This window comes from Enterobacter sp. V89_11, assembly GCF_029967775.1.
GTDB classification, from domain to species: Bacteria; Pseudomonadota; Gammaproteobacteria; order Enterobacterales; family Enterobacteriaceae; genus Enterobacter; species Enterobacter ludwigii.
Map to the genome: position 1 here is coordinate 1 of NZ_JASCAN010000010.1, position 112,890 is coordinate 112,890.

Consider the following 112,890-nt stretch of genomic DNA (forward strand, 5'->3'; position numbering starts at 1 on the left):
CCGTTGACGTTGGTGACGCTCACCTGCACGCTGGCATCGCCCTCTTTCAGACCGGCCAGGTCGGCAGACGGCACCGTCGCCGTCCATTTGCCGTCAGCATCCACCGACGCCGTATAGGTTTTACCGCCGAAGAGGATGCTGACGGTCTGATTCTCCTCCACGTTGGAGGTGGTGCCAGAGAGCACCAGGTCCGCGCCCTTCTCAGCCGCGTTAATCACATCATCCGTGGCAATGGCGTCAATCCCGATGGCGACCGCCGCAAGGTCCACCGTCACATTGTGGGTAATGGACACCGGCGTACCGGCGCTGTTCTGCCCCTCAACGGTGACCGCTACCGTGCCTGCCGCCAGCGCGCCAACATCGGCCGCCGGAATAGCCGCACTCCAGGTGCCGTCAGCCAGCACGGTGGCCGGATAGGTTTTATTATTTACCGTTACGGTCAGTGCGGTTCCTGTCGCCAGTCCTTCGCTGGTGCCGGTCACGATCAGGTTCTGACCATGCTCGATGCTGTTGATCACATCGTCACCCGCCACGGTATCCACACGCAGGCCCGGCAGGCTGGCGTCGATGGTGATATCGCGCTCGCCGGTGCCGCTGTTGCCCACGCCGTTAGTCACGCTGGCGGTGACGGTCAGTTCGCCGTTACCCAGTGCGGTTAACACGGACTGCGGGACGTTGACGGACCAGGTCAGGTCATCCTGCACCGTGGCGGTCAGGGTGTTACCGCCGAGGGTCACGGTGACGGTGTTGCCCGCTTCGGCATTCACCACGGTACCGCTGAGAGTCTGGCCGGTCGCCAGCTCCGCGGTATTGATAATATCGTCGCCAGCCACGGTGTTGATGGTGACACCCGGCAGGACAGACTCCACGTTCACGGTGTGAGTCACGCTGGTACCGTTGCCAACAGCATCGGTTGCAGACGCCGTGAGGGTGTAGATCGCTTCACCCAGTGCGCCGACCTGATCCGCCGGAACGGTAGCCGTCCACAGCCCGTTATCATCCACCGTTGCGCTGTAGGCTTTGCCGTTCAGCATCACGGTGACGATCGCGCCCGCCGCCAGACCTGACGCGGTGCCGGTGAGGGTGAGATCCTGCGTTTTCTCGGTGCTATTGATGACATCGTCGTCTGAAACGGTGTCAATGGTCAGCACCGGAGCGGTAAGGTTGACGGCCACGTCGTGAGTCGCACTGTTGCTGTTGCCCGCTTTATCGGTCAGGGTCGCGGTGATGGTGTGATCCCCGGCGGCCAGAGCAGTGACGTCGGCCGCAGGCACTCCCACGCTCCAGTTGCCCGCGGCATCCAGCGTGGCGGTGTAAGATTTATTATTGATGGTGACGGTGACCACATCACCCGCTGCCGCGCCGGTGACAGACCCGGTGACAATCAACGCCTGCGCGTGCTCAACGCTGTTGATGACGTCGTCATCCGAAACGGTGTGAATGGTCAACTGTGGCACCGTGGTATCCACCAGCACGTCACGATCCACCGAGGCCGGGTTACCCGCTTTGTCGGATACCGCCGCGGTGATGGTGTAGTTTCCGTCGATAATGCCGCTCAGGTCGGTTGACGGTACGCTCAGGCTCCAGCTGCCATCCGCCTGCACAGTGGTGGTGTAATCCTTGCCGTTCAGCGTAACGGTCACGGTCTGGCCCGCTTCCGCGTTTGTGATGCCGTTAACCACCAAATCCTGCTGCGCTTCAGACGCATTAATGATGTTGTTGTCGCTGACAATGTCGATAGAGACCGTCGGCGCGGTCGTATCCACGCTGTATTCACGGCCCGCTGACGCGCTGTTACCGTTCACGTTGGTAACGCTAACCTGCACGCTGGCATCGCCCTCCTTCAGGCTGCCTAAATCAGCAGAAGGCACGGTAGCGGTCCAGTTACCGCTGGCATCCACGGTCGCGGTGTAAGACTTGCCGCCGAAGGTGATATACACGGTCTGGTTGGCTTCGACGTGGGTGGTGGTACCCGACAGGACCAGGTCCGTGCCTTTTTCCGCCGCGTTGATCACGTCGTCGGTGGCAATCGCGTTGACGCTGATCGCCACCGCGGCCAGATCGACCGTGACGTCATGCGCGATCGTCACCGGGTTTCCTGCGGTGCTCTGACCCTCAACGGTTACCGTCACCTTGCCTGCGTTCAGCGCGCTGACGTCGGCGGCCGGGATCGCTGCCGTCCAGGTCCCGTCTGCCAGAACCGTCGCCGCATAGGTTTTACCATTGACGGTCACCGTCAACGCAGAGCCGGTTTTCAGCCCATCACTGGAGCCGCTAATAATCAGGTTTTGGCCATGCTCGATGCTGTTAATCACATCGTCGCCCGCCACGGTATCGACCCGCAGACCCGGCAGGTTGGCATCAATGGTGATGTCGCGGCTGCCGGAGCCGGTATTGCCGTGACCGTTAGTGACGCTTGCCGTCACGGTCAAATCGCCGTTGCCAATGGCCTTTAAGACTTCAGGCGGCACATTGACCGACCAGCTCAGATCATCCTCAACGGTGGCGGTCCAGGTGTTGCCCCCCATTGAAATCGTGACAGTGTCACCACTTGCGGCACCGCTGACTTTTCCGCTCAGGGTCTGTCCCGCAGTCACTTCCGCCACATTGATGACATCATCAATGGCGACAGCGTTAATGGTCACCACCGGTAGCGCACTGTCGACAAGTGCCTGATGGCTGGTGCTCGCGCTGTTGCCTGCGGTATCGGTCACGCTCGCGGTGACCGTGTAGTTCGCTTCGCCCAGCGTCGAGACGTTTGCTGCCGGTACCGTCACGCTCCAGTTGCCGCTGGCGTCAGTCGTGGCCGTGTAGTTAATGCCATTCAGGGTCACGACGATCGTGGTGCCGTCCGGCTGGTTGCTGGTGCCGGAGAGTTGCAGATCTTCGCCTTTCTCGATGGCATTGATCACATCATCGCCCGCAACGGTATTGATAGCGATAACCGGAGCGGTCAGGGAAACCGCAATCTCATGCGTCTGCGTGGTGCTGTTGCCCGCTTTGTCGGTGAGGGTCGCAGACATCGTATGGTCGCCATTGCCCAGCGCGCCCGCGTCAGCCGCCGGAATACCCATACTCCAGTTGCCGGACGCGTCCAGCATTGCGCTGTAATTTTTACCGTTCAGCGTCACGGTGATCACGTCGCCTGCCTGTGCCCCGGTGACTGTGCCAGAAACGATCAGCGCCTGACCGTGTTCAGCAATATTCAGAATGTCATCACCGGCAACGGTGTTGAAGGTGATCTGCGGCACGGTAGTGTCCACCAGCACAGACGCATCCGTGCTGGCCGGGTTACCGGCTTTATCCGACACGGTCGCCGTAACGACGGCAGTGCCGTCGGTGATACCGGCCAGATCGGCTGCCGGCACGTCAAGCGTCCAGCTGCCGTCAGCCTGTACCTGTGCGGTGTATTGATTGCCATTAAAGGTCATCGTGACCGTCTGCCCCGCTTCGGCAGTCGAGGTGCCGCTCAGGGTGAGATCCTGTGCCGCCTCTGCCGCATTGAGCATGTTGTCGTGACTGACCGTATCGATGGTGACCGTCGGCGCAGTGGTATCGACGCTGAATTCGTGTGACGAAGAGGCCGGGTTGCCATTCACGTTGCTCACGCTCACCTGAACGCGGGCATCGCCCTCTTTCAGGCCGCTTACATCCGTAGCCGGAACGGTGTAAGCCCAGTTGCCATTCGCATCCACGGTGGTGGTGTAGCTTTTGCCACCAAAGGTGACCGTCACCGTCTGACCGGCTTCGACCCCAGACGTGGTGCCGGAGAGCGCCAGATCGTGTCCCTTCTCCGCCGCATTCAGCACGTTATCAGGGGTCACGCTGTTAACGCTTATCGCGACCGGGGCGAGATCGACATCCACCACGGTCCCGATATTCACCGGGTTGGCGGAAGCATCCTGTGCGCGGGCTGTAATGTTGAGAGGACCGTCCGGCCACTGGCTGACATCTGCCGCAGGCACCGCCGCTTTCCAGGTTCCGTCGGCCAGGACCGTGGCGACGTACTCAATGTTGTTAATGGTCACGGTAACGGTGCTGCCCGCTGCAAGATCGGTGCTGGTACCGGAAACAATCAGATTCTGCCCGTGCTCGATGATATTGATAACATCGTCGCCCGCCACGGTATCAATACGCAGACCAGGCAACTGGGCGTCGATGGTGAAGTCCAGCGCGGCAGAACCGGTGTTTCCGTGCGCATTCGTCACGCTGGCCGTAACCGTCAGCTCACCGTTACCGAGCGCGGTTAACTGGCTCTGGGTTAACGGCAGGCTCCAGGTAAGATCGTCCTGCACCGCAACGGTATACGTCTGGCCGCCCAGGGTAAGGGTGACAATGTCGCCTGCCGCCGCGTTGGCGACTTTCCCCGTCAGGGTCTGGCCTGCCGCCAGTTCCGCCGCGTTGATGATGTTATCGCCCGCCAGCGTGTTGAGCGTGACCACCGGCAGCGAGCTGTCTACCAGCACATCGTGCGTGGCCGACGCGCTATTACCCACACTGTCCGTGACGCTCGCCGTCACCGTGTAGTGCGCCTCGCCCAGCGCGCTTACTGCGGAGGCCGGTACGGTAACACGCCAGTTACCGCTGGCATCCGTAATGGCGGTGTAGTGAATGCCATTCAGGGCCACGGTGATCGGGGTGCCTTCTGGCTGGTTGCTGGTCCCGGAGAGCAGCAGATTTTCGCCTTTTTCGGTGGCGTTAATCACGTCGTCCGCCGCCAGAGTGTGAATATCTATCTCCGGCGTCACGGTATTAACCACCACCTCCAGCGTGCTGCTGCCGGTGTTGCCAGATTGATCGGTCACAGAGACCGTAATCATCCAGGTTCCGTCCGCCAGGCCCTGTACCACAGACGCAGGCAGGCCGAGGCTCCAGTTGCCCGCCGCATCCACCACGGTGGTGTAATCCACGTTATTGATGGTCACCGTGACCCAATCACCCGCTGCCGCTCCGGTCACGGAGCCGCTGAGGACCTGCGCCTGGGTATGGGCAAGCTGGTTTATGGTATTGGTATCGGTGACAAAATCGTTAATGGTCACCTGCGGTACGGTGGCATCCACCAGCCCGACGCGATCCGTGCTGCTGCTGTTACCTGCCACATCGCTCACGGTTGCCGTTACCGTGACGGTGCCATCGGCCAGTGCGCCGACGTCCGCGGCAGGTACTGTCAGTTGCCAGCTACCGTCATGTTGAACGGTGGTCTGGTAGGTTTTACCGTTCAGCGCGACGGTAACCGTCTGGCCCGCTTCCGCCGTGCTGCTTCCGCTTAACACGATATCCTGCTGCGCTTCGGCGGCACTAATGATGTTGTCATCGGTCAGATTATTGATCGTGATGTCCGGAGGCAGCGTATCGACCGTCACCACGCGCGACGCATCGGCGCTGTTGCCGTTAACGTTCGTCACGCTGACGCTCACCTGCGCGCGGCCGTCAATCAACATTTCCATGGCGCTGGCCGGTACGGTCAGGCTCCAGGAGCCGTCCTGCTGCACCTGCGCGGTATAGGTCCGATCGGCGAATTTCACCACCACAGTCTGCCCGGCTTCCACGCCCTGCGTCTGGCCAGAGAGCGTGAGATCGCTGCCTTTTTCCGCCGCGTTCAGCCGGTCATCACCGGAGATGACATCAACAGTAACCGCCACGGCGTTCAGGTCGAGTTCGATCGGATGTTCAGCGGCAACGGCATTGCCCCACGCATCTTCTGCACTGACGTGCACCGCGATATGGCCCGGCGTCCAGGACTGGAGGTCGCTCGCCGGGACACCAATCTGCCAGCCACCGGTGGCGTTGACCACGGTGACATAGTCGACGTTATTGATGGTGACGGTGATCTGCGTGCCTGCGGCCAGATGGCTGCTGGAGCCGGTCACGGTAAGATCCTGATGCTGCTCAATGGCATTGATCACGTCATCACCGGAAAGGGTGTTAACGCGCAGACCCGGCAGCGCCGCGTTGATATTGATATCGCGCTCGCCGCTGCCCGTATTGCCGTGGCTGTTGGTGACTGACGCGGTAATGGTCAGGTCGCCGTCGCCGAATGCCTTGAGATCCGCAGACGGGATAGTGAGGTTCCAGGTCAGATCGCTACCCACGGTGGCGCTGTAATGCTTGCCGCCAACGGAAACAGACACCGTATCCCCTGCCGCTGCACCCGTGACACGACCGCTGATCGTTTGATCGGCGGCCACTTCGGCGTTATTCACCCGGTTGTCGCCGGCAAAGGTATTAATGACCACCTGTGGCAACACGGTATCAACCAGCAGTGTGGCCTCCGCTGAGCCGCTGTTGCCCACGCTGTCGGTACCGCTGACGCTGATGGTGTACAGCGTGTTCGCCAGTTGCAGGACGTCGGAAACCGGTACCTGAACTGACCAGCTCCCGTTCTCGACAACGGTTTGATAATTGACGTTGTTCAGCGTCACGGTGATGGCGCTGCCGTCTGGCAGCGTGCTGGTGCCGGTCAGGCTCAGCGGCTGCATAGCCTCCTGAGCATTGAGAACGTTATCCTGGCTGATGGCATGAACGGTAAATTCCGGTGGGTTACCGCTCAGCGTAATGCCGTGTGTGGCGCTGCCGGTATTGCCCGCGGCATCGGTAACGGAAACCGTAATGTTGTGGTTGCCTTCTCCCAGCAAGCCCAGCACGGACGCAGGCACACCCACGCTCCAGCTGCCGTCCGCCTGCACCACACCGGTGAAGGTCTGACCGCCAACGGTTACGCTCACGACATCCCCTGCTGCGGCGCCGCTCGCCGTACCGGAAATAATCTGCGCCTGGCCCTGCTCGCTGGTATTGAGGATATTGTCGTCAGCAACGGTGTTAATCGTCACGACCGGGGCGGCGGTATCCACGGTGAAATCGACGGTCGTGGAAGATCCGTTCCCCGCTTTATCGCTGACGTTCACCGTTAGCGTATGGTCGCCATTCGCCAGCGATTGCACCTCGCTGGCGGGAAGCGTAACGGACCACGTGCCGTTGCTCCCCACCGTGGCGGTATGATTTTTCCCGTTGAGCGTTACCGTCACAATCTGGCCGGCTTCCGCATCGGTTTTACCGGTGAGCGTCAGCGCCTGGTTGTGCTCAGCCGCGTTGATGATGTTGTCCTGCGCAATCGTATCAACAGAAAGCGCTGGCGCGTTGGTATCCACACCTATCGTCTGGCTGCCGCTCACGGTATTGCCCGCGGCGTCTTTACCGCTGACGTTCACCGTCCAGGTGCCGTCACCCAGCGCCTGTGCATCCGCGGCAGGCACGTTCACACTCCATGCGCCGCCGGCCCCCACTTCCGCCGTGTAGGTTTTGCCGTTCAGCGTGACGGTAAGCCCGGTTCCCTGCGCCAGATTTTTGCTGGTGCCGGACAGCGTAAAGCCAGCGGAGTGTTCGCTGGCATTGATCACGTTGTCACCGGCCGTTGTCCCCAGCGTGATGCTGGCGTCAGCGGTAGAAATTGTGACGGTAATGCTGCCCGCCTGCGTCGTTTTGCTCCCGTCGATTTGCACGACAGACCAGGTATGTTCGCCGTCAGCCTGAGTCGGGAGTTTTACGGTCCAGGTACCCTCTTTCCCGACCATGGTGCTGGCAATGGTGCTTCCGCTGCTGTCTTTAACCTGAATGGTCGCGCCCGGCTGCCCGGTACCGCTAAAGGTTGGGGTGTTGTCGTCCGTGATCTCTTTTCCACTCAGCACACCCTGCTTATCACCCGCGTTGTCCGTCAGCAAAAAGGTCGGCGTCGCGCTTTCAACATCTTTGGTGTTGTCGATGACTTTGGTTTTGGTTTCGCCGTCACCCCCGTGCGCCAGCAGTGCGCCAATGGCACCGCCGCCCAACGCAGCGCCTGCAATCCATCCCCATGGCGCGTCATTGAGAACGCTTCCCTGCTCGAGAAAAGGCTCAATGCTGGCAACCGGCGTAGCCTGCGCGGTTAACTCGGTAACAGCAACGCCAGACGCTTCCCCGGCATCGGCAAAAGAAATATGCGTCAGTTCCTGCTGATCGTTGAAGACCAGTTCTGATTGATTATGGGTCTGTGGATCTTCAACAAAATAGTTATTGCAGCGAATAACGCTGCCGTCTTTCATATAAATAAGCAGGTCTTTACCCTGGCGAACATAACGCACAACATCCTGAGCAGAACCCTGAATTTCAATCACACTCGGCGAAGAAATAGAAACCGACAAATTACCCTCACCGGTTAATTTCGTTTTCTCGGCCGTTTTGCGAATGATGACATCAACAATTTTTACGTTACTCATTTTCTCTCCTTGCAGGTGTCCGGATTCCTGTGGATATATCCACCAAATGGATGTAGCTATCCCTGGGAAAAAGCACCCATTATTTTCTTACTTATTTCGCACAAAAAGACGCGTGTTTTTTAACTCAAATCAGGTAATTTTGCGGCAGCGTTTTTCTCTATTCCGATCAGCGGCATCAAATTATCAACGGCAGATGCGTAATTAATCGCCGAACTCCAGCCATCATATTCAGCCATTATTTTGGCTGAGGTGGCTTGCCAGACATCCTGTTCAACGCTGAGCAAATCGTTAATGCTCCGCTTGCTCAGGGTATATTCATTTCTGTAAACATCCCGGGCGCGTAACGCGCTTTCCAGCTGCAGCTTCCCCGCCTGCATTCTCCCCTGCGCGCCGGTCCAGTCAGCCTGCGCGACAGAGGCTTTTTGCAGGACATCGAACCGCGCCTGGTCAACCTGAGACGATGCCATGGCCCTTGCCCCTTCGGCCTGGCGAACGCGGGCTGAAACGGCGCCCCCCTGGTATAGCGGTGCGTCAATATTGAGCTGAATCTGGTCATCCCAGTAAGAACGGTTGTCGGACTCGTAGCGGGTGCGGCCTCCTTTCAGGCTTAACGTCGGCCAGTGCTGAGACTTTGCCGTTGCCACGCCATACTGAGCTGAACGCTCCATATTCTGCGCGGCCATGACCGCGGGAATGGCCGAGTAATCAATGCGATTAAGCGAATCTTGCTCAACGGCAAGCTTCGCCGGTACAGGTGAATAGCGCTCGGCCTCCATGCCAGTCAACACCGCAAGCCGTGCGCGGGCGCTGTTTAACGCCGCGTTATACTGCTCGACCGTGGCCTGCATACCGGCAATGCGCGTGCGCGTCTGAAGCTCGTCAGAGGTTGAACTGACGCCTGCGTCGGCGCGGAGTTTGGCCAGTTGCTCAACGTTTTTGAGCGCCTGAACGTTCTCTTTGGCGGCCTGTAACAGGTCGGAATAGCGTTTGACTTCTACGTAGCTGAGCGCCGTTTTTTCCGCCACCGCAGACAAGGTGCTCATCAACTGGTAACGATAGCTATCGCGCTGCGCCGTGGACTGGTCGATGCTGTTGTTGGTCTTGCCAAAATCGTATACCAGCTGCGTCAGACTCAATCCCCAGGCCGCAGAATTGCGCAGCGAGCCGCTGGAATCGGTGGTCTGGCTATGGCCGGTGCTACCGTTTAACGATATTTGTGGCATCCAGCCGCTGCGTGCTTCATCTATTTGTGCCTGACCTATTCCCAGTTGCGCGGCCTGCTGGCTAATCGACGGATCGCGATCGATGGCAAAAAGAATACTCTCTTTTAATGTTGTCGCAGCAATCGGAGCAATCCCCACCTGGCGGCTATTCGCAGAGGCCGTATTAAAGGCTAGTGAAATTAATACCAGGGCGACTGGAAATCTCAGCAACATATTATTCCGCATGATAGTCATTTTTATCTCCCTGACTCTGAATGACGCTTAAATATTTACCCCTAAAGGGGTATAAATAATTCGACAAATATCTTACCTGGGTCCGAATAAATATTGGACAAACGCTCCCCAACCCCATTTCCATTGGAGATGAGAGCCGACCATATTCTTATGACAATAAGAATTTACTTATTTCTTTAACTGGTTTGCAGCATAACAAAATGCGCTATAGGCAACTACACCCACAATGTTAATGTGGTGTTACAGATAAGAAAAAAGATGGGGTTTCTGGACAAAACCTTAAAAAGGGGCTTTCAAATGAAACAAATAAAGTCTTTGTTATTTAAGTAAAATTTCAGAATCGCCGGATGCACATTTTTGCGTTAATTTCAGCATGCGTCAGACACAAAGATTTTCAAAGAAATGTCAGTTTAAGTAACCATAATGCCATATACAACATTAATATCTATTATTATAAATATACACAGAATTTATTGCTATTTATTAATTTCATTAAAGCATTAATGGTTGCATATTGGTATCACAATGGTTATATCCGCCAGTGTGTTTAATAAAACACAACAGTAACATTGCTGTTAACATTTGGAATGAATCACTCACACCGTATTAATAACATTTTAATAATAACCAATGTGAACAATACCGGACATTGATACTTACTGGCGATCAACACCCTTCCCTCTGCGATAAAATGCTGTAATATGCAACTTATTGCGACATTTTGCGGGATTTACCCATGCACAAAACGGCCAGACAAAAATATGTGCTTGATATCATTAGTGAGCACGGGCAGGCCAGCATTACGGAACTGGCGGACAAACTGCAGGTCTCAGCGGACACCATCCGCCGGGATCTGACCGATCTCGAGAAACAGGGGCTGGCGCAAAAAAACCACGGCGGGGCAATTGCCCTGAATCTGTCGGCCATGAATCGTCAGGGGCGCAATACCCTACTGCCCGAAACCAAACAACGTCTTGGTAAACAGGTGGCGCAGACTGTTCCGCCAGGTTCGACGCTGTTTCTGGATGCGGGGAGCACGGTAATGGCTGTCGCCTCGTTCCTGAAGGGACCGCTGACAATCATCACCACCTCGCTGGATATCGCGTGGCACTTCAGCGACCGTGACGATATCGAACTGATCCTGCTCGGCGGAAAATGGGATCACAAGCAGCGACTGTTTGCCGGCAGCGCCACCCTCTCCCTGCTGTCACGCTACCGCGCGGATATCGCCATTCTGGGGGCCTGTGCTATCCATGCTGAACTCGGTCTGAGCGCCGGAAAAGAGGCCGATGCCGAGGTCAAACGGGCGATGCTCGCGGCCAGCCATGAGCGCTGGATTGTCGCCGACCATCTGAAACTAAACCGCTGTGAACCGTATCTGGTCAGCGGATTATCCAACATCCAGCACCTCTTTTTAGATCGTCCCTGGCCTGAGCTTGGGGACCCTGGCGCAATGCACATTACGGTTTGCGCGAAATAACGTGGAGAAGGTCATGAGTAAAGAGAAGACAATCAACATTGCGCTGATCGGGTATGGATTTGTAGGCAAGACCTTCCATGCCCCGCTGATCCAGTCCGTGGACGGCCTTACGCTGGCGGTGGTTTCGTCTCGTGATGAAGAGAAGGTTAAACGCGATCTTCCTGATGTTCAGGTGGTGGCAACCCCGGAAGAGGCAATTCAGCATCCAGATGTCGATCTGGTGGTGATTGCCTCGCCTAACGCCACCCACGCGCCGCTGGCAACGCTTGCCCTGAATTCAGGCAAACATGTGGTCGTGGATAAACCGTTCACGCTCGACATGCAGGAAGCCCGCGACCTGATTGCCCTGGCGCAAGAGAAGCAACTGCTGCTCTCCGTCTTCCATAACCGCCGCTGGGACAGCGACTTCCTCGGCATTAAGCAGGTTATTGAGCAAGGAACCCTTGGCAAGGTCAAACACCTTGAGTCGCACATTGACCGTTTCCGCCCGGAAGTGCGCGTACGCTGGAGAGAGCAAAACGTGCCCGGTAGCGGTCTGTGGTTTGATCTGGGGCCGCACTTGATTGACCAGACGCTGCAGCTCTTTGGACTGCCACAGTCGGTACAGGGCAATATCGCCACGCTGCGTGACGGCGCGGAAATTAACGACTGGGCACACGTGGTCTTAGATTATCCGCAACATAAAGTGATTCTGCACTGCAGCATGCTGGTGGCTGGCGGAACGGCACGTTTTACCGTTCACGGCGATAAAGGCAGCGTGGTGAAAGCCCGAATCGACCAACAGGAAGCGCAACTGCTGGCGGGCGTGATCCCCGGCAGTGAGGCCTGGGGCGAGGACAGTGACAGCATGGTGTTCTTTGGTGCAAACGGTGAGCCGCAGACCGTTACCACGCCGAAAGGCGATCAGCGTCAGTACTACATCAACGTGCGTGATGCGCTACTCGGAAAAATCACCAATCCGGTTCATCCGGTCGAGGCGCTGGCGGTGATGGCGGTACTGGAAGCGGCCGTGAAATCCTCAGAGACGGGCACCACTCAGGCGCTGGAGTTAACCCCGGAAGAACGCGCTCAACTGCAATAAAACGCTAAAAAAAAGCCCTGCAGACTGCTGCAGGGCTCGCGGTTATGGGTTACTGGCGTTTTTTTGGCATCATGCGCAGGAGGGTGTTGTCTTTCCAGAAATAGTGATGCATCAGCGCCGCCATCGCGTGCAGACCAATCACAACGTACCCCACGTTGGCCAGCGTCTCGTGCCACTCTTTCAGAACGTCGACCAGATCAAAATTCGATTCTGCCGCGTGCGGCATCACCAGACCAAAGGCTAACCAGTCAGTACCGCGGTTATACATCATGACAATACCAATCAGCGGCAGCGCGATGAACAGCAGATACACCACCAGATGGCCAAGATGGGACAGTCCGGTCACCATCGGTTTTGGTTTCGGTTCAATCGGCGGTGCGCGGAATTTAAGGCGAACCACTAAACGCGTCACCATCAACACCAGCACAGAGATGCCGCACGAAACGTGGATCATGTTGATTACCGGCCGGGCGGTGCGTGGGAAGAAGCCTTTGAACTCCATCGCGCAGTAGGCGACGATGATTAACAAAAACACCAGCCAGTGGATAGCAATTTGCAGGCTTGTATATTTAGTACGCATGAGATTTCCTGATAAATAACCGATATCGCGCCAACATAATCCCCTTTCCTTAAAAATTCATTAATTTTTCTGTATGGTTTTTCAAATACTTCCCCTCGCATGAAGCTTCTTCAATTGCCGCCCTGTCCGTGATGGTCTAAGCCTGGATGAGTTCAAACTGTCGCAAAGACGCGTTCACAGGAGTACACCATGAGTAAAATTGGCATTAACGGATTTGGACGCATAGGACGCCTTGTCCTGCGTCGCCTTCTTGAAACCCAGGACAGCAACACCGTCGTCGCCATCAACGATCTCACCTCTCCCAAAGTGCTGGCCTACCTGCTCAGGCATGATTCCAACTACGGTGGCTTCCCGTGGAGCGTAGATTTCACCGAAGACGCCCTGATTGTTGACGGAAAAACTATCGCCGTATACGCCGAAAAAGAGGCAAAACATATCCCGTGGAAAGCCGCGGGCGTGGATATCGTTGTGGAATGCACCGGCTTCTACACGTCGGCAGAAAAATCACAGGCACACCTTGAGGCCGGAGCCAAAAAAGTGCTGATCTCTGCCCCTGCCGGTGAGATGAAAACCATCGTGTATAACGTGAATGACGATACCATTGACGCCAGTGATACGATTATCTCCGTTGCTTCCTGTACCACCAACTGCCTCGCCCCACTGGCAAAAGCCCTGCACGATGCGTTTGAAATAAAAGTGGGCACCATGACAACCATTCACGCCTATACCGGCACGCAGGCGCTGGTGGATGGCCCGCGCGGGAAAGATCTTCGCGCCTCACGCGCCGCGGCGGAGAATATTATTCCGCACACCACCGGGGCGGCCAAAGCCATCGGTCTGGTGATTCCGGCCCTCAGCGGCAAGCTGAAAGGCCATGCCCAGCGCGTACCGGTGAAAACCGGTTCAGTGACCGAGCTGGTCTCGATTCTGGGTAAAAAGGTCACCGTTGAGGAGATCAACGCCGCGCTGAAAAAAGCGACGCAGGGGAATAAATCTTTTGGTTATACCGATGAAGAGATTGTTTCGTCTGATGTGATTGGCTCTCACTTTGGTTCTGTCTTTGACGCCACACAGACCGAAGTTTCAGAGGCTGGCGATCTGCAACTGGTGAAAACCGTCGCCTGGTATGACAACGAATACGGTTTCGTCACCCAGCTGGTGCGCACGCTGGACAAATTCGCCTCGCTGTAATGCCGGTCCCCTCTCCGCGGAGAGGGGAATACCGCAAACGACCTCTGCTCAGAGAAGCGACCGGTGGTTCAGGGCATCTGTAAGCACAGGATCCTGCTTTAACCGTGCCCACGCTGCAGTCACCTCGTCGGGGAATTCAACGTGTGCAATAAAATCACGCCCGGCCGGGCCATAGCCGTTCATGTCATCACAGAGTCGCGGAAGCTCGCCTAAAATGAGCGAGAGATAACGCTCTACCGGCCAGAGGCCAGCGCTCTCCCCGCTGAACACCAGCCCGTTTTCGCCATTTTTCAGCACCGGTGTATAGCCCGGGTGGCTGACCCACTGAGGCGAAGCAGACTCGTCACGGCACACGCGGGCAAAGGTTGCCATCGTGCGGCGCTGCATGGTCGGATCCTGCACGACCAGCACGCGCCCGGACGTCTGTTGATGCTGTTTGAGCATGTTCCAGCTAAAACGCGCGTTTTCTCCGCAGTTGGTTGATTGATCGTCAACCCACACGTGCGCATCAGGGATTTGCCAGAACTGGCGGGCAATATCGGCCAGAATACGTGCTTCCGCTCGCCCCGTTACCGGGACAGTGTGATAACGCGAATGCTGAGCGATGGCCGCATACAAAAACGCGGTCGAATGGCCAATCCCTCCGCTAATCAGTAACGGAACGTCGTGTTCAGCGGCAAGACGGCAGGCAGCGTCGATGGTCGGCATCACCGCGTTTCCGGCCAGAATAACCCTGTCAACCGCCGCCACGTCGCGGGTATCGCCCAGATCATCCTGTGCCAGCCACTGGCCGACCGTGTTGATTGCCGCCAGGGTTGACTCCGGCAGAAGGGGAAAATGCGTCTGAACCATGGTGATGTCCTCAGTTGCTCTGGTTCAGATTAACGACTTCAGATCGACAAAACAACGGCCTTCCGGGCCGCTCTTTTTCCTTAACCTGTTCTTCAACATTTGATTAACCTGCGAAAATCATATTCACTTGAATTATCATTTGCGGCAAACGTAGAATCGTTAGCCCACTCATTATTCAATTTTTTCTAAGGTAAAAGACGTTATGCGCCTGCCCGAACGCGACCCTTATGCTCCTCGCGAGTGGCAGCCTCATGAGAAACCCGCCCTGTTGGGTTCGCCCTCCACGCCAGAACACAGCACGCCAAAACGGATTGCCTACGGGGTTGTCGGTCTGCTGGTGTGCCTGACGGGGGCGCTGGGTAATGCGGTGGTCACCGCCAATCTGCAAAATCTGCAGGGGACCTTCGGGGCCTGGTCGACAGAAATCGCCTGGCTCCCGGCGGTGTATGTGATGACCAACATCTCCATCAACCTGCTGCTGGTGAAATTCCGCCAGCAGTATGGTTTGCGCGCCTTCACGGAAGGTTTTCTGGTGCTGTATGTGCTGGTCACCTTTTTCCACCTGTTTGTAAACGATCTCAGCTCCGCGCTGATGGTGCGTGCCGCACACGGGATGGTGGCCGCCGCGCTCAGCTCCCTCGGTATTTACTACCAGATACAGGCCTGGCCCGCGAAACACCGTCTGAAGGCACTGACCATCGGGATTACCGGGTCATCGCTCGCCATCCCCCTCGCCCGCCTCTTTTCGACCGAGCTGCTGCAGCTTGACGAGTGGCGCGGGCTTTACTTCTTTGAGCTCGGGCTGGCGCTCATTTCACTGGCCTGCGTGATAGCGTTGAAATTGCCTCCTGGCGACCGGCGCAAGGTCTTCGAGAAAAAAGACTTCATCACCTTCTTTTTACTGGCCCCGGGGATGGCGTTGCTCTGCGCGGTACTCTCCTTAGGCCGTCTTTACTGGTGGTTTGAAGCGCCGTGGATCGGCTGGTCGCTGGCATTAGCGCTGGTATTAATCGTGTCTGCGATCGTGTTTGAACATAACCGTTCTAACCCGTTGCTGAATACCCGCTGGTTGTCGAGCGGCAGCATCGTGCGTCTCGGGCTCATTATGCTGCTGATCCGCATCGTGCTGGCGGAGCAAAACACCGGCGTTATCGGCTGGCTGCAGTATGTCGGCTTGCAGAATGAGCAGATGACCCACCTGGCGTGGTCTATTTTTGCCGGTATTGTCTGCGGGATTGTGACCAGCTGTTTGACCATCAAGCCCACAAAACTGGCGTGGCCGATCATTACCTCGCTGGCGCTTATGATTGTTGCCTCCCTGCTGGATAGCCAGTCGAACAACCTGACCCGCCCGGACCAGCTGATGCTCAGCCAGTTCCTGCTGGGCTTCGGCAGCGCCTTCTTCCTCGCGCCCGCCATGCTGGCCGCCATTGGCGGGGTAATCGCCGATCCACGTAACCTGGTGAGCTTCTCGGTGATGTTTGGCATGAGCCAGAACCTCGGCGGCCTGCTCGGCTCTGCCATCCTGGGGACCTTCCAGACCTGGCGCGAGAAATACCACTCCAGCATGCTGGCCGATCAGCTCACAACCCTGAACCCGCTGGTGAATGACCGTATTCAGGCTTACACCGGCCTGTACCAGAGCCTGATTGGCGACAGCTCGCTGCTGGGCACCCAGGCCATCACCCAGCTGCAAACGGTTTCATCGCTTGAGGCAAATATTCTGGCTTATAACGATACTTATTTACTGACGGCGAGCATTGCCGCCGCCACCCTGGTCTGGATTTTATGGCGCTTGCTGCGCCTGCGCCTGACTGCCCGTATGGCCCTGAAGAAGGCAACAGGCAACAAGTAATGAATATGAAGATGATTTCTCTGGAGATGTTATGAGTCAGCAGGATGCCGCTAAAGAGCAGGCCAACACCCGTAAAAATGTCCGTATCGTTTCGGTTTTCACCGCGGCGGCAATCGGTATTGTCGGCGTACTGGTGATCCTCTACGCCTGGCAGCTACCCCCGTTTACCCGCCACTCGCAGTTTACTGATAATGCCTACGTGCGCGGACAGACGACCTTTATCAGCCCGCAGGTTAACGGCTATATCACTGAGGTGAAGGTGCAGGATTTCGACCGGGTCAAAAAGGGCGAGCTGCTGCTGCAGATTGATGACCGTATCTACCGCCAGCGGGTGCATCAGGCTGAGGCACAGCTGGCGATGAAGATTGCCGCCCTGAACAACAATCTGCAACAGCGCAAAAGCGCCGAAGCGGTGATCGCCAAAAACGAAGCGGCTCTGAAAAATGCCCGCGCCCAGAGTCTGAAATCCCAGGCGGATTTGAAACGCGTAAAGGACCTGACGGCGGATGGTTCACTGTCTATCCGTGAGCGCGACGCCGCGCTGGCAAGCGCAGCCCAGGGCAGCGCCGACATTGATCAGGCGAAAGCCACGCTGGAAATGTCGCGCCAGGATCTGCAAACGGTGATCGTCAATCGCGGCGCGCTTGAGGCGGATGTGGAAAACGCCAAAGCGGCGCTGGAGCTGGCGCAAATTGACCTGCAAAACACGCGCATTGTGGCGCCTCGCGACGGCCAGCTTGGTCAGATCGCCGTTCGTCTGGGCGCTTACGTTACCGCCGGAACCCACCTCACCACCCTCGTGCCGCCTCAGCACTGGGTGATCGCCAATATTAAAGAGACGCAGCTGGCGGAGCTTCGGGTGGGTCAGCCGGTGAAATTCACCGTCGATGCATTAAATGATAAGGCCTATCAGGGCCGCGTGGAGAGCATCTCTCCGGCAACCGGCGTTGAGTTCAGCGCCATCACGCCGGATAACGCCACGGGTAACTTTGTCAAAATTGCCCAGCGTATTCCGGTGCGAATTGAAGTATTGGGTGACCAGGAAGCCTATCAGCTTCTGCGTCCGGGCATGTCGGTGCAGGTGACCATTGATACGCGGGAGGCGAAGCAATGACCCTTCGCCCGATAGCCGTTCTGATGATCATGACCGTGCTGGCCGGTTGCCAGTCGGTCGACGTGAAACCGGCGCAGCCGTCGCTGCACATCCCCACACAATGGCGAGCAACAGCAGGCCCGGCAAGCCCTGCAGAACAGCTCTGGTGGCGTAATTTCCACGACAATAATCTGAACCGCTATGTGGACCTGGCGCTTAAGAACAACAGCGACGTGCTGATTGCCCGCGAACGGATTAACGAGTATCAGGCGCGGGTCTACGCGGCCGACGGCAGCCTGTTTCCGTCGCTGGATGCTGGCGTCACGGGCACCCGCGCCCGGACACAATCTGCTGCCACCGGTCTGCCGATCTACAGCAGCCTGTATAAAGGCAGCCTCACCGCCAGCTATGATGTCGATATCTGGGGCGTAAACCGCAGCACCGCGAATGCGGCTGAAGCCTCGCTGGACGCGCAGAAAGCCGCGGCGGCGGCAGCAGATCTTACCGTGGCGTCCTCGGTCGCCTCCGGCTATATCACTCTGCTGTCCCTCGATGAACAGCTTCGCGTTACCCGCTCCACGCTGAAGTCCCGGGAAGAGGCATTCACTCTCGCTAAACGCCAGTTTGAAACGGGCTACAGTTCACGCCTGGAGCTGATGCAGTCCGACTCCGAACTGCGCTCCACGCGGGCGCAGGTTCCCCTGCTGCAGCATCAGATTGCACAGCAGGAGAACGCCCTGAGCCTGCTGCTGGGGAGCAACCCGGGCGAGGTCGCGCGCAGTGAAAGCTTTGCTGCCCTGACGCCCCTAACATTGCCCTCGCAACTGCCCTCCTCGCTGCTTAATCGCCGTCCGGATATTGTGCAGGCTGAAAAGCAACTGGTTGCGGCTGATGCCTCGCTGGCTGCCTCACGCGCCAGCCTGCTGCCGTCGATCAACCTGACCGCAACCGGATCGATACAGGATCGCACGCTTTCCGGCTTACTCGACAACCCGCTGCAGCTCTGGAGCGTCGGCGGCAGCATTCTTGCTCCGCTGCTCAACCGCCAGGCGCTGAACGCACAGGTGGATATTTCGCAGTCCCAGCGCAACCAGGCGCTTTACAGTTATGAAAAAACCGTCCGTAACGCCTTTGCCGAGGTCAATAACAGTCTTGATGCCATCACGCGCTATCAGGAACAACTGACGGAGCTGCTTGCCCAACAAGATGTGGCGCAAGAGACGCTGCGCATAGCGCAAAACCGCTATCGCAACGGCTATTCTTCGTACCTGGATGTGCTGGATGCCCAGCGCACGCTGTTCTCGGTACAAACCAGCGTCGTGCAGGTCAAAAATAACCTGCTGCTGGCGCAGGTTGATTTGTACAGAGCACTGGGCGGAGGCTGGAGCAACGCCTGACCTGATACCCCACAGGCCCTCTCCGGCATGGAGGGGGCGAAAACCGGATCGCAGCGCAACCCGGTGTTTGCCACTCAGGAGTCAATCTATGCAACAACAGTGGTCTGCAGTTGATAATTACATGATCTCTTCACTCATTCCCGAGGATGATATCCTCCAGCGGGTGCTGGAAAACAACCAGCGTGCCGGTTTACCCGAACACGATGTCGCGCCAAATCAAGGGCAGTTGCTGGCGCTTTTTGTCCGCATGACGCAGGCACGGCGGATCCTTGAAATCGGCACGCTGGGCGCCTACAGCACTATCTGGATGGCACGTGCGCTGCCACCTGACGGGAAGTTGATCACCCTCGAAGCGGACCCCATCCATGCCCGCGTTGCACGTCAGAATATCCAGCTGGCGGGGCTCAGCGATCGGATTGAGCTCATTGAAGGCCCTGCGCTGCACTCTCTTGAACACGTCGGTGATGTTCCACCGTTCGACCTGATCTTTATCGATGCCGATAAGCCAAACAATCCGGGGTATCTGGAGTGGGCACTGTACTACTCACGCCCGGGAACGCTGATCGTCGGGGATAATGTGGTTCGTGACGGCGAAGTGATTAACGCGCAAAGTGACGATGCCCGCGTACAGGGCGTCAGACGATTTATTGAGATGATCGGGGATAACCCGCGCCTGACGGCGACCGCGCTACAAACGGTGGGCAGTAAAGGATGGGATGGCTTTACCCTGGCCGTGGTGAATCGCTAAACGCAGATGCCCTCTCTCACAGAGAGAGGGCGAACACCCGACGTTACGCCGAAATCTGCTCCATTGCCTGCAAAATACGTTTATCCGAAATGGGATACGGCGTTCCGAGCTGCTGGGCAAAGAAGCTGACGCGCAGCTCTTCGATCATCCAGCGGATCGCCTGCACGTCTTCATCGTCACGGCGCGCCGGCGGCAATTTGTTGAGCCACTGCTGCCATGCCTTCTGCACGCTTTCCACTTTCAGCATCTGCGCGCGGTCACGATGCGGATCGATAGCCATTTTCTCCAGACGTTTTTCGATCGCCTGCAGATAACGCAACGTATCGCCAAGGCGTTTGAAGCCGTTGCCGGTAACGAATCCACGGTACACTAACCCGGCCATCTGCGCTTTCACGTCCGACAGCCCCAGCGCCATGGTCATATCCACGCGCCCTTTCAGGCGTTTGTTGATATTGAACACGGTGGTGAGGATCTGCTCGACCTGTTTCGCAATGTCGACCACGGTGTCGTTCAGTTCTGCCCTGACTTTCTCATGCAGTACCGCAAACTCCGCTTCTGACCAGACAGGACCGCCCGCCTCGTGGATAAGCTTGTCCACACCACAGGAGATGCAGTCGTCAATCAGATCCAGCACTTTACCGTACGGGTTAAAGTAGAGGCCAAGCTTGGCTTTGTTCGGTAACTTCTCGTGCAGATATTTAATCGGTGACGGAATATTAAGCAGCAGCAAACGACGCAGACCACGCCACATCATCTGCTGTTGTTCCTGTGGATTATCAAAGAGTTTGATGGCCACGCTGTCACGCTCATCCACCAGTGCAGGCCAGGCCTTCACCCTGTAGTTGCCGCGTTTTTGCTCATAGCTTTCCGGAAGCTCTCCAAAGCTCCAGATGTGCAATCCGCTCTGCTCGATACCATCATCAGCCACCGCAGAAAGCGTCTCCTGGACTTTACCTTTCAGCGCCTCTTTCAGTTCGGTCAGCGATCGGCCTTCCTGCAGCTTTTTGTTTTTGTCGTCCACCACGCGGAAGCTGATTTTCAGGTGATCGGGCACCTGGTCCCAGTGCCAGTCGTCGCGGTCGACGGTTACGCCCGTCATGCGCCTGAGCTCACGCTCCAGCGAATCCAGCAGCGGCAACTCCAGCGGCGTTACGCGGCCTAAAAACGCGTCGGCATAGTTTGGCGCAGGCACAAAGTTACGACGCACCGGTTTTGGCAGCGATTTGATCAGCGCAATCACCAGCTCGCGACGCAGCCCCGGAATTTGCCACTCGAATCCGCTCTCTTCGACCTGGTTTAACAACGGCAGCGGAATGTGTACGGTGACGCCATCCGCATCCGCGCCCGGCTCAAACTGATAGGTCAGACGCAGCTTGAGAGAGCCCTGATGCCAGAAGTTCGGGTAATCGAGTTTGCTGACCGACTCCGCCCCCTCTTTGATCAACATGCTCTTTTCAAAGTTGAGCAGGTCCGGGGTCTCTTTGCTGGCCTTCTTCCACCAGCTGTCGAAGTGGCGGGCAGAAATCACATCGTGGCTGATACGCTGGTCGTAAAACTCAAACAGCGCTTCGTCGTCGACCAGAATGTCGCGGCGACGGGATTTATGCTCAAGCTCTTCCACTTCGGCACGCAGTTTGAGGTTTTCACGGAAGAACGCATGACGCGTCTGCCAGTCGCCCTCCACCAGCGCGTGACGAATAAACAACTCGCGACACAACGCGGGGTCTATCTGGCTGTAGTTAACCTTGCGCGCGCCAACCACCGGCAGACCGTAAACGGTCACTTTTTCGGTCGCCATCACCGCGCCCTGCGCGCGCTCCCAGTGCGGTTCACTGTATGAGCGCTTCAGCAGGTGCTGGGCAACAGGTTCAACCCATTCGGGATCAATGCGCGCCGCAATGCGGCCCCACAGGCGGCTGGTTTCCACCAGTTCGGCCACCATGGTCCATTTAGGCGGTTTCTTGAATAAACCGGACCCCGGGAAGATGGAGAAACGGGCGTTACGCGCCCCGGTATACTCCTGCTTGTCGGTATCCTTCATCCCGATATGGGAGAGCAGACCGGTCAGCAACGCAATGTGAATTTCGCGGTACTCCGCCGGTTCACTGTTAACCGGAATGCCCAGCTCTTTCACCACCTGACGCAGCTGCGTGTAGATATCCTGCCACTCGCGCACGCGCAGATAATTGAGGAAATCGACGCGGCACTGGCGGCGGAACTGGTTCGACGACAGCGCTTTCTGCTGCTCGCCGAGGTAGTTCCACAGGTTCACAAAGGCGAGGAAGTCGGACTCTTTATCGTGGAACCGACGGTGTTTTTCATCAGACGCCTGCTGCTTGTCCATCGGACGCTCGCGCGGATCCTGAATCGAGAGCGCGGAGGTAATGATCATTGCTTCACGCACACAGCCGTGTTTCTGTGCTTCCAGCACCATGCGCGCCAGACGCGGGTCAACCGGCAACTGGCTGAGCTGACGACCCAGCGGCGTCAGTTTGTAGGCGCTAGCCTGCTCGTCGGTGGTGATGGCACCCAGCTCTTCCAGCAGGCGCACGCCATCCTGAATGTTGCGCTTGTCCGGCGCTTCGACAAACGGGAACGCGGCGATGTCGCCAAGCCCTAGCGCAGTCATCTGCAGGATGACCGACGCCAGGTTGGTGCGCAGAATTTCCGGGTCAGTAAACTCCGGTCGCGACAGGAAATCGTCCTCGGAATAGAGGCGAATACAGATCCCTTCCGACACACGGCCGCAGCGGCCTTTACGCTGATTAGCGGAAGCCTGAGAAACCGGCTCAATTGGCAGGCGCTGCACTTTGGTGCGGTAGCTGTAGCGGCTGATACGCGCCGTACCCGGGTCAATCACATATTTGATGCCCGGCACGGTAAGCGAGGTTTCCGCCACGTTGGTGGCCAGCACAATACGACGTCCGTTGTGCGGCTGGAACACGCGGTTTTGCTCGCTGTTTGACAGGCGCGCATACAGCGGCAGAATTTCGGTATGGCGAAGATCGCGCTTGCTGAGGGCGTCAGCGGTATCGCGAATTTCCCGTTCGCCGCTCAGGAAAATCAGAATGTCGCCCGCGCTTTCATTTCCCAGCTCGTCGACGGCATCAAAGATGGCCTGCAGCTGGTCGCGCTCGGTATCGTCCGCGTCTTCCACTATCGGGCGATAGCGCACCTCCACCGGATACGTTCGGCCAGAGACCTCGATAATCGGCGCATTGTTGAAATGCTTTGAGAAACGCTCCGGATCGATGGTGGCGGAGGTGATGATAATTTTCAGGTCCGGGCGACGCGGTAACAGTTCTTTCAGATACCCGAGCAGGAAGTCGATATTCAGGCTGCGTTCGTGCGCTTCATCGATAATGATCGTGTCGTACTGCATCAGCAGACGATCCTGCTGGATTTCCGCCAGCAGAATACCGTCAGTCATCAGCTTGACCATAGTGTTATCGCTAACGTGGTCGCTGAATCGCACCTTATACCCAATGCAGCCGCCGGGCTGCGTTTGCAGCTCTTCGGCAATACGGTTCGCCACGGTGCGCGCCGCCAGACGACGCGGCTGGGTGTGACCAATCAGCCCTTTCACCCCACGCCCCAGCTCCATACAAATTTTCGGCAGCTGAGTGGTTTTCCCTGAACCGGTTTCCCCTGCGACAATCACCACCTGGTGGTCGCGCACGGCGTCAAGAATGTCCTGTTTTTTCTGACTGACCGGCAGGTTTTCCGGGTAGGTAATCTCCGGACGTGCGGCTTCGCGCAGCACGACTTTCCCTGCCGCCTGTTCAATCTCTTTCGCCATCTCCTGATAAATGGCCTGTTGTGCATCAGGATTTTTAACCTTCTTCACCCCGTGCAGACGGCGGGCAAACCGCTGTTTATCACGCAGCATCAGTGAATCAAGCTGTTGCAGGAGCATCGGGAAGGTTAATTTTTGTTGTTCTGTCATAGCGTTAACGGGCAGTGCACTGCCGGGTAAAATCTCTTTTTAATGATTGCTATAGAGTATCACATTGGCGCTTTGAGTGCCTTATTCAAAAAATTCGAACATAGACTTCGATATATTGCGCTATCCCTGCGACAGGATTGTGAATAGAGTGTCAACAAGCAACGGGGCAACCCCCTTCAATCAAATGCAAAAACAGGAATCACCCATGAGCAAAGTATTAGTATTGAAATCCAGTATTCTGGCAGGGTACTCACAGTCTGGTCAGCTCTCTGACTACTTCGTTGAACAGTGGCGTGAACAGCATTCTGCTGATGAAATCACCGTGCGTGACCTGGCTGCAAACCCGATTCCTGTGCTGGATGGCGAACTGGTTGGCGCGCTGCGTCCAGGCGACGCTCCCCTGACGCCACGTCAGCAGGAAGCCCTGGCCCTCTCTGACGAGCTGATTGCTGAACTGCAGGCGCACGACGTTATCGTGATCAACGCGCCAATGTACAACTTCAACATCCCTACTCAGCTGAAGAACTACTTCGACCTGGTTGCCCGTGCCGGCGTAACCTTCCGTTACACTGAAAACGGTCCTGAAGGTCTGGTGAAAGGTAAGCGTGCGATTGTACTGACCAGCCGTGGTGGTATTCACAAAGACACCCCAACTGACCTGGTTGCACCGTACCTGACTCTGTTCCTGGGCTTCATCGGTATCACCGACGTGAATTTCGTGTTTGCTGAAGGTATTGCCTACGGCCCGGAAGTTACGACCAAAGCGCAGACCGACGCGAAAGCCGCTATCGACAGCCTCGTAGCCGCTTAATCATCCCCCTCTCACCGCCTGGTGGGAGGGTTTCTTTCTGTCCCCGCCGCTAAAAATTCGCTATCATCCGCACCCACTCTTCTGTCGGGCCGTCTGATGTCTGCGATTATAGATTCTTTTATTGCCCCACCGTGTCACGACGAGATCGAGATCCTCTGGCAGGACGAACATCTGGTCCTGATTAATAAGCCTTCCGGTCTGCTCAGCCTTTCAGGCAAAAATCCGCAAAACCGCGATTCAGTGCATTATCGACTGGTACAGACGTTTCCCGGCTGCACGCTGGTGCATCGTCTGGATTTCGGTACATCCGGGCTGATGGTCATTGCACGCAATAAAGCGATTAACGCCGCTCTCTGTCACCAGTTCAGCCAGCGCGCCGTGCGAAAGGTATACAGCGCCCTGCTTTGCGGGCATGTGGAAAACGACGAGGGCGTGATTGATGCCCCGATTGCTAAAGATCCGGCGCTGTTCCCGCTGATGTCGATTTGTGCGATTACCGGCAAGCCCGCACGCTCACGCTATCAGGTGATGGACCGGTTTTATGATGCGGCACTGCCGTTAACGCGGGTCAGACTGACCCCGGAGACCGGGCGAACCCACCAGCTGCGTATTCACTGCCAGCAGTTGGGCTACCCTATTTTAGGCTGCGATCTGTATGGTGGTCTTGCACTGCCGGGTACCGAACAGATACCACGGCTGATGCTGCACGCCAGCGAGCTGGATTTTGTGCATCCGGTGAGCGCAGAGGCAATTAACGCCCGTCACGCCGCACCGTTTTGAGCGCTGCTTACCACATCAAATCGTCAGGAATTTTGAAATCTGCGTACGGATCGTCTTCATCCTGCTCTTCCTGACTCAGGGCGCTGTTTAACACGATACTCTCGGCATCGCGCTGGGCGATTTTATCGGCCACCACTGCCGGGATAATCGCATAGTCGCAGTCGCCATTGGCATTAATCACCAGACGCGCAATCGCCAGGCGGCCATTGATCAGCTGGGCCTGCGTCTGCTTGTCGACCTCGATTTTTTTGATGAGATTGCCGTCGGTAAAGTTAAAGGCGATGGTGCCTCTGGTCACGGTGATGCGGTTCATTTCGATCAGCTGCTTGACCTGCGCTTTAAACTCTTTCGCCAGCGTCGCCTGCTTCTGCTGCTCGCTCAACTGCTTGTCACGCTCGAGCTGCGCTTTTTTATTCTCTTCTACTGCTTCCCTTGCTTCACGGGCCTGAACGCGCGATTTCTTGGCCGTGCGCTGAACTTTAGCCATCTTTTTACTGCTGACTAAGCCTGCTTTCAGCATCTGCTCTTGTAGGGTGAGTTTTGTCATGATCGTTTCTAAACCGTATTGAAATTTTGGGGATTATACCTGGAAAGGCGCTGTTCATGAAGATAGCTCATGTTGCAGTGAAATTAAGTCACTTCCCCTCCGTCACGGGCTCAGGCATAAATTATGCATTGGTAACTTCTTAGCAACAAGAACTTAGGATGTATAACGACGATGAGTAATGCTTTTACATTTAGCCTTAAGCGTAGTTGCTTTGATGAAAATTATAACCCTTCAGAAAATACGCGTACCACCACCAACTTCGCCAACCTGGCCCGTGGCGAAAAACGCCAGCAAAACCTGCGTAATACGCTGGTGATGATGAATAACCGTTTTAACGCGTTAGCGCGCTGGGATAACCCAAAAGCCGATCGCTATGCGCTCGAACTGGACATTATTTCTGTGGATTTACATATCGGCGCTGAGAAGCCCTTCCCGGCCATCGAAATATTGCAAACAACGATCGTTGATAAAAAGACCCATGAGCGCATCGACGGTATCGTTGGAAATAATTTCTCGTCCTATGTCCGCGATTATGATTTCAGCGTCTTGCTGCCGGAGCACAATAAAAATCAGTCCCGCTTCGCGATCCCGGATAATTTTGGTGAGCTGCACGGCACTATTTTCCGGCATTTCGTTAACTCACCTGAATACAAAGAGAACTTCAAAAAGGCACCGGTGATCTGCCTGAGCGTCTCCAGCAAAGACACCTACCGCCGCACGGGCAACCAGCACCCGGTGCTGGGCATCGAGTATCGTCCGGACGGTACATCCTTAACCGAGCAGTACTTCGGGAAAATGGGTCTGCAGGTTCGTTACTTTATGCCTGAGAATAGCGCAGCGCCGTTTGCGTTTTATTTCACCGGCGATTTATTACGGGATTACACCAACCTGGAGTTGATTAGCACCATCAGCACCATGGAGACTTTTCAGAAAATTTATCGCCCTGAAATTTACAATGCGAACTCGACCGCCGGAGAATGCTACCAGCCCGATCTGAATCATGAGGATCATTCATTAACAAAAATTGTTTATGACCGTGAAGAACGCAGCCGGCTGGCAATTGAACAGGGCAAATTTACGGAAGCGTATTTCATCAAGCCCTATAAACCTCTTCTTGAGCAGTGGTCAGGTCACAACACGCTTTAATTAATCGATAATAAAGGTCTTCTACTATGAAAACATTGCTCCCGACTTCAACGGCTGGCAGTTTGCCTAAGCCAACCTGGCTTGCGCAACCCGAAACGCTCTGGTCGCCATGGAAATTGCAGGATCAGGAATTACTTGCCGGTAAACAGGATGCGCTGCGTTTATCTCTGGATGAGCAGATCCGTGCGGGCATTGATATTGTCAGCGACGGGGAACAGACTCGTCAGCACTTCGTCACCACCTTTATTGAACACCTCAGCGGCGTTGATTTTGAGAACCGCCAGACCGTGCGAATTCGTAACCGCTATGACGCGAGCGTGCCGACCGTGGTGGATGCCGTCGCGCGTCAAAAACCGGTGTTCGTTGATGATGCAAAGTATTTACGCCAGCTCACGGATAAACCGATCAAGTGGGCTCTGCCCGGCCCGATGACCATGATCGACACCCTCTATGACGCTCACTATAAAAGCCGCGAAAAGCTGGCCTGGGAATTTGCCAAAATTCTCAATCAGGAAGCGAGAGAGTTAGAAGCGGCAGGCGTTGATATCATCCAGTTTGATGAACCGGCCTTTAACGTGTTTTTTGATGAGGTGAACGACTGGGGTATTGCCGCGCTGGAACGTGCCATCGAAGGTTTGCGCTGCCAGACCGCGGTCCATATCTGCTACGGGTATGGCATCAAAGCCAATACTGACTGGAAAAAAACGCTCGGTTCAGAATGGCGGCAGTATGAAGAAGCCTTCCCTAAACTGCAGACGTCCAATATCGACATCATCTCGCTGGAGTGCCACAACTCCCGCGTACCGATGGACCTGCTGGAACTGATCCGCGGCAAAAAGGTGATGGTGGGTGCCATTGACGTGGCGACCAATACCATTGAGACACCAGAGGAAGTGGCCGATACGCTGCGTAAAGCGCTGCAGTTTGTCGATGCCGACAAGCTGTGGCCATCAACAAACTGCGGGATGGCCCCGCTCTCACGTCAGGTAGCCAACGGAAAACTCAACGCCCTGAGCGCCGGCGCCGACATTATCCGTAAAGAGCTCGGCGCGTAATCGCTACGTCTGCCAGTAAGGCGGGGTGCCGAAAAGCGCCACGTAATGATCAATCACCGCCCTGACGTTCAGGGGCGGATGACGGGCGTGAGGATAAATCGCCGCAATGTTCAGCGGCTCGGTATTTATGGCGCACTCCCGTTCCGCGAGGAGTGCGACCAGTTCCCCCTTCTGCAGTCTGTCGCCAATCAGCCAGTCCGGAAACAGCACGATCCCCATCCCGCCCAGCGCGGCAATGAGCAGCGACTCCGCATTATTGGAGGTCATCAGCGGCACCACGGGGTAATGCACCCAGGCGTCCCCCTGACCTCGCACCAGCCAGCGATTGGGACCTGACGACCCGCGGTAGACCAGGCACCGGTGACGACTGAGGTCATCCGGCCCGTCTGGCACACCGTGTTTTCGCAAATAGTCTGGCGACGCGGCCAGATGGTAACGCTGCTGGCCAAAAACCCGCGCGTGAAAGGTTGAATCCGTCAGCATGCCGATGCGAAAGATAACGTCGGCGGCATCTTTGTGCGGGTCGATAAAGTCATCGGTCAGCGTCAGCTCTATATTCAGCCGGGGATACCGCGCCGCCAGTGCAGGCAGGCCAGGGGCAACGTGCCGCTGCCCAAAGTACACCGGGCCATTAATGCGCAGCGTGCCGGAAGGCTCCGTCGAACGCTCATCCAGCTCCCGACGCGCCTCCTCCAGGCTTTCCACCATCGCTCTGGCGTAGCGGATAAAAAGGTGGCCGCTTTCCGTTGGGATCACCGCCCGGGTATTACGATAGAAAAGTTGCTGGCCGAGCGCGTCCTCAAGCTGATGGATAACGCGTGAAACCTGCGAGGCAGACATCCCCTCCCGCCGGGCGACCACAGAAAAGTTTTGCGCTTCGTAAACCGCAATAAAAACCCGCAGCGAGCGGATGTTCATATTTCCGGCATCAACCATTAGTGCATTTCCTGCAAAGGTGTTTCCTGCATTATGGCATTTTTCTCATCGATGTTCAGGGCTAGTCTGTTTCGCCTTCAGAACGTAGAGATAATGAATATGCAATGGATGTTAATTTTACTGGTTATTCTCGGCGGCATGGGCCTCTCCGTAGAGGCTGGCTTACTGGGGCCACTGGGTGGGGAAGTCGGCGATTTATGGGCCACGTTCAGTATTTTCGGTACAGGTGCCGCGCTGACGTTTCTGCTGATGCTGTTTTTCAGCCCGCGTAACAGCCCGTCGTTTTTCGCACAGCCCGCATGGCAACTGCTCGGCGGCGTACTCGGGCCCGTTTACGTCGTCATTTTGACCCTCGCCACGCCGGCCATCGGCATTGCCCTGACGATGATTGGCATTCTGGCAGGTCAGGTCTTTAAGAGTCTTATCATTGACCACTATGGGTTGCTGGGCACCACGCCCAGAAAGATTAACGGTAAACGCATCATCGCGCTGCTTTTCATCATTGCCGCGCTGGTTCTGGTTGCACAGGGGTAACAAAATGACACTGATTATGATTATGTTGGCAGTGTGTGGCGGCGCGACGCTGAGCATCCAGGCCGCCATCAACGGACAGCTGGGAAGCAGCGTGGGCGTCTTTAAAAGCGCGTTTCTGACGTTTTCCGTTGGTGCGCTGGTCACCGCCCTGCTGATCTTCTTCTTTGAACCCAAACAGGCCGTTACCCTGATGGACGTGCCCAAATGGCAGCTGCTCGGTGCCCTGTTCGGCGTGCCCTACATTGTGATAATGGTACTGGCGGTACAACGTATCGGTACCGCCGTCGCCACGGTCGCGGTGATCTTCGGCCAGCTCACCATGAGTATGTTGATTGACAGCTTTGGCTGGCTGGGTAACGCCGTCATTCCGTTTTCGCTGAGCCGTCTCGGGGCCATCGTCTGCCTGGCCATTGCGCTGATCTTCATCTACCTCAGCAGCAAAACCCCCACCGAACCGGTGCCCGGGAGCGAGTAACGTCACGCCTTGCGGGTAAAGAACAGCGTCACCGTGGCGACGGTGACGCCCAGTTTCTTCAGCTCTGTTTTATTGAACAGATGGGTTTCATCCTGCAGGTACATCCAGTCGTCAAAGTGCAGCAGCCAGGTGCTGCCATTGGCTTTCACCTGCATGCTGTAATGCCAGTTGAAGGCGTTTCCCGCCGCCTGCCCGGTCGCCACCCCTTCGATATCCCCTGCCGTGCCTTCGTAGCGATCGCCCCCCATCCGTCGGATATGCCATACCCGCTGCTGCTTTTCGCCGTCGTCATAGACGAAATGTTCATTGAGCGTCAGCGTATCGCCGATAACGTCCCCGGCAATCTCAACGTGAAACCGGCGCAACTGTTTACCGCTGCGATCCTGCACCATGCCCCACGCTTCGGTTTTCCCCTGAAAATAGCGGAAGATATCCAGCTTCGGCTGCTGCTGACGGTATTCCGTCACCTCTGTACTGCAGCCGGCCAGCAGCATCGTTACCGCCAGCGCGATGACCAGAATACGTTTCATTATTGCCCTCCTGTCAGCTGCTGACGCAGCGCGGGATATTGCGTGCGGGGACTGAGCCAGATTGCCAGAAAGCGCGTGCTGAACGCGGCGGACTGACGTGGTCCCAGTGGAATAAAGTCTTTCTGCGCCGCCGAAGCGCGGTACCAGAACTGCCCCTGCCTGTCGGTGACCACAAACGCCAGCTGGCTGCCCGGCCCAACATCGGGCCAGAGCGACTGGAGCATACGCAGCCAGGCTTCGCTTTGGGGCTCCTGCTCGAGGATCCCCTGCGCCTGCCACTGATCGCGCGTTGCCTCAACCAGGTCGTCACGGTCGATTTCACGCGCGTAAGTGATGATCAGCGCCCGATCCCCGTTCTCCCCGCTGTAACGCCCCTCCGGCGTGCGAAGCTGTGAGGTATAGACGGTGAACGGCCCCCAGGTCAGCGTGGCGTCACCGACCTTGCGCCAGATCAGCCAGTCGGCAGCCTGAGCCACGGGGGACAGGATTATCAAGCAGAGAAGCAGTGCCGCAGCTCTCATTTTTGTCTCCCCACCAGCAGATGGAAAAACAGCATCAATACCAGCCAGCCCGGTGCCATCCAGCTGATGACAATAAAGGTTGGCTCCAGAAAAGTAATGGCGCCAAGCCGTTCGCCAATCAGATAGGCGACAGGCCCGCCCACGGTTGCCAGCAGGGTCAGCAGCCAGCCGGGTAATGTTGTTGTGCGCGTCAGCTGAGTCCAGACGGTGGCGAACATCAGCCACAGTGCCACCATCCACAGCGGCATCAGTGACTCACCCGTAAACGCAAGCAGGCCCGTCAACGCCCAGAGCGCATCCAGCAGGCTCCCTGCCGCGGCCAGCGCAATGGCGTAAAGTCGGTACGCGGACGGCAACAGCAGGCAGGCCACAACCGCCAGCACGATCCAGATAATCAGGCCCTGCTCGCGAAAGAGCACCACCAGCGCCCAATAAAAATCGAACGCGATAGCCAGCAGAAAGACCTGCAAATAATGTTTCATACGCGCTCGGCGGTCAGTTGCACCACGCTGATGGTGCGGGCGTTAAACCCGGCTTCGCAGTAGCCGAGGTAGTACAGCCACATCCGACGAAACCGCTCATCGAACCCGAGCTTTTCAATCTCCTGCCATGCATGCACGAAGCGCTGGCGCCAGAGAGCCAGCGTGCGGGCATAGTCGGGCCCCATATCAAAGAGATTGCGCATCACGAAATCGGTGTGGCGCGTCATAAGCTCATTCATGGCGGTGATGCTTGGTAAAAAACCGCCGGGAAAAATGTAGCGCTGGATAAAATCGACGCTTTTGCTGTAGTCGCGATAGCGCTGGTCCTGAATGGTGATGGCCTGTATTGCCATACGACCTCCCGGTCGCAGCCTGGCCTGACAGGTGCGGAAGAAGGTTGGCAGATAGCGCTGCCCCACGGCCTCAATCATCTCTATCGAGACCAGCTTGTCGTACTCTCCGGTGAGGTCGCGGTAATCGCACAGCAGTACCTCAACGCGATCCTGCAACCCGGCGCGGACAATCCGTTCTTTCGCCCAGAGATACTGCTCCTGCGACAGCGTCGTGGTGGTCACCCGACAGCCATAATGACGGGCGGCATATTCCGCCATCGCTCCCCAGCCGGTGCCAATTTCCAGCAGGTGATCATTGGCGTTCAGCGCCAGTTGATCGCACAGGCGAGCCATTTTGGCCTGTTGAGCCGCCGTGAGATCCTGCTCATCTGCGGTGAACAGCGCACTGGAGTAAAGCAACTCGTTGTCCAGAAAATGGGCATAGAAGGTGTTACCCAGATCGTAATGCGCGGCAATATTTTCGCGGGCCTGGGCGCGTGAGTTTCGCCGCGTCCAGTGACGAAGCCGTTCAAGTGGCCTGCTGAAAAGACGAAATCCCTTTTCCAGCCGGCCAAGCACCTGCCCGTTAAGCGCCAGGATCTCAAGCAATGGTGTGAGCTGTGTGGTTTCCCATTCGCCATCCATCCAGGCCTCAGCGGCGGCGAGGCTGCCCCCCGTTAAGACACGCCAGTACACGCCCGGGCTCAGGATCTGAACGTCCGCATGCAGCGCAGCGGATGTCTCGCCGAAATGGAACGTCTGCGCACCCTCACGCAGGGTCAGCGAGCCGCCGCGGATACCGCTTAACAGACGAAACAGCAGCCAGCGCGCGATGCGGACGTTGCGCGGGATATCGGGTTCAAGCGCAAAGACGGGATCGGTCATGAGCGTTCACTCCTGCTGACGGGATGGTTATACAGCGGCACGCGCTTGAGCCACAGCCGCAGCGCCTGCCAGTAAATAGCGAAAACGGTTTTGAGGGTCATCAGTGGAATGCGCAGCAGCAGCGACCGCAGTGCCGCCCGGGTAAGCGGCTCCCGGCGTAGCGCCAGCGTGGCGTCAAACACCTTCTCTTCCTGATGGTTTTCAATGTGCATATGCAACGAGTCGTCAGGCGGGTTAAAGCGCCAGTGGTAAACCATGTCCATCGGGTTAAAAGGGGAAACATGAAACGCTTTTTCTGTGGGACGCGCATCCTGCCCATTCACCGCGTAGTAATGACGCTCATTCCACGGGGTATTGCGAACTTCCGCCAGCACCCAGCGCAGCGTCTCCGCCCGGTCATAGCAGTAGTAAAAGTTGACCGGATTAAAATGGAATCCGAAGTAGCGCAGCTGCGTCAGGAGCATAACCCGCCCCTGCGGCCGTTCTCCGGTCAGGCTTTCAAGCCTGGTGAGGACGTTCTCTTTAAGCGGCGTGCCCAGCGGATAATCCGCATCATGGAACGAGGCGGCGGCAACGCGATTGCGCCGGACCCCGACCGAGGGCAACGCCTCCAGCTCATCGAGATCGAGCCAGGCCATAAAGACGCTGTAGCGGAACTGGTGCGCTTTCGGCCGGAAGCGACGATGGCGTAAGACACCGTGATAGAGGCAGCTGTTCATTTCAGTTCCCCTCCCCGGCGGCTATCGCATTCACCACGTCCAGCGCACTGCGCACGCCATCTTCATGAAAGCCGTTGTACCAGTAAGCACCGCAGAACCAGCTACGCTGGTGGCCGTTAATCTCACCGCGACGCGCCTGTGCACGCCAGCTTTTGGGGTTAAACAGCGGGTGTTCATAGACAAAGCGTTTCAGAACGAAGCGTTCATCCACGGGGATGTCCGGATTAAGGGTGACGCAGAACAGCGGGCTACCCGCAGGCAACCCCTGCAAAATATTCATGTTGTAGGTGACGCAGGCGCTGGCCTGATCCTGCTGGCTCAGACGGTAGTTCCAGCTCGCCCAGGCACGCTGACGTACCGGTAGCCAGCGCGGATCGCTGTGAAGCACCACCTCATTACGCTGCCAGCCGATATCGCCCAGCACGTCCTGCTCAGCCGCGCTCGGCGCGTCAAGCATCGCCAGCGCCTGCCCTGAGTGACAGGCAAAAATCACCTGATCAACGCTGTGGCTCGCGTTGTCGAGCTGGATCGTTACCCCATTCTGCTGACGAATCACCCGCTGCACCGGGGCGTTGAGGTGCAGCGTCAGGCGGTCACCGAGTTTATCCAGCATGGCGCGGATGTATTCCCGCGAACCTCCGGGCACGACGTACCACTGCGGACGATGCGTCACATCCAGCAGGCCGTGATTGTCAAAGAAACGCAAAAAGAGCGGCAACGGAAAACGTTTCATCTCCTGCAACGACGATGACCAGATGGCCGCCCCCATCGGCAGAATGTAGTGACGTGCGAAAAACGGCGTAAAGCGGTGCCTGTCCAGAAACGTCTGCAGCGTCGCGTGCGGATCTGGCTCGCTCTCCAGCGCCTGTTTCGCCAGGCGATTAAAGCGGACAATCTCCCCGAGCAGCCGCCAGAACGATGGGTTCACCAGGTTTCGTCGCTGGGCAAATAACGAGGTCAGGGTGTGTCCGTTGTATTCCAGCCCGGTTTGCGGGTTATGCACCGAAAAGCTCATCTGCGTCTTTTGCCCACTGATACCCAGCTCGCTCAGCAGGCCCATAAATCGCGGGTAGGTACGGTCGTTGTAGACGATAAAACCGGTATCGATGGCGAAAGTACCCTGTGGCGTCGGCACGTCAACCGTCGCGGTATGCCCGCCGGGAGTGGCCCCCGCTTCGAACAGCGTCACCTCATGATGACCGGCAAGACGCCAGGCACAGGTCAACCCGGCGATGCCGCTGCCGATAATGGCAATCTTCATGAACGCACCATCCTGCGCAGCAGTGTGCGCTGAAGAAATGCGGGAAGCCCTGAGAGCAACCGCAAGATAAGGCCAAACCCCACCGGAAACGCAATATGCATTTTCCCTTTCGCCAGCCCGGCCCGAATGGCCTGCACGGCCTCCTCAACGCTCACCCTGCCCGGCATGGCAAAGTCATTTTTTCGCGTCAGCGGCGTATCAACGAAGCCCGGGAATACCACCGTCACGGCGACCCCTTTCGGCTCCCAGTCGAGCCGCAGACTGTCGGCAAACCAGCTCAGCGCCGCTTTGGACGCGCCGTAAGCCTCTGCGCGCGGGAACGTCAGCCAGTGCGCCATGGAGCTGACCAGCACCACGCGGTTGCCTGAAACCAGCTGCGGCTGTAACGCGGCCAGACAGTTCACTGGCCCGAGGAAATTGGTTGTCATCACCCGCTCTACCAGCGCTGCATCCACCACGCCCTGCTCAAGGTATTCGCAGGTACCGGCGCAGAGAATAACCAGGTCGGCATAGCAGCCCGTCAGCGCCTGGCGACAGGCGTCCCTGTCTGTCATATCGAACAGGCGAACCGTGATAGTGGGGCTGTGCTGATGCAGGGCGTCCAGACGCGCCGGATCGCGCCCGCAGGCGATAACCGTGTGGCCGTCAGCAGCGAAGGATTTCGCCAGCCCGGCGCCGATGCCCGAACTTGCTCCGGTAATCAGAACAGTGCTCATGCGTTCACCCTCCGCTTCACGCCGCGCACTGCCCAACCGAGCAGCGGAAGGTGTTCGTAGATCATCTCTCCGGCGTCGTAATAGTCACGCTGGCGAGTAATCAACCCATGTTCGGTCTCCACCACCGAACATCCCGGCAGGTCGAGCGGCTCGCCTCCGGCAATGCGCGGATGCGACCAGTGCATAATCCACGTGACAACGAAACGGCGGTCACCGAACAGCGGAGGATCAATGGTAAAACGGCAATTTTCTACATTGGCCAGCAAATGGGTGAAATAGCGCTGGAGCGCGAAAATCCCGTCATGCTCGCCGAACGGATCGATAAGCGTGGCATCCGAATGATAAAGCCCAACCAGCGCTGAGGGCGGCTGGCTATCCAGTGCGGTGTAGTACTCAACAAACCGACTCACGACAGAGGGCAAAGTGCTCATGGGTCACATCCTGGCGGTAAACAACGTGGCGTAATCGCATAATTAAAACTTACACAATTAACGTTATTTGTCCAAGTTTGTGTAAAACTATTTTTTATTTATATTATTTTTCAAAAAGTTACACCTGTGTTGCCGATGCTTTTTTCAGAGCATTTTCTGACGCACCTGTTTCCCGTTTTGCTTTTCAGTTTTACCTTAAGGCGAATTTCCCCTTCTTCTTCCAGACTTATCCTTTTTAATCATAAGGATGAGGAAACCCCGCGATGAAACGTTTCTTTCTGTCACTTTTCTCCAGTCCGGAATCATTGCTCCAGGTGATGAGCCAGCAGGAAATTATCGAAGCCGTGGAGGATGGCGATCGCATCATCATCGACCAGGACGGAAACGCCTCGGTGAACTACAAGAGCAACGAGGTACGACAGGATTTCCTGCGTCATGTTAACGCGCTGAAGAGGGCCTGATATGGGAACGGCTATCTTTATGGTGCTGATGGTCTGTGGGTACTGGTACACCAGCCGTGACCTGTCGACCCGTTTTAAAATCAAGCGATCTTTCGGCTGGGATGTCTATTTTCTCGTTGCCCTGTATGGCTGTATCTTCGTCCTGCAAGGGGTGATCGCCACGGGGCTGCTCTGGCTGTTGCTCTATGCACTTTCTGCCGCCGACAACACCTTCCACTTCACGGCGCAGACCTATGCCGACTGGCAAATAGATTTTATGAACTGGAGCTTTTTAGGTATTCAGGCACCGGTCGTCGTCATGCTGGCCTTCGCCATCCTGTTTTGTCTTTATCGTTCTAACTGGGCAGGCAGCGCCAGGCTGGACGGTGTAGGCAGGAAGAAGCTCTACAAACGTCTCGCGCAGTCGAGCGGTATCGAACAACTGCTGTATCAGTGTATGGAGCAAGGGGAGCTGGCGCAGGTGACGCTGCGCTCGAGACGGATTTATGTCGGCATGATCCACACCGCAACGCTCGAGTATGAAAAAACCGCCAATATCGTGCTGATCCCCATGCTAAGCGGCTATCGCGATGAAAAGACAATGCGGATTTGCATCGAAAATAATTACAGCAAATGGTATGCCCGCCACGACATTACTCTGGATTCAGAACCCGGAAGCGCAATGGACTTCAGAAAGGTGATCATGCTGAATCAGATTGAGAGTATTTCCCTGTTTGATCCGGCCAGTGCCAGCTCGCTGGCGCTGGCGGAACGGGCAGAAGATGATGACTAAAGGCAGGAGCCTGGCATTCACTGCCAGGCTCAGCGCCAGCCCTTCCATGCTAAGCGTATTTCGTCGACGGCCGATCGTGCCCCGGGTCAGGCGGCGTGTTCTGTCAGCCGTTCTACTCCCTTTTTCAATGAGCTTATGACCTCATCCGCTGCGATCCCCATTTGCGCATGAATAATCGCGCCGTCGATCAGCATCATGATTTCATTAACGGTTTTCTCATCGGTTATGCCGGTCAGGGACGCTATTTTTGCCTTTGTTTCGGTTTTATGATTGCGGCAAATATCTTTTATTTCGCCTTCATTTTCTTCAGATTTTGCTTCTGCGCTGGCATTAATAAAGGCGCACCCATGGAATAACGGCGAAATAAACCATTCATACAGCGTGTCAGATAATGCACTGGCCGGGGTTTTGCCCGCAGCAAGATGTCGAAGCAGCGTGCTTTCAAACCAGTCAATCCATATTTCGTGTCGATAGTGGAGATAGGCAACAATCAGTAAACTTTTCCCAGGAAAATGGCGATAAAACGTCACTTTAGTGACTTTAGCCTGCTTGATAATGGTATCCACGCCCGTTGCTTTAAATCCGCTGGAATAAAACAGATCGTGCGCGGTAAGCAAGATTTTTTCCCTCACACTGATTGTTTTATCGTTATTCAAGTTGACTGTATTCACAGATCGACGGCCTCAATTGACAGGTTGACAGCGTTATTTTTCAGGCCTAGATTAACACCAGTAGACAGACCTGTCTACCTAATACCAACCAGAGGTAGCCGAAATGAACACACGCCCCCCTTTACCGCCTTTTACGCGTGAAAGTGCCATCGAAAAAGTCAGACTGGCAGAAGATGGCTGGAACAGTCGCGACCCGGCCAAAATCGCACTTGCCTATTCGCTGGATACCCAGTGGCGAAACCGCGCGGAGTATGCCACTAACCGTCAGGAAGCACAGGCATTCCTGGAGCGCAAATGGAAAAAAGAGCTGGATTATCGTCTGATCAAAGAGCTGTGGGCATTTACGGAAAACCGTATCGCCGTGCGCTATGCCTATGAATGGCATGATGATTCTGGCAACTGGTATCGCTCTTACGGTAATGAAAACTGGGAATTCGAGCCGGATGGTCTGATGAAGCGCCGCTTCGCCTGCATCAACGATATGCCGATAAAAGCGTCTGAGCGCCTGTTTCACTGGCCGCTGGGCAGACGTCCTGATGACCACCCTTCACTGAGCGACCTGGGGCTGTAGGTTTCATCAGGATCATGCTTCGCCATTACGGGGGGTTATACGCTCCGGGTAACCTTTCGGTTACCCGGGCGGGCTTATCTTTTACACCACGAAAAAGAGGCAGACTATTATTTAAATCACACCCAACTGTTTCATCAGCGTCAGGTTATCTTCAATATGCCAGTTGGACACTATTTTACCGTTGCCGATCTCATAGATATCCGTCGCGATAAAATCCACGTTCTGACCCTGCCCTTTTATTTTGCCAAATGTCCCGCTGAAATGACCGTGGAAATGCAAATGGGACACGACACGATTCCCCGTAACGATCATTTGTTCCACCTCGCAGCGTAAATCCGGCACCGCGGTGCGAAATGCCCTCGAGGCCATAATGGCGCCCTCTGGCCCCTGTTTACGGCCTTCCGGTGGGGTTTTATCCACAAAATTAACCGCCAGCGCTTCCCGCGCCAGAGACTCTTTGCCGGTATCCCAGAACGTGGCATACGTAACGGCCGCATGTTCGCTCGCCGTTAATTGCGTTTGCGACAGCGTGTTATCCACGATAAGAAGATTCGGTTTCACCCGGTCGCTCTGGGCCGAATAAGCCACGCCGGATACGCCAGCCAGAATTAACGCCAGCACAGCTGGACGTGCATATGTTGAATATTGCATAAACGCTTACAACCTGTGATTACGTTTTCCGCCAGCATGTTCACTGCCGGAATCAATTCGGATCAACACGGGGTCAGTTAATTAATGCCCCGCCCTCAATATCAATCACCGAGCCCGTAACAAAGGCATTATCGATGGCAAAGAGATAGCCCTGAGCAACGTCTTCCGCTCGTCCCCACGCTTTAGCGGGCAACGTCTGTGCTGCAACAGTCAGCATTTTTTCCCGCGCAGCCGCATCCATCCCGGCGTGGGCTTCGGTATCGGTCAGACCCGGGCTGATGACGTTTACGCGACGCGGTGAAAGTTCTTTTGCCAGCACTTTTGTTGCCGCCTCGATGGCGGCGTTCATGGTGGTTTTGACTATGGCACCGACTACCACGCGGCGTGCAACAAATCCGCTGGTCAGCGTCAGCGTACCGCGGGGCGAAATATTCCCGCTCAGATACCTGGCGACATGCATGCTGCCCCAAAATTTGGTATCAAAAGCCAGTTTCGCCGCGCCAGGGTCGAGGCTGGAAAGCGCCCCTCCCGGTGCCTGAGAGCCGGCCGTGACAATAATATTGTCGACCTGACCCAGCGTTTCGCTTAACGCGATCACCTCTGCTTCATTGCTAATATCGAGGACGAGGGTCTCAACAGAGGCGGGAGATGAACTGAGCCGCGCGCGGGCAGCGCTCAGTTTCTCTTTATTGCGTCCCGCGAGAATAATGTCGTCGCCGCGTGCTGCCAGGGCACGGGCTACAGCAAAACCAATACCGGACGCGCCGCCAATAATTAACGTTTTACGGGTCATCATTTTTCCTCACACAGGTTGTAAGTGGGGTAATCGGTATACCCCACCGCTGTACCACCAAAGAGCGTGGCGGGATCGCTGACGTCATTCAGCGGCCAGTGATGCGCCAGCCGCTGTGGTAAATCGGGGTTGGCAATAAACGGGCGTCCAAACGCAATCAAATCGGCATACCCTGCTGCGAGGATTTTTTCCGCCTTTTCGGGGGTATAATTTCCTGCCACGATCAGGGTGCCACGGAATGTTTCGCGCAGTTTTTTGCGGAAACTTTCCGGAACCTGTGGCGCATCATCCCAGTCGGCTTCCGCCAGGTGAATAAACGCAATGCCTCGTTGCTGGCACCAGGCCGCGAGGGCGAGAATGGCTTCGATGACCTGCGGATCGTTCATTCCCCGCTGTGTAATAAACGGCGAAAGCCGGATACCGGTGCGCTCAGCGCCAATGGCCTGCGCAATGGCATCGAGCACCTCCTGCGCGAAGCGGATCCGGTTCACGAGACTGCCGCCATACTCATCCGTGCGGATGTTTGACGTGGATCTCAGGAACTGATCAATCAGATAGCCGTTTCCGCCGTGCACCTCCACGCCATCAAACCCGGCCTGAACGGCATTGAGCGCCGCCTGTCGGTACTGTTCGACCACGCGCGCGATCTCTTTTCGCGACAGCACGCGTGGCGTCGGGCAGTCAACCATTTGACCTTCGCCATGTTCATTCACCACCCATACTTTCGCATCGGGTGCCAGCGCGGAGGGCGCGACGGGCAGTCCGTCTTCGTGAAAACGGGCATGAGACATCCGCCCCACGTGCCAGAGTTGGGAAAAAATCACCCCTCCCGCCTGATGGACCGCGCCGGTAGTGAGTTGCCACCCCGCAACCTGCTCTGGCGTATGGATCCCCGGAGTCCATGAATAGCCCTGGCCCTGAGGCGAGATCTGCGTGGCTTCGGTGATGATTAAGCCCGCGCTGGCCCGCTGTCGGTAATATTCAGCCATCAGCGTCGAGGGAATATTTCCCGGCTGAAGAGCGCGGGCACGGGTCATGGGTGCCATGACGATGCGATTTTTCAGGTTGAGATCCCCTAACCTGTAGCGTTCAAAAAGTGAGGTCTGGTTCATCTGGACGTCCCTTGTGGTTACGATGAAATCACTTTACAGGCGGCATCTGATTTTGATAATTACACTAAAATCAGATGCACTTTTCGGAAAATATGAATAATGGGTAAACTCGAAGATATGGCGCTGCTGGTTGAAGTGGCCGAGGCTGGCGGGCTTTCCGCCGCTGGCCGCCGCCTGTCACTTTCCCCGGCCACCATGACCGCCCGCCTCAAGGCGATTGAAGAACGCTACCAGACGCGCCTGTTTCACCGTTCCACGCGGGCTATCTCCCTCACCCGGGCGGGCGAAGAGTTTTATCATGCAGCACGGCGCGTGCTGGAAGAGATGCATCATGCCGAGTCGTTACTGGCACAAAAAGAGGGCGTGCTCAGCGGCAACATTCGTCTTTCCGCCCCCTCTGACTTTGGCAGGCAGTATCTCAGCCCCGCCGTCATGGCATTTTCCCGCCTGCATCCGGAAATCAAATTTTTCATTTACTTAAGAGAACACGTAGAGGATCTGGTCGCTAACCGGCTGGATATGAGCATTCGCTTCGGCAACCTGCCGGACAGCAGCCTGGTGGTCAGAAATATCCGTCCCAATCACCGGGTGCTGGTCGCGTCAGCAGCGTATCTTAACGACCAGGGTATCCCTGCCTCCTGTGACGCGCTGACGGACCACCGCTGTCTGGCGCTGGAGTCGCAAGGGGTGGTGATGAATGAATGGCGGTTTGAGGTTGAGGGGAAAGCGCGCGTCGTTCGCGTAGAGCCTGCCATGGTCTGTGATGACGGGGCGCTGCTTCGTCAGTGGGCCCTCGACGGGGCTGGCATTGCGGGCAAATCGTGGTGGGACGTGAAGGACGATGTCGAGAAAGGTAGGCTGAAAGTGTTACTTGCCGGGAGCTTCACCGGCTTTAGCCGGTTTGATCGCAAAGATGTCGGGCTACAGTTTGTCTACCCGCAACGGAAACTCCAGCCGCTTCAGGTCACCGCATTTAGCCAGTTTTTTATCGACTGGCTTAAAAAGACTGAACGCGGTGAGCTGATGACGTCGTGAAGCCGCCTGTTGCGTTAAACGGCCCGCGTCAGCCGTTTAAAATACATCAACACACGGCTGACCGACTTTATGAAGGGCATCGGTCAAGCGGGTCCGAAGTTCATTCAGCGCCACTTCTTTCTCCGCCAGTTGCGCCAGTTTGCGCCGCAAAGCGGCCTTTTTTTCCTCCGCGGTAAAGCGGTCATCAACCCAGACCGCCAGAACATCGGCGATTTCAGCCAGGGTAAACCCCAGCATTTTTGCATGCCCGATCAGCTTCAGCCGTTGTAAATCCACAGCCGAGTAGACTTTGTAGTTATTACTGCCGTTTGGCTGCGGAATTTTTTCCAGCAAGCCCGCCCTTTCATAATAACGCACCGTCTCTTTCGATAACCCCGTTCTGGCACACAGCTCGCCGATCCTCATCGCGTCGTTCTCACCTTGTAAAAATCACGCTTGACCGTGTACCTGAGTACACGGTTTATCCTGTGCCGCACAGACAGGGAAAACGGGATTTATGTTATGAATTCTTTTGATTATACAGGAAAAACAGCACTGGTTACCGGTGCATCCTCGGGCATCGGACGGGAGTTCGCCCGCCAGCTCGCGGCCCGTGGCGTGGGGTTGATCCTGGTTGCCCGCTCCGAGGCAACGCTGCAGGCGCTTGCGGCTGAGCTACACAAAACGCACGGCGTATCACTCACCGTTATCGTGCAGGACTTAACGCTGCCTGAGGCCATTACCCACATTGTGGAACGGCTGGAAGCGTTACGGCTTTATCCCGATATTTTGATTAATAGCGCGGGGTTTGCCACCTACGGGCGATTTGAAAAACTATCTCTGGCGCGCCAGCGTGAAGAGATCAACGTCAACTGCGTCGCCCCCGTGGCACTCGCGCACGCCCTGCTGCCCGCGATGCTGCGTAAAGGTTCAGGCGTGATGATTAACGTGGCCTCGACCGCTGCCATGCAACCGGATCCGTATATGGCAATTTATGGGGCAACAAAGGCATTTTTACTCTCCTTTTCGAACGCGCTGTGGGGAGAATACCGCGCTCACGGCATCCGCGTGCTGGCGCTTTGCCCCGGCGCAACGGATACCGCCTTTTTTGAGGTGGTGAACGCCGAGGAAGCGTCAGTGGGCAAAAGAATGCCAGCGCAGAACGTGGTCGCGCTGGCGTTACGGGCCGTGGATACGCAACGCAACACGCTGATCCCCGGCTGCGGTAACTGGCTGCTGGGCCAGTTACACCGGTTTGTCACCCGCCGACGTCTGGCGATCATTGCTGAAAAAGTATTACGACCTAAGCCCGCCGGTCAGGGTGCGCGTTCAGACGCATAATCCCGTTCAGGTCAAAGCGTGACGTTTCAGTGCCGCGCAATTGCACTGAAACGCGCGCAACCTCTCGCAAAGACTGACAATATCCCGCGAAAAACAGTGATACACTTAGCCGACCTGGTTGATGATGCAGTCTTAACGGCTCAGGGCTAACGAGTATTATCCCTCGGGTTCCACAGACGACTGTGCATGTGCCATCTGCCCACTCAACCATGTGACCTAATTACCAAATGGTCACACGTTGTCAATCGGAGCCTGTCACGCTAAGCTGAAATAATGACTAAAGACATGAACACCCCATCCACACGTGGTCCACTCGATCACACGGTCCGAGAGCAAATCGTCGAAGCTGCGTATGAGCACTTCGGCCATTACGGCTATGAAAAAACCACCGTCGCTGAACTTGCCAAAGCCATCGGTTTTTCAAAAGCCTATATCTATAAGTTTTTTGATTCCAAGCAGGCAATCGGCGAGGTCATCTGCGCGAACCGTCTTGATATGATCATGGCGGCGGTCAATGCAGCCATCGCTGATGCGCCATCCGCAAGCGAAAAGCTGCGTCGTCTGTTCAGGGCGCTCACCGAGGCGGGAAGTGAACTGTTTTTCCATGAGCGTAAACTTTACGACATCGCCGCCGTTGCCGCGCGGGACAAGTGGCCTTCAACCGAAAGGTATTCCGAACGTCTGCTGAAACTGATTGAGAGCATTGTTGTCGAGGGCAGAAAAGCCGGTGAGTTCGAGAGAAAAACCCCTCTGGACGAAGCTACACTGGCGATCTATATGGTGATGTGCCCTTTCATTAACCCTGTTCAGCTGCAGTACAACCTCGAAGCCGCCCCGACCGCGGCGGTTGTCCTCTCCTCTCTGATTTTGCGAAGCCTGGCCCCCTGATTAGTGACCATTGACTTTATTGGTCACCAGAATGAGAATGCGGATACCGTCCTGTTAATGTAATAAGGGTTCCCATGCTCAGGCTTCATTCAGCCCGCCTTGCCGTATGCCTCCTGCCGTTTGCCCTGGTGGCATGCGGCGATAACCACGCCAGTGACGATCCGCGCACGCAGCCACCGCTTGTCAGGTCTGCGTCCGTGATCCCTGCGAACAAGACGTCACGCGCCTTTACCGGCGTGGTGGTGGCAAGAACGCAAAGTGATTTAGGCTTCAGGGTGCAGGGCAAAATTCTCGAACGTCTTGTCGATACGGGTCAGACCGTTAAGCAGGGCCAGCCTTTAATGCGTCTGGATCCTGTTGATCTGAAATTACAGGCGCAGGCCCAGCAGCGAGCGGTGGATGCTGCCCAGGCGCGCGCGCGTAAAGCGTCCAGCGATGAGGCGCGTTATCGCGGCCTTGTGGCATCCGGTGCAGTGTCGGCGTCGGAATACGACCAGATTAAAGCCGCAGCCGACAGCGCCAGAGCGGAGCTCAGCGCTGCCCGGGCACAGGCAGGCGTGGCGCAAAACGCCACCGGTTATGCCGTGCTACTTGCCGATTCAGACGGCGTGGTGATGGAGACGCTTGCCGAGCCTGGACAGGTGGTCAGCGCCGGGCAGGCGGTGGTCCGTCTGGCCCGCGCGGGGCAGCGCGAGGCGCTGGTCCAGTTGCCGGAAACCCTGCGCCCTGCCGTAGGAAGTACAGCCCTGGCAACGCTCTACGGTAACGAAAAACAGCCCGTTAGCGCGAAGCTGCGCCTGCTGTCTGATTCAGCCGATGCGACCACCCGTACCTTTGAGGCCCGATACGTGCTGGATGGCGCGCTGGCGAACGCGCCGCTGGGGGCAACCGTGACGCTGAGCATCGAACACGGCAAAGGCGACAGCCGGGTGATGCAGGTTCCTCTGGCGTCTCTCTACGATGCGGGGAAAGGGCCTGGCGTCTGGCGTATTTCCGCTCAGCCGACAAAAGTCGTCTGGCAGCCTGTCAGGGTGCTTAGCGTAGGGGATGATATCGCCAGAGTGACCGGCGGCGTACAGCCCGGAGAGAAGATTGTTGCGTTAGGTGTCCATCTTCTGCACGAAGGCGAAGCGGTCCGACTGGCGGAACAGCGCGATGCCACTCAGGCGGGGATGACACCATGAGTGGAGGTCGTTTCAACCTGTCAGCGCTTGCGGTACGCGAGCGCTCGGTCACGCTGTTCTTGATTATTCTGGTTACCCTTGCCGGTATTTTCTCGTTTTTTGGCCTTGGCCGCGCGGAAGATCCGCCCTTCACGGTTAAGCAAATGACGGTTATCACCGTCTGGCCCGGGGCAACCGCACAGGAAATTCAGGATCAGGTCGCCGAGCCGCTGGAAAAACGTCTGCAGGAGCTCAAATGGTATGACCGTACGGAAACGTATACCCGCCCCGGTATGGCGTTTATCACGTTGTCATTGCAGGACAAAACCCCGCCTTCTCAGGTTCAGGAAGAGTTTTACCAGGCGCGAAAGAAACTGGGGGATGAAGCCAAAAACCTTCCGGCGGGCGTCATGGGGCCGATGATCAATGACGAGTTTTCCGATGTCACCTTTGCCCTTTTTGCACTGAAAGCGAAAGGCGAACCACAGCGTCTGTTAGTGCGTGACGCCGAAGCCCTGCGCCAGCAGCTTTTGCACGTTCCGGGCGTAAAGAAAGTGAACATCATCGGGGAACAGGCCGAGCGGATTTACATCTCCTTCTCGCATGACCGTCTGGCGACACTGGGACTCTCGCCGCAGGATATTTTCACCACGCTCAACAGCCAGAACGCATTAACCGCGGCGGGCTCGATTGAAACGCGCGGGGCGCAAATCTTTATCCGCCTCGACGGCGCTTTCGATAAATTGCAGAAGATCCGCGATACGCCCCTGATCGCACAGGGCAAAACGCTCCGGCTGTCCGACGTGGCAACGGTTGAACGGGGGTATGAAGATCCACCGACCCTGCAGATCCGTAACCAGCAAGAACCCACCCTGCTGCTCGGTATTGTGATGCGTGAAGGCTGGAACGGCCTGGCGCTGGGTAAAGCGCTGGATGCTGAAACGGCAAACATCAATGCCAATATGCCTCTGGGGATGACCCTGACGAAAGTCACCGATCAGTCGGTGAATATCCGCTCGTCGGTCGATGAGTTTATGATCAAGTTCTTCGTCGCCCTGCTGGTGGTGATGGTGGTGTGTTTTGTCAGTATGGGGTGGCGCGTGGGCATCGTTGTCGCGGCGGCAGTGCCGCTGACGCTGGCGGTCGTTTTTGTCGTGATGGAAGCCTCCGGTATAAACTTCGACCGCGTTACCCTGGGCTCCCTTATTCTTGCCCTCGGCTTACTGGTTGATGATGCCATTATCGCCATCGAAATGATGGTGGTAAAAATGGAGGAAGGCTACGACAGAATTAAAGCCTCCGCCTACGCCTGGAGCCATACCGCCGCGCCAATGCTGGCCGGAACCCTGGTGACAGCCATCGGGTTTATGCCGAATGGTTTTGCGCAGTCAACCGCCGGGGAGTACACCAGTAATATGTTCTGGGTAGTCGGCCTCGCCCTGATAGCTTCGTGGTTTGTGGCGGTGGTGTTCACCCCTTATCTGGGCGTCAAAATCCTGCCGGACATCGCAAAAGTCGAAGGCGGTCATGCCGCCATCTATGACACCCCGCGCTATAACCGTTTTCGTCATACCCTGAGCCGCGTGATCGCCCGAAAATGGATCGTCGCCGCGTCCGTCGTGGCCATCTTCACCCTCGCAGTACTGGGGATGGGGCTGGTTAAGAAACAGTTTTTCCCGACGTCCGACCGCCCCGAGGTGCTGGTGGAAGTGCAGATGCCGTATGGCACATCGATTGAGCAAACCAGCGCCGCCACCGCGAAAATCGAAGCGTGGCTGCGCAAACAGCCTGAAGCCAGCATCGTCACCGCCTACATTGGCCAGGGTTCGCCGCGTTTTTATCTGGCGATGGCCCCTGAGTTGCCCGATCCCTCTTTCGCGAAGGTTGTCGTCATGACGGACAGCGAGAAGTCACGCGAAGCGCTTAAGTTCCGCCTTCGCGAAGCGGTCGCCCGCGGGCTGGCTCCGGAGGCTCGCGTGCGGGTCACGCAGCTGGTGTTCGGGCCTTATTCTCCCTTCCCGGTCGCCTGGCGTGTAATGGGTCCGGATGTCGATAAACTGCGTGACATTGCAGAGAACGTTAAAGGTGTGCTGCAGGCCAGTCCGATGATGAGAACCGTCAATACCGACTGGGGTTCACGCGTACCGACCCTGCATTTCACCCTCGATCAGAACCGCCTGCAGGCTACCGGCTTAACGTCGAACGCCGTTGCCCAGCAGCTTCAGTTCCTGCTGTCGGGCGTTCCCATCACCTCCGTGCGGGAAGATATTCGCTCGGTACAGGTTACAGGCCGCGCCGCGGGTGATATCCGTCTTGATCCGGCGAAGATAGAGGGCTTTACCCTGGTGGGTAACGCCGGACAACGCGTTCCGCTGTCACAAATCGGGGAGATTGAGATCCGAATGGAAGATCCGCTGTTGCGCCGCCGCGATCGTACGCCCACGATTACCGTGCGGGGAGACATTGCCGAAAACCTTCAGCCCCCGGATGTGTCAACCGCCATCATGAAACAGCTGCAACCCATTGTTGATTCGCTTCCACCTGGCTATCGCATCGAAATGGCGGGATCGATTGAGGAATCCGGCAAAGCCACCCAGGCCATGGCCCCGCTGTTCCCCATCATGATTGCCCTGACGCTGCTGATAATCATTCTGCAGGTGCGTTCACTCTCGGCCATGGTCATGGTATTCCTGACCGCACCGCTGGGGCTTATTGGTGTGGTTCCTACGCTGCTGCTTTTCAATCAGCCGTTTGGCATCAATGCCCTCGTCGGCCTGATCGCGCTTTCGGGGATCCTGATGCGAAACACGCTGATTCTCATTGGTCAAATCGATCACAACCAGAAGGACGGTCTCGATCCGTTCCACGCCGTGGTTGAGGCGACCGTACAGCGCGCGAGGCCGGTCTTACTGACGGCCATGGCCGCCGTGCTGGCGTTCATTCCCCTGACGCACTCCGTGTTCTGGGGAACGCTGGCCTACACGCTGATTGGCGGAACGCTAGGGGGAACCATTATTACCCTCGTCTTCCTGCCAGCGATGTATGCGATCTGGTTTCGGATCAAGCCCGCCGCCTGACGGTGCCGGGCTGGCGTCCGGGATAAGCCCGGCAATCCAGTCTGCAAAGGCACGCACTGCGGGAGAGAGAAAACGCTGATGGGGATAAAGCAACGTGACGGGCACCGAAGGCGGTTGCCAGTCAGCCAGAACCTCAACCAGCCTTCCCTCCCGCAGATGCGCTGAGACAATGCTCTCAGCCAGCTGCGCCAGCCCGAAACCTTCAAGGCACATGTTGATATAAAGCCCGGTGGCATTTACGGCCGCTTCGCCGCGGACAGGGATGGAGACGGTCTCAGTCCCGCGGACAAAGCGTAACGCATCCGCCCGTCGGGTCTGATCGGAAAAATAGTGTATCGCCCGATGCTGTGATAAGTCGTCTGGCGAGCGGGGAGTACCGAACTTCCTGAGATAGTCCGGTGAGGCACAGGTCACCCAGCGAAACCGGCCCAGAGGACGGGCAACAAGAGTCGAGCTATTCAGATCACCCGTTCGGATCACACAGTCCACCCCCTCCTGCACCAGATCAACCTGCCGATCGTTGACGCCCAACATCAGGTAGATATCCGGATAAAGCCGGTAAAAATCTTTCAGGTGAGGCATCACGATGAAATCCGCGATCCCGCCCGGCATATCCACCCGCAAGCGTCCCTGCGGGCGCCGGACTGACGCCGTCAGGCTCGTTTCGGCATGATCGATTAGCGCCAGTATTTCCTGGCATTGCGCCAGATACTGCACACCTTCAGCGGTGAGGCTCACCCGCCTTGTCGTTCTGTTAAGCAGGCGCACCTGGAGGTAATTCTCCAGATTTTTTATGCTGCTGGTGACCGTTGACGAAGGCAGAGAAAGCGTTTCGGCTGCGCGGACAAAGCTTCCGGCCTGCGCTACCCGCATGAAGATCTGCATTGCCTGAATACGATCCATCTTTTCTCCCCCGACCGTCGCTCACATTATTCTTCGTAGATTATGAATAATGAAAACACGTTAAGCATCTTTTTCGCCGTAATCGGGTGGCGTAATTTCTCACCCATGAAGAGACAAAGGACAAGAAGATGAGCGATTACCTGAGAAATATGATTAACAATCAGAGCATAACCCCACCCGCCACGTTGATTAAGGGCGCAACCCTGCTCAGCATGGATGACAGGGTGGGTAATTTTGAGCGCGGCGATATCCTTATCGAAGGCGCAAAGATCGTCGCCATTGGTGAAAATCTGGCAGCAGAAGGCGCCCGCATAATAGATGCCACACATATGATTGCCATGCCGGGCCTGGTGGATACCCATCGCCATGCCTGGGAGGGACAACTGCGCCGCATTAACCCCGACGCCAAAACGCTTGAAGATTACTGCAACGCCACGCACTTCTCGTTCGCCAGGTATTATCGCCCTGCCGATATTTATATCGGCAACCTGCTCACTGCCCTGGGGTGTATTGATGCCGGTATCACTACGGTGATTGATAATTCCCATAACAGCCGCACCGCTGCGCATTCGGACGCGGCCGTTGAGGCCCTGCTGGATGCGGGGATCCGCGCCGTACACGCTTCCGGTGTACCGGTGTCCGGAGAATGGGACCGCACGCACTGGCGCGGTAACTGGCAGCGCCTGCAAGAAAAGTATTTCCAGAATAACCCTGAAAGTCTTGTTTCGCTGGCGGTCATGGCCCAGCTGGAACCGGAGAGATGGCTGGAGGCCCGCAGGCTGGGGTTGCCAATCGTGACCGAATTCTTTGGGGGTGAAATGGCGTCGCAGCTTGAGGCGCTGCATCAGCAGGGGCTTCTGGGACCGGACAATATTTTTAATCACTGCACCGCACTGCCGGACGACGGATGGAAAATCCTGCGGGATGCGGGCGTACGCGTGAACGTCTGCCCCCGTTCCGATGCGCACTATGGGATTGAAGACGGCATGTTTGCCCTTCAGTCCGCGCTGCGCCACGGCATCAGCCCCGGCCTCAGCGTTGACAATGAAACGTCGTACAGCGGCGACATGTTTATGGAAATGCGCGTGGCTTTTTACCTCCAGCGCGTCATGGGCATGCATCAGCAGCGCTGCTGTGGTTCAGCGCACACCGTAAATACGCTTCATACCCAACAGCTCCTGAAAGCAGCCACCGTCGATGGTGCGGCCTGTGCAGGGTTACAGGAGAGCATCGGCAGCCTGACGCCGGGTAAACAGGCCGACCTGGTTCTGATTAACGCCGGCGATCTCAACCTCTATCCGTCCGGCAATGCATTTGGCACGGTGGTCCATGCGGCAGAGCGCAGCAACATCCATACCGTCATGATTGCCGGACGAATCGTGAAGCAAGACGGCAACGTGCTGGGGGTAGACATCACCCGCCTTCGCGAGGCCATTGATGAATCACGTCATCATCTCTTTACCTCAGCCGGGTATGAGCCGGACATATTTGCTGACGCCTTCCTGCCGCTGGCGCAGGATTAAGCCCCTTCAACCACTACAAATGTCCCGGTTGCCGCCCCCGCGCGCAACTTTCTGGCGGCCACGTACCCGGGACTGTTATAAAAACGTTTGGCCTCAGCATACGAATCAAACTCTAAAACGACATGGCGTTCATGCGCTTCCCCTTCCAGGTTTTCATATTCCCCGGACCAGACGATGACCCGGGGGTTGAACCCCTGCAGCGCTTCCCCAGCAGCGTTCGCATATTCTGCATAGGCAGCAGGATCTGTGACGGTCACGTGGGCGATTAAATAACCTTTATTCATCTTCTTTATCCTTCCTGAGGACTGTTGCCGGTGGTGTAAAACGCATCAACCTATTTGACAGCGTTACGCGGTATGAAGACACTCTATTAGTCATCAATAAGGGAATAAATCACCCAAAAAATAACGCACTGTTACCCGGAAGGTGAACAATGAAAAACCTGCATGCACTGACTATTTTTGCGCGTGTCGCAGAAATGCAGAGCTTTACTCAGGCGGCAGAGAGCCTGGGCATTAAGAAAGGCCGCGTTTCAACGGTCGTACGTGAGCTTGAGCATGACCTCGGGACGACGCTGTTGCACCGGACTACCCGTGCGGTACAGCTGACCGAAGACGGTCGGGCTTTTTATTCCCGCGCCCGGGATTTGTTGTCAGATGCTGAAGATCTACAGTCCATGTTCGCGCCTGGCGGCATGTCACTGCGGGGACGTTTACGCGTCGATATGCCAGCAGTGTTGGCCCAAAGCGTAGTGATTCCCGCCCTGCCACAACTGCTGGACGCGCATCCTGAACTTGAAATAGAACTTTCAAGCACAGACCGGCGAGTCGATCTGGTTCAGGAAGGCTTTGACTGCGTAATTCGTTTTGGGCCCATTGTTGATGAGACCCTCATTGCCCGACCGCTGGGTCAGTTACGGATGATTAACGCCGCCAGCCCACGCTATCTGGAGCGCGTCGGGGTGCCCGAGACGATTGACGACCTGCTTCGTCAGGGACACCGAATGGTGCATTACATGCGAAATTTTGGTGCCCGGCCTGATGGCTGGCAATACCCGGACGGTGATGGCTACCGGTCCGTCATGTTACCCGGCGCCGCGCGGGTCAACAGCGTACCGGCCTATCATGAAGCCGGGCTGGCGGGTCTGGGCTTAATTCAGGGCGGGTATTCCGCGCTGGCGCCCCATATCCAGCGCGGCGCGCTGGTTGAAGTGCTTCCCCATTTGCCTCCTGAACCGCTTAATGCCGCTTTTGTGGTCGCCCATCGGCGCAATTTATCGCAGCGTGTCAGAGCTTTTATGCACTGGACGGAAGTCATTTTAAAACCGTACTTTGATTAATATCCTGCTAAAGATATTCACGCTAATTGTCGGAGGCCGGACGGCAATATTATCTCGTTCAGGGACGTTTCTTGTGAAAGGAATATACAGCGCAAATGCGAATAATGACTAAAACTGGCAGTTGATTGTTATTTGCGTGGCTTTTAAAATTTAATTGCAAGGTATTTATTAAATTTTAATTAGGGACATAAAAATGACAAGAAATACGCTTTTACTGACAATGATGGCCGCCTTTTCAGGCGCAGTATACGCAGGGGAAACGCAATTTACGCCGAATTTCTCACCTGACAGCGTCACCGTTTCAGCCTCGGGCGGAATGCTCAGCGGGAAATCCCATGAAATGGTGTATGACGACGTCACAGGCAGAAAAATCAGCCAGCTGGACTGGAAAATTAAAAACGTCGCCATCCTGAAAGGCGATATTTCCTGGGATGCGTACCCTTTCCTGACCCTGAACGCACGCGGCTGGACCTCGCTGGCATCCGGGTCGGGTCATATGGATGACTATGACTGGATGAACGAAAGACAATCCAGCTGGACAGATCATTCGACGCATCCGGCAACTAACGTCAATTATGCCAATGAATACGATCTCAATGTAAAAGGCTGGATATTGCAGGGCGAAAGTTATAAAGCGGGCGTGACTGCCGGTTATCAGGAAACCCGTTTTAGCTGGACGGCCACCGGTGGCTCTTATAATTATGATAACGGTACCAACACGGGGAATTTCCCGGCGGGCGAACGCGGTATTGGTTATAGCCAGCGCTTCTCAATGCCTTATATTGGGCTTGTGGGGCAGTATCGTATTAATAATTTCGAATTTAATGGCCTGTTTAAATTCAGTGACTGGGTGCGCGCTCATGATAACGACGAGCACTATATGCGCGACCTGACCTTTCGCGAGAAAACCTCAGACTCTCGCTATTATGGTGCGTCAGTGGATGCAGGATATTACGTCACGCCACACGCCAAAGTCTTTGCCGAGTTCGCGTATAGCCGTTACAAAGAGGGCAAAGGCGGCACGCAGATTATTGATACTAACACGGGCGAATCCGGGTCAATTGGCGGTGATGCGGCGGGCATTTCCAACAAAAACTATACCGTTACCGCCGGTCTGCAATACCGGTTCTGATTTCGCGCAACGCATCAGGCCAGCGTAAACATTCACAGGCCCCTGACGGGGCCTTTTTCGATGCGCTGCTTTACTTCCGCAGGTGCGCGCCCCTTCATGACGCCGATTTTGGTCGCAGATCCTCGTCAAACTCCAGACGTTTTCGACCGGGCTCCACTTCGCGCAGGGGTTCGACCTGATGCAGGGTCAGCTTGCAGCGATCCACCAGCACCTGATACTCACGCGTGCCCTGCTTCTTCCAGGCAATTTCCTGCTCGCTCAGCACACGTATCGCTTTTGCCGGACTGCCAATGATCAAATGGTTGGCGGGCATCTCCGCTTTCGCTTTCACAAAGGCCGCCGCGCCGACAATGCTGTTTTCGCCAATCACCGCGCCGTCCATGACCACTGCGTTCATCCCTACCAGGGCGTTACGGCGGATAATACAGCCGTGCAGAATCGCGCTGTGGCCGATATGGCCATCCTCTTCCACCACCGTGTCCTGCTCCGGGAAACCGTGCATGACGCAGTTATCCTGAATGTTCGCGCCGTCTTTCACCACAATCCGGCCAAAATCGCCGCGCAGGCTGGCATTCGGGCCAACATACACGCCTTTGCCCAGGATCACGTCGCCGATGAGCACCGCCGTCGGGTGAACGTAGCTCTCATCAGGCACCACCGGCGTCAGACCGTCAATTTGATAAACGGGCATCTCCACTCCTTATACGATAGTAAGACCACCAAAGCGTTGATAGTAGAGCGTGCCGGGCACAGGCAGTTCGCCGACGGAGGTTTCACCTTTCTCGCTGACAAACGCCAGCGCCCCCGGTGCCACACGCTGATAAATATTAATGCACAGCTGTCGCGCACTTTGTCCGGCCCAGTGTGCAGGCAATAACTCTTCCGGCAACAGCGGGTCTTTCAGCACCACGCGACGGTAAAAATGGATCAGCAACAGCTGGATCTGGAAGCAGCGTTCCGGCGTTAATTCGTCCGGCGCGGCCTCTTTCAGCAGCGGCAGAAGAGGACGGAACGAGTGGATAAACGTCTCGTACATCGCGTTCTGTTCGGTCAACTGCCAGCACTCCTCCACCCGGGCACGCAGCGCCGCGCGGGACAGCGCCAGCGGCGAATGGGCCTCGAAGAAGATGACGTTTTCCGCCACGCCTGCGTCGTGTAAAAGCGACTGCACATCCGCCAGATGCTGCGACGGGGAGGCCATCAGGCTGGGAGCCAGGGTGCCAAAACCCTGCCAGATCAGCTGCTTTTTGACGTCAGCAAGGGTGGTTTTGTCCAGACCTTCCGAAAGCAGCAACAGCCACTTGCCGTCCCATGCGGGGAGTTCAGACCGGTAGATTTTACTCTCCGCGCGGCGGGTCAAACGCAGCCCTTTGTCGCTCAGCCGGTAAAAGCTGCGTCGTCCGATGCGCGACACATCCAGCCAGCCCTCTTTGTTAAGACGAAACAGCGCAGTGCGCACAAAACGCTCGCCAAACCCCATGCCTTCCAGTAAGGCGGCGAGGCTACCAAGCCAAATCTCGCCGCCGCGATGTGAAAGCGCGTCACCGTATAATGAGGAGATAAGCGACGTTCCGCTAACGGGAACCGAGCTAACCGCGTGCTGGATAAAGGCATCGAGTTTATTCATGTGATTCATTCTGTTGTTATTTTTGGTCTGGATGAATCATAGCATATTCCCCTCACCCCGGCCCTTTCCCAAAGGGAGAGGGAGACAACGTCCCTTCCCCCCTCTGGGGAGAAGGTTAGGATGAGGGAAGCTCAACCGTTAGCCGCAACTTTACGCAAATCAAACACCCGACAGGCTTTGCCCTCTGAGCGCGGGATACTGCCGCAGTTGACAATCATCACGTCGGTGGAGATCCCGACCATCGATTTAATCCGATGGCGCAGCTGATGGCACACCTGGCAGCGCTGCTCGTGGGTCAGGGTCAGACTGCTCTCTTTGAGCTCCACCTTCACGGAAAGTGAATCAAGATGACCGCGGCGATTGACCTCCAGCTGGTAGTGCGGGGAGAGGTGTTCGAACTTCACGATCTCCTCTTCCAGCTGGGACGGGAAGACGTTGACGCCGCGGATGATGAGCATATCGTCACTGCGACCGCTGATCCTGTCCATACGACGCATGGTGCGGGCGGTCCCAGGAAGCAGGCGCGTCAGGTCGCGGGTGCGATAACGAATAACCGGCAGCGCCTCCTTGGTCAGCGTGGTGAATAGCAGTTCGCCCTGCTCGCCATCATTAAGCGGCGTACCGTCGTTCGGGTTGACGATCTCCGGATAGAAATGGTCTTCCCAGATGGTCGGACCGTCGGCGGTTTCGATACACTCCATCGCCACGCCTGGCCCCATGACCTCGGAAAGCCCATAGATATCCAGCGCGGTGATCCCCAGACGTTTCTCGATTTCGCGGCGCATGGCCTGCGTCCACGGCTCTGCGCCAAATACCCCCACACGCAGGGAGCAGGCGCTGGCATCGCCTCCCATCTGGCGCTCCAGCTCTTCGATAAGATTGAGGCAGTAGGATGGCGTCACCATGATCATGTCCGGCTGGAAATCGCGGATCAGCTGCGCCTGTTTCTCCGTCTGGCCGCCGGACATCGGGATAACAGTCGCCCCTAAACGCTCTGCGCCATAGTGCGCGCCCAGTCCTCCGGTAAACAGGCCATATCCATAGGCCACATGAATTTTGTCTTTCGCACTGCCGCCCGCGGCGCGCAGAGAACGGGCCACCAGGTTGGCCCAGTTGTCGATGTCATGCTGGGTATAACCGACGACGGTTGGCTTTCCGGTGGTGCCGGAAGAGGCGTGAATACGCACCACCTGCTCCATCGGTACGGCAAAGGTATCGAACGGATAGTTATCACGCAGGTCCTGCTTGGTGGTGCACGGGAACTTACGGATATCTTCCAGCGTTTTAAAATCGTCAGGGTGAACGCCCGCGGCGTCAAACTTGCGTTTGTACATCGGAACGTTGTTATAGGCGTGATGCAGCGTCCATTTCAGACGCTCGGTTTGCAGCGCCTGTAATTCGTCAATGGAGGCCGTTTCGATCGGATCAAGCTTTGTTGTATTTGTCATTGTAGGGTACTCACACTGTTATTCGCTCAAACACGCTCAAGGATCATGGCAATGCCCTGACCCACACCGATGCACATCGTACACAGCGCATAGCGCCCGTTGCGTCGATGCAATTCATTGCTCGCGGCCAGCGCCAGTCTGGCACCGCTCATGCCCAGCGGGTGGCCCAACGCAATGGCCCCTCCGTTCGGGTTGACGTGTTCAGCGTCATCCGGCAATCCCAACTGACGTAACACGCCCAGCGCCTGAGAAGCGAAAGCTTCGTTAAGCTCAATCACGTCCATATCGTTGATGCTGAGCCCGGCACGTTCCAGCACTTTGCGGGTGGCTGGCACCGGTCCTAAGCCCATCAGACGTGGCTCCACGCCAGCGGTAGCCATCGCCACGATCCGCGTGCGCGGGACAAGCCCTTGCGCGTGCGCCATCGACTCGCTGGCGATAATCAACGCCGCAGCGCCATCGTTTACACCGGAGGCGTTACCCGCCGTCACGACACCGTTCTTGCGAAACGGTGTTTTCAGCGCGGCAAGTTGTTCAAGCGTGGTATCAGCACGGGGATGCTCATCTACCGAAACTTCCGTAATCGTTCCTTTTTTGCCGGGCACCTGCACCGGCACAATCTCCTGCGCCAGAATGCCGTTCTGCTGCGCCTGAGCAGTACGCTGCTGGCTGCGCAGCGCGAAAGCATCCTGATCGGCCCGGCTGATATTTAACAATTCAGCTACATTCTCTGCCGTTTCCGGCATGCTGTCAGTTCCGAATTGCTGATGCATGAGCGGATTCACAAATCGCCAGCCGAGTGTGGTGTCGAAAATCTCCGCCTGACGCTGGAACGCCGCCGTGGCTTTACCCATTACAAACGGCGCCCGGGACATTGACTCGACGCCGCCTGCAAGCAGCATGTCGCCATCGCCCGCCCTGATTGCCCGCGCGGCAAAGCCAATCGCGTCAAGACCCGAACCGCACAGGCGGTTCAGCGTGGTGCCGGAGACCGTCTGAGGCAGTCCGGCCAGCAGCAGCGACATACGCGCCACGTTGCGGTTATCTTCCCCCGCCTGGTTGGCGCAGCCGAAGATCACATCATCAATCCGCTCGAGGTCGAGCTGCGGATAACGGGCCAGCAGCGCACGCAGCGGCACCGCGCCGAGATCGTCGGCGCGAACGCTGGCCAGCGCCCCGCCATAGCGCCCCACCGGGGTTCGAACGCCATCACAAATAAAAGCGTCACGCATCAGGCTTCTCCTGTCACACTGCCGCCGATGCGGTGAGATTTTCCGCGAAACAGGGCAACGGTTTTCTGTTGTTGGTTCTGAATTTCAATGTCATACACGCCGGTCAGTTTGCCCTGATGCTTAACCCGCGCGGTGGCGGTCAGCGTGTCGCCGGCAAACCCCGGGCGCAGAAAATCGATTGAACAGCCTGACGCCACTGCCGCCAGCCCCTGGCTGTTGCAGGCGTAGGCAAAAGCGGTATCGGCCAGTGAAAACAGCTGTCCTCCGTGGCAGGTTTTGTGGCCGTTGAGCATCTGCGGGGTGATGGTCATCGTCACTACCGCGTAGCCATCGTCCATGTCGATGATGTCGATCCCCAGCGCCTGGGCGCAGGCGTCCTGTTCATACATAGTGCGGGCGTTATGCCAGGCGTTATGACTCATAGCTACTCTCCAGAAGCGCACGCTGGCGCAGCAGTGAACAAGGGCGATAGCGTTCTTCGCCGTAATGGCGTTGCAAATTCTCCAGCAGCGTTAACAGCCGTTGCCAGCCCAGACGCTCACCCCAGGCAATGGGCCCGTTCGGGTAATTCACGCCGAGGCGCATGGCGGTGTCGATATCCTTCTCGCTGGCCACCCCTTTTTGCAGCGCATCCAGCGCTTCGTTGGCGATCATCGCCACCGTCCGCCAGACCAGCAGACCGGGGTAATCGGCAATGCGCAGTACCCGGTGTCCCTGCTGTTGCAGGTACCAGACGGCTTTTTGCGTGGCGGTATGCGGGTTATCCGATGCGGCTGCGATCACCGCCACGTCGCGTTCAATGCGGTCAATCACCACGACCGGACAGTGAAAACGCCGGGCCAGCGCCTGAGCGGTCTCCCCCTGGGTTTCAATCAACAGGAGCTCATCTATTTCCGTGACACCGTCACCTCTTCGCTGCACACGCATGGGGGTAAAGCTGTCGTTTACTGCATCAAGCCACGGCACAGCCGGTATCTCACCGTGCCAGTCGTAAACGCCCTTCCCGCTTTTTTTGCCCAGCCGCCCCGCCAGCACCAGTTCCTGCTGCACCAGCGACGGCAGGAAACGACGTTCCTGCCAGAAGGCATTGAACACGGAACAGGTCACCGCAAAGTTGACGTCCTGACCAATCATGTCGGTCAACTCCAGCGGTCCCATCGGGAAACCGCCGCCGTCGCGCAGCGCGGCATCAATCACTTCTGGCGCGGCGACCTGCTCTTCCAGGGCGCGCCAGGCTTCAGAATAGAACGGACGCGCAACGCGGTTGACGATGAACCCTGGCGTTGACTGACAGCGAACGGGCTGTTTCCCCCAGTTCAGCGCCAGCTCGCACAGCGCATCGGCCACTTCGGGCGATGTCGCCAGCCCGCTCACCACCTCGACCAGCTTCATTACCGGTGCAGGATTAAAGAAATGCAGCCCCGCGACGCGTTCCGGATGGTGAACATCCGCCGCAATCGCCGTAACAGAAATGGAGGAGGTATTGCTGGTCAGCAAGGTCTGCGGTGGGCAAATCTGAGCCAGTTGCGCAAATAGCGCTTTTTTGACGTCGATACGCTCAGACGCGGCTTCAATCACCAGATCTGCCGCGGCGAGCGCTTCGATATCCGTTACCGGCAGCAGCCTGGCAAGTATCTGGCTGCCAGCATCGGCGGAAAGTTTTCCGCGAGTCACCCGGGAGGCGAGACGCTGGCGGATCCCGTCAATCGCGCGTGAAATCGCGTCTGAAGCAATGTCATACATCAGAACCTGATGCCCATGACTCGCCGCGACTTCCGCAATTCCCGCGCCCATCGTGCCGCTTCCAATGACGGCGACAGTACGAACCGTGATCGCCATCTTATTTCCCCGTGAATGTCGGTGCGCGTTTGGCAAGGAAGGCGCTGACCCCTTCCCGGTAGTCGTCGCTGCGACCGGCCAGACGTTGATAATCCCGCTCCAGGTCAAGCTGGGCGTCGAGGGTGTTGGTCTCTGCCGCGTTAATCGCCTGCTTAATCAGCCCCAGACCAAAGGTGGGCTGAGAAGCAAAGTGCAGCGCCATCTGCTGGGCCGTGGCGGAGAGGTGTTCGTCATCCACCACCTGCCAGATCATCCCCCAGGCGTGTGCCTGTTCGGCGCTGAGTTTGTCTCCGAGCAACGCCAGTCCCATTGCGCGGGCGCGCCCGGCGACGCGCGGCAGGAACCATGTTCCCCCGCAGTCCGGCACTAATCCGAGCTTGCTGAAGGCCATCACAAAGGTGGCAGAACGGGCGGCAATGACCATGTCACACCCCAGTGCCAGCGTGGCCCCGGCCCCGGCGGCCACGCCGTTGACCGCGCAAATCACCGGTTTCGGCAACGTCGCAAGACGGCGAACCAGCGGGTTGTAGAACGTCTCCACGGACATTCCCAAATCCGGCGCCGGACCGTTAGGGTCGACGTTGCGGTCATTAAGATCCTGACCCGCGCAGAAGCCGCGCCCCGCCCCGGTAATAAGCAGACAGCGGATGGTGTCATCGCGCTCGGCCTGCTTCAGGCACTCAGCGAGTTGCTGATGCATCACGTCGTTAAAGCTGTTCAGACGCTCCGGACGGTTCAGTGTCAGGGTCATCACGCCTTGTTCTACATGACTGAGAATAAATTCCACGATTAGCGTCCTTTAAAGTCGGGGGTACGTTTCTGTAAGAATGCGTCGATGCCTTCTCGCCGGTCTTCAGTCGCTGAAAGCAGCGTAAACAGCTGTCGCTCCTGGACCAGTCCGGCCTGCAGGGAAACCTCCTGAGACTGGCGCAGCGCCTGCTTCGCCGCCTGGAGCGCCAGCGGTGAGTGTCGAGCCATCAGCGCCGCCTGTTTCAGGGCATATTCCAGCGTCAATGAAGCCGGGAACACATCGCTGACCAGCCCGGCGCGCTGCGCCTGCTGCGCGGTAATGCTCTCCCCGGTCAGCACCATTTTGCTGGCCAGCGATTTGCCCACGCTACGAATCAGGCGCTGCGTACCGCCCGCCCCGGGCATGATCCCGAGCGTAATTTCCGGCAGACCAAAACGGGCGTTATCCCCGGCAATCACCACGTCGCACAGCAGCGCAAGCTCGCAGCCCGCGCCCAGCGCGAAACCGTTGACGGCGGCAATCAGGGGTTTATTGAAGGCGTTGATCCGGGCCCACAGCTGGGGACGGATATCGTTCAGGGTGGCAGGCAGGTCTTTCTCCGCCATTTCGTTGAGATCTGCGCCGGCAGCAAAGCAGCGTGCGTTGCCGTAAATCACGCAAACGGAGAGATCGCGATCGGCCGCAGCGGCGTCGAGCGCGTCAGCAATCTGCTCTAACAGGGCGTTATTCAGCGCGTTGCGTGCCGCCGGACGGTTGAGCGTCAGCTGCAGGACACGACCATGACGGGTGACCATCAGTTCGCTCATGCCATCCCCCTGGAGTCGAAATCGACGATCACGTCAGCGGTTAACGGCAGCGACTGACAGCTCAGCACATACCCGGCTGCCAGTTCGTCTGGCTCAAGGCTGTAGTTCGTCGCCATATCAACTTTGCCACGCAGCACTTTGCATTTGCAGGTCGCGCATACGCCGCCCTTGCAGGCATACGGCAGGTCGGCGCCCTGACGCAGGGCGGCATCAAGAATGCTTTCATCGTTTGCCGTGAGGGTAATTTCCCGGTCGCGACCGTCCTGACGCACGGTGACTTTCTGCCCTTCAGCCTGCACGCTGACCGTGCGTTTGCCGGTCGAGCCTGGCGTATTAAAACGCTCAAGGTGAATCGATTTCTCTGGCATCCCCATCGCTTTCAGCGCCGCTTCCACATCGTCCATCATGGCCGACGGGCCACAAATAAAGGCTTCGTCGTACTGGCGGAAGTTGATCAGGGTTTTTGCCAGCGCCTGCAGCTTCTCACCGTCGATACGTCCATGCAGCAGATCGCTGTCGAGCACCTCCTGGCTGAAGATGGCGACCAGCTGCAGACGCTGCGGGTATTTGTCTTTCAGATCGGCAAGCGCCTCGCGAAACATCATGCTCTGGCTGCTGCGGTTGCCGTAGATCAGGGTGAAATGACTGTTCGGCTCGGTGGCGAGCGTGGCGGATAAGATGGCCAGCATTGGGGTAATGCCTGAACCCGCGGCAATGGCCAGATAGTGCCCTTCCCGGTCGGCGCGCGGCTGGTAACCAAACTGGCCCTGCGGCACCATGACCTCCAGCACCATGCCCTGTTTGATCTCATCCCGGGCATAGCGGGAAAAACGTCCGCCCTCGATGGCTTTCACCGCTACGCTGATCTCACCCGGCGCGGTACTGCGGCAGATAGAGTAGCAGCGACGCAGCTCATCCTCACCCAGCTTCGCTTTCAGGGTCAGGTGTTGTCCGGGACGAAAGCGATAGGCGTCCTGCAACGCCTGCGGTACCGCGAAAGTGATGGTCACCGCGTCGCGGGTTTCGGGTTCCACTTTTGCCACTGTTAATGAATGAAACGTTGTCATGGCAACCTCAAATACATTTGAAATAGTCGAAAGGCTCACGGCAGTCGTTGCAGCGATAAAGCGCTTTGCAGGCCGTCGAACCAAATTCACTGATAAGCGAGGTATGTGTGCTGGCACAGCGTGGGCAACTCACCTCGGCCGGGGCATGCGCGTGGCAGCTGTGGCCCACCGGTGGGCTGATGCCATATGCGCGCAGGCGTTCACGCGCATCCGCCGCCATCCAGTCGGTGGTCCAGGCCGGTTCGAGCTGAAGCACAATATGCACTGGCGTAAAGCCGTGTGCGGTCATCGCCTCGCGAATCGCGCCAAGCAAATGTTCCGTCGCCGGGCAGCCTGAATAGGTTGGCGTAAAGCCAATAACCCAGCCTTCGCCCTGCGCCGATACGCTACGCACCATGCCTAAATCGGTGATGGTTAACACCGGCACTTCCGGGTCCGGGATCTGGCTTAACAACGACCAGATTTGAGGGATCTCCGCGGGTGCAATCCCGGCAAAACGCTGCATCTTAACCTCCGTACTTACCACTGCTGACCCGGATGGGCGCGCTGGAGATACTGCATTTCTGCCAGCATTGGGCCGAGATGTTCGGTATGCAGCCCGCGCTTGCCCCCCGTGCGATACGCCACTTCCGACGGCACGCTCAGGGTGGCCTCCTGCAAACCGGAAAACACTTCCTGCTCCCACGGCTGACGAAGCTCGCGCGGATCAACCGCGACGCCGGAGGCAATCAACGCCAGCTCGACGTCATCGGCTTCAAACAGCTCGGCCGTAAACCGCCACAGGGTGTCGACCGCCTGCTGCATACGCTGTGAAGATGTTTCCGTTCCGTCACCCAGACGCACCAGCCAGCCACGACTGAAGCGCAGGTGGTAGCGCGCCTCTTTAATGGCTTTCGCGGCGATGGCGGCAAGCTGGCTGTCGCTGCTGTGGGTCAGGCGTTCATACAGCGCTACGTTCCAGGCATCCATAAAGTACTGGCGCGCGAGCGTGTCGGCGAAACTGCCGTTAGGCTGTTCCACCAGCAACACGTTGTGAAACTGGCGTTCATCACGCCCAAACGCCAGGGTGTCTTCATCGCCCTGACCTTCCAGCTCTGCGGCATAGGTCAGGAAATTGCGCGCCTGCCCCAGCAAGTCGAGACCGATGTTGGCGAGCGCGAGATCGATTTCCAGCTCCGGCGCGTGACCACACCAGGCGCCCAGACGCTGGGAGAGCACCAGACCGTTGTCGCCCAGACGCAGGGCATATGCGGATAATGTTTTCATCCCTGACCTCACATGTGCTCGATGCCATCAGGGATGGTGTAAAACGTAGGATGGCGGTAAACCTTACTTTCCGCCGGGTCGAAGAACTCGCCGCTCTCTTCCGGCTGAGAGGCGACAATCTCGCTCGCCTTCACCACCCAGATAGAGCAGCCTTCACTGCGACGGGTATAGGCATCACGCGCATTTTCCAGCGCCATGCGATCGTCGGCGGCATGCAGACTTCCCACATGACGGTGGGACAACCCTTGTTTGCTGCGTACGAACACTTCGTACAGCGGCCAGTAGACATTGCTCATCGTGTTTCCTCTTAAGCCACTTTGCGGGCGTGTTGTTTTTCCGCGTGCGCCAGTGCGGCTTCACGCACCCACGCCCCGTCTTCCCAGGCTTTACGTTTGGCAGCCAGACGTTCGTGGTTACAGATACCGCGCCCGTTAATGACCTCATCAAACTCGTGCCAGTCGATCTCGCCAAAGCGGTAGTGACCGCTCTCTTCGTCAAAACGCAGGTCAGGATCCGGAACCGTCATACCCAGCATTTCTACCTGCGGAACCGTGTTGTCGACAAAGCGCTGGCGAAGTTCGTCATTGCCGAAGCGTTTGATTTTCCAGGCGAGGCTGCGAGCGCTGTTCGGCGAGTTGTCATCGTTTGGGCCGAACATCATCAGAGCGGGCCACCAGAAGCGGTTAATGGCGTCCTGCAGCATCTGGCGTTGGGCGTCACTCCCCTGCGCAAGCGCCATACAGGCTTCAAAGCCCTGACGCTGGTGGAAACTCTCTTCTTTACAGATTTTCACCATCGCGCGGGCATAGGGGCCATATGAGGTACGGCAGAGCGCCACCTGGTTGACGATCGCCGCACCGTCCACCAGCCAGCCGATCACCCCGATATCCGCCCAGCTCAGGGTCGGGTAGTTGAAGATGGAGGAGTATTTCATCTTGCCGTCGAGCATCTTCTGGTAGATGTCTTCCCGCGCGCAGCCCAGCGTCTCGGCCGCGCTGTAGAGGTACAAACCGTGCCCGGCTTCGTCCTGCACTTTCGCCAGCAGGATCGCTTTGCGGCGCAGCGTCGGCGCGCGGGTGATCCAGTTTCCTTCCGGCAGCATGCCGACAATTTCGGAGTGCGCGTGCTGACCAATCTGGCGGATCAACGTCTTACGATAGGCATCAGGCATCCAGTCCTGAGGCTCAATCGCCGTCTCCTGCGCTATGCGCTGCTCAAAGCGTTGTTCTTGCGTCACGTCATCACCTTTATGATTCGATTATTTGCCACCTAAAGTGAAATACTGAATCACTTCATTTTTTAAAAGTTACACAAAGGTTAAATATAACCCCAAGAAATGTTTCCCTATTTTGTGATGGTGCTCGCAAGGCTTTTTGCACAAGGCCTGCACAACGGGGCTTCCGGCCTTCCACTTCATTACGCTGGATCACAATGTTAACAATTCATTAAAACTCAGCTTGCTTTTTATGATTCATGATTAAACTATTGATAGTGAAATTACGTAACACTTGGAGATAAGCGATGCAGCAGTTAGCCAGCTTCTTGTCCGGCACCTGGCAGTCTGGCCGGGGCCGCGAACGTACTATCCATCACGCCATCAGTGGCGAAGCGCTGTGGTCCGTGACCAGCGAAGGGCTGGACATGGCGGATGCACGTCGCTATGCGATCGCGCGTGGCGGCGAAGCCCTGCGCGCCATGACCTTTATCGACCGGGCCGCCATGCTGAAGGCGGTGGCGAAACATCTGCTTAGTGAGAAAGAGACGTTCTATGCCCTGTCTGCCCAGACCGGGGCGACCCGAGCGGATAGCTGGGTGGATATTGAGGGTGGGATCGGGACGCTGTTCACCTATGCCAGCCTGGGGAGTCGCGAGCTGCCTGATGACACACTCTGGCCGGAAGATGAGCTGATCCCGTTGTCGAAGGAAGGCGGCTTTGCTGCGCGTCACGTACTGACGTCAAAATCGGGCGTGGCGGTCCATATCAACGCCTTTAATTTCCCGTGCTGGGGAATGCTGGAAAAACTGGCGCCCACCTGGCTTGCGGGGATGCCTGCCATTATCAAACCCGCCACCGCCACCGCGCAGGTCGCGCAGGCGATGGTGAAAGCGATTGTGGAGAGCGGTCTGGTGCCGGACGGTGCTATCAGCCTTGTCTGCGGCGGCGCGGGCGATCTGCTGAATCATCTCGACAGCCAGGATGTGGTGACCTTTACCGGCTCCGCCAGCACCGGCCAGAGCCTGCGCATTCACCCGAATATCGTGGCGAACTCCATTCCCTTTACCATGGAAGCCGACTCCCTCAACTGCTGCGTTCTGGGTGAGGATGTGACGCCGGAACAGCCAGAATTCGCGCTGTTTATTCGCGAAGTGGTACGCGAAATGACCGCCAAGGCAGGGCAAAAATGTACCGCCATCCGCCGCATAATTGTGCCTCAGGATCAGATGGATGCCGTCAGCCAGGCGCTGATCGCGCGGCTGCAAAACGTGGTCGTCGGCGACCCGGCAGAGGACGGGGTGAAGATGGGCGCGCTGGTGAACGGCGAGCAACGCGCGGACGTGCAGGAGAAAGTCGATCTGTTGATTGCGGCGGGTTGCCAGGTCAGACTCGGCGGAAAAGCCGATCTGCAGGCTGCGGGGGCATTCTTCCCGCCGACGCTGCTTTTCTGCCCACAGCCAGATGAAACCCCCGCCGTGCATTGCACCGAAGCCTTCGGGCCGGTCGCCACGCTGATGCCCTCCCGCAATTCAGACCACGCGATGCAGCTGGCACGGGCGGGTGGCGGGAGTCTGGCCGGTACGCTGGTCACCGCCGACCCGGCTATCGCCCGCCAGTTTATTGCCGGCGCGGCGCGGGCGCACGGACGAATTCAGATCCTTAACGCCGAATCCGCCAGGGAGTCCACCGGACACGGCTCTCCGCTGCCGCAGCTGGTGCACGGCGGTCCTGGCCGCGCCGGTGGCGGTGAAGAGCTGGGAGGACTGCGTGCGGTGAAGCACTATCTGCAGCGCACCGCCATTCAGGGCAGCCCGACCATGCTTGCCGCCATCGGCAAACAGTGGGTACGGGGTGCTGCGGTTCAGGAAGATCGCGTTCATCCGTTCCGGAAATACTTTGAAGAACTGCAGCCGGGCGACAGCCTGCTGACCCCGCGCCGCACCCTGACGGAAGCCGATATCGTTAACTTTGCCTGCCTGAGCGGCGATCACTTCTACGCCCATATGGACAAAATCGGCGCGGCAGAATCCATCTTTGGCGAACGGGTGGTACACGGTTACTTCCTGATCTCTGCCGCGGCGGGTCTGTTTGTTGATGCCGGCGTTGGGCCGGTGATTGCCAACTACGGCATGGAAAACCTGCGCTTTATCGAACCGGTTAAGCCGGGCGATACCATTCAGGTGCGCCTCACCTGTAAACGTAAAACGCTCAAGAAACAACGGACCGCCGATGAGAAGCCGACCGGCGTGGTCGAATGGGCCGTTGAGATCTTTAACCAGCACCAGCAGGCGGTCGCGCTCTACTCCATCCTGACGCTGGTGGCTCGCCAGCACGGCGACTTCTGACACGTTCCTCTCTCGCACGTTGACCGGGGTGTGATATTGCCCCGGTCTTTTTTTAACCTGGCAAGACCAACAAATAACCTGGCAGATGCAGGCAAACGCTTTTCTCGGGCGCCTGTCAGGATAAGGCTGTCACAACACAATAAACACAACAAGATGAGGTCTACGATGGGAAGCAATTCTTCTTTTTCTGCCCGTAGAACGGCACTGGCTATGGCCGTTGCGCTGTGTTGCGCCTGGCAATCACCTGTTTTCGCACACGGCAGTGAGGCGCATATGGTCCCGATGGACAAAACGCTGCAGGCGTTTGGCGCCGATGTGCAGTGGGATGATTACGCACAGATGTCCACCATTGCAAAGGACGGGGCATATGTGAAGGTCAAGCCCGGCGCGAAAACCGCTATTGTGAACGGCAAAACCCTCACGCTGCAGGTGCCGGTGGTCATGAAAGGCAAAAAAGCGTTCATCTCCGAGACCTTCATCAACGACGTTTTCCAGTCGGGTCTCGACCAGACCTTCCAGGTTGAAAAACGCCCTCACCCGTTAAACGCGCTAACGGCTGACGAAATTAAGCAAGCCGTGGAGATTGTGAAAGGCTCTGCGGATTTTAAACCGAACACCCGCTTTACCCAGATAGCCCTGGCCGAACCCGAGAAAGCCAAAGTGTGGGACTTTGTGCTCAACGGCACGGCGGTCGACTCTCCCCGCCAGGCGAACATCACCATGCTGGAAGGGAAACACGTTATTGAAAGTCTGGTGGACCTGAAGGATAAAAAGATCCTGCGCTGGGACGCCGTTAAAGATGCCCACGGCATGGTGCTGCTGGATGATTTTGCGACCGTTCAGCAGATCATCAACGAGAGTGCAGAGTTTGCCGAGGTTCTGAAAAAGCGCGGCATTACCGATACGAAGAAAGTGATCACCACGCCACTGACCGTCGGCTATTTTGACGGCAAAGATGGCCTGAAACAGGAAGACCGGTTGCTGAAAGTGGTGAGCTATCTGGACGTGGGCGACGGCAACTACTGGGCGCACCCGATTGAGAACCTGGTGGCAGTGGTCGACCTTGAGCAGAAGAAGATTCAGAAGATTGAAGAAGGTGCCGTTGTGCCGGTGCCGATGACGCCGCGTCCGTATGATGGACGTGACCGCATCAACACGCCGAAAAAGCCGCTCGACATCATTGAGCCGGAAGGCAAAAACTACACCATCACCGGCGATATGATTCACTGGCAGAACTGGGATTTCCATCTGAGTCTGGATTCCCGCGTGGGCCCAATGATTTCGACCGTCACCTACAATGATAACGGCAAAAAACGCCAGATTATGTATCAGGGCTCCCTGGGCGGGATGATCGTCCCTTACGGTGACCCTGACGTGGGCTGGTACTTTAAAGCCTATCTGGATTCCGGCGACTATGGTATGGGCACCCTGACCTCTCCGCTGGTGCGCGGCAAAGACGTGCCGTCCAACGCCGTGATGCTCAATGAAACCATTGCCGATTACACCGGTGCGCCGATGGAGATCCCCCGCGCCATCGCCATTTTTGAACGCTACGCAGGACCGGAATATAAACACCAGGAGATGGGTCAGCCTAACGTCAGTACCGAGCGGCGCGAGCTGGTGGTTCGCTGGGTGAGCACCGTTGGCAACTACGACTACATTTTCGACTGGGTATTCCACGAAAATGGCACCATCGGGATTGATGCCGGTGCAACGGGGATTGAGGCGGTGAAAGGCGTACAGGCGAAAACGATGCATGACCCTACTGCCAAAGACGATACCCGATACGGCACATTAATTGATCACAACATCGTCGGGACCACCCACCAGCACATCTATAACTTCCGTCTCGATATGGATGTGGATGGCATCAACAACACGCTGGTGGCAATGGATCCACAGGTGAAACCGAACACCGCCGGCGGCCCGCGAACCAGCACCATGCAGATCAATCAGTACGCTATTGATACCGAGCAGCAGGCGGCGCAGAAATTTGACCCGGGCACCATTCGTCTGCTGAGCAACACCAGCAAAGAGAACCGCATGGGGAACCCAATTTCGTATCAGATAATCCCTTACGCCGGGGGGACGCACCCGGTGGCGACCGGCGCGAAGTTCGCCCCGGACGAGTGGATCTATCACCGCCTGAGCTTTATGGATAAACAGCTGTGGGTCACGCGTTACCATCCGGATGAGATGTACCCGGAGGGCAAATTCCCAAACCGCTCAACCCACGATACGGGGCTTGGCAAATACAGCAAAGATAACGAGTCGCTAAACGATCAGGATGACGTCGTCTGGATGACCACCGGCACAACCCACGTCGCGCGCGCCGAAGAGTGGCCAATCATGCCTACGGAATGGGTGCATACCCTGCTCAAACCGTGGAACTTCTTCGACGAAACGCCGACACTCGGCAGGAAAAAAGACGCGCAGAAATAAAAACAGACCGGGCGTAATGCCCGGTTTTTTATTCGTTTATTTGCTGAATATCTCATCCTGATTATAGTTATTTTACTCCACTCATTCCGATTGCATCTTTTGAAACATTTTCAGCCAGGACGCGAAGTTTTCACAAACGACGTAGTACTTTCTCTGAGAGGTTTTAAATGAAATTGAATCTGATTGTCAGAAGTTTCGTGCTGGCTGGAATGATCATGTCCAACAGTCCCTCTTATGCGGCGGAAGCACCAAAGGACGCGTCTGCCGCAACACAACAAGCCAACAATGCCCTTTTTAACCAGCTTCCTTTCTCCGATAACACTGATTTTACCAATGCCCATAAAGGATTTATCGCTCCACTTCCTCAGGACGTTATCAAAGGCGAACAAGGCAATGTCATCTGGGATCCCCAACAGTATTCATTTATTAAAGAAGGTGATAAATCGCCGGATTCGGTAAACCCCAGTTTATGGCGTCAATCCCAGCTGATTAATATCAGCGGTCTGTTTGAAGTTACCGAAGGGGTATATCAGATCCGCAATCTCGATCTGTCAAATATGACCATCATCGAAGGCAAAGAAGGGATTACCGTCGTCGATCCGCTGGTCTCAGCAGAAACCGCCAAAGTCGGCATGGATCTTTATTACAAAAATCGCGGCCAAAAACCGGTCGTGGCGGTGATTTATACCCACAGTCATGTTGACCACTATGGCGGTGTGCGGGGTGTGGTTGATGAAGCAGACGTGAAGGCTGGCAAGGTAAAAGTTTATGCCCCTTCCGGATTTATGGAGGCGGCGGTTGCGGAAAATATCATGGCGGGCAACGTTATGAGTCGTCGCGCCAGTTATATGTATGGCAACCTGCTGAAGCCTGATGCAAAAGGACAAGTGGGTGCGGGTCTGGGGACGACCACGTCCGCCGGTACCGTCACCCTTATCGCGCCGACTAACATCATTGAAAAAGACGGACAAAAAGAGGTCATTGACGGGCTGACCTACGATTTTATGCTGGCCCCCGGCTCTGAAGCGCCTTCAGAGATGCTCTGGTTTATCGAAGAGAAAAAAATCATTGAATCCGCAGAGGATGTGACCCATACGCTGCATAACACCTACTCGCTGCGCGGCGCAAAAATTCGTGAACCGCTGCCCTGGTCAAAATATATTAACCAGGCGATTGTGCGCTGGGGCGATAAAGCCGACATCATCATGGCACAGCATCACTGGCCAACCTGGGGCAATGATAATGTCGTCGCACTGCTGAAGAGCCAGCGCGACCTCTACCGTTACATCAACGACCAGACGTTACGCATGGCGAATGAAGGCCTGACGCGTGATGAAATCGCCGCTAATTTCAAACTCCCGGATTCCCTCGCCCATACCTGGGCTAACCGCGGTTACTACGGTTCTGTCAGCCATGACGTTAAAGCCACCTATGTACTCTATCTGGGCTGGTTCGACGGTAATCCCGCCACGCTGGATGAACTGCCTCCTGAAGAGGCTGCGAAGAAATTCGTTGAGTATATGGGCGGCGCGGAGGCCATTCTGAACAAAGCGAAAACTGACTTTGATCAGGGCAACTATCGCTGGGTGGCGCAGGTCGTGAGTAAAGTGGTGTTTGCCGACCCGAACAATCAGGCCGCGCGTAATCTGGAAGCAGATGCGCTGGAACAGCTGGGTTATCAGGCGGAATCCGGCCCGTGGCGCAACTTCTACCTGACCGGCGCGCAAGAGCTGCGTAACGGCGTGGTGAAAGGCCCGACACCGAACACCGCCAGCCCGGATACCGTTCGAGCGATGACGCCAGAGATGTTCTTCGACTACCTTGCCGTTCATATCAATGGCCAAAAAGCCGGCGATGCCAAATCGGTGTTTAACATCGATCTGGGCAGCGATGGCGGCAAATACAAACTTGAACTGGAAAACGGCGTGCTGAACCACACGCCAAATGCCGAAGCGAAAGACGCTGACGCTACGCTTACCCTGAACCGTGATACCCTGAATAAAATTATCCTGAAAGAAGTCACGCTGAAACAGGCGCAGGACAGTGGCGATATCAAGATCAGCGGTGACAGTGCCAAACTGGACGCCATGCTTGGCTATATGGATAAGTTCGATTTCTGGTTTAATATTGTGACACCGTAACGGTGCAAAACAGACGGGCGGTCCTTCCGCCCGTTCCTGCTTCACTTGCTCCCAGGAAAGGGTAAAGAGCATTTATGGAAAAAAGAAAAAAAACGACGCCAGAGCGGGCTGCCTGGCCGACGCGTCAGGCGATGGTCATGCACGGGCTGGCGATGAACCTGCCGTGGCTGGCATTCGTCAACATCAGCTTCGCCGTGATGATCCTGCTGCGCCACGTCTCGCTTAAGCCCGACGACCCCCTCTACCTCCGGTCGCTGCCTCTGCTGAAGTTTATCGATGCCTCGATGTTCGGCATTATTATTCTGTCAGCCGCGTTAATCATCATGGCCTGGCGACGTATTGCCGGCATCAGCGTGGTGCTCTTTTTCTGTAGCGTCATCTGGTCGATATCCTGTTTCTGGTTTATCACCGATCTGTTGCTGCCTCACGTCTGGCCCCTGTGCGCGATTCTGTTACTCGCCGGGTTGACGGCGCTCTACTTTTACCCCCGTGGGTTACTCTCCTTCGTGATCCCGCTCTGGGTCACGCTACCGGTCGCAAGCTGGGTACTCAATGATGGTGTCAACCTTCACTTTGCCGCCGTCTGGACCGTCTTTACGCTGATTTTGCTCTGCGGGCGTTTCATCCTGATAAGCTGGTTTGATGAAGCCTGGCGACGTAACCAGCAAAACCAGCTGTTGATTTCGCGGCTGGAAGCGCTGGCGCATCAGGATCCGTTAACCCAGACCGCCAACCGTCGCAAGATGGAAGTGGTGCTGGAGAATGCCGTTGAGCAGAAAAAAGCCTTCTCGCTGATTATGCTGGATATAGATTATTTCAAACTTTACAACGACACCTATGGTCACCAGGCCGGTGACGAATGCTTGACCCGCGTGGCGCAGGTGCTCCGGCAGTCGGTGCGAACACCTGACGATGTCGTGTCTCGCTACGGCGGTGAAGAGTTTGTGGTGATCCTCTTTGATTGCCCGGAAAACACAGCCGAAAAAGTTGCCATGCGTATTCAGGACGGCCTGCGCGCGGAGGCAATTGCGCACGATGCCTCAAAAGTCAGCGATCGCGTCACCGTAAGCATGGGCATTGCAGGAATGGCAGAGGGTCTGGCGGGGACGGAGATTATCGCCCGCGCCGATGAGGCGCTGTACCGGGCGAAAGCGGCCGGACGGGACCGCTGGTCACGATAGCCGTGTCGGGTGGACGTTGCGCCAGCCCGACACGCTTTGTTTTAATACCGTACACACACCGATTTGGTTTCACACCAGCCATCCAGCCAGTCCGGGCCGAAATCGCGCCCGGTGCCGGACTGCTTCATGCCGCCAAACGGCAGGTTGGCGTCGATCAGCGTATGGCTGTTCACCCAGACGGTTCCCGCCTGCAGCCGGTCGGTGTATTCCAGCGCCTTGCTGATATTTTGCGTCCAGACGCTGGCCGTCAGCCCATATTCGGTGTCGTTGGCCAGCGCCAGCGCTTCTTCGCCATCCGCGACGCGCACCAGGTTGACCACCGGGCCGAACACTTCTTCGCGGGTGAGTCGCAGCGCGGCATCCGGGTTCACCACCAGCGTCGGCGACACGTAATAACCTTTGCCATCCGGCCCCCGGTTACCGGTGATCAACTCCGCATTGCGCGATTTTGCCTCGTCGAGGAAGGTCTGCACTTTATCGCAGTGCGCGCGCGAGACCAGCGGGTTGATGAACGCCTCCGGCGACATGCCCGGCCCGACGCTCAGGGATTTCACCGCCTGTTCAAACCCGCTGACCAGCGTGTCAAACAGCGGCGCTTCAATATAGATACGGGAGCTCGCCGCACAAACCTGCCCCTGGTTCAGGAAGCTGCCGGTCATCAGGCCTTCAATTACCCAGGCCGGGTCAGCATCTTTCAGCACGATAGCCGGGTTTTTACCCCCCAGCTCCAGCGTCACCCCCGTGAGCGTATCCGCCGCCGCGCGGGCAATTTGCTTGCCTGTCGCCGTTGAGCCAGTAAAGCTCACTTTGGCAATATGCGGATGTGAGGTCAGCGCGGCACCGCACACCGCACCGCTTCCCGTGACCACATTAAACACCCCGTCGGGGATGCCCGCTTCACTTGCCAGTTCCGCCACGCGCAGCATCGTGAGCGGCGTGGTTTCTGAAGGCTTAATGACAATGGAACACCCCGCCGCCAGCGCAGGCATGACTTTCCACATCCCGATCATCAGCGGGAAGTTCCACGGCACAATCCCGGCCACCACGCCAACCGGCTCTTTGCGCGTCCACGCCTGATAGCGGGCCCCCTGCGGTAAGGGGATGGAGAGGTCGAGGGTTTTACCGGCAATTTTCGTGGTAAGCCCTGCAGTATAGCGCATCCAGTTCAGGGTACAGCCCACTTCAAAGGCGCGGGAGATATGAATGGATTTCCCCTGCTCCAGCGTCTCAAGCTGGGCCAGCTCTTCGCTGTGCTGCTCAACCAGATCGGCGAAATGCAGCAGGATACGCTCACGCTCTGCCGGTAATTTTCCGGCCCAGCTACGGGCAACAAACGCACGCCAGCCGGACATCACGGCGCGGTCGACATCATCAACGCTGGCATCGGCGGTGGAGGCGATGACGTCGCCCGTTGCCGGGTTATAGACATTGAGCCGCTTTTCACTGTCCGACGCGGCCTGACGCCCTTCAATCCACAGGCCATGATGTCGGTCTAAAAACTGCTGTACGGCAGGCTGAACGGCTACCTGAGATTCAGACATAGGGTACTCCTTCGTTTTTATTCGCAGGGTGTTAATGCAGTCTAAGAGGGGTTTTGGATTCTCGCTTTTGTCTCTGTGACATTCGCTTTGCCACCTGTGACAGGCTCCGCAAATCGTGATAATTCCGTCTTATAACGCTGTTACCGGTGAGTGTTCTTTCCTATAGTCAGCCTCATAGCTCTGACAAAATGCAACACAAATGCAACAATGCAAAAACATTGACGGTGCAGCGAGATAAGCGATGGCGTGTGCAAGCGAAGAGGAACAGTATCAACAGTGGCTGGCACAAATTAACCAGGTCTGCGGGCGTTTTAATGCGCGTCCGCTGGAGGGGGAATTCGTCGGCGAGCTGGAAACCAGCTATGCCCGTAGCCTGAAGTTAAGCACCGTAACCGCAGGTGGCGTTAACCTGTTCCGCTCCCGCCATGAGATTAACGACAGTAACGATGCCTGGTTCTACACCGTATTTCAGCTGGAGGGCAGCGCGGAGATTGAACAGGACGACCGCCGCGCGGTGCTGAAGACCGGCGATATCACGCTGCTTGATGCTTCCCGCCCGTGCTCCATTGCCTGGCATGAAAAATCCCGCCAGATTTCGCTGCTGGTTCCGCGCCAGATTATTGAGCAACAGTGTCGTTTTCAGGAGGTAAGCTGCGCGCTCCCCCTTTCGCGCACGCTGCCCACCGTTCAGTTAAGCCACCACCTGCTGATGGAAAGTATGGGGAATGCCGATCTGAGTGACCGGGAGAGTGAAGCGGCGCTGGAAGCGATGATCTGTCTGCTTCGCCCCGCGTTCCAGCAGCGCGACGTGGCTCAGCCACGTAAAGAACGCCTGTTCCGCAATGTGCTGTCATTGATTGACGATCATATTCAGTCTGAATCACTGCGACCAGAATGGATTGCCGCACAGAGCGGGATGTCGGTGCGAAGCCTCTACCGCATGTTTGCTGATAAGGGGCTGGTGGTCGCCCAGTACATTAAAAACCGCCGTCTCGACCTGTGCGCACAAGTGTTGCGCTCCGCCAGCGATGATGAAAAGCTGGCGGGCATTGGCTACAGCTGGGGCTTTTCCGACCATAGCCATTTTTCAACCGCCTTTAAGCAGCGTTTTGGCGTCTCGCCTGGCGAATATCGTAAGCGCTTTCGCTAACTACTTCTTCAGCCATTTCCCGTTGATGCCTTTCACGTACTCGCCCGGCTGGGCGCGGGCAACCAGCTTTTGCCCTGCCATTTTCGCCACTTCGTCCACCGGCAGATTGTTGCTGTCAGCCAGCTTCTGATAGCTTTCCGTGCGCGCGGCGTTAATGCGATTGACCAGCGCCAGGGTTTCCGCATCCTGTTTGATTGGCGCAAGATAACCGCTCAGGGTTTCCCCCACGCGCCCCTGCGTCCGGGCGTCATTTAAGGTCAGCGTTGCCGCCTGCACGTTCATGCCGAGCGCCAGTAACATCAGAGCTAATCGTTTCATGGCATCCTCAGAACAGATCGCTGCGTGATTTCAGCAGGGTTTCAACGTCTTTATCGACCTTGATGTGGATCTCATGTTCGATTTTGACATTCATATTGATGGTAATCGGCTCCTTCGGCGCGGCGACTTCAATGCGCGGCGTACAGCCGGTCAGTAGCGCGGCAACGGCAACGGTGAGCACACCAGCCATCTTTTTCATTGTTGTTCCTCACTTTCCTTGCCAGTCGAACTGCGGATACCAGGTATTGCCGCGTGTTGCTCAAACCAGGTTTGCAGGTTGTCTCCAAAACGCAGGCTGCGCCAGAGGGTAAAGACATTCTCTTCATGGGTATAGTTCAGATTAACGTAGCTGCTTTTACCCTCTACCCGGCTGGTTCCCTTAAGGGTCGCCTGCATGGTTAATTCACCCAGATTATCTAAATTGATTCTTGTCCACGAGCGAGAAATTTCCATATAGCGCAGCCAGTTAATTGCGGCTCCCGCCACCATATTATCTTTTACGATGGCGTCCGCCGTGTCTTTATCGATACGCAGCGTCATCGGGCCGGGGTTGGTCAGCCAGCCATCTTTGATGATCCATTTTTCATTGTCCAGCCAGAACGGCAGCGCCCCGCTCACCGGGCCAGACATCGCAAACTGCTTAGGATTAACGGCACTGATCAGCTCGCTGGAGGAGATATTGTCTACCCGCAGCAGCGCCGGATCGTGTTGCGGCATCCTCAACTGCTGCATGGTGATTTTTCCGCCGAGGGTTTCCACCTTCACATTGGTGAGCAGAAGCGGGTTCGCCTCACTCCAGGGGTAGTCACCCTGCAGGTCCGCCGTGATATTCCGCGCGGTCACCAGGTTTACCACCTCGCCAATCCGTAAGGTTACCGGGCCGCGCGTTCCCAGCGACCAGGTGCCCTCACTAAACCGGAACGGCAGGACAAAGTCGACGCCGTTGATCTGGTTGTCTGGCATCCAGGCGCTACCGGCTTTCAGTACGCCGTGACCGCCCGCCTCAAAGCCCTGACCCGCGGCGGCCGAGAAGGCCACCTGCGCATACAGTTCGCCGTCACGCAGCGTCATTTTCCAGTCTGGCGGGATCAACGGCTGGAACACGGTGAGCGATTGTTTCGGCCACCAGGCCTGCCCGCGAAGGCGTTCCCCGTCCCAGCGTCCGTTCACCTGTACCGGTCCGATAGCATCGGCATGCAGATCGCCCTTGAACTGGAACAGTGTCGGGTCTGTTCCGTCTACGCTGAAGGTCAGCACCGACGGCGGCAATACGCTGCCGCCGCTGAAACGGGTTTGCCCGGCATTCAGCGACAGCGCTCCGCTGAACGTCGGCTTGTCAGGATCGCGATACCAGCGCACCGGGTTATCCAGCACCAGACGGGGTTTACTGACCTCCATGGCACCGTACTTGAGCTGGTCGAAACCGGTTGAAAGCGCGGTCAGCTCAATAAGTTTGTCGCGCCATTCGCCTTTTCCGGCAACATCCCAGCGCGCATTCATTGGGGTGAAGCCCCCTTTGCCCCAGTAGCGCCACTGCCACAGGCCGTTGTCGGGTAAAAAGTCACTGGCCTGGCCATCCAGATGCAGTTCAAAATCACCCATCTCGTTCTCGTGCGCCCGCAAAATGGCCTGCAGGCGTCCATCGACACCCTTTTGGGTCAGCCTGACGCCCGCCAGCGGCCAGCGAATTTCATCAATATCCAGTGAATCGATAATGCGACCACGTGAGCGCAGCAGCGCGCCCGGCTCAAAGGAGAGCTGCGGTTCATACAGGCTTCCGGTCAGTTTTGCCGGCAGTCTGGCATAGAGCACCAGGTCGTTATGTTTCGCCTCGCCGCTCAGATGAAGCGGCATGTCGCTTTGTTCCATACTGAGCCTGCCCGGTCCGATATTCAGTACCGCGTTGCCCTTCCCCGCATCCCCTTGAGTGAGCACATTCAGACGCCCGGTCAGGGTCGCTTTCTCAAGCCCCGCCTGCCAGTTATCGACACGAAGGCCAACGCGCCCGCTCAGCGGCATGCCGGAAAGGTTCCAGTTCCAGCGTCCGTCACTGATATTCAGCTGTTCCGCGGTTATTTGCCAAGGCAGATCGAGCAGCGGATCGGGGTTATCCCGCGCCATGACCACCAGTTGCCCCTGATTGGCTTCCCAGTCGAGATCGGCATCGACCAGCGAGGTTAACTGTGGCACGTTAAAGGTCGCAACCGCATGGCCTTTAACCGGCACGCCGTCCGGCACCAGCGGCAGGGTGAATTGTCCCACCAGTTTTATCGGCTGTGGCTGGTCGGGAAGTTGTACATCGAACTGGGTGACAGAGAGGGTCTGACCGCGGAGCATCCCTTTAATACTGACCTGCTCACCTTTGTAGGCAATCTCCTGACGCGCGGGCGTCAGCGACGCCTGAAGTTCTCCCTGCCACTGCTGCCAGGGCGAGAGCGTCAGACGATGGACAGTAAGCCAGGTATTCGGTAACACCGCCTGCCACTGCACCAGCGTTTTGGGCGCGACCGTGGACGGTGCGGACTGGGGAATTTTATTGAGGCAAACGGAGTTCAGTTCGAGCGCGCCGATATCCAGTTTCCAGCGGCTGGGGTGCGACAGGGTCGCGTTATCGACTCGGGCAATTTCGCAGTCATCCACAAGATAGCTAAGATCGGGGATGATCAGGGCATGACGCGTGAGTCTGGGACTTTGTTCAAAGGCGATGCGTGTCCCGACAGGAAGCCAGATCCCGGCAAGGGTTGGTACCCATTGGGCAAGGGTCATCAGCAGCGTCAGCGGCACCAGAATGAACAGCAGTAAGAGCGCAATTGCGGCTTTGTATGTACCCCTCATGGGCAGTTAATATCCTGATTTAGCGAAAGAATTAAGCCGACAGTGCCGATCATTGTCGCATGTTTAGCCAGTCAGTTGAAGAGAATGCCAAATTTAAGGATAGATGCTCTGACCGTATGCGCTAAAAATTTTATTATACTTAACGTCAATAAGTCATCTTAAATTCAATGGGTTAGGCTATATTTCAAGACGACCTTCAGCGTTGTAGCGTCAAAAGTTAGAATTTGTTGCGCGGCATTGCCAGCAGGTAAACCATCGCAAAAACCAGGGAACCCCAGTACACCGAGTCATATAGAAAAGGATCAAAATCTATGTGCAAAAATCCATTCACAAACTCATGCCCATTCGCAAAAATGTTTATCTGTACGGCAGCGACTGCAATCACGAGCAATGTATAAGCAATGAAGAGAGGGTATTTGCGGAGTCGATTGATTTTTATCTTCCCCAGATACAGGAGGACAAAAATTGCAATAGATACAATAAAATAGCAAAAAGCGGGCCACATAGGTGGGTTTAGGGATAACTCAAGTTGTGGTGACATAATCAATTCTCTTTAGCAATCTGGTACATCTGCCATCCTGTAACGCTTCCACTTCGCCCACCTTCTGACACCTCCGCCCCAGGGTGCATCAAATCTATACTTAAGCAGGGTTGTAGATTGAATATCATAGAGTTAACGGGTAAAGATGCTCTAAAATAATTGATAGAACTAATTGAATTCAATAATATTTCAGAAATTGTAAGATAATTTTAATCATGCTAACGTGAATGCAAAATCACTGGAGAAAGTCTTATGAAACTCGCGGTATATAGCACAAAGCAGTACGACAAAAAGTATCTGCAACATGTTAACGAGGCTTACGGGTTTGAGCTTGAATTTTTCGACTTTCTGCTGTCCGAAAAAACCGCCAAAACGGCGCACGGCTGTGAAGGCGTTTGCATTTTTGTGAATGATGATGGCAGCCGTCCGGTGCTGGAAGAGTTGAAAAAACAGGGCGTGAAATATATCGCCCTGCGCTGCGCTGGTTTCAACAACGTAGATCTTGATGCCGCAAAAGAGCTGGGGCTGAAGGTGGTCCGCGTCCCGGCATATTCTCCGGAAGCGGTCGCGGAACATGCCATCGGTATGATGATGTCACTGAACCGTCGTATTCACCGTGCTTATCAACGTACCCGTGACGCCAACTTCTCTCTGGAAGGGCTGACCGGCTTTACCATGTACGGTAAAACCGCGGGCGTTATCGGTACCGGTAAGATTGGCGTCGCCGCCCTGCGCATTCTGAAAGGGTTTGGTATGCGTCTGCTGGCGTTTGATCCTTACCCAAGCGCTGCCGCGCTGGATCTGGGCGTGGAATATGTCGACCTGCCGACGCTGTTTTCACAGTCTGACGTTATCTCCCTGCACTGTCCGCTGACGCCGGAAAACTACCACCTGCTCAACCAGGCGGCGTTTGACCAGATGAAAGATGGCGTGATGATCATCAACACCAGCCGCGGCGGGTTGATTGATTCCCAGGCCGCTATTGAAGCGCTGAAGACCCAGAAGATTGGCGCGCTGGGGATGGACGTGTATGAGAATGAGCGCGATCTGTTCTTTGAAGACAAATCTAATGACGTGATCCAGGACGACGTATTCCGCCGTCTGTCTGCCTGCCATAACGTCCTGTTCACCGGACACCAGGCGTTTCTGACTGCCGAAGCGCTGATCAGCATTTCAGAAACCACGCTGGGGAACTTGCAGCAGCTGGAAAAGGGTGAAGAGTGCCCTAACGCTATCGTGTAAATCTATATGCCGGGTGCGGCTCTGCCCTGCCCGGCCAGCTACGCCCGGTCTGGTTTCCAGCACCGGTGAGCAAAGCGCCACCAGAGCAGGACAGCCAGCAGCGCAATGGCGCTGAGCACGCTAAAGGCCGTCGCAAAAGAGTAATGACCGGCAATCGTGCCGGTTAACGCCGGGCTCATTGCTGCCCCGACACCCTGCATCAGCATGACCACGCTCTGCCCGGCATTCACGTGCCCACTCCCGCGCAACAGCACCACGATAAACGACGGCACGACAACGCCCAGGATCCCCGCGGCCAGACCATCAAGAATTTGTACCGGGATCATCATCAACGGGGCGTCTGTGGAGGCTGCCAGTGCCGCCCGAACGGGCATAATAAGCAGGGCCAGCATGATGAAACGCCAGTAACCGTAGCGCTCAATTCGACCTGCCACCCCCATGGCGACGGGGATCATCACCGCCTGAGAAATGATGACGGTGGCCGCCGCAAATAATCCGGGATTGATGGTTGCCGGTGCCGCAGCAACCCTCATGCTCAGCATCGGCAGCAGTGCGGCATTGGCCAGATGGAACAGCAGCAGCGTCAGCCCGGTTATCAACAGCGCCCGGTTTTTAATCAGCACCGCGACGCCGGGGACCGGTTGACGGTCTGAAGAGGTCAGCCCCCGCGCCGCATCGTTGTCGATATCTGTATGACGAATGGCAAGCAGCGCGCACAACGTCAGAAGCGTCGTACAGGTCATCAGCAGGAAAATGCCCCCGACGCCCCAGAACCAGGCAATGCCGCCTGCAATCACCGCCGTCAGGAAATTGCCGGCGTGGTTGAACGCCTCGTTCTTCCCCATCTGCGCGCTAAACCCGCTCGGGCCCGTCAGACCCAGCGTAATACCCGCAATCAGTGGCCCCACAAACGCCGCGCAGATACCGGTGATAATTTGCGAGACGGCGACGACGCCGCTCTGCTGACTAAACCAGAGCAGCAGCGTACTCAGCGTAATGGCGATACAAAGCAGTGCCAGAACCGAACGCTTATTGCGGGAGGTATCCGTAATAAATCCCGCCGGCAGCGTTGCCAGTAATCCCGCCAGCCCCCCGGCGGTCATCAGGATGCCGATATCATCCGGGGTCCAGTGACGTTCCGTCAGGAAGATGCCGAGAAAGGGCCCGAGGCCATCGCGAACATCAGCAATGAAAAAACTTGTCAGGCACAACGCCCGCAGTGAACGAAGAGACATACTTCCTGCCTTTTGCATATTGGCTGGCTCTGTTAGCGACGGCCTGTACGTTCGACGCCCTGTTAAAATCACGATGCAGTATACCGGAGCGTGTTGAAGCTAAAATGACCTCTCCACTCTTCTGCCGCGGCAAACTCTTTTTATAGAACTTCACGCTTTCCAGATACGCCCATTTATGGGAGTATTTAGGAATCGATTGTTTCCTAAATGATGAACACAATGTCTGAGAAGCTACAGAACGCACGCGAGCGCGGACGTCCGCGGCAGTTTGATCTCGATGCGGCCCTGGATCTGGCGATGCCGGTATTCAGAGAAAAGGGTTACCACAGCGCGTCGATAAGTGACCTGAGCGACGCGATGCAGCTCACTGCGGGCAGTATTTATAAAGCCTTTCACGATAAACGTGGCCTGTTCCTGCAGGTATTCGCGCGTTATACCTCCCTGCGCAATCAATCGTTGCGCGAGCGTCTGGCGCGACAACCTGATGGCCGGGCCAAAATAGCCGAGCTGCTGAACTTTTATCTTGAATCGGCCAGCGCTGTCGAAGGACGCCGCGGCTGCCTGGTGGTCGGCAGCACCCTTGAACTCAGCCAGTTTGACGGCGAAATTGCCGGGCTGGTGCAGAGCGCGCTTGCGCGAAATCAGCACGCGATCCTCCAGCTGATCGAACAGGGTATGCATGACGGTTCAGTTAATTCGCGACACGACGCGCAGGCGTTGAGCGGCGTTTTGCTGTGCCTGGTCCTGGGCATGCGTGTGGCGGGCAAAGCCGGAGAATTACCGGCACGCGAACGGCTGGTAGAGACGGTGATGGCGCTACTCGCCTAAAAAATTTATCCATAAAGGAAATGATCATTTCCTAAATAGCTGGAGGTAGTCATGTCTGAGAATTCAATCCCCCTTCCGTGGTCGCAGCCTGTCGCGGGCTTGCCCGATTTTGCGCACTATTACTCAACGGTTGATGGGGTTCGTCTGCACTATGTCAGAGGCGGACAGACGCAAGGTGAAACAATCGTGCTGCTTGCAGGCTTCCCGCAAAGCGGGTTTGCCTGGCATAAGGTGATGGCTCTTTTAGCCGATCGTTACGATATCATTGCACTCGACCTCCCGGGCCAGGGCGACTCCGATAAGCCACAGTCTGGCTACGATACCCTTACGCTTGCCAGTTCGGTTTTTGGGCTGGTGCAGACACTCGGGATCACAAGACATTACCTGGCCGCCCACGATGTAGGTGCATGGGTTGCCTGGCCGTATGCCCTGCGTTATGAACAGCAGGTAATCAAGCTGGCTCTGCTTGATGCCGGTATCCCGGGTATTACTTTGCCGGACGCCCTGCCCGCGACGCCAGAAAAAGCCTGGAAAACCTGGCACTTCGCGTTTCATCTTCTCCCCGACCTGCCGGAAGCCTTAATTAGCGGGCGTGAAGAGATTTACCTCGAATGGTTCCTGCGGCGAAAAACCGCCAGTCCGATGGCCTTTAGCGATGCGGATATCGCCCGGTATGTCCGCCTGATGCAGCAAAACGGCGCGCTGCGTGCCGGGCTGGCCCCTTACAGAGAAGCGGCGGTCTCCGCTGTTCAGAACCGGACGCTGGCTGAAACGCAAAAACTTCGGGTGCCGCTGCTGGCCGTCAGTGCCGATCAGGGTTCGATTGCCGATATGGCTGCCCCGCTTCGCCAGTTTGCAGAGACGGTGAGTGGCATTACGCTTGCTCATTGCGGTCATTTCATTCCGGATGAACAACCTCAGGCCCTGAGTGAGGCCCTGGCAGACTTCTTCCGTTAACAGGAAGCGCACGGTGTTGATCACTGCTGGCACCGTGCCCTGCTTCATCAACAAAGACAATTGCTGTCGCCATAAAATAAACCTCGCTCAAAATTTATTAAGGAGTTAATCTCGCAAAGAAAATAAGGGGGCATTATGAAAAACTTGATACTCAGTGTTATCGCAAAAATTTCCAAAATGGACGCTGAAGCTAAAGAGCTGGCGGCCAAAGTAGAAGCACAGTCTTTGTTGATAGGCGCGTTGTTACTGACCATTGGTAAAAATGGCGGTATGAACGAAATGCTCGAGAATGTCAGAAAAGCGATCAACGCGGCGCTTGAAGCAGCAGATACGCCGCTCAAATCCGACGCTGAAATGTTACTGAACGAATTCAATAACCTGATTTTATTAACCCAGCTACTCGAAACTAATGACTCAGAGATAAGTATCGAGTCGTTAAAGGAAGCCCCAGGCGAAACGGCCTCAGATTGAAACCCATTCCTAGAGGCTGGAGTTAAGTCTCCAGCTTCTCGTTAAACCCACGCCTTACGCGCAGCGCGCCATGACCGTGTGAGCGTGATTAGACTTTGCCAGACAGAATATTCAACATCCGTCGCAAGGGTTCCGCAGCGCCCCACAACAGCTGATCGCCGACCGTCAAAACCGAGTATATAGGGTCATTGTTAAGCGACATTTTCTTGTAACGGCCAATACCCACCTGCAGCGAACCGCTAATGTTAGAGGGAGTCAATTTACTGACACTGTCATCCTTATTATTGGGCACATAGTTAACCCATGGATGGGAATGCGTCACAAGCTCTGCAAATTCTTCTTCGCTGACTTCACGCTTGAGCTTCAGGGTTATTGCAGCACTATGGCAACGGATCACACCGACCCGAATACACAAGCCATTTACCGCAATTGTACCCGGAGAAAGACCAAGAATTTTGTTCGTTTCTGCCTCACCCTTCCATTCTTCTCTGCTATTACCATCCCCTAAATCGCTGTCAATCCATGGAATAATACTGCCCATTAAAGGCGCGCCGAAATTCTGGATGGGCATGTTAGCACTGTTAATTAATTCACTCACTTTATTGACTAAAGGAAGCACTGAACCTGAGGATTCCAGCTCATCAGAAGATAAATGTTTACTGATATAAGCGCTTTGAGCAATTAATTCCCGGACATATTTAGCACCCGCTCCGGATGCAGACTGATAGGTCATCACACTCATCCATTCTATCAGGTCAGCTTTAATTAACCCTGACAGTCCCATAAGACTCAGCGTAATGGAACAATTGCCCCCAACAAAAAGTTTAATTCCCTCTTTGATGGCACGATCGATATTTGTGCGGTTGACCGGGTCGAGAATAATGCAGGCTTTTTCATCCATCCGGAGCGCTGAGGCCGCATCAATCCAGTAGCCTTGCCAGCCATGGCTAATCAACTTAGGATAAATTGCTTTGGTATAATCCCCGCCCTGACAGGTTATGATGATATCCATTTCGGCCAGAGCGCTAATAGAATTAGCATCTTTGAGTGTGTGGTTGACGCCACCAATGACGGGACCAGCAGCCCCTGCACTGGAAGTACTGTAAAAATGCGCGGAAATATTGTCGAAGTCGTTCTCTTCGACCATTCTTTGTAACAAAACAGAGCCCACCATTCCTCGCCAACCAACAATACCAACCTGCTTCATTTGCTTAACCTTAATGACGTTATGAGAATGTTAATTTTTCAAAACATGTTATATCTCATCCCACATTAATGGTCATTACGAATTGCATCACATTTGGCCATTATTAAAATGTTTCATACGGCATCAGCAATATTTATACCTTTTACACGGCATAAATAATTAAAGTTGTGGGTAAGACATAATCAAACAAAAACCGGGCCTCACGCCCGGTTTTGTGGCTGATCTGAATCAGCGCTACGCACTCAACCCGCGATTCTCCAGCATCGGTTCAATCCTCGGATCGTGGCCGCGCCAGTTCCGGTAAAGTTCAGCTCAATCACTACTGCTCCCGCGCGACAGAATCACCTCGCGGAATGTCTGTCCGTTTTCGCGGGTCAAACCACCCTGCTCGACAAGCCACTGATAGCCATCGTCTGCCAGCATTTGCGTCTATAGGTAATCCAGATTCAGTGTTTGATAATACAGATCAACCTTTTTTATCTGTTGTAAACCTTGCTATTACTTCTTTTTCATCTGCAATTTTACCAAGATTTTCTGGCGCTATTATTCTGCCAACGGGTGTGTATCCGTAGTTTGTCTGAAAGGTCTCATAAAAAAGTACCAGGGTACGATGGCCGTATAACATGAGATCGCCCTGATTAATGGTTCCAGGTTTGACCTGGTGGGTCGGTAAGGGACGGGGCAGATCAGCAAATTTCTCGTTCCCGTTAAGTTCCTCCATCGTTAGAGTCAGGGGAAGCTGTTCAATAAATGCCTTTGCGGCTGGATTATTCTTAAGTTCAACGTAAAAAGTTTGCTGATTGATAGTCATTTTAATGGTCACGGCTTTTTCCTTGTCTGGTTGCAAAGAATTACTGGCACGAACCGGGAATAAAAAGCTCGTGATGATAACAAATAACAGGAATAATATTTTTTTCATCCAGATTCTCTCCCGCAAATGTGCTGCACCTTTCAGGTGCAGCATCAATGATTATTTTAGATAAACTTTTAAAAAGAAGTCAATTTATCAAATGGGTTCAGATACGTATGCTTATCTCCGGACTCCTCTCTTACTGGAAATTCTACACGATAGATGTATGTTGACTAGCTAATGATTGCTTAATGGGCTTATAAGCTATAGTTATGTTTTGTGAGTATCTCACCGATGAAACGTAATCTGAATGAACTCCTTTATTTCATTACCGTCACCCGCGAAGGGAGTTTAACCCGTGCGGAGGCTCAACCAGGGGGGACGCAACCGGCTCTCAGCTAGGCAATATCGACGCGGGAATAACGGCTGCAGATCCTACTGCTCACACGAACTACCCGTAACGTATCTCCAATTAATGAGCTGTACTCATAATCAATATAAATTTATACGCATTATCGAATTAATGCTCTGCTGCTAAGATTATCCCTGTTCAGGAATGTGTCACTGAAGTCTGAAGAGATTGAACCTGATCTCAGTCTGATAGTGGTGACAACAGCCCATCACCTATTCAGGAATAGTAAAAATGACAGATAACATCATAGGCAAAGTAATTGTAATCACGGGTGCATCAAGCGGTATGGGTGAAGCGGCTGCACGTTATCTTGCTGAAAAAGGAGCAAAGGTTGTGATGGCAGCGCGGAGAATAGACCGCATAGAGGCCATTGCGAGTGAGCTCCAAAAGCAGAATAAAGAAGCCATCGCCGTCGCAACCGATGTGACGAAACTTGATGACGTAAACAACCTCATTGAGACTGCGGTCAACAAATTCGGTCGTGTAGATGTTCTTATCAATAATGCCGGCCTGATGCCACTTTCCCGCCTTGAACAGGGAAATGTCGATGAATGGAATCAGATGATTGATGTCAATCTGCGCGGGGTTCTACACGGGATTGCTGCGGTGTTGCCTTATATGAAATCACAAAAAACAGGTCATATCATTAACACCGCATCTGTTGCTGCACACCTTGTCTTCCAGAGTTCTGCTGTCTATTCGGCGACAAAATTTGCTGTTCGAGCATTAACCGACGGTTTGCGCCAGGAAATGGCGGCACATAACATTCGCGTCACGTTAGTCTCCCCCGGTGCTGTTAAAACAGAACTACTGGAGCATATAACGGATAAAGATGTTAAGGCTGCAAACCAGGATTACGTTGAAAATGTTGGCGTACCAGCAGAAACCTTTGCACGCATGGTAGCCTTCGCAATTAATGAACCAGAAGATGTTGGTGTAAGTGAAATTATTTTCAGACCAACGGCTCAGGAATTGTAATTAGTTTAGTGGCGGCAACTGGAGAAAAACTATCAGGATTTAGGCTTTCAGAAAAGGCATACCCCTATGCCTTTTCCTAAGCCTAAAAAAACGATTTTTCCTGCACCTAACAGCGAGAAATGTCCGCTTCTGGCACAGGCCTGCTGTTGCAGCCCTGACAACCTTAGACTTCAATCGATTCAGAGATCTCTAACGCATCATCTACTTCAATGCCCAGATAGCGGACTGTGCTTTCCAGTTTCTTATGGCCCAACAGAAGTTGGATCACCCGAAGATTCTTGGTTTTCTTGTAGATCAGGTAAGGTTTTGTTCTTCTCATGGAATGTGTGCTGTAAAGCGAATCTTCGAGACCACGCTTTTCTACCCCCCCATGAAAGATTCGGTTGTATTGTCGGGTTGATATGTGCTGATTAGTTCCGACCCGAGACCGGAACAAGAAGTCTTTACTGTGCAAATTGCCAATTTTTATCAATGCAGCAACAGCTTCTCTTGTTCCTTTGGTTATCTCAAATTGCACAGGACTACCGGTTTTCTGTTGCAACACCGTTGCTCTGCTTGAAAACAAGCTACCATATGCCACATCAGATACTTTGAGTTTAACCAGATCACAGCCTCGAAGCTTACTGTCCAGGGCCATATTGAACAGAGCTAAATCGCGCGTTTTACCTTCCAGTTCAAGCCGGTTTAGGATCCCCCAGATATGAGATATTTGAAGTGGTCTTTTTTGGCCGATGATACGGTCTTTGTTCCACGGTGACGTGTTCATACTCAAATCTCCTGCAATGTGGGAGATTTGAGTATGGTTGTCCCTTATCAGCGAGGAGCGGACCTTAGTGCTGTCCGCCGATTGGTCATGTTTCGGCGAGCCGAGTGGTAATTCAGCTGGCTGCATAGTCATGCATCCGGATAAATTTTACCGGGCGTGTTTCCAGTCGTTTTCCGGGTCAATACATAGCAGTTTTATCTTTTCTCATCGTAAGCGTCGCCAGTAACTCAAAGGCGCTACCGGTAACGACGTTAGGGTAAATCTCCTGCTTTTAACAAGCCGATTGCATGGTCAAGTTGCTTATAGAGTTTGTGTCTCAAATCATCTAACTCGTCATTTTCTCGAATTAGAGGTATTCCATTTTTATGGAGAACAATATCGTTAAATGACCCCATCCCGCCGTAGAGTTTTTTCAATGAGTAAATGGATGACTCACAATCAACATCGAGTTCGATGGCCAGTTTTTCAAATGTTTTTGCCCATGAACCCTCCTCATTTGAGGATAGTATTTTAATGATGTCAGTTACTGTTTTCTTTATTTCATTTTTCATTTCAAACCACCACTTCCAAGTATCTTAACGCCAGGTATTTTCCACGGTGCAGGTACTACAACTTGCTCAGAGCCACCGGAAAAAAGGTCTGTTTGATAGCCTACTTCTCCAACATATACTTTCGTTCCCGCGGGTATTTGGATCTCGTGATAGCTATCAAGAGGAGATTCACTTCCATTAGGCCATTTGGGTAGCAGTGCCTTATCTATCCTGGTTTGGAGCACTCCTTGAGGTCGTTCATACCCGAAAAACTGACCTAATGGTCGCCCCTCAACCCCCCCTCTATAGAAACTCGTATCTGTTGATAGAGTGATCTCTTTGTATGTACCACTGGAAAAAGTTTCTGCTAGCTCTTTAGGTAATGGTCCGGGCTTTATCATCGAGTATTCCCCCTCGATTTTTCCCAGAACATGAAGATTGTTAAGCTCACTCGCCGCCCCTATTCTGCCGAGCCCAAGACCCGCAGCAACAGAAGCACCAGCAATGATCAGCCCTTTATTGTCCATAACTTGCTTGTAACCCTCTGGCGCATCGCCACCGAGTTGCTGCGCGGTCTGATGGAATCCATCAATATTGCCATTATAGATCCCACCTGCGGCCAACAACCGGCCTGCTGCTTTGCTATTGATGGTTTTTGCAGCCTGAGCATGTTGCGCAGGTGCCGCCGGGCGGACGTGATATCCCGGGCGTTTCAGCTGCCGGGACAGGAGGAAGCTGAGCCGGGTATAAAGGAACAGAGGCAGATCATTGCGAAGGTCACCGGATGTCGTCAGCACACCCGAAATAGTATGCCCGGTTATGTCTTTTCTCAGCAGAATGAGCTTCCCGGATTTGATGTCGGCAAGCGTGTCACGGTATGCCATCCACGGTTGCTGCCAGTGAAACGGTTGATAGCGGCTGACAAACCGGGTGTAGCCCTGCGGTAAATTCCACTCCTGGATGATGCGATTGGGCAATGCAGTTTCTGCAAGATCTCCTGCCGCAGTGTCCGGGTGGATAATGTGAGGGATGTCCTCAAGGTAGATGTCGTCCAGTGACATTGCCTGGCTGTGATGAAGCATGGTGCCCCTTTTTCGCTGCTGTTATGCGCCCCATTATTGCGTATTACAGACAACAGGCAAAGCCCCCCTAATGCCCCTGTGGCCAGATGCTGACTCCGCCAGCATCTGGGTTCTATCTGACCGGGGACTGACCAGAAAAGGTCCGCTACGAGCGAGGAGCGGAAGTTCAAGTTGTTCTGCAACTGACGAAGGCTTAAATCAACGGATAGATGGTAATAGTTAATATGTCATTGTCTCTAAGTTAAAAGAATCTGTGTGCTCCTGGCTTGGGTAGTCTCAATGAAGATAATATTGTCAAGGTGCAGTGATTGTTTTAAATACATCGGAAAAATAAGATGGAAAGCCTTGCAGTATTATTTCGAATCTCTCTGGATTTTCTCGAATCATGTTTCTGGAGTCAAAACTGGCTTGAATAGCATCTTGAGTCATTCCCTCTGCAAGACACTGGGCAATCACGCGTTCAGCAAATCCCGCTTCAAAAAAGGCAATGCAACTCTGATTCGGAAGTCCATATTTCAATCGTTTCTGAAGAAGATCAGCGTATCCTCTAAATACATCACCAGCCTGTTCTGAAGAGGATGCGATAAATGATTCCTTTACCGCTGCGAGCAAGAGTGCAAACTCAAAGCCAAATGTTTGTTCACACAGGTCTACAACCATATCAAGATCAAATTTTCTTTGGTTGGTGCCATAGGGGTAATACGCACCCAATTTGTCAAACCGTTGAAGGAGAGCAGCAAACGAATCTCCAGCCAGCCATCCCAATGCTAATGTCATAAGAGCCCCATTAGGAACAGTATCACTCAACCGTTTTTCACTGGATAAGAGAACTAAAAGCGGCCATAGCATATCAAACAGGTGATCGGCAGAGGTTGTTCCCTCGAGCGCGTTTGCATTTGTAGTGACCCATGATTCGATCACCAACGCTTGGTCAATACCTAACAATGTCCGACCAAAACGCTGCTGGATCGCTGTATCTGGAACAAAAAGTTCGATCCTTCGCGCCACAGACTCGAAGATATCTGTCAGGAGTATTTTTTGCTCTTCAGTGGCAAGCGAATAGGCAAGTGTTTCAGTAACCAATTCTCGAGAATTGCCCACAAAAGTTTCGGGCTGAACATCACTACGATATGTCATTAAGAAGCTTTCAACTGCTTCAATAATCTTTTTCTTAGATTTAAGTTGTTCGATTAATGAAGCGACCGAAAAATTCTCTTTAGGGAGATTGATAGGGACGCTCTCTACCCACTTTAAAAGAGCCTCCCAGTCATTGACAATGTAAGTGGCTACTTCAGCAGAGCTTGGTGAGCTTAGAATAACTGTTCCGAGGTCATTTCGCAGAGGATCGAAAAGAGAAAGCAATGTACTTCCCGTTGGCTCAGCACTATCAGGATTGATTAGATTGATTGTATCTTTCCAGCGGTGCGTCTTTGCGAAACGCTCGTCATAGAGACGGGGGTCAGTGAATATAACAGTGCCCTCACCGTACATTCCGGCACGTCCAGCACGTCCCATGAGATTATGGAAGTCGCGTACTTTGATCGATTCACGCCCCTGCATTGCACTTGTTACAAGTAGGTATCGAATTGGAAGGTTAACACCCTGTGCGAGTGTTGAGGTACAGACGATCAATCGAATAAGGCTTTGCCTCATCGCATACTCAATAGCCAGACGAACACCTTGGGGAGTATTGCCGTGATGAGCAAAAATGCCTAAAGTAGCTGCTTGAGTCAAATATGCATTAGCACCAAAATTACGTTCGAAGAGGTAAACAAAGCGACGAATCTCATTAGGGTCACTATTAGCAGAAGGTGGTTCAAGTGAAATTCCACGACGAAAAATATCTTCGGCGGCCTCACGAACAATTTTTGCAGCAGAAGCCTTCCTCCCTGTGAAAATAGCAACCCCACCATTTTTTAGCAGGCGTAAACCAAGATACAACGCTATGGATCCACTTTCCTGGGTAGGGAAAAAACGATCCTTTCTTTCCTTAGGTAGTCGTGGCATTTTTTCTGAAACAATAACTCGCGGGACAAAGAATTTCTGATCGCTATCATAGGCAACATTGAACTGTAGCTGACCATCTTTACCTTTCGGAAGGCTGGTAAAGGCAATGAGTCTACTAGCCTGTAAGGATTTACTGGAGACAACCTTTGAACCGTCATTTAATAACCAGGCTGCAACTGAAGCAGCATTCTGAATTACTGCTGAAATCAACACGCTCTGGGCATTTTCGTGTAGCATTCGCTTAATGGATGTTAGTAACAGTTCATAAGTTACACCCCGGCTGCCTGTATCAAACTGATGCCCTTCGTCATAAACTACAAGTCCAGCTTTCTGAACAATGTCTGGCTCTTGTCGAAGTATATAAAGAAGCTTCTCCGGGGTAAGAATAATGACCTGCGGCTTCGATTCGACCTCTATCTCTGAGTCAAATATTCCAGATTCCACATCGAGAAAATCTGATAAGGTAGAAAAATCGAACTCGACATCTGGTTGTAACGCGTCACTGGGTTGATTGACGTCATAGCCATCATCCTTAAATGCCTTTTCAAGATCGTTGGCTATCTCCTGGCAGAGTGCGCGGAAGGGTGCAATAACTAAGACCAATTTCGTACGAGCAGAAAGAAATGCCGACCGGATAATAAGCTCGGTCGCTCTCGATTTCCCGGCGCTCGTCGGCATCTGAACGACTCCTGATGCCCCGCTATACAATCCTGCCTCTCCTGGCAAGCGCTGAGATGGCCACATTTCCTTAATTGACATAGAACGCGATAAGTATGACTCCCACTTTTCTGGCGGAAGGTTGCTATAATGCGGAAGTAATGTCCAAGCAGAATTAGCGATGCGAGTGGCACTAACCGCTCCTAGCAAATCGGCCATAAGTAGGTCATGTGCAGACGCATGGCTATAGGCCCATTCGCGCAGTGATTTAATAGCATCATAGGCTTTCTGTCCGCCACTCCGGCCATACCTGAAGTGTTGGCGCAATACATCCAAAATATCTTTTGCACGTGAAGATACTAATGTCTCGTTGGTCTGCTCCCAAGGCCGATCCATCGCTGCTTTAACTGCAATAGCTAAAGTATCGTGCTTAGGAAACTCGAGTTGGCCCAGTTTAGACAATTGGACTGCAGCATTTCCGGGTACATCGCCAAGATAGAAACCAGCAGCGGCAAGTATGCGAAGATTGAAGGAGAGTTCTTTGTTCAGCAGGGAGTTGTCATAAGCCTGAAGGACTTGAGCCGAAAAAATAACCTCATCCAGTGGGGTTTGGGATTGAGCTTCAATCGAATTGCCGATGGCCTTAGCCACCACTTCTGATGCAAAGTCGCCGACGGTACCAACAGCTAATGGAAACTGCATCTCCAAGTCGAGATCTTCAGGAAGATCAATATGATCTTCTTCTGGAACGCCATACTCAAACATTTTCCCTTTTGATAGCGTAACTGCTGCTGCATAACGAGCACGTTTTTTAGGCTTCATTTGCTGCCCTGCCATAGAGAGCGTGAACAAATTTCATAAGCGTCTTAGCATGAATTACAACCAACATTAGATTTTTAATATTTTCATGCGAAGTGCAGTCTGTAGTTTCAGATATATGAGCCGAATCATAAAGACTTGAACAAAAAACAGCCGCTGCCCCTGTCATTCGTACATAAGGGACATCCAACCCTTCTTGAAAGCGTTCCACCCGATCTGCACCTTCTTCATCTTGGCGATCAATTAAACGGCGCTTCATCGCATTAAGGGATTCTGATATTCGATACACATCCTTTATCGAGTCGATAACGGCGTCTTGCAATCTCGGCTTTGCTTTCTTACCACTGAGTTGTGCTTTCGACTCAAAAGAAATCAAGATGTCTTTTGTAGATGGCCGTGATGCGCCTATGTCATCAAACTTAAACGCTAAGACATCTGTTCCCTTTGGAGACTCGTTGCGAACCATTTTGTTGTCATATCGAGTACGAGGAACCCAATAACCAAAATGGCTTTCAAGTAGATCCGCGATAAGAATTTCAGCAAAATCGCCGGAGCGCGTTGCAGGGCCAAAATCTTCAGACTCATCAGGAAACACCAAGTCTCTCAAATACTCGGCTCGCGTTTTTTTAGTCCCTCTACGCAGGCGATCAATTTGGCTGTCCAGACAGTAATGCTCACGGAAATGTTTGGCCCATGCGGATAGTACATGCCCCGCTTCAAGATCGAATTCGAGCTCGTATACCTCTACCTCATTGCCGTCAGAAGTGGTTACGTTATGTTCAGCTTTTTTGAGCCAAGCTGAGTACGGTTGTCCAACAGTCATTTTAACCATTTTGCTCTTTCTTAAGCACTCCGTGGCTTAACACTTCGAGATGCGCCGGCGAAATCGATAGTTTTCGGGCATCGTGTTCCTTTTGATTTTACTACCATGAGCTCCGCAGGGTACATATATTGACGCCTACGACGTAAGTACGGTTATACGAGAAAACGAGGCCATAGGCAGGGCCTTAAATTGCCCATATAAGATGGCATGGAACTGCCGACTTTGGTAGCCGATCATACTCGAATGTGATGATGACATCATTGGCATAGCGGTATATTAATCAACAGAGAACGGGTGAGTAGCAAAGATAAGAGGAAATCAATGGATATTTTAGCGTTAAAAGAAGTACTTCGCCCTGCGGGGGGAAACTTGAAAGATCATTGCACTAACGAAAAAATCCCTGATCTCTGTCGTCAGTTGGGGCTACCTGTGCCCAGAGAGGAAGGATGCAAGCGCGAGCGCTTGCATGGAGCCTTTGATTTACTTAATGACGCAGATATGCCGGAGTTGGCAAGAACGCTGTTGTCGCGAAAGGTTTTCAATCCAAGTATACGCAACAATATCCAAGACATCCTATGGGAGGACGAGCCCTGCATCGATATACCCAAGCGACATCGTCGCGAGCTAGCAGAGGCTCTGCAACCATTTGAATTATTTAGCCACTGGGAAAATTTCAAGCGATTATTAAATGATTTGTTTGTTTTTCCGGTGGATTTAAGTGAAATATTTTCGATGCATGAGACAGGGATTCTTGGCGAAATTCACCGACATTTTGTACGAAATCCTGAAGACGGTGATGTGGTATGGTTATTTGAAAAACTGCAGATTGTCGAACAATCAGCTCCACGTTTCCGTAGGTGGCTCGAAGGTTTAGTCTCTGCGGACGTGCAGATCAGTATCGAAAAGCAGGTAGCAAAGGTTGAGGCCATTAATAAAGTTTTAAGGACGTGTGGAGCCGGGCTTACCCATAGCTCAGATGCTGAAGGCTATCCGGTTTTTAGCCTGATATCATTGCGGGCGTTTCGTGGGCGCCCTAAGAACATTATTTTCGCCTCTCTCACCAAACCTGATATTCGTTTGAGTGACTCTCTTAATAACGAAATTGAAATTCTTTCAAACCCAAATGAGGTTTTGATCTATGATCGTCCATTAAGTACCGAGGGATTGAGTTGGCGTGAACTGCAGGCATGGTGGGCAGATTTTACTTGTGAAGAGAATAGCGAACAGGCAAAAAATTCGCTTTATCGACGATTGCAGCAAAGTTTGCCTAACTCGTCTCCGCCTCAGCAAAAGTTTTTCAAAGAATTCTTTCGACAATATAGTTCAGCAATTTATGACTTACCTGCATTGCTACCTGAAGTTTGGCTGCACTGGGATCCCAAAACCGTATCAGAGAGAGGCGCTGAAGCACTACTCAATCATAGGATGGATTTTCTTTTGCTAATGCCTGATGGCGGTAGGGTTGTGATCGAAATCGATGGTATTCAACATTACTCAGATGAAACAGGTAGGGCGAGTAGGAGTAAATATGCAGATTTGGTTGCAGGTGATCGTAGCTTAAAATTGGCAGGTTATGATATTTATCGTTTTGCAGGTATCGAACTTCATCGCGACGATGCCTCATATAAAATAAAGTGTTTTTTTGATTCTTTGTTTAAATGTCATGGGATAAAAATAAATTTATAGATGAATTTTTTCAAAAATTCGCACCAGAGAAGCTGAGGTTAGTAGTTTGGGTCCTCCTTCAGGGAGGTGGTCACTTTATTGTTTTATTTGACCTGCTCCCCACAGATTGATGCAGATAGATGTTAGTAACGTCCGCTCTTGGCACATAACGGCCCTGGAAATTGGGAAAATCACCGGACCCTTAGCAGATCTGAATATCTGGTCGTATATCTCGGCGACAGCATTTCACGTTTCATCTGCCAATACTGCTATATGCCCTGCAAAGTAAAGCGTGCCTTTCCCGTCTTTCGCATTCAGGTGATCGAGCACCTCAATCAACTTTTCGCTGCCAGCATACGGCGCGTTCTCATCGAAAAGGTTGAGCGGGGTCCCCCCCTGGCTGAAGGAGTCACCCAACATGATTCCGGCTTTCTGGTAACGATGGGCATCCTTCCAGATTTTATCCAGGCACTTTATGTGGCGTTAATGATTTTGGGGAAGAAAAATCGGTCAAAAAAAACCGGGCATCGCGCCCGGTTCTGTTCCCATACTAAAAAAGCCCTTAAGCACTCAATCCACGATTCTCCAGCATCGGTTCAATCCTCGGATCGTGCCCGCGCCAGTTCCGGTAAAGTTCAGCTAAATCAGTACTATTCCCGCGCGACAAAATGGCATCGCGGAATGTCTGCCCGTTTTCACGCGTCAAACCGCCCTGCTCGACAAACCACTGATAGCCATCGTCTGCCAGCATCTGCGTCCACAGGTAAGCGTAATACCCTGCCGCATACCCGCCGCCGAAGATATGGGCGAAGTAGCTGCTGCGATAGCGCGGTGGAACGGCGGGCAGATCCAGCCCCTCTTTGTGCAGTGCTGCCGCTTCAAAGGTGTCAACATCGTCCACGGGTTCGCTGATGCCGTGCCAGTTCATATCCAGCAGCGCAGCGCTAAGCAGCTCGGTCATGTCATAACCTTTATTAAACTGCGTCGCGTTAAGCATTTTATCGCGCAGCGCCTCGGGCATCGGCTCTCCGGTCTGATAGTGGCGGGCATAGTGGGCAAACACCTGCGGGTGGCTCGCCCAGTGCTCGTTGATTTGCGATGGGAACTCGACAAAATCACGCGGCGTATTGGTGCCGGAGAGGGAGGCGTAGCGCTGGCTGGCAAACAGACCGTGCAGCGTATGACCAAACTCGTGGAACAGGGTGACCACATCGTCCCAGGAGATCAGCGCCGTCTGACCGTTAGCCGGTTTTTGATAGTTGCAGACATTGTAAATAACCGGGCGCGAGGCAAACTCATACGATTGCTCGACGAAATTCCCCATCCACGCCCCACCGGCTTTCGATTCGCGGGCAAAGAAATCACCGTAGAACAGCGCCATCCCTTCGCCGGTGTGGTCGAAAATCTCCCACACGCGGACATCAGGATGGTAAACCGGAATATCGAAACGCTCGACAAAGCGGAGGCCAAACAGCTGGCTTGCAGCCCAGAATACGCCATCCTGCAACACCGTGTTGAGCGCAAAGTACGGCTTGATTTGCGACTCGTCGAGGGCATATTTCGCCTGGCGCACGCGCTCGGCATAAAAGGCCCAGTCCCACGCCTGCACGGTGAACCCGCCCTGCTCGTCATCAATCACTTTTTGGATATCGGCCTGCTCAAGCGTCGCTCGGGTGCGTGCAGCGGGTACAATTCCGCGCATAAAAGCCAACGCGGCGGCAGGTGTTTTCGCCATTTGATCGGCGATACTCCAGCTTGCGTAGTCCTCAAACCCCAACAATTTTGCCTGACGCGCACGCAACGCGGTGAGACGCAGGATCAGTGCCCGGGTATCGTTTTCATCCCCTTTCTGGGTACGCGTCCAGCCCGCGTTAAACAAATTTTCCCGCGTCTGACGGTCACGCAGCGCGGAAAGTGCGGGTTGTTGAGTGGTATTAAGCAGCGGAATCAACCAGCGATCGTTCAGCCCTTTCTCCGCGGCGGCATGGGCAGCCGTCGCAATCTCGTCAGGATTGAGTCCATCAAGCTGATGAGCATAATCCACGACCAGCCCACCGGCTTTGGTGGCGGCCAGCAGACGCTGATTAAACTGGCTGGTGAGGGTAGCCGCCTCGGTATTCAGCGCTTTCAGCTCCGCTTTTTCTGCATCATTCAGCCGCGCACCGGCCAGCACAAAGTGCTGGTACGTCTCTTCTGCCAGCCGACGGGATTCGGCGTCCAGCGCAGCACAATCCTGCCAGACGCTCTCCACGCGAGAGAACAGCGTGTCGTTAAGCCAGATATCGTTCGCCAGGGCAGCAAGCTCGGTAGAGATCTGCTCCTCAAGCGCCTGTAAGTCATCATTGGTGTGCGCAGAGGTCATGGCGAAGAAAACACTGCTGACACGCGAGAGCATGGCACCGCTTTTTTCGAGCGCCAGCACGGTATTGTTGAAATCGGGGGCGGCCGTTTGCGCGACAATCGCGTCAATTTCGGCTCGCTTCTGGCGTATCGCTTCATCGAATGCCGGGCGGTAGTGGCCGTCGTTGATTTCGTCGAATCGGGGTGCCTGATAAGGCAACAGGCTGCTTTCAAAAAAGGGATTAGTGGCCGACATCTTTCACTCCTGAGTACGGTTATCTTCCCAGAGTAGGCCAGGCCGCCACTGCCTGCAATGCCGTCATACAAATGTTGCCTTAACGCATCCTTCGCGGCCGTGCTATGTTAGTACAACACAAAAAGCGTTGAGGAACAGTGAGATGATTATTTTAGTTACCGGGGCAACGGCAGGTTTTGGTGAAAGCATCACGCGTCGCTTCGTCGCCAACGGGCATAAGGTGATTGCGACGGGTCGTCGTCAGGAGCGTCTGCAGGAGCTGAAAGATGAGCTGGGTGACAGCATCCTGACCGCGCAGCTTGATGTCCGTAACCGTGCCGCCATCGAAGAGATGATTGCTAACCTGCCGGCCGAATGGCGTGCCATTGACCTGCTGGTCAACAATGCCGGTCTGGCGCTCGGTATGGAGCCTGCCCACAAAGCCAGCGTCGAAGACTGGGAAAACATGATCGACACGAACAACAAAGGGCTGGTGTACATGACCCGCGCCGTGCTGCCAGGCATGGTTGAGCGCAATCGCGGCCACATTATTAACATCGGTTCGACCGCAGGAAGCTGGCCTTATGCGGGCGGTAATGTTTATGGCGCGACCAAAGCCTTCGTGCGTCAGTTCAGCCTTAACCTGCGTACCGATCTGCACGGCACCGCCATTCGCGTGACCGATATTGAGCCGGGCCTGGTAGGCGGAACCGAATTTTCTAACGTCCGGTTTAAAGGTGATGACGCGAAAGCAGACAAAACCTACGAGAATGCGAACGCCCTGACGCCGGAAGATGTCACCGAAGCGGTCTGGTGGGTGGCAACGCTGCCAAAACACGTCAACATTAACACGGTAGAAATGATGCCAGTCAGCCAGAGTTTTGGCGGACTTAGCGTCCATCGTGGCTAACATTGCCCTTCCCGGCCTGCGGGCCGGGTCTGTTTCAGGCCATAAAAGAATGGTAGTATGTTCAGGCTAACTCTCTGAGAAATGACAACTCATGGCCGCTGAATCGCAACTCAATCCTACCCAGCCCGTAAACCAGCAAATCTATCGCATTTTGCGACGTGATATTGTCCATTGCCTGATCCCACCCGGAACGCCGCTCTCTGAAAAAGAGGTGTCCGTGCGGTTTGACGTGTCCCGCCAGCCCGTGCGTGAGGCGTTTATCAAGCTTGCAGAAAACGGTCTGATTCAGATCCGCCCGCAGCGCGGCAGCTATGTGAACAAAATCTCGCTCTCCCAGGTGCGTAACGGCTGTTTTGTCCGTCAGGCCATTGAGTGCGCGGTGGCGCGCCGTGCCGCATCCTTGATTGATGACAACCAGTGCTACCTGCTGGAGCAAAACCTGCATCAGCAGCGTATTGCGATTGACCGCAAACAGCTCAACGACTTCTTCCAGCTTGATGATGAGTTTCACCAGAAGCTGGCGCAAATTGCGGACTGTCAGTTGGCCTGGGACACGATTGAAAACATCAAAGCCACCATCGACCGCGTGCGCTATATGAGCCTCGACCACGTCTCACCACCGGAAATGTTGCTACGACAGCATCATGATATTTTCAGTGCGCTGGAAAAACGCGATCAGGACGGTGTAGAAAAAGCGATGACGCTGCACCTGCAGGAAATCAGCGAATCCGTACAGTTAATTCGTCAGGAAAACAGCGACTGGTTTAGCGAAGAGTAAAATACGCCGCCCCCGTTTCGGTTGCGGCGAAGAGATTAGCGAACCACCAGCACCGGAATACTCGCATAGCGCAGGATAGATTCCGCATTTGAACCGAGCAGATGGGTGCTGATGCTCGGGTTTTTCGACCCGATGACGATCACGTCATATTCCCCTTCTTTGCTCAGTTTGATAATTTCGTCACGCACGTTGCCAAAGCAGACCAGGCTGTGGATATTCTCCCCGGGGAGATCAAACAGCCTTTTTAGCTCGTTCATTTTCTTCCCGGATTCAGCGGTCATAAACGCTTCAAACTTTTTGATATCGGCGTTGAATCCGCGCAGCAACGAGCGGCTGCTGTTGGGGAGAATGTTCACCAGCGTAATCGACGCACCTTCCGCCTTTGCAAGGTTGGCCGCGTGGCGAACCGCTTTGTCGCTCAATTCCATTTCAAATACATCAACAGGCATTAAAATCTTCTTATACATAAGCCTGACTCCTTATTCCTGTGAAAGGGGTATTCCCTGCTTCAAGAATGACAGCCGGAATATAAACAAACCCTAAACGCTTGCCTGCAGAAACTATCAATAAAGGAAAATAAATGTGGGCTTTGTAAATTGCTGTCGTGAACCGTCAGCACCCACCAATATTGAGAAAAAAGTGTGAGTTTGATCAAAAACAAAAAAATGAGATGCAGACAGGCGTATTTATAGTGCCCCGTGAACGGTGAAACCTGAAATAGCGCCGTAACGGATAAGTGAGAGAGGAGAAAATACCATGATGACATACGACCGTAACCGTAACGCAATTACCACCGGCAGCCGTGTAATGATCAATGGCACAGGACACACCGGCGTGATTAAAGCGATCCACAGCGAAGGGCTGGATGCCGCGCAGGTGCGTCGCAGCAAAACGGTAGAAGTGGAAGGTTGCGAAGGTAAGTTCGAACCGATTGAACTGATTCGCCTGGGTATGCACTGATTCATGCGACATCATGCCGCCGCACGCGGCGGCATGTGATGACTTAGCAGTTCGCCGCGTACTCTGCGACCGTGGCTTTTGCACCTTTTTGCACTAACGTCTGGTAAGCACGCATTACCGCATCCACAAAGACGGTTTCATGCGGGAGTTCTTTGCCAAAAATGGCCTCAATGCCCAGCAGCGCCTTCACCCGGTCTTCGCCCTCAGCACTTCCCTTCACCGCCGCCTGAATGACCGCCAGCTGCGGGTCGCTCACGTCGATAGCGTTGCCCTGCTCATCGACACCACCGACATACCGCATCCAGCCTGCAATGCCTAATGCCAGCAGCGGGAAGCTTTTTTGATGCACCAGATGCCAGCGCACGGAATCGAGCATACGCTGCGGGAGCTTCTGGCTGCCGTCCATCGCGATTTGCCAGGTACGGTGACGTAACGCCGGGTTGCTGTAGCGGGCAATCAACAGGTCAGCATAGTGGCCTAAATCAACGCCTTTCACTTTTAAGGTCGGCGCCTGCTCGTTCAGCATCAGCGCATAGGCGGCAGTACGGTAGTGCGCGTCTTCCATGCAGTCGTTGATATGCGGGTACCCCGCCAGATAGCCAAGATACGCGAGGAAAGAGTGACTGCCGTTAAGCATGCGCAGCTTCATCTCTTCAAACGGAATGACGTCTGAAACCAGCTCCGCCCCGGCCTTTTCCCACTGTGGACGGCCTGCGACAAAGTTGTCCTCAATTACCCACTGACGGAACGGTTCGCACGCCACGCCTGCCGGGTCACGAACGCCAGTCAGCTGTTCAATTTTATCCAGCGTCTCCGGTGTAACCGCGGGAACAATACGATCCACCATGGTGGACGGGAAAGTGACGCTGGATTCAATCCAGTCTGCCAGCTCGCCATCGACCGCGCGGGCATAAGCGCAGGTCACATTACGCATGACGTGCCCGTTCTCCGGCATATTGTCACAGGACATGACGCTAAACGCGGGCAGCCCAGCAGCTTTGCGTCGCGCGAGTGCTTCCACGACCACACCCGGCGCAGATTTCGGCTGATGCGGGTTTTGCAGGTCGGCGGCAATTAACGGGTGATCGAGCATCAGTTTCCCGGTCGCCGGCGAGTGGCAATATCCCTTTTCAGTAATGGTGAGCGAGACAATCGCCACCTGCGGCTCACACAGTGCGGCCAGCACGCGTTCCAGCCCGTCAACCTGTGCATGCAGTGCGTTCCTGACCACGCCCACCACCCGCGATGTCCACGCATCGGCAGACATTTCCGCCACGGTGTAGAGATGATCCTGTGCGTTCAGATCGGCAATCTGCTGTTCACCGCCAATCAGGTTTACCTCACAGTAACCCCAGTCGCTGTTGTGTTCCGCGGCGAGAATGTCGGCGTACACCGCCTGGTGCGCACGGTGAAATGCGCCAAACCCTAAATGAACAATGCGTGCCTTGAGGCGTTCGCGATCGTACTGAGGAAGCGTCGCTTTCGCCTGTAATAACCGGTTTTCCATGATTAAGACTCGTTAAGTTATGTACGCTGGGATTCGCTGCCGCTCTAAACGAGCAGCAGCGCCTGCTGACTACACCAACTAGAATGGCAGTCGGGGTAAAAAAGAACTGCCATTAACCATACTGATCCTGCAGTTTGAGATTTTGATTTATATTAACTTTTACGCATGTGGTGTGACATGAACATAAAGTTGTGTGACAGGTCACTCAAGATATAAACCATTACCGCCGCGATGAAACCGCCCCATAGCCAACGGAATCACGTGCCGGCCCCTCCGCCGCATCTTCCGCCACGCTCAAATCACGATCGCAGACCTCTGGCATGCAGATGGCGGCGATCAGCCCAATCACGGAGTAGGCGATCATCATGGCGACAATTGGCCACCAGGAACCGGTCATATTGCAGAAGATCCCGGCGAGCACTGGCCCAAAGCCTACCGCCACCAGCCCGCCCGCCTCTTTTGAGATAGCCATCCGGGTAAAGCGGTTACGCGAGCCAAACATCTCCGCCATCGTGATGTTTTCCAGGGCAAACAGTCCCAGTACGGCGAAATTATGGATAACGATGATGGAGAGCATGATCACACCCGGCGCATAGCTCTTATCAACGATAATCGACAGCATCGGGTACGCCAGAATAATGGCGGAGATATTGAGCAGAATGTACGGCAGACGACGCCCCACTTTATCGGAGAGCCAGCCCAACAGCGGGATAGAGATAAACCCGAGAATTGAGCTTATCATCAGCGCATCGGTGGGGATCGCTTTATCGAACAGCAGCGTCTGAACCAGATACCCGGCAAGAAACGTCTGGATCAGTCCCGAATTCCCCGCCTGACCAAAACGCAGCCCGGTTGCCAGCCAGAAGGACTTACTTTTCACCATCGCTGCAAATGATAAATCATGTTTTGTCACCGGTGCGGTTGTCTCAGCCTCGTTCACTTTTTCAAATACCGGGCTCTCCTTGAGGTTCATTCGCAGCCAGATGGCGAAGATCATTACCACCACGCTTGCAAGAAACGGTACACGCCAGCCCCAGGCAACCAACTGTTCGCGGTCGAGGGCGAAGAACATAATTGCCCAGATAGCCGTTGCACTTAGCGTCCCGCAGTTGGTGCCCATCGCCACCAGCGAGGAGATAATGCCGCGTTTCCCTTTAGGGGCGTACTCCGCCAGCATGGTTCCGGCGCCGGAGATTTCAGCCCCTGCTCCCAGCCCCTGGATGATACGCAGCGTCACTAACAGGACGGGCGCGAAAATCCCAATCTGCGCGTAGGTCGGCAAGACCCCGATCAGGGTCGTGCAGATCCCCATCATAGTAATGGTGATAAACAGCACCTTTTTACGGCCAATGCTGTCGCCCATTCGCCCGAAGATAAAGGCGCCGACAATGCGCGCGATATAGCCTGCGCCGTACGTCCCCATCGCCAGAATCAGCGCCATTGCGGCCGATTGTTCCGGGAAGAAGATCTCATGGAATACCAGTGCGGCCCCCAGCGAATAGAGCTGGAAATCCATAAACTCCAGTGCGGTACCCAGCCAGCCGGAAACGGCGGCTTTCACCAGATCTGAAGTCGTTCTTTGTGGTTGTGTTTGCGTCATAATGGCTATCTCTGCAAGGTAAGATGCGTACCACTCAGAGCCTGTCTGCGCAGGCTCTTAACCGCGTGAATTATTATTGCCCGAACGTGAGTAAGACTTTGCAGCACTGCCGCTGGTCTTTTTCAAACCGTTCGATGGCGTCTGTTACGTGGTGATAGTCAAAAGTGTGGGTGATCAGTTTGTCCGGGTCGATCAACCCCTTTTCCAGCCAGTCGATGACGACGGGGAATTTGTTGGCATTCAGCCGTGATGAGAATATCGCCAGCTCTTTTCCGGTGATCCCCTGCTGAACAATCTGGCTTGGGTCGCTGGAAAACCCCATCAGCACGATGCGTGCCGCCGGAGAGGCAATGGTGATGGCTTCCTGTAAAATTGTCGGATGACAGGCTGCGTCAATAATAAGCGTCGGTTTGATCCCTTTTTCTTCCAGCGCCGCCTGTAACGACAGCTCTGCGTTGTTGAACACCCAATCCGCGCCGCTGCGTTGCGCCATCGCCAGCCGTTCATTGATCCGATCCACAACGATAACCTGCTTCACCTTATAGACACCTTTCAGCGCCTGGACGGTGACAAGCCCCATGGGACCTGCGCCATAGATCAGGGCGATATCCTGCCCGGTGGGTTGTGCGTGGCCCGTCACGTTAGCGGCAATCGTGAACGGCTCGATCATTACCGCGTGTTTATCTGGAATAGCATCCGGAACAACCCAGGCATTTTTTGCCGGTACGACGGCATACTCACTAAAGCCTCCGTCGCGATGAACGCCCAGCACCACCAGAGAAGTACAGACATTGGGTTTGCCCACGGAGCACGGATAGCAGTGTCCGCAGCTGATCACCGGGTCAACCGAGACGCGCTCGCCCACGCGGGCCGGGTCAACTCCCTCACCAACGGCATCAATCTCACCAAAAAATTCATGGCCAATCACGCGCGGGTATCGGGCAAACGGATTATGCCCGCGGTAAATATGGCTGTCTGAACCGCAAATACCGGCCAGTTTGACGTTGACGCGCACTTCACCTGCCGCGGGTTCCGGGAGTGGACGATCTTCAATCACCAGTGCGTTGGGTTGTTGAATCACTACGCTTTTCATCGTTCGCTCCTCGTTTACCAGTTCCACAATGTGCCATCTTCGAGACGGGCAACCGGAAGATAGGCAGGATCGTACGGGTATTTCGCCGCCAGTTTTTCGTCAAATTCAATGCCCAGCCCGGGTTTGTCGCCCGGATGCATATAGCCATTATCAAAGCGCCAGCTGTGCGGGAAGACCTCCAGCATCTGTTCGGAGTAACCCATATATTCCTGTACACCAAAGTTTGGCACCCACAGGTCAAAATGCAGCGCGGCGGCGTGGCAAACAGGCGACAGATCCGACGGTCCATGTGAGCCGGTACGCACCTGATAAAGCGAGGCGAAGTCCGCGATGCGCCGCATACCGGTGATGCCGCCCGCGTGGGTAATGGTGGTGCGGATATAGTCGATAAGCTGCTCTTCAATAAGCTGCTTGCAGTCCCAGATGCTGTTAAACACTTCTCCAACCGCAATCGGCGTGACCGTGTGCTGACGGATCAGACGGAAGCAGGCCTGGTTTTCCGCTGGCGTAGGATCTTCCATCCAGAACATACGGAATGCTTCAATGCTCTTACCGAATCGCGCCGCCTCAATCGGGGTCAAACGGTGGTGCATGTCGTGCAAAAGATGATCATTAAAGCCAAATTTACTGCGCACCGCATCGAACAGCTTCGGTGTGAAATCGAGGTATTTTTCGGTGGACCAGAGCTGCTCTTCCGGCCAGTCACCTTTAGTGGCGGGCTCGTAGGCCAGCCCTTTTCCTTTCGACATGCCATAGGTGGTTTTCATACCCGGCACGCCGCACTGAACGCGGATCGCCTTAAAGCCCATCTCTTTATGCCGGGCGTAATCTTCCAGCACGTCATCAATGGAGTGTCCGGTGGTATGACAATAGACCATCACCCCTTCCCGGGATGCGCCGCCCAGCAGCTGGTAGAGCGGCATATTGGCCGCTTTGGCTTTGATATCCCACAGTGCCATATCCACGGCGGAAATGGCCGACATGGTGACCGGGCCACGACGCCAGTAGGCGCCTTTATAGAAGAACTGCCAGATATCCTCAATGCGGTGCGCATCACGGCCGATCAACTGCGGGCAGAGGTGATCTTTCAGATAAGAGGCCACCGAAAGTTCACGTCCGTTGAGGGTGGCATCACCCAGGCCGACGATGCCCTCGTCGGTGGTAATTTTAAGGGTGACAAAGTTACGCCCCGGGCAGGTAACAAAGACTTCAGCCCCGACAATCTTCATAATCCATTTCCTTACATCGCTCATTGTGATGCTGGAAACTTACTCCTCTGCACTACTACCATACAAGTATAATGATCATAAAATCAGCGAACGGTCACAAAAAAATCGGGCGCTCAGGCGCGCCCCCATCCGGCAACAATAATCAACATGCCGCACAGCGCAACCAGCGCCCCGGCCCAGTCATACGCGCTGAGCTTCACACCATCCACCACGCGTAACCACAGCAGCGCGGTACAGACATAAACGCCCCCATAAGCGGCGTAGACGCGCCCGCTGGCCGCCGGGTGCAGCGTCAACAGCCAGACAAACAGGGCCAGCGCAATGCCCGCCGGGATCAGCAGGAATACGGTTGCCCCCTTCTTCAGCCAGAGCCACGGAAGGAAGCAGCCGATGATTTCACACAGCGCGGTGGCAAAAAAAAGCAGAGTGGTTTTGAGCATATTTACGGTCATGTGATGATTTATTTAGACATCATACCTGATGATATCGTTTACTTTTCCATACCCGTGCCGCGGGTATGCCGTTATTTCTCTTTGGTGTAGAATCTGAACGGGATAACTTAATTATCTGCGCCCATTTAAAAGGAAACGCTATGACTACATTAAGCAAACGCCTTTGTCTGACAGCCCTGCTGGCGCTGTCATCGTTCGCCTTTGCCGCCTCTGCCACCGCCGAAACCAGCAAACTCATTATTGAGTCTGGTGACAGCGCGCAAAGCCGTCAGAACGCCGCGATGGACAAAGAACAATGGAATGACACCCGTAGCCTTCGCCAGAAGGTGAACAAACGTGTTGAAAAAGAGTGGGACAAAGAAGATGTCGCTTTCGACGCGCGCGATAAGTGTCAGCAAAGTGCCAACGTTAACGCCTACTGGGAGCCAAATACCCTGCGCTGCCTGGATCGTCGTACTGGCCGCACGGTCGCGCCATAATGTCAGTGCAGTGTGACGTTAAGCTCCGCCCGCTGGAGCGTGAAGACCTGCGCTTCGTCCACCAGCTCGACAATAACGCCAGCGTGATGCGCTACTGGTTCGAAGAGCCTTACGAGGCGTTTGTTGAGCTGTCGGATCTCTACGATAAGCACATTCACGATCAGAGCGAACGCCGTTTTGTCGTGGAGTGTGAAGGTGAAAAAGCCGGTCTGGTGGAACTGGTTGAGATCAACCACGTTCATCGTCGGGCAGAATTCCAGATTATCATTTCACCTGAGCATCAGGGGAAAGGTCTTGCCACGCGGGCGGCGAAGCTGGCGATGGATTACGGATTCAACGTCCTGAATCTCTACAAGCTTTATCTCATCGTGGATAAAGAGAACGAGAAAGCAATCCATATCTACCGCAAGCTGGGCTTTATGGTGGAAGGCGAACTGGTTCACGAGTTCTTTATCAACGGTGAATACCGCAACACCATTCGCATGTGCATCTTCCAGCATCAGCACCTGGCCGGACACAAACCGTCAGGCGCCAGCCTGCTGAAACCCACCGCGCAGTAACCTGCGCGGCTTTTTCTCAGTAGTATTCAATACTGTTCTTAATGGTGTACTTGCGCTCAACGGCGGGCTTCACGCTGTTGTCGGTGATCGTCAGATCGCAACTCACCGGATTATTGCGTCGATCGTAATCACAGCTCTGATTGACGTTGCCCAGCGGCTTGTCATTCAGCATGCTCACGGCGGAGTAATCCATTCTTTTGCGAAGATCTTTAGACGGCGTCGACTGGACGGATAAATGCTGGTCCCCGGAGACGGTGGTTTTCCCCAGCGGATAGCCATCCGCATCATAGCGGTACTTCACTTCCATCTCTTTGCCGTGCGCCGCCACCACAAACCCGTTATCGTCGGTATCCCACGTTACGCCCGCCGACGGTAATTCGGCCAGCTGGCATTTCCCTTGCAGTTTCACTTTTCGCTGCTGGGTTTCCGCATCAAGGTAGTAATTAGCATCCAATACCAGCGCCACGCCGGTATTGGCCTCGAGGTCGTGCAGTTCGAGGGTATCGAAACACCCTTCCGTCGACATCGTACCGGTTACCCGTTTGGAGACTTCACCTTTGTCGTTGAACAGTGTCTGGGTAAAGTCTTTTACCGGGCCGCGCAGAGGGTCAAAATCAAATTCATTGGAGAAGCTCGCCATCTCGGGCGTAAACGACAGCGGCGCGGAAGGGTTGTCGCACCCCACCAGTGTTGCTGCCAGTAGCGTTATCGCTGCGTAGTTCTTCACATCATTTACCGAATCAGGGAGAGTATTCCCGATCATATTAGCAAATACCGTTGTTCACACGATAGCAAAATGTCAGGCGAAAAGAGACGTACAATCAATGCATTAATCTCTCTTGCCCTCAGCAAAACCTCGCCAGAACGAGAAGGCGCTGTGCCCGCTGTTGAACAGGAAACACACCTGCTTTGAGTGCATGACGGATATTCTGTGGCATATTAACAACATGAAAACGCCGGCAGATTGCGCCATCTAACTTTATTCTTTGATATATTAAATGTTTAACATCCCCTTTCTTCCTCTATAAGGATGCGCTACCCTCACAAATGCGTTCGCGTCCAAAACCGCCTGGAATCTCTATGCTTTCTTTATTCATGAAAAAACGTAGGCAAAACGCTGATTTTTGATTGCTCATCAAAGGTTAAAAAAATGAAAAAAACAATCCCTGAATATACGCCTGTTGACTTATCACGTTGGGCCAGAAAAGAACATTTCGAGGTATTTCAGTCCTTTGCTCAATCTACATTTAATCAAACTGTTCAAATAGACATCACCGCATTGCTCAAGGATATAAAAGAATTGGGCTGGAAATTTTATCCGACGATGATTTCCCTCCTTTCTAAAATCGTCAACAACCATTCGGAATTCCGTATGGCCATGAAGAACAATGAACTTGTCATATGGAATGAAATTCATCCAAGCTATACCATTTTCCATAATGAAACGGAGACCTTTTCTTCATTATGGAGTCACTTCGATGGCAATATTGATCATTTCCAGAACGTTTATTCGGAAGATGTTGCTCGCTATGGTAATAGCCTTTCTTATTGGCCGAAGGAAGAGTCGCGGGAAAATGTATTTTTTGTGTCGGCGATCCCCTGGTCAAGTTTTACCAGTTTTAATATCAACGTAGCCAATATGCAGAACTTTTTTGCCCCCATGTTCACTATGGGGAAATACGTCAACCAGGGTGGAAAAGTATTGTTGCCCCTCGCCGTGCAGGTCCATCATTCCGTGTGCGATGGTTTCCATGTAGCAAGATTGTTCAATGAGTTACAGGCGATGTGTGATGACTTACGGCATCACTCCGGCGAACGACAGGTGCAGAGCAAAACGCACCGCGCTTAGCGTCGCGATGCCGGGCGGGTATAACCGCCCGCAGGACGTGTTGATGGAAATTGGGGAAAATGAGCGCAGGAAGCCTGTATAAGATTGTTCAGAAAGTTATCTCCAATAACAAAAGCTTACACGAACCCTGCTAAGCTTAACCGACACACAGAGAAAAGGAGCTACAGATGAAACGGTTACCCTGGATTACCGCCCTGCTGTTAATGAGCGCTTCTACAGCGGCTCTGGCTGCCCCGGATTCCTGCGAGCGCGTAAAAAGCAACATTCAGCAGAAAATCATCAATAACGGCGTGCCCGAGTCCGGCTTTACGTTAAATATTGTGCCAAACGATCAGGCTGACCAGCCGGATGCACAGGTAGTCGGTCATTGTGCGAACGATACTTTTAAAATTCTCTATACCCGCACCGGTAGCGGTGCCGCATCAGGGGTGCAGGATAATGGTCAGGGCGAACCTCAGTGATTTTAATCACTTTCTCGCGGCCAATTCCCTTTGACTTGATGAGGATTAATATTTAATACCTCTAAATAAGTAACATTCACCCCATCATTAGCCCGGTTGTAATCACGGGCGAAAATAATACGCAATTAAAATGATGGGGTGAGTTATGTCCGATGTCGATAATCACGGCGGGATCAGCCGTCGAACGTTGGTTAAATCCACTGCAATAGGCTCTCTGGCACTTGCCGCCGGGGGGATTTCACTGCCTTTTGGCCTCAAACGCGCCGCTGCCGCGGTACAAAACGCCGTAAAGCCCGCTGAAGACAAAGTGGTCTGGGGTGCCTGCTCGGTCAACTGCGGGAGCCGTTGTGCGCTGCGCCTTCACGTCCGTGATGAAGAAGTTTACTGGGTCGAAACGGATAACACCGGTGAGGATATTTATGGCAATCATCAGGTTCGCGCCTGCCTGCGCGGGCGTTCCATTCGCCGTCGGATCAACCACCCCGATCGTCTGAACTACCCCATGAAGCGCGTAGGGAAACGCGGTGAAGGAAAATTTGAGCGTATCTCATGGGATGAAGCCCTGGACACCCTTACCCGCAGCCTGAAAGATGTCGTCGAAAAATACGGCAACGAAGCGGTCTACATTAACTACTCCTCCGGCATTGTGGGCGGCAATATCACCCGCTCCTCCCCTTATGCTTCGCTGGTCGCGCGTCTGATGAACTGCTACGGCGGCTTTTTAAGCCACTATGGCACTTACAGCACCGCGCAAATAGCCTGTGCAATGCCCTACACCTACGGCAGCAACGACGGCAACAGCACCTCGGATATTGAAAACACGAAGCTGGTGGTGATGTTCGGTAATAACCCGGCAGAGACGCGAATGAGCGGCGGCGGGATAACCTATTATCTCGAGCAGGCCCGCGAGCGCTCTCACGCGCGCATGATCATCATCGATCCGCGGTATACCGACACCGCCGCCGGGCGCGAAGACGAGTGGATCCCGATTCGCCCGGGGACAGACGCCGCGCTGGTCGCGGGTATCGCCTGGGTACTGATCGACGAAAACCTTGTCGATCAGCCGTTCCTCGACACGTACTGCGTCGGCTATGACGACAAAACGCTGCCGGCAGGTGCGCCTGCTAACGGGCATTACAAAGCGTATATTCTCGGTCAGGGTGACGATGGCATCGCCAAAACGCCGGAATGGGCCTCGCGCATCACAGGCATACCGGCCGAGCGCATCATCAAGCTTGCACGAGAAATTGGCAGTACCAAACCGGCCTACATCTGTCAGGGCTGGGGCCCACAGCGCCAGGCCAACGGCGAGCTGACCTCCCGCGCCATTGCCATGTTGCCGATTTTGACCGGAAACGTCGGTATCAACGGCGGTAACAGCGGCGCACGTGAATCGACCTACACGATCACCATTGAGCGTATGCCACTGCCGGATAACCCGGTGAAAACGCAAATCTCATGCTTTAGCTGGACCGACGCCATCGCGCGCGGACCCGAAATGACCGCCCTGCGCGACGGCGTGCGGGGAAAAGAGAAGCTGGATGTGCCGATCAAATTCATCTGGAACTACGCCGGCAACACCATCATCAACCAGCATTCCGACATCAACAAAACCCACGATATTCTTCAGGACGAGAGTAAATGCGAAACCATCGTGGTGATCGACAACTTTATGACCTCGTCGGCGAAATATGCTGACATCCTGCTGCCCGATTTAATGACCGTTGAACAGGAAGACATTATTCCTAACGATTATGCAGGCAACATGGGCTACCTGATTTTCCTTCAGCCCGTGACCGCACCGAAGTTTGAGCGCAAACCGATCTACTGGATCATGAGTGAAGTGGCGAAACGCCTCGGCCCGGATATTCATCAGCGATTTACCGAAGGACGTACCCAGGCGCAGTGGCTGCAGTATCTGTATGCCAAAATGCTCGACAAAGATCCGCAGTTGCCGTCCTATGACGAACTGAAAGAGAGGGGTATTTATAAGCGTAAAGATCCGGCCGGGCACTTCGTGGCCTATAAAAAATTCCGCGATGATCCGCAGGCTCATCCGCTCAACACCCCCTCGGGCAAGATTGAAATTTACTCCAGCAAGCTGGCAGAGATTGCGGCTACCTGGGAGCTCGCCGACGACGAAACCATCAGCCCGCTGCCGGTCTACGCCTCGACCTTCGACGGCTGGGACGCCCCGGAACGCCATAAATTCCCGCTGCAGCTCTTCGGCTTCCACTTCAAAGCCCGCACCCACTCCAGCTACGGCAATGTCGACGTGCTGAAAGCCGCCTGCCGTCAGGAGGTCTGGCTTAACCCCGTGGACGCGGCGCAACGCGGCATCAAAAATGGCGATACGGTGCGCGTATTTAACGATCGCGGCGAGGTACGCATCGAAGCGAAAGTCACACCGCGCATCATGCCCGGCGTGAGCGCGATGGGCCAGGGAGCCTGGCATGACGCCAATATGAACGGCGATCGTATCGACCACGGTTCATGCATCAACACCCTGACCACGCACCGCCCGTCACCGCTGGCCAAAGGTAACCCGCAGCACACCAATCTGGTGCAGATCGAGAAGGCGTAAGGAGTAAGTGATGACCACTCAGTATGGATTTTTTATTGATTCCAGCCGCTGCACCGGGTGCAAAACCTGCGAGC

The 112,890-nt window shown here is 55.0% G+C and carries 99 protein-coding genes and 4 pseudogenes; 45 read left to right on the forward strand and 58 right to left on the reverse strand.

Features of this window, described 5'->3' with window-relative positions; genetic code table 11:
- Window positions 1–8,252 (reverse strand): Ig-like domain-containing protein (locus tag QLG09_RS09840; protein ID WP_282488863.1); only part of this gene is annotated, 8,252 nt, incomplete at its 3' end.
- Between the two features lie 119 nt (window positions 8,253–8,371).
- Window positions 8,372–9,709 carry a TolC family outer membrane protein gene (locus QLG09_RS09845; RefSeq protein WP_251885006.1) on the reverse strand — a complete coding sequence of 446 codons (1,338 nt, stop codon included), beginning with the start codon at window positions 9,707–9,709 and terminating at the stop codon, window positions 8,372–8,374.
- 736 nt (window positions 9,710–10,445) lie between these two features.
- Here QLG09_RS09845 and QLG09_RS09850 point away from each other — a divergent pair.
- Both QLG09_RS09850 and QLG09_RS09855 read left to right on the forward strand, forming a co-directional pair.
- Window positions 10,446–11,189, forward strand: coding sequence for a DeoR/GlpR family DNA-binding transcription regulator (locus QLG09_RS09850; RefSeq protein WP_041162592.1), 744 nt, complete (start codon window positions 10,446–10,448; stop codon window positions 11,187–11,189).
- A gap of 13 nt (window positions 11,190–11,202) precedes the next feature.
- Entirely contained in the window at window positions 11,203–12,270 is a 1,068-nt protein-coding gene (locus QLG09_RS09855; RefSeq protein ID WP_079231055.1) for an oxidoreductase, read from the forward strand.
- A gap of 49 nt (window positions 12,271–12,319) precedes the next feature.
- Here the strand turns inward: QLG09_RS09855 and cybB are convergent, their stop codons facing one another.
- Window positions 12,320–12,850 carry a cytochrome b561 gene (gene cybB / locus QLG09_RS09860; RefSeq protein WP_025204247.1) on the reverse strand — a complete coding sequence of 177 codons (531 nt, stop codon included), beginning with the start codon at window positions 12,848–12,850 and terminating at the stop codon, window positions 12,320–12,322.
- A gap of 189 nt (window positions 12,851–13,039) precedes the next feature.
- Here cybB and gap point away from each other — a divergent pair, with 189 nt between their 5' ends.
- Window positions 13,040–14,041 carry a type I glyceraldehyde-3-phosphate dehydrogenase gene (gene gap / locus QLG09_RS09865; protein WP_020884211.1) on the forward strand — a complete coding sequence of 334 codons (1,002 nt, stop codon included), beginning with the start codon at window positions 13,040–13,042 and terminating at the stop codon, window positions 14,039–14,041.
- Between the two features lie 48 nt (window positions 14,042–14,089).
- Here gap and QLG09_RS09870 read toward each other — a convergent pair whose 3' ends face one another.
- The gene (locus tag QLG09_RS09870; RefSeq protein ID WP_014169976.1) at window positions 14,090–14,893 is read right to left on the reverse strand and encodes a YdcF family protein; all 804 of its coding nucleotides are present in this window, start codon (window positions 14,891–14,893) and stop codon (window positions 14,090–14,092) included.
- 202 nt (window positions 14,894–15,095) lie between these two features.
- On the opposite strand from QLG09_RS09870, the gene QLG09_RS09875 reads away from it, so the two are divergent.
- The 4 genes from QLG09_RS09875 to QLG09_RS09890 all read left to right on the forward strand — a co-directional run bounded on the left by QLG09_RS09875 (window position 15,096) and on the right by QLG09_RS09890 (window position 19,986).
- The gene (locus QLG09_RS09875; RefSeq protein WP_282488864.1) at window positions 15,096–16,748 is read left to right on the forward strand and encodes an MFS transporter; all 1,653 of its coding nucleotides are present in this window, start codon (window positions 15,096–15,098) and stop codon (window positions 16,746–16,748) included.
- Window positions 16,749–16,779: 31 nt separating this feature from the next.
- A complete protein-coding gene (locus QLG09_RS09880) occupies window positions 16,780–17,862 on the forward strand; it encodes an HlyD family secretion protein (RefSeq protein ID WP_014169974.1) in 1,083 nt (360 codons plus the stop codon).
- On the forward strand, window positions 17,859–19,238 hold the full coding sequence (locus QLG09_RS09885; protein ID WP_138013814.1) for an efflux transporter outer membrane subunit: 1,380 nt from the start codon (window positions 17,859–17,861) through the stop codon (window positions 19,236–19,238). Before QLG09_RS09880 ends, QLG09_RS09885 begins: the two co-directional genes overlap by 4 nt.
- Window positions 19,239–19,326: 88 nt before the next feature.
- Entirely contained in the window at window positions 19,327–19,986 is a 660-nt protein-coding gene (locus tag QLG09_RS09890) for an O-methyltransferase (protein ID WP_047744616.1), read from the forward strand.
- Between the two features lie 43 nt (window positions 19,987–20,029).
- On the opposite strand, the gene hrpA is transcribed toward QLG09_RS09890, so the two are convergent.
- Window positions 20,030–23,932: an ATP-dependent RNA helicase HrpA gene (gene hrpA, locus QLG09_RS09895; RefSeq protein WP_282488865.1), complete on the reverse strand. Its 3,903-nt coding sequence runs from the start codon at window positions 23,930–23,932 to the stop codon at window positions 20,030–20,032.
- A 205-nt stretch (window positions 23,933–24,137) separates the two neighbouring features.
- On the opposite strand from hrpA, the gene azoR reads away from it, so the two are divergent.
- Window positions 24,138–24,743 (forward strand): FMN-dependent NADH-azoreductase, encoded by a 606-nt coding sequence (gene azoR, locus QLG09_RS09900; protein WP_049023436.1) that lies wholly within the window; start codon window positions 24,138–24,140, stop codon window positions 24,741–24,743.
- A gap of 96 nt (window positions 24,744–24,839) precedes the next feature.
- Window positions 24,840–25,523, forward strand: a complete 684-nt coding sequence (locus QLG09_RS09905; RefSeq protein WP_020884216.1) for an RluA family pseudouridine synthase — start codon at window positions 24,840–24,842, stop codon at window positions 25,521–25,523.
- Window positions 25,524–25,530: 7 nt separating this feature from the next.
- On the opposite strand, the gene QLG09_RS09910 is transcribed toward QLG09_RS09905, so the two are convergent.
- Window positions 25,531–26,070 (reverse strand): DUF2058 domain-containing protein, encoded by a 540-nt coding sequence (locus tag QLG09_RS09910; RefSeq protein ID WP_014169968.1) that lies wholly within the window; start codon window positions 26,068–26,070, stop codon window positions 25,531–25,533.
- A 171-nt stretch (window positions 26,071–26,241) separates the two neighbouring features.
- Between QLG09_RS09910 and QLG09_RS09915 the strand changes: the two genes are divergently transcribed.
- Together QLG09_RS09915 and QLG09_RS09920 are read left to right on the forward strand one after the other, a co-directional pair.
- Window positions 26,242–27,216, forward strand: a complete 975-nt coding sequence (locus QLG09_RS09915; protein WP_014169967.1) for a DUF1852 domain-containing protein — start codon at window positions 26,242–26,244, stop codon at window positions 27,214–27,216.
- 26 nt (window positions 27,217–27,242) lie between these two features.
- Window positions 27,243–28,271, forward strand: coding sequence for a methionine synthase (locus QLG09_RS09920; RefSeq protein WP_025204256.1), 1,029 nt, complete (start codon window positions 27,243–27,245; stop codon window positions 28,269–28,271).
- A 3-nt stretch (window positions 28,272–28,274) separates the two neighbouring features.
- Here QLG09_RS09920 and QLG09_RS09925 read toward each other — a convergent pair whose 3' ends face one another.
- A complete protein-coding gene (locus QLG09_RS09925) occupies window positions 28,275–29,207 on the reverse strand; it encodes a LysR family transcriptional regulator (protein WP_025204257.1) in 933 nt (310 codons plus the stop codon).
- Window positions 29,208–29,306: 99 nt separating this feature from the next.
- Here QLG09_RS09925 and QLG09_RS09930 point away from each other — a divergent pair, with 99 nt between their 5' ends.
- Both QLG09_RS09930 and QLG09_RS09935 read left to right on the forward strand, forming a co-directional pair.
- Window positions 29,307–29,741: a DMT family transporter gene (locus tag QLG09_RS09930; RefSeq protein WP_025204258.1), complete on the forward strand. Its 435-nt coding sequence runs from the start codon at window positions 29,307–29,309 to the stop codon at window positions 29,739–29,741.
- 4 nt (window positions 29,742–29,745) lie between these two features.
- Entirely contained in the window at window positions 29,746–30,216 is a 471-nt protein-coding gene (locus QLG09_RS09935; RefSeq protein ID WP_049023435.1) for a DMT family transporter, read from the forward strand.
- A 2-nt stretch (window positions 30,217–30,218) separates the two neighbouring features.
- Here the strand turns inward: QLG09_RS09935 and QLG09_RS09940 are convergent, their stop codons facing one another.
- Genes QLG09_RS09940 through QLG09_RS09975 form a run of 8 tightly spaced genes read right to left on the reverse strand, consistent with a single transcriptional unit; the run spans window position 30,219 to window position 36,093 of the window.
- Window positions 30,219–30,746 (reverse strand): DUF3833 domain-containing protein, encoded by a 528-nt coding sequence (locus QLG09_RS09940; RefSeq protein ID WP_032681071.1) that lies wholly within the window; start codon window positions 30,744–30,746, stop codon window positions 30,219–30,221.
- Window positions 30,746–31,267 (reverse strand): hypothetical protein, encoded by a 522-nt coding sequence (locus QLG09_RS09945; RefSeq protein ID WP_049023434.1) that lies wholly within the window; start codon window positions 31,265–31,267, stop codon window positions 30,746–30,748. The genes QLG09_RS09940 and QLG09_RS09945 overlap by 1 nt, the downstream gene beginning before the upstream one ends.
- Window positions 31,264–31,749, reverse strand: a complete 486-nt coding sequence (locus tag QLG09_RS09950; protein WP_020884221.1) for a DUF2878 domain-containing protein — start codon at window positions 31,747–31,749, stop codon at window positions 31,264–31,266. Before QLG09_RS09950 ends, QLG09_RS09945 begins: the two co-directional genes overlap by 4 nt.
- Window positions 31,746–32,966 (reverse strand): cyclopropane-fatty-acyl-phospholipid synthase family protein, encoded by a 1,221-nt coding sequence (locus tag QLG09_RS09955; RefSeq protein WP_047744609.1) that lies wholly within the window; start codon window positions 32,964–32,966, stop codon window positions 31,746–31,748. The genes QLG09_RS09950 and QLG09_RS09955 overlap by 4 nt, the downstream gene beginning before the upstream one ends.
- Window positions 32,963–33,685 (reverse strand): DUF1365 domain-containing protein, encoded by a 723-nt coding sequence (locus QLG09_RS09960; protein ID WP_063435303.1) that lies wholly within the window; start codon window positions 33,683–33,685, stop codon window positions 32,963–32,965. Before QLG09_RS09960 ends, QLG09_RS09955 begins: the two co-directional genes overlap by 4 nt.
- A 1-nt stretch (window position 33,686) precedes the next feature.
- On the reverse strand, window positions 33,687–34,946 hold the full coding sequence (locus QLG09_RS09965; protein ID WP_049022881.1) for an FAD-dependent oxidoreductase: 1,260 nt from the start codon (window positions 34,944–34,946) through the stop codon (window positions 33,687–33,689).
- Window positions 34,943–35,662: an SDR family NAD(P)-dependent oxidoreductase gene (locus QLG09_RS09970; RefSeq protein ID WP_020884224.1), complete on the reverse strand. Its 720-nt coding sequence runs from the start codon at window positions 35,660–35,662 to the stop codon at window positions 34,943–34,945. The genes QLG09_RS09965 and QLG09_RS09970 overlap by 4 nt, the downstream gene beginning before the upstream one ends.
- Entirely contained in the window at window positions 35,659–36,093 is a 435-nt protein-coding gene (locus QLG09_RS09975; protein ID WP_014169955.1) for a nuclear transport factor 2 family protein, read from the reverse strand. The genes QLG09_RS09970 and QLG09_RS09975 overlap by 4 nt, the downstream gene beginning before the upstream one ends.
- A 263-nt stretch (window positions 36,094–36,356) precedes the next feature.
- On the opposite strand from QLG09_RS09975, the gene QLG09_RS09980 reads away from it, so the two are divergent.
- Both QLG09_RS09980 and QLG09_RS09985 read left to right on the forward strand, forming a co-directional pair.
- Window positions 36,357–36,554, forward strand: a complete 198-nt coding sequence (locus QLG09_RS09980; RefSeq protein WP_008502331.1) for a hypothetical protein — start codon at window positions 36,357–36,359, stop codon at window positions 36,552–36,554.
- 1 nt (window position 36,555) lies between these two features.
- Window positions 36,556–37,326 carry a hypothetical protein gene (locus tag QLG09_RS09985; RefSeq protein WP_049022880.1) on the forward strand — a complete coding sequence of 257 codons (771 nt, stop codon included), beginning with the start codon at window positions 36,556–36,558 and terminating at the stop codon, window positions 37,324–37,326.
- An 86-nt stretch (window positions 37,327–37,412) separates the two neighbouring features.
- Here the strand turns inward: QLG09_RS09985 and QLG09_RS09990 are convergent, their stop codons facing one another.
- The gene (locus QLG09_RS09990) at window positions 37,413–37,997 is read right to left on the reverse strand and encodes a TetR/AcrR family transcriptional regulator (RefSeq protein ID WP_049022879.1); all 585 of its coding nucleotides are present in this window, start codon (window positions 37,995–37,997) and stop codon (window positions 37,413–37,415) included.
- 103 nt (window positions 37,998–38,100) lie between these two features.
- On the opposite strand from QLG09_RS09990, the gene QLG09_RS09995 reads away from it, so the two are divergent.
- The gene (locus QLG09_RS09995; RefSeq protein WP_020884226.1) at window positions 38,101–38,568 is read left to right on the forward strand and encodes a DUF1348 family protein; all 468 of its coding nucleotides are present in this window, start codon (window positions 38,101–38,103) and stop codon (window positions 38,566–38,568) included.
- A 111-nt stretch (window positions 38,569–38,679) separates the two neighbouring features.
- Here QLG09_RS09995 and QLG09_RS10000 read toward each other — a convergent pair whose 3' ends face one another.
- The 3 genes from QLG09_RS10000 to QLG09_RS10010 all read right to left on the reverse strand — a co-directional run bounded on the left by QLG09_RS10000 (window position 38,680) and on the right by QLG09_RS10010 (window position 41,124).
- Entirely contained in the window at window positions 38,680–39,219 is a 540-nt protein-coding gene (locus QLG09_RS10000) for an ester cyclase (RefSeq protein WP_014169950.1), read from the reverse strand.
- Window positions 39,220–39,292: 73 nt separating this feature from the next.
- Window positions 39,293–40,015 (reverse strand): SDR family oxidoreductase, encoded by a 723-nt coding sequence (locus QLG09_RS10005; protein ID WP_193394804.1) that lies wholly within the window; start codon window positions 40,013–40,015, stop codon window positions 39,293–39,295.
- A complete protein-coding gene (locus tag QLG09_RS10010) occupies window positions 40,012–41,124 on the reverse strand; it encodes an alkene reductase (RefSeq protein ID WP_063435304.1) in 1,113 nt (370 codons plus the stop codon). The genes QLG09_RS10005 and QLG09_RS10010 overlap by 4 nt, the downstream gene beginning before the upstream one ends.
- A 99-nt stretch (window positions 41,125–41,223) precedes the next feature.
- Here QLG09_RS10010 and QLG09_RS10015 point away from each other — a divergent pair, with 99 nt between their 5' ends.
- The gene (locus QLG09_RS10015; protein ID WP_282488868.1) at window positions 41,224–42,159 is read left to right on the forward strand and encodes a LysR family transcriptional regulator; all 936 of its coding nucleotides are present in this window, start codon (window positions 41,224–41,226) and stop codon (window positions 42,157–42,159) included.
- Window positions 42,160–42,195: 36 nt separating this feature from the next.
- On the opposite strand, the gene QLG09_RS10020 is transcribed toward QLG09_RS10015, so the two are convergent.
- Window positions 42,196–42,564 (reverse strand): MerR family transcriptional regulator, encoded by a 369-nt coding sequence (locus QLG09_RS10020; protein WP_282488869.1) that lies wholly within the window; start codon window positions 42,562–42,564, stop codon window positions 42,196–42,198.
- Window positions 42,565–42,660: 96 nt separating this feature from the next.
- On the opposite strand from QLG09_RS10020, the gene QLG09_RS10025 reads away from it, so the two are divergent.
- The 4 genes from QLG09_RS10025 to QLG09_RS10040 all read left to right on the forward strand — a co-directional run bounded on the left by QLG09_RS10025 (window position 42,661) and on the right by QLG09_RS10040 (window position 48,607).
- Window positions 42,661–43,479, forward strand: a complete 819-nt coding sequence (locus tag QLG09_RS10025) for an SDR family NAD(P)-dependent oxidoreductase (protein WP_020884231.1) — start codon at window positions 42,661–42,663, stop codon at window positions 43,477–43,479.
- 273 nt (window positions 43,480–43,752) lie between these two features.
- Window positions 43,753–44,367 carry a TetR/AcrR family transcriptional regulator gene (locus QLG09_RS10030; protein WP_014169944.1) on the forward strand — a complete coding sequence of 205 codons (615 nt, stop codon included), beginning with the start codon at window positions 43,753–43,755 and terminating at the stop codon, window positions 44,365–44,367.
- Window positions 44,368–44,441: 74 nt separating this feature from the next.
- Entirely contained in the window at window positions 44,442–45,551 is a 1,110-nt protein-coding gene (locus tag QLG09_RS10035; protein ID WP_020884232.1) for an efflux RND transporter periplasmic adaptor subunit, read from the forward strand.
- Window positions 45,548–48,607 (forward strand): efflux RND transporter permease subunit, encoded by a 3,060-nt coding sequence (locus QLG09_RS10040; protein WP_282488871.1) that lies wholly within the window; start codon window positions 45,548–45,550, stop codon window positions 48,605–48,607. The genes QLG09_RS10035 and QLG09_RS10040 overlap by 4 nt, the downstream gene beginning before the upstream one ends.
- Here QLG09_RS10040 and QLG09_RS10045 read toward each other — a convergent pair.
- Window positions 48,530–49,510, reverse strand: a complete 981-nt coding sequence (locus tag QLG09_RS10045) for a LysR family transcriptional regulator (protein ID WP_221716338.1) — start codon at window positions 49,508–49,510, stop codon at window positions 48,530–48,532. The two genes, QLG09_RS10040 and QLG09_RS10045, sit on opposite strands and share 78 nt — an antisense overlap.
- 128 nt (window positions 49,511–49,638) lie before the next feature.
- On the opposite strand from QLG09_RS10045, the gene QLG09_RS10050 reads away from it, so the two are divergent.
- A complete protein-coding gene (locus QLG09_RS10050) occupies window positions 49,639–51,033 on the forward strand; it encodes an amidohydrolase family protein (RefSeq protein WP_049022236.1) in 1,395 nt (464 codons plus the stop codon).
- Here QLG09_RS10050 and QLG09_RS10055 read toward each other — a convergent pair.
- Window positions 51,030–51,317 (reverse strand): DUF1330 domain-containing protein, encoded by a 288-nt coding sequence (locus QLG09_RS10055; RefSeq protein ID WP_014169939.1) that lies wholly within the window; start codon window positions 51,315–51,317, stop codon window positions 51,030–51,032. The two genes, QLG09_RS10050 and QLG09_RS10055, sit on opposite strands and share 4 nt — an antisense overlap.
- A 149-nt stretch (window positions 51,318–51,466) precedes the next feature.
- Between QLG09_RS10055 and QLG09_RS10060 the strand changes: the two genes are divergently transcribed.
- Both QLG09_RS10060 and QLG09_RS10065 read left to right on the forward strand, forming a co-directional pair.
- A complete protein-coding gene (locus tag QLG09_RS10060) occupies window positions 51,467–52,372 on the forward strand; it encodes a LysR family transcriptional regulator (protein ID WP_014169938.1) in 906 nt (301 codons plus the stop codon).
- Between the two features lie 193 nt (window positions 52,373–52,565).
- Window positions 52,566–53,504 carry an omptin family outer membrane protease gene (locus tag QLG09_RS10065; protein WP_025204278.1) on the forward strand — a complete coding sequence of 313 codons (939 nt, stop codon included), beginning with the start codon at window positions 52,566–52,568 and terminating at the stop codon, window positions 53,502–53,504.
- A gap of 94 nt (window positions 53,505–53,598) precedes the next feature.
- On the opposite strand, the gene paaY is transcribed toward QLG09_RS10065, so the two are convergent.
- From paaY to paaA, 13 genes are all read right to left on the reverse strand, one after another.
- A complete protein-coding gene (gene paaY / locus QLG09_RS10070) occupies window positions 53,599–54,195 on the reverse strand; it encodes a phenylacetic acid degradation protein PaaY (protein ID WP_020884237.1) in 597 nt (198 codons plus the stop codon).
- A 9-nt stretch (window positions 54,196–54,204) separates the two neighbouring features.
- Window positions 54,205–55,140, reverse strand: coding sequence for a phenylacetic acid degradation operon negative regulatory protein PaaX (paaX, locus tag QLG09_RS10075; protein WP_044867798.1), 936 nt, complete (start codon window positions 55,138–55,140; stop codon window positions 54,205–54,207).
- A gap of 122 nt (window positions 55,141–55,262) precedes the next feature.
- On the reverse strand, window positions 55,263–56,579 hold the full coding sequence (gene paaK / locus QLG09_RS10080; protein ID WP_014169934.1) for a phenylacetate--CoA ligase PaaK: 1,317 nt from the start codon (window positions 56,577–56,579) through the stop codon (window positions 55,263–55,265).
- 26 nt (window positions 56,580–56,605) lie between these two features.
- Window positions 56,606–57,811, reverse strand: a complete 1,206-nt coding sequence (gene pcaF, locus QLG09_RS10085; protein ID WP_020884239.1) for a 3-oxoadipyl-CoA thiolase — start codon at window positions 57,809–57,811, stop codon at window positions 56,606–56,608.
- Window positions 57,811–58,233, reverse strand: coding sequence for a hydroxyphenylacetyl-CoA thioesterase PaaI (paaI, locus tag QLG09_RS10090; protein WP_020884240.1), 423 nt, complete (start codon window positions 58,231–58,233; stop codon window positions 57,811–57,813). The genes pcaF and paaI overlap by 1 nt, the downstream gene beginning before the upstream one ends.
- The gene (paaH, locus tag QLG09_RS10095) at window positions 58,223–59,650 is read right to left on the reverse strand and encodes a 3-hydroxyacyl-CoA dehydrogenase PaaH (RefSeq protein WP_020884241.1); all 1,428 of its coding nucleotides are present in this window, start codon (window positions 59,648–59,650) and stop codon (window positions 58,223–58,225) included. The genes paaI and paaH overlap by 11 nt, the downstream gene beginning before the upstream one ends.
- Before the next feature lies 1 nt (window position 59,651).
- Entirely contained in the window at window positions 59,652–60,440 is a 789-nt protein-coding gene (gene paaG, locus QLG09_RS10100) for a 2-(1,2-epoxy-1,2-dihydrophenyl)acetyl-CoA isomerase PaaG (protein WP_025204280.1), read from the reverse strand.
- Window positions 60,440–61,207, reverse strand: a complete 768-nt coding sequence (gene paaF / locus QLG09_RS10105; RefSeq protein WP_014169929.1) for a 2,3-dehydroadipyl-CoA hydratase PaaF — start codon at window positions 61,205–61,207, stop codon at window positions 60,440–60,442. The genes paaG and paaF overlap by 1 nt, the downstream gene beginning before the upstream one ends.
- Window positions 61,204–62,274 (reverse strand): 1,2-phenylacetyl-CoA epoxidase subunit PaaE, encoded by a 1,071-nt coding sequence (gene paaE / locus QLG09_RS10110; RefSeq protein WP_282488873.1) that lies wholly within the window; start codon window positions 62,272–62,274, stop codon window positions 61,204–61,206. The genes paaF and paaE overlap by 4 nt, the downstream gene beginning before the upstream one ends.
- A 7-nt stretch (window positions 62,275–62,281) precedes the next feature.
- Complete coding sequence (paaD, locus tag QLG09_RS10115) at window positions 62,282–62,779, reverse strand: 1,2-phenylacetyl-CoA epoxidase subunit PaaD (RefSeq protein ID WP_183516389.1); 498 nt, start codon at window positions 62,777–62,779, stop codon at window positions 62,282–62,284.
- 14 nt (window positions 62,780–62,793) lie between these two features.
- Window positions 62,794–63,540, reverse strand: coding sequence for a 1,2-phenylacetyl-CoA epoxidase subunit PaaC (paaC, locus tag QLG09_RS10120; protein WP_025204284.1), 747 nt, complete (start codon window positions 63,538–63,540; stop codon window positions 62,794–62,796).
- An 8-nt stretch (window positions 63,541–63,548) separates the two neighbouring features.
- Window positions 63,549–63,836, reverse strand: coding sequence for a 1,2-phenylacetyl-CoA epoxidase subunit PaaB (gene paaB, locus QLG09_RS10125; protein ID WP_003857353.1), 288 nt, complete (start codon window positions 63,834–63,836; stop codon window positions 63,549–63,551).
- Window positions 63,837–63,847: 11 nt separating this feature from the next.
- Complete coding sequence (paaA, locus tag QLG09_RS10130) at window positions 63,848–64,777, reverse strand: 1,2-phenylacetyl-CoA epoxidase subunit PaaA (RefSeq protein WP_014169925.1); 930 nt, start codon at window positions 64,775–64,777, stop codon at window positions 63,848–63,850.
- Window positions 64,778–65,061: 284 nt separating this feature from the next.
- Between paaA and paaZ the strand changes: the two genes are divergently transcribed.
- From paaZ to QLG09_RS10150, 4 genes are all read left to right on the forward strand, one after another.
- On the forward strand, window positions 65,062–67,101 hold the full coding sequence (gene paaZ, locus QLG09_RS10135; RefSeq protein ID WP_272755030.1) for a phenylacetic acid degradation bifunctional protein PaaZ: 2,040 nt from the start codon (window positions 65,062–65,064) through the stop codon (window positions 67,099–67,101).
- Between the two features lie 165 nt (window positions 67,102–67,266).
- A complete protein-coding gene (gene tynA / locus QLG09_RS10140) occupies window positions 67,267–69,543 on the forward strand; it encodes a primary-amine oxidase (protein ID WP_282488876.1) in 2,277 nt (758 codons plus the stop codon).
- 167 nt (window positions 69,544–69,710) lie between these two features.
- The gene (locus QLG09_RS10145) at window positions 69,711–71,684 is read left to right on the forward strand and encodes an alkyl sulfatase dimerization domain-containing protein (protein ID WP_049022801.1); all 1,974 of its coding nucleotides are present in this window, start codon (window positions 69,711–69,713) and stop codon (window positions 71,682–71,684) included.
- Window positions 71,685–71,758: 74 nt separating this feature from the next.
- Window positions 71,759–72,865, forward strand: coding sequence for a membrane-associated sensor domain-containing protein (locus QLG09_RS10150; protein WP_025204287.1), 1,107 nt, complete (start codon window positions 71,759–71,761; stop codon window positions 72,863–72,865).
- Between the two features lie 41 nt (window positions 72,866–72,906).
- On the opposite strand, the gene QLG09_RS10155 is transcribed toward QLG09_RS10150, so the two are convergent.
- Window positions 72,907–74,406 carry an aldehyde dehydrogenase family protein gene (locus QLG09_RS10155; RefSeq protein WP_014169921.1) on the reverse strand — a complete coding sequence of 500 codons (1,500 nt, stop codon included), beginning with the start codon at window positions 74,404–74,406 and terminating at the stop codon, window positions 72,907–72,909.
- 241 nt (window positions 74,407–74,647) lie between these two features.
- Here QLG09_RS10155 and feaR point away from each other — a divergent pair, with 241 nt between their 5' ends.
- Window positions 74,648–75,556: a transcriptional regulator FeaR gene (feaR, locus tag QLG09_RS10160; protein WP_049022802.1), complete on the forward strand. Its 909-nt coding sequence runs from the start codon at window positions 74,648–74,650 to the stop codon at window positions 75,554–75,556.
- Here the strand turns inward: feaR and QLG09_RS10165 are convergent, their stop codons facing one another.
- From QLG09_RS10165 to QLG09_RS10180, 4 genes are all read right to left on the reverse strand, one after another.
- Window positions 75,557–75,874, reverse strand: a complete 318-nt coding sequence (locus QLG09_RS10165; RefSeq protein WP_014169919.1) for a YdbL family protein — start codon at window positions 75,872–75,874, stop codon at window positions 75,557–75,559.
- 7 nt (window positions 75,875–75,881) lie between these two features.
- Entirely contained in the window at window positions 75,882–76,073 is a 192-nt protein-coding gene (locus QLG09_RS10170; RefSeq protein WP_014169918.1) for a YnbE family lipoprotein, read from the reverse strand.
- On the reverse strand, window positions 76,070–78,709 hold the full coding sequence (locus QLG09_RS10175) for a YdbH family protein (protein ID WP_049022803.1): 2,640 nt from the start codon (window positions 78,707–78,709) through the stop codon (window positions 76,070–76,072). The genes QLG09_RS10170 and QLG09_RS10175 overlap by 4 nt, the downstream gene beginning before the upstream one ends.
- A 217-nt stretch (window positions 78,710–78,926) precedes the next feature.
- The gene (locus QLG09_RS10180) at window positions 78,927–79,250 is read right to left on the reverse strand and encodes a hypothetical protein (protein WP_049022804.1); all 324 of its coding nucleotides are present in this window, start codon (window positions 79,248–79,250) and stop codon (window positions 78,927–78,929) included.
- A 252-nt stretch (window positions 79,251–79,502) separates the two neighbouring features.
- Here QLG09_RS10180 and QLG09_RS10185 point away from each other — a divergent pair, with 252 nt between their 5' ends.
- Window positions 79,503–80,492 carry a 2-hydroxyacid dehydrogenase gene (locus tag QLG09_RS10185; RefSeq protein WP_014169916.1) on the forward strand — a complete coding sequence of 330 codons (990 nt, stop codon included), beginning with the start codon at window positions 79,503–79,505 and terminating at the stop codon, window positions 80,490–80,492.
- A gap of 38 nt (window positions 80,493–80,530) precedes the next feature.
- Here QLG09_RS10185 and QLG09_RS10190 read toward each other — a convergent pair whose 3' ends face one another.
- Window positions 80,531–81,727, reverse strand: coding sequence for an MFS transporter (locus QLG09_RS10190; RefSeq protein WP_049022805.1), 1,197 nt, complete (start codon window positions 81,725–81,727; stop codon window positions 80,531–80,533).
- 219 nt (window positions 81,728–81,946) lie between these two features.
- Between QLG09_RS10190 and QLG09_RS10195 the strand changes: the two genes are divergently transcribed.
- From QLG09_RS10195 to iraP, 3 genes are all read left to right on the forward strand, one after another.
- Entirely contained in the window at window positions 81,947–82,555 is a 609-nt protein-coding gene (locus QLG09_RS10195; RefSeq protein WP_072126414.1) for a TetR/AcrR family transcriptional regulator, read from the forward strand.
- A 51-nt stretch (window positions 82,556–82,606) separates the two neighbouring features.
- Window positions 82,607–83,512 carry an alpha/beta hydrolase gene (locus QLG09_RS10200; protein ID WP_049022938.1) on the forward strand — a complete coding sequence of 302 codons (906 nt, stop codon included), beginning with the start codon at window positions 82,607–82,609 and terminating at the stop codon, window positions 83,510–83,512.
- A 135-nt stretch (window positions 83,513–83,647) separates the two neighbouring features.
- On the forward strand, window positions 83,648–83,983 hold the full coding sequence (iraP, locus tag QLG09_RS10205; RefSeq protein ID WP_014169912.1) for an anti-adapter protein IraP: 336 nt from the start codon (window positions 83,648–83,650) through the stop codon (window positions 83,981–83,983).
- Window positions 83,984–84,071: 88 nt separating this feature from the next.
- On the opposite strand, the gene asd is transcribed toward iraP, so the two are convergent.
- The 3 genes and pseudogenes from asd to QLG09_RS10220 form a co-directional block, all read right to left on the reverse strand.
- Window positions 84,072–85,190, reverse strand: a complete 1,119-nt coding sequence (asd, locus tag QLG09_RS10210) for an aspartate-semialdehyde dehydrogenase (RefSeq protein WP_282488878.1) — start codon at window positions 85,188–85,190, stop codon at window positions 84,072–84,074.
- A gap of 234 nt (window positions 85,191–85,424) precedes the next feature.
- Window positions 85,425–85,628, reverse strand: a pseudogene (locus tag QLG09_RS10215) (M3 family metallopeptidase); the annotation flags it as partial.
- Between the two features lie 28 nt (window positions 85,629–85,656).
- Window positions 85,657–86,109, reverse strand: coding sequence for a cyclophilin-like fold protein (locus QLG09_RS10220; protein ID WP_049022940.1), 453 nt, complete (start codon window positions 86,107–86,109; stop codon window positions 85,657–85,659).
- A gap of 225 nt (window positions 86,110–86,334) precedes the next feature.
- Here QLG09_RS10220 and QLG09_RS10225 point away from each other — a divergent pair.
- Both QLG09_RS10225 and QLG09_RS10230 read left to right on the forward strand, forming a co-directional pair.
- Window positions 86,335–86,460, forward strand: a pseudogene (locus tag QLG09_RS10225) (LysR family transcriptional regulator); the annotation flags it as partial.
- A 223-nt stretch (window positions 86,461–86,683) separates the two neighbouring features.
- Window positions 86,684–87,430: an SDR family oxidoreductase gene (locus tag QLG09_RS10230; protein ID WP_032681105.1), complete on the forward strand. Its 747-nt coding sequence runs from the start codon at window positions 86,684–86,686 to the stop codon at window positions 87,428–87,430.
- Between the two features lie 163 nt (window positions 87,431–87,593).
- Here QLG09_RS10230 and QLG09_RS10235 read toward each other — a convergent pair whose 3' ends face one another.
- The 5 genes from QLG09_RS10235 to QLG09_RS10255 form a co-directional block, all read right to left on the reverse strand.
- Window positions 87,594–88,196, reverse strand: coding sequence for a site-specific integrase (locus tag QLG09_RS10235; RefSeq protein ID WP_049023858.1), 603 nt, complete (start codon window positions 88,194–88,196; stop codon window positions 87,594–87,596).
- 251 nt (window positions 88,197–88,447) lie between these two features.
- Window positions 88,448–88,747: a hypothetical protein gene (locus QLG09_RS10240; protein WP_044867644.1), complete on the reverse strand. Its 300-nt coding sequence runs from the start codon at window positions 88,745–88,747 to the stop codon at window positions 88,448–88,450.
- Complete coding sequence (locus QLG09_RS10245; protein WP_049023857.1) at window positions 88,744–89,808, reverse strand: hypothetical protein; 1,065 nt, start codon at window positions 89,806–89,808, stop codon at window positions 88,744–88,746. Before QLG09_RS10245 ends, QLG09_RS10240 begins: the two co-directional genes overlap by 4 nt.
- A 294-nt stretch (window positions 89,809–90,102) precedes the next feature.
- Window positions 90,103–93,294, reverse strand: coding sequence for a DEAD/DEAH box helicase (locus tag QLG09_RS10250; protein WP_282488879.1), 3,192 nt, complete (start codon window positions 93,292–93,294; stop codon window positions 90,103–90,105).
- Window positions 93,284–94,123, reverse strand: coding sequence for a Hachiman antiphage defense system protein HamA (locus QLG09_RS10255; RefSeq protein WP_231106632.1), 840 nt, complete (start codon window positions 94,121–94,123; stop codon window positions 93,284–93,286). The genes QLG09_RS10250 and QLG09_RS10255 overlap by 11 nt, the downstream gene beginning before the upstream one ends.
- Window positions 94,124–94,435: 312 nt before the next feature.
- On the opposite strand from QLG09_RS10255, the gene QLG09_RS10260 reads away from it, so the two are divergent.
- Window positions 94,436–95,800 (forward strand): hypothetical protein, encoded by a 1,365-nt coding sequence (locus QLG09_RS10260; RefSeq protein WP_282488880.1) that lies wholly within the window; start codon window positions 94,436–94,438, stop codon window positions 95,798–95,800.
- Window positions 95,801–95,970: 170 nt separating this feature from the next.
- On the opposite strand, the pseudogene QLG09_RS10265 reads toward QLG09_RS10260, so the two are convergent.
- Window positions 95,971–96,253 (reverse strand): annotated as a pseudogene (locus QLG09_RS10265) (DUF4113 domain-containing protein); the annotation flags it as partial.
- An 88-nt stretch (window positions 96,254–96,341) separates the two neighbouring features.
- The gene (dcp, locus tag QLG09_RS10270) at window positions 96,342–98,375 is read right to left on the reverse strand and encodes a peptidyl-dipeptidase Dcp (RefSeq protein ID WP_049023856.1); all 2,034 of its coding nucleotides are present in this window, start codon (window positions 98,373–98,375) and stop codon (window positions 96,342–96,344) included.
- Window positions 98,376–98,517: 142 nt separating this feature from the next.
- Here dcp and ydfG point away from each other — a divergent pair, with 142 nt between their 5' ends.
- A complete protein-coding gene (gene ydfG, locus QLG09_RS10275; protein WP_020884259.1) occupies window positions 98,518–99,264 on the forward strand; it encodes a bifunctional NADP-dependent 3-hydroxy acid dehydrogenase/3-hydroxypropionate dehydrogenase YdfG in 747 nt (248 codons plus the stop codon).
- A gap of 91 nt (window positions 99,265–99,355) precedes the next feature.
- Window positions 99,356–100,042, forward strand: a complete 687-nt coding sequence (locus QLG09_RS10280; RefSeq protein ID WP_014169893.1) for a GntR family transcriptional regulator — start codon at window positions 99,356–99,358, stop codon at window positions 100,040–100,042.
- Between the two features lie 35 nt (window positions 100,043–100,077).
- On the opposite strand, the gene QLG09_RS10285 is transcribed toward QLG09_RS10280, so the two are convergent.
- Window positions 100,078–100,509 carry a universal stress protein gene (locus tag QLG09_RS10285; protein ID WP_014169892.1) on the reverse strand — a complete coding sequence of 144 codons (432 nt, stop codon included), beginning with the start codon at window positions 100,507–100,509 and terminating at the stop codon, window positions 100,078–100,080.
- Between the two features lie 289 nt (window positions 100,510–100,798).
- Here QLG09_RS10285 and ydfZ point away from each other — a divergent pair, with 289 nt between their 5' ends.
- A complete protein-coding gene (gene ydfZ, locus QLG09_RS10290) occupies window positions 100,799–101,002 on the forward strand; it encodes a putative selenium delivery protein YdfZ (RefSeq protein ID WP_013096785.1) in 204 nt (67 codons plus the stop codon).
- A gap of 43 nt (window positions 101,003–101,045) precedes the next feature.
- Here ydfZ and QLG09_RS10295 read toward each other — a convergent pair whose 3' ends face one another.
- From QLG09_RS10295 to QLG09_RS10315, 5 genes are all read right to left on the reverse strand, one after another.
- Window positions 101,046–102,509: a fructuronate reductase gene (locus tag QLG09_RS10295; protein WP_049023855.1), complete on the reverse strand. Its 1,464-nt coding sequence runs from the start codon at window positions 102,507–102,509 to the stop codon at window positions 101,046–101,048.
- A gap of 220 nt (window positions 102,510–102,729) precedes the next feature.
- Window positions 102,730–104,109 (reverse strand): MFS transporter, encoded by a 1,380-nt coding sequence (locus QLG09_RS10300; RefSeq protein ID WP_014169890.1) that lies wholly within the window; start codon window positions 104,107–104,109, stop codon window positions 102,730–102,732.
- A 73-nt stretch (window positions 104,110–104,182) separates the two neighbouring features.
- The gene (locus QLG09_RS10305) at window positions 104,183–105,202 is read right to left on the reverse strand and encodes a Zn-dependent oxidoreductase (protein WP_025204304.1); all 1,020 of its coding nucleotides are present in this window, start codon (window positions 105,200–105,202) and stop codon (window positions 104,183–104,185) included.
- Window positions 105,203–105,216: 14 nt separating this feature from the next.
- On the reverse strand, window positions 105,217–106,431 hold the full coding sequence (rspA, locus tag QLG09_RS10310; RefSeq protein ID WP_049023853.1) for a starvation-sensing protein RspA: 1,215 nt from the start codon (window positions 106,429–106,431) through the stop codon (window positions 105,217–105,219).
- 113 nt (window positions 106,432–106,544) lie between these two features.
- Complete coding sequence (locus tag QLG09_RS10315; RefSeq protein ID WP_025204305.1) at window positions 106,545–106,871, reverse strand: YnfA family protein; 327 nt, start codon at window positions 106,869–106,871, stop codon at window positions 106,545–106,547.
- 152 nt (window positions 106,872–107,023) lie between these two features.
- Between QLG09_RS10315 and QLG09_RS10320 the strand changes: the two genes are divergently transcribed.
- Together QLG09_RS10320 and speG are read left to right on the forward strand one after the other, a co-directional pair.
- Window positions 107,024–107,362 carry a DUF1283 family protein gene (locus QLG09_RS10320; protein ID WP_020884264.1) on the forward strand — a complete coding sequence of 113 codons (339 nt, stop codon included), beginning with the start codon at window positions 107,024–107,026 and terminating at the stop codon, window positions 107,360–107,362.
- Window positions 107,362–107,922, forward strand: a complete 561-nt coding sequence (speG, locus tag QLG09_RS10325; RefSeq protein WP_020884265.1) for a spermidine N1-acetyltransferase — start codon at window positions 107,362–107,364, stop codon at window positions 107,920–107,922. Before QLG09_RS10320 ends, speG begins: the two co-directional genes overlap by 1 nt.
- Window positions 107,923–107,938: 16 nt before the next feature.
- Here the strand turns inward: speG and QLG09_RS10330 are convergent, their stop codons facing one another.
- Window positions 107,939–108,685, reverse strand: a complete 747-nt coding sequence (locus QLG09_RS10330) for a YnfC family lipoprotein (protein WP_244047921.1) — start codon at window positions 108,683–108,685, stop codon at window positions 107,939–107,941.
- A 387-nt stretch (window positions 108,686–109,072) separates the two neighbouring features.
- On the opposite strand from QLG09_RS10330, the gene catA reads away from it, so the two are divergent.
- The 4 genes and pseudogenes from catA to QLG09_RS10350 form a co-directional block, all read left to right on the forward strand.
- Window positions 109,073–109,771, forward strand: coding sequence for a type A chloramphenicol O-acetyltransferase (gene catA, locus QLG09_RS10335; RefSeq protein ID WP_032681119.1), 699 nt, complete (start codon window positions 109,073–109,075; stop codon window positions 109,769–109,771).
- 167 nt (window positions 109,772–109,938) lie between these two features.
- A complete protein-coding gene (locus QLG09_RS10340) occupies window positions 109,939–110,232 on the forward strand; it encodes a DUF1161 domain-containing protein (RefSeq protein ID WP_282488884.1) in 294 nt (97 codons plus the stop codon).
- Window positions 110,233–110,377: 145 nt separating this feature from the next.
- Window positions 110,378–112,816, forward strand: a complete 2,439-nt coding sequence (gene ynfE, locus QLG09_RS10345; RefSeq protein ID WP_282488885.1) for a selenate/tellurate reductase subunit YnfE — start codon at window positions 110,378–110,380, stop codon at window positions 112,814–112,816.
- 10 nt (window positions 112,817–112,826) lie between these two features.
- Window positions 112,827–112,890 (forward strand): annotated as a pseudogene (locus tag QLG09_RS10350) (dimethyl sulfoxide reductase subunit B); the annotation flags it as partial.

Excerpts from the sequence above, each read along its gene's own strand:
- QLG09_RS10155 (WP_014169921.1), bottom strand. The coding sequence starts at position 74,406 with ATGTCTGAATCTCAGGTAGCCGTTCAGCCTGCCGTACAGCAGTTTTTA.
- QLG09_RS10020 (WP_282488869.1), bottom strand. The coding sequence starts at position 42,564 with ATGAGGATCGGCGAGCTGTGTGCCAGAACGGGGTTATCGAAAGAGACG.
- QLG09_RS10245 (WP_049023857.1), bottom strand. The coding sequence starts at position 89,808 with ATGCTTCATCACAGCCAGGCAATGTCACTGGACGACATCTACCTTGAG.
- paaB (WP_003857353.1), bottom strand. The coding sequence starts at position 63,836 with ATGAGCAATGTCTACTGGCCGCTGTACGAAGTGTTCGTACGCAGCAAA.
- QLG09_RS10280 (WP_014169893.1), top strand. The coding sequence starts at position 99,356 with ATGGCCGCTGAATCGCAACTCAATCCTACCCAGCCCGTAAACCAGCAA.
- paaY (WP_020884237.1), bottom strand. The coding sequence starts at position 54,195 with ATGCCCGTTTATCAAATTGACGGTCTGACGCCGGTGGTGCCTGATGAG.
- cybB (WP_025204247.1), bottom strand. The coding sequence starts at position 12,850 with ATGCGTACTAAATATACAAGCCTGCAAATTGCTATCCACTGGCTGGTG.
- catA (WP_032681119.1), top strand. The coding sequence starts at position 109,073 with ATGAAAAAAACAATCCCTGAATATACGCCTGTTGACTTATCACGTTGG.
- ydfG (WP_020884259.1), top strand. The coding sequence starts at position 98,518 with ATGATTATTTTAGTTACCGGGGCAACGGCAGGTTTTGGTGAAAGCATC.
- QLG09_RS10200 (WP_049022938.1), top strand. The coding sequence starts at position 82,607 with ATGTCTGAGAATTCAATCCCCCTTCCGTGGTCGCAGCCTGTCGCGGGC.
- paaF (WP_014169929.1), bottom strand. The coding sequence starts at position 61,207 with ATGAGCGAACTGATGGTCACCCGTCATGGTCGTGTCCTGCAGCTGACG.
- azoR (WP_049023436.1), top strand. The coding sequence starts at position 24,138 with ATGAGCAAAGTATTAGTATTGAAATCCAGTATTCTGGCAGGGTACTCA.
- QLG09_RS09970 (WP_020884224.1), bottom strand. The coding sequence starts at position 35,662 with ATGAGCACTGTTCTGATTACCGGAGCAAGTTCGGGCATCGGCGCCGGG.
- QLG09_RS10055 (WP_014169939.1), bottom strand. The coding sequence starts at position 51,317 with ATGAATAAAGGTTATTTAATCGCCCACGTGACCGTCACAGATCCTGCT.
- QLG09_RS10305 (WP_025204304.1), bottom strand. The coding sequence starts at position 105,202 with ATGAAAAGCGTAGTGATTCAACAACCCAACGCACTGGTGATTGAAGAT.
- paaX (WP_044867798.1), bottom strand. The coding sequence starts at position 55,140 with ATGAATCACATGAATAAACTCGATGCCTTTATCCAGCACGCGGTTAGC.
- paaE (WP_282488873.1), bottom strand. The coding sequence starts at position 62,274 with ATGACAACGTTTCATTCATTAACAGTGGCAAAAGTGGAACCCGAAACC.
- QLG09_RS09875 (WP_282488864.1), top strand. The coding sequence starts at position 15,096 with ATGCGCCTGCCCGAACGCGACCCTTATGCTCCTCGCGAGTGGCAGCCT.
- asd (WP_282488878.1), bottom strand. The coding sequence starts at position 85,190 with ATGAAGCAGGTTGGTATTGTTGGTTGGCGAGGAATGGTGGGCTCTGTT.
- dcp (WP_049023856.1), bottom strand. The coding sequence starts at position 98,375 with ATGTCGGCCACTAATCCCTTTTTTGAAAGCAGCCTGTTGCCTTATCAG.
- QLG09_RS10235 (WP_049023858.1), bottom strand. The coding sequence starts at position 88,196 with ATGAACACGTCACCGTGGAACAAAGACCGTATCATCGGCCAAAAAAGA.
- gap (WP_020884211.1), top strand. The coding sequence starts at position 13,040 with ATGAGTAAAATTGGCATTAACGGATTTGGACGCATAGGACGCCTTGTC.
- QLG09_RS10000 (WP_014169950.1), bottom strand. The coding sequence starts at position 39,219 with ATGCAATATTCAACATATGCACGTCCAGCTGTGCTGGCGTTAATTCTG.
- QLG09_RS10050 (WP_049022236.1), top strand. The coding sequence starts at position 49,639 with ATGAGCGATTACCTGAGAAATATGATTAACAATCAGAGCATAACCCCA.
- QLG09_RS10255 (WP_231106632.1), bottom strand. The coding sequence starts at position 94,123 with ATGGTTAAAATGACTGTTGGACAACCGTACTCAGCTTGGCTCAAAAAA.
- QLG09_RS09930 (WP_025204258.1), top strand. The coding sequence starts at position 29,307 with ATGCAATGGATGTTAATTTTACTGGTTATTCTCGGCGGCATGGGCCTC.
- QLG09_RS10180 (WP_049022804.1), bottom strand. The coding sequence starts at position 79,250 with ATGTCACCACAACTTGAGTTATCCCTAAACCCACCTATGTGGCCCGCT.
- QLG09_RS10260 (WP_282488880.1), top strand. The coding sequence starts at position 94,436 with ATGGATATTTTAGCGTTAAAAGAAGTACTTCGCCCTGCGGGGGGAAAC.
- QLG09_RS10065 (WP_025204278.1), top strand. The coding sequence starts at position 52,566 with ATGACAAGAAATACGCTTTTACTGACAATGATGGCCGCCTTTTCAGGC.
- QLG09_RS10300 (WP_014169890.1), bottom strand. The coding sequence starts at position 104,109 with ATGACGCAAACACAACCACAAAGAACGACTTCAGATCTGGTGAAAGCC.
- pcaF (WP_020884239.1), bottom strand. The coding sequence starts at position 57,811 with ATGCGTGACGCTTTTATTTGTGATGGCGTTCGAACCCCGGTGGGGCGC.
- QLG09_RS09910 (WP_014169968.1), bottom strand. The coding sequence starts at position 26,070 with ATGACAAAACTCACCCTACAAGAGCAGATGCTGAAAGCAGGCTTAGTC.
- paaZ (WP_272755030.1), top strand. The coding sequence starts at position 65,062 with ATGCAGCAGTTAGCCAGCTTCTTGTCCGGCACCTGGCAGTCTGGCCGG.
- QLG09_RS10330 (WP_244047921.1), bottom strand. The coding sequence starts at position 108,685 with ATGATCGGGAATACTCTCCCTGATTCGGTAAATGATGTGAAGAACTAC.
- QLG09_RS09985 (WP_049022880.1), top strand. The coding sequence starts at position 36,556 with ATGGGAACGGCTATCTTTATGGTGCTGATGGTCTGTGGGTACTGGTAC.
- QLG09_RS10295 (WP_049023855.1), bottom strand. The coding sequence starts at position 102,509 with ATGGAAAACCGGTTATTACAGGCGAAAGCGACGCTTCCTCAGTACGAT.
- QLG09_RS10150 (WP_025204287.1), top strand. The coding sequence starts at position 71,759 with ATGGAAAAAAGAAAAAAAACGACGCCAGAGCGGGCTGCCTGGCCGACG.
- QLG09_RS09975 (WP_014169955.1), bottom strand. The coding sequence starts at position 36,093 with ATGAGCACTTTGCCCTCTGTCGTGAGTCGGTTTGTTGAGTACTACACC.
- tynA (WP_282488876.1), top strand. The coding sequence starts at position 67,267 with ATGGGAAGCAATTCTTCTTTTTCTGCCCGTAGAACGGCACTGGCTATG.
- QLG09_RS09915 (WP_014169967.1), top strand. The coding sequence starts at position 26,242 with ATGAGTAATGCTTTTACATTTAGCCTTAAGCGTAGTTGCTTTGATGAA.
- QLG09_RS10045 (WP_221716338.1), bottom strand. The coding sequence starts at position 49,510 with ATGGATCGTATTCAGGCAATGCAGATCTTCATGCGGGTAGCGCAGGCC.
- rspA (WP_049023853.1), bottom strand. The coding sequence starts at position 106,431 with ATGAAGATTGTCGGGGCTGAAGTCTTTGTTACCTGCCCGGGGCGTAAC.
- ynfE (WP_282488885.1), top strand. The coding sequence starts at position 110,378 with ATGTCCGATGTCGATAATCACGGCGGGATCAGCCGTCGAACGTTGGTT.
- QLG09_RS09845 (WP_251885006.1), bottom strand. The coding sequence starts at position 9,709 with ATGACTATCATGCGGAATAATATGTTGCTGAGATTTCCAGTCGCCCTG.
- hrpA (WP_282488865.1), bottom strand. The coding sequence starts at position 23,932 with ATGACAGAACAACAAAAATTAACCTTCCCGATGCTCCTGCAACAGCTT.
- QLG09_RS09925 (WP_025204257.1), bottom strand. The coding sequence starts at position 29,207 with ATGGTTGATGCCGGAAATATGAACATCCGCTCGCTGCGGGTTTTTATT.
- QLG09_RS10025 (WP_020884231.1), top strand. The coding sequence starts at position 42,661 with ATGAATTCTTTTGATTATACAGGAAAAACAGCACTGGTTACCGGTGCA.
- QLG09_RS09940 (WP_032681071.1), bottom strand. The coding sequence starts at position 30,746 with ATGAAACGTATTCTGGTCATCGCGCTGGCGGTAACGATGCTGCTGGCC.
- QLG09_RS09945 (WP_049023434.1), bottom strand. The coding sequence starts at position 31,267 with ATGAGAGCTGCGGCACTGCTTCTCTGCTTGATAATCCTGTCCCCCGTG.
- QLG09_RS10035 (WP_020884232.1), top strand. The coding sequence starts at position 44,442 with ATGCTCAGGCTTCATTCAGCCCGCCTTGCCGTATGCCTCCTGCCGTTT.
- QLG09_RS09965 (WP_049022881.1), bottom strand. The coding sequence starts at position 34,946 with ATGAAGATTGCCATTATCGGCAGCGGCATCGCCGGGTTGACCTGTGCC.
- paaC (WP_025204284.1), bottom strand. The coding sequence starts at position 63,540 with ATGAAAACATTATCCGCATATGCCCTGCGTCTGGGCGACAACGGTCTG.
- QLG09_RS09905 (WP_020884216.1), top strand. The coding sequence starts at position 24,840 with ATGTCTGCGATTATAGATTCTTTTATTGCCCCACCGTGTCACGACGAG.
- QLG09_RS10340 (WP_282488884.1), top strand. The coding sequence starts at position 109,939 with ATGAAACGGTTACCCTGGATTACCGCCCTGCTGTTAATGAGCGCTTCT.
- QLG09_RS10165 (WP_014169919.1), bottom strand. The coding sequence starts at position 75,874 with ATGAAACGATTAGCTCTGATGTTACTGGCGCTCGGCATGAACGTGCAG.
- QLG09_RS10015 (WP_282488868.1), top strand. The coding sequence starts at position 41,224 with ATGGGTAAACTCGAAGATATGGCGCTGCTGGTTGAAGTGGCCGAGGCT.
- speG (WP_020884265.1), top strand. The coding sequence starts at position 107,362 with ATGTCAGTGCAGTGTGACGTTAAGCTCCGCCCGCTGGAGCGTGAAGAC.
- QLG09_RS09850 (WP_041162592.1), top strand. The coding sequence starts at position 10,446 with ATGCACAAAACGGCCAGACAAAAATATGTGCTTGATATCATTAGTGAG.
- QLG09_RS09960 (WP_063435303.1), bottom strand. The coding sequence starts at position 33,685 with ATGAACAGCTGCCTCTATCACGGTGTCTTACGCCATCGTCGCTTCCGG.
- QLG09_RS09995 (WP_020884226.1), top strand. The coding sequence starts at position 38,101 with ATGAACACACGCCCCCCTTTACCGCCTTTTACGCGTGAAAGTGCCATC.
- iraP (WP_014169912.1), top strand. The coding sequence starts at position 83,648 with ATGAAAAACTTGATACTCAGTGTTATCGCAAAAATTTCCAAAATGGAC.
- QLG09_RS10220 (WP_049022940.1), bottom strand. The coding sequence starts at position 86,109 with ATGAAAAAAATATTATTCCTGTTATTTGTTATCATCACGAGCTTTTTA.
- QLG09_RS10315 (WP_025204305.1), bottom strand. The coding sequence starts at position 106,871 with ATGCTCAAAACCACTCTGCTTTTTTTTGCCACCGCGCTGTGTGAAATC.
- QLG09_RS09880 (WP_014169974.1), top strand. The coding sequence starts at position 16,780 with ATGAGTCAGCAGGATGCCGCTAAAGAGCAGGCCAACACCCGTAAAAAT.
- QLG09_RS10190 (WP_049022805.1), bottom strand. The coding sequence starts at position 81,727 with ATGTCTCTTCGTTCACTGCGGGCGTTGTGCCTGACAAGTTTTTTCATT.
- QLG09_RS09980 (WP_008502331.1), top strand. The coding sequence starts at position 36,357 with ATGAAACGTTTCTTTCTGTCACTTTTCTCCAGTCCGGAATCATTGCTC.
- QLG09_RS10230 (WP_032681105.1), top strand. The coding sequence starts at position 86,684 with ATGACAGATAACATCATAGGCAAAGTAATTGTAATCACGGGTGCATCA.
- QLG09_RS10320 (WP_020884264.1), top strand. The coding sequence starts at position 107,024 with ATGACTACATTAAGCAAACGCCTTTGTCTGACAGCCCTGCTGGCGCTG.
- QLG09_RS10285 (WP_014169892.1), bottom strand. The coding sequence starts at position 100,509 with ATGTATAAGAAGATTTTAATGCCTGTTGATGTATTTGAAATGGAATTG.
- paaK (WP_014169934.1), bottom strand. The coding sequence starts at position 56,579 with ATGACAAATACAACAAAGCTTGATCCGATCGAAACGGCCTCCATTGAC.
- QLG09_RS09950 (WP_020884221.1), bottom strand. The coding sequence starts at position 31,749 with ATGAAACATTATTTGCAGGTCTTTCTGCTGGCTATCGCGTTCGATTTT.
- ydfZ (WP_013096785.1), top strand. The coding sequence starts at position 100,799 with ATGATGACATACGACCGTAACCGTAACGCAATTACCACCGGCAGCCGT.
- QLG09_RS10145 (WP_049022801.1), top strand. The coding sequence starts at position 69,711 with ATGAAATTGAATCTGATTGTCAGAAGTTTCGTGCTGGCTGGAATGATC.
- QLG09_RS09935 (WP_049023435.1), top strand. The coding sequence starts at position 29,746 with ATGACACTGATTATGATTATGTTGGCAGTGTGTGGCGGCGCGACGCTG.
- QLG09_RS10240 (WP_044867644.1), bottom strand. The coding sequence starts at position 88,747 with ATGAAAAATGAAATAAAGAAAACAGTAACTGACATCATTAAAATACTA.
- QLG09_RS09955 (WP_047744609.1), bottom strand. The coding sequence starts at position 32,966 with ATGACCGATCCCGTCTTTGCGCTTGAACCCGATATCCCGCGCAACGTC.
- QLG09_RS10030 (WP_014169944.1), top strand. The coding sequence starts at position 43,753 with ATGACTAAAGACATGAACACCCCATCCACACGTGGTCCACTCGATCAC.
- paaD (WP_183516389.1), bottom strand. The coding sequence starts at position 62,779 with ATGCAGCGTTTTGCCGGGATTGCACCCGCGGAGATCCCTCAAATCTGG.
- QLG09_RS10195 (WP_072126414.1), top strand. The coding sequence starts at position 81,947 with ATGTCTGAGAAGCTACAGAACGCACGCGAGCGCGGACGTCCGCGGCAG.
- QLG09_RS09885 (WP_138013814.1), top strand. The coding sequence starts at position 17,859 with ATGACCCTTCGCCCGATAGCCGTTCTGATGATCATGACCGTGCTGGCC.
- QLG09_RS10170 (WP_014169918.1), bottom strand. The coding sequence starts at position 76,073 with ATGAAAAAGATGGCTGGTGTGCTCACCGTTGCCGTTGCCGCGCTACTG.
- QLG09_RS10175 (WP_049022803.1), bottom strand. The coding sequence starts at position 78,709 with ATGAGGGGTACATACAAAGCCGCAATTGCGCTCTTACTGCTGTTCATT.
- paaH (WP_020884241.1), bottom strand. The coding sequence starts at position 59,650 with ATGGCGATCACGGTTCGTACTGTCGCCGTCATTGGAAGCGGCACGATG.
- QLG09_RS10005 (WP_193394804.1), bottom strand. The coding sequence starts at position 40,015 with ATGATGACCCGTAAAACGTTAATTATTGGCGGCGCGTCCGGTATTGGT.
- paaI (WP_020884240.1), bottom strand. The coding sequence starts at position 58,233 with ATGAGTCATAACGCCTGGCATAACGCCCGCACTATGTATGAACAGGAC.
- QLG09_RS09855 (WP_079231055.1), top strand. The coding sequence starts at position 11,203 with ATGAGTAAAGAGAAGACAATCAACATTGCGCTGATCGGGTATGGATTT.
- QLG09_RS09920 (WP_025204256.1), top strand. The coding sequence starts at position 27,243 with ATGAAAACATTGCTCCCGACTTCAACGGCTGGCAGTTTGCCTAAGCCA.
- QLG09_RS09890 (WP_047744616.1), top strand. The coding sequence starts at position 19,327 with ATGCAACAACAGTGGTCTGCAGTTGATAATTACATGATCTCTTCACTC.
- QLG09_RS10250 (WP_282488879.1), bottom strand. The coding sequence starts at position 93,294 with ATGAAGCCTAAAAAACGTGCTCGTTATGCAGCAGCAGTTACGCTATCA.
- QLG09_RS10060 (WP_014169938.1), top strand. The coding sequence starts at position 51,467 with ATGAAAAACCTGCATGCACTGACTATTTTTGCGCGTGTCGCAGAAATG.
- QLG09_RS10010 (WP_063435304.1), bottom strand. The coding sequence starts at position 41,124 with ATGAACCAGACCTCACTTTTTGAACGCTACAGGTTAGGGGATCTCAAC.
- QLG09_RS10185 (WP_014169916.1), top strand. The coding sequence starts at position 79,503 with ATGAAACTCGCGGTATATAGCACAAAGCAGTACGACAAAAAGTATCTG.
- feaR (WP_049022802.1), top strand. The coding sequence starts at position 74,648 with ATGGCGTGTGCAAGCGAAGAGGAACAGTATCAACAGTGGCTGGCACAA.
- QLG09_RS10040 (WP_282488871.1), top strand. The coding sequence starts at position 45,548 with ATGAGTGGAGGTCGTTTCAACCTGTCAGCGCTTGCGGTACGCGAGCGC.
- QLG09_RS09870 (WP_014169976.1), bottom strand. The coding sequence starts at position 14,893 with ATGGTTCAGACGCATTTTCCCCTTCTGCCGGAGTCAACCCTGGCGGCA.